The organism is Flavobacteriales bacterium (assembly GCA_029248105.1).
GTDB lineage: Bacteria > Bacteroidota > Bacteroidia > Flavobacteriales > UBA7312 > UBA8444.
The window spans coordinates 1-115,343 of sequence record JAQWJZ010000037.1; the positions used below are offsets into that span (position 1 = coordinate 1).

Below are 115,343 nucleotides of genomic sequence, written 5' to 3' on the forward strand. Positions count from 1 at the left end.
ACCTACCACACGGTAACGAATCATATAGTGTGATGGTGCAGCACTTGGTGCAGACCAGTTAAACACTACTCTGTTGTGAATAATATCATCAACAAACAACCCTGTTGGTACAATATCACAAGGATCTTCATTTGGTTCATATTCACATGATCCATCGTCAAAAGCAGCATCAGGGTTATAGTTTATGGCATTTTCATCTATACAACCTCCAATTTCTATTACTATCTCATAAATACTAAAGTTTTCTTCAACCGTACAATCTATAGTAACGTCTGTTACTGCGACTATATAGTCTCCTGCTGTTAGAGCAAATGGGTTTTGTTGAACGCCATTTAGATCATAAACATTAATATCATAGTTGTTAGATCCATTGATACCTGTTGCAATGATATTTCCATCTGATGCACCAGATGTAGTAACATCTTGTGTGCTAATGATAGAAACTTCTAGTTCGCCACAATAATTACAGTTGCCATCATCTATAGTAGCTCCAGGGTTATAGTTATCAGCATTTGGATCCATACATCCAAAAACTTCATTTGAACAATCGTTACATTCGCTAAAGCAAACGGTTGGTAAATCAATAACTTGACCACATTCAGCAGTGAAGAAATAGTTTGGTGATGGATCGCCAGAAATTGGATCTATACCCAAGGCACAAGCTTCAGGAGCATAACCAATTACACCCCAACCAGACCAGCCGTCAGCAGAACCTGTAAGTGCGTGTACATATTGGTGAGTTTCACCTGCTGCTACAGTAGTAGAACCAGTGTAAATACCGTCACCATCTTCATCAGATAGAGTTACACCCCATCCGTACCAAGGTCCAGCAAATGATCCATTGATCACTACATTATCGTATTCATCGCTTATTACATCTACGGCATTTACACTAAAGTTTACTGTTGCAAGTTGGCAATAATCACAACTTCCATCATCGGTTGTAGCGTTTGGATTGTAGTTAACAGCTGTCGCATCTGTACATCCTAACACCTCGCCTGTGCATTCAGCACATTCGCTAAAGCAAACAGTTGGTAAATCAATAACTTGACCACATTCTGCAGTGAAGAAATAGTTTGGTGCTGGATCGCCAGAAATAGGGTTTATTCCCAAGGCACAATCTTCAGGAGCATAACCTACAACACCCCAACCTGACCAGTCATCAGCCGAGCCAGTTAGAGCGTGTACATATTCATAAAATCCTGGCTCTAATTCTAATGAACCAGAAAACACACCATCCATATCATCATCAGTAAGTGTAACACCCCATGATTCCCAATATTGATTAGAGTCGCCAAAAGCATCCCAACTTCCGTTAATTAACACATTGTCATAAGCTGCTGATATTACATAACTTGCATCGACATTGAAATTTATTATTGCTGGTTCTTCACAGAGAACACATGAGCCATCATCAATGTTAGCATTTGGATTAAAGTTGGCAGCAGATTCATCAGTACAGCCAAAAATTGTAGTAGATGAGCATTCGCCATCTACCCAAGAAGTAACCCCATTAATTTCAGCATAGCATGAGTTGCTATAAGTAACATTGTTACAACCACAGACGGGATAGAAAATTTCCATACACATTCCATTAGGGTCAATAAGTGATGGATTTATACAATCGTATTCACAACTTCCATCGTCTTCAACAGCATTAACGTCATAATTAGTTGCTGTTATATCAGTGCAACCTGAAACACTTGGCGAAGCTAAGATATCACAGGTGTCATTTATATTAATTGTAACGTTATTTTGACTCAACTGCCAGTTTCCCCCAAAGGACTCTTTACTCCATAATACATTAATATCTGCTGTATTGACATCAAAATTCCATGTCATAGTGTTACTAAATACTCCATTACTTGAACTCATTACTCCAAGGGCGTATCCACCAGTAGCACTATTGATAATTAGATCATCTATAGGGTCATTATCAGCAGATTCAACTTGAATGATAACAGAGTTTGGACCATTATTTCCAATAGAAAGAAAAATAGAAGAAGGCACTTCAGCATCATTCATGAAGTGATAGGTTTGAGTATTGCAATATGCAGAAGCACTAGCCAAGTACTCGCAACTACCATCTTCTGAATTAGCATCTGAATTATAGTTAGAAGCAATTGGGTCTGTACATCCTAAAATAACTGTTGGTATTGCAATGTCACACGTATCGTTTACATTAACTGTAACATCACTTTGAGACCACATCCAGTTTCCACCAAAAGATTGCTTACTCCATAATACATTAATATCTACAGTACTGACATCAGAATCCCATGTCATAGTGTTACTAAATACTCCGTTACTTGAAATCATTGTTCCAAGGGCGTATCCAGCAGTAGCACTATTGATAACTAAATCATTTATTGGGTCAGCATCAGCAGACTCGACTTGAACAATAATAGAGTTTGGGCCATTATTTCCAACAGAAATAAAAATAGAAGAAGGTACTTCAGCATCATTCATGAAGTGATAGGTTTGAGTATTACAGTAAGGAGATTCTCCTTCAACTAAAAACTCACAACTACCGTCATCTAACGAAGCTGATGGATTGTAGTTCATAGCTGATTCATCAGTACAGCCAGAGATAATTGGACACGTGCCATCAGTTTCACAGCTACCGAAGCAATGTAACAAAGTAGTGTCTGAACTGATGGTTGGTAAGATTCTATCGTTCCAGTTTGCCGCATCTGCACAAAAGAGACCCGCTATGTTTTCTTTAGCACCCCAGTCACCGCCATTAGCAGGACTGTTAAGAAAGGTATAGTTGCCTGTTATACCTGGATTAATATAAGTCACACCAGTCCAAATGCCATCACCATCATCATCAGATAAGGGTAAAGCAACGGCATCTCCTAGCATACCGCCTCCAGCGTACATCCCGTTAGGACCTACTATTATATTAGCAGTATTGACAGAAAGTGTAACGGCAAAACCTTCTGAATCGGAGCTTTGCGCATAACTTGAATTCGTACTCAGAAAAAGGATAAAAATCCAACCAAGCACAACATTTATTGATTTAGAAATTGTCATTTTATGAAATTATTTAGGTTAGCAATGTGTCAAAACTACACTTTATATCTAAAAATCCTAATAACCTAAGTTAATTTTTTAAAAAAATAATCATTTTATGTGTTTTTTACACTTATTCCAATACTTGAAGAAGCTAGGAAAATAACCCGTGACAGGAAATATCCAATCTCTATCTTCTTCTGTTCCTTCATAACAATGATTTAGAGGATGTTCTTTATAGTATATACGACTCTCTTTGGTAACTTTTTTTAATTCCTTGAACTCGCCAACATATAATTGTATGCCATTAATATTTTTGGATAAGCCTAACATAAATTCCATTGATTTATTTGAAATGGGATAAGTCTTAAATATGCTAGGCTCAATTAATAGAACTCTGTTGACGTCAAGCTTTGATTTCCATTTTGGATCTAAATTGTAGAAATTATAGATTAAAGTAGGCTTTTCTTGATCTATACTTATTTGTTTTTTTATGTCAGGCAATGAAGTTTCAAGCTTCAGTTTTTCTAATACAGTAAGTTCTTTAGGAATTTCTAATGTAGAAAATTGATGATATTCTACATCTAAAAATGTATTTTTTTGATTGGTGTAGCAATACTTATTAATGTTATTTTGATTGGCATAATATAATTTGTTACTATTGCTACCACATACCCATTGCCAACTCAAACTATTGCTAGCCCAATCAGCATCTAACAAATGGTAATACATCCATTGAGAAGGCAGTTTCCAATGAGATTTTGCTACATTACAGCATAGGGCAGCGATATACATTCGTAAATGATTGTGTATGTAGCCTGTTTTATAAAATTCCTGTATAGCTTCATCAATAGCAAAAATTGAAGTGTTAGCGTCAACTATTGATTTTGGAATAAAATAATTTTGTACACCTTCTTGTTTTTTCTTTAAATCAGAATTGATCAGTGTACCTTTATCAATCCAAATTTGTTGCCAGTAGTCTCGCCAAGCTAATTCTTGAATAAATTTTTCGATTTTGTAAAAGGGATAGTCTTGAGACATAATATACTCAAAGACTTGTTTGGTTGAAATAACACCTCTAGAAATGTAGGGCGATAATTGGGTTACTGCTCCATCAATAAAATTTCGGTTTTTCCCATATTCTACAGGACTAATGGAATCTAATTTTTGGAGTATTTTTGAAAAGTCAGTCTCCATATTGTATAACTATTTAGTGTAAAAGCTATACAAAAGTAAGGTTTTAAGTTGAGATTGAAACTATTAGCTTAATTTAAAAAAGTAATTATTGATTTCTATTTCCTCTAAAAGCTTGATACAATTTATCTTTTATTTCTTCTTCCATATCAGATTCAGCTTGAATGTAGCCTTCTTTTCTGCCAATTATCATTGCTATAAAAATAGCTTCTCTTAAATTATGTCCTTTCTGAAGAATTTTCATCATAGCATCGTATGTATTTTCGGTTTCATCAGCAATCTGATTAGCTATTTTTTCAAATTCTTCGAGTTCTTGTTTGTCACATTCTAAGAGGTGACATAGCTTTTCTATCTCAAAGTTATTTAGGTGTTGTGTTTTACTTGGAATGTTCATAATCTATAATTTCTACTAATTACTTAAACAAAAATCATGCCATTTTTATGAATTAGTCAAAATGTCAGTTTTAAAAAATATTGTAAATCCGAGGTTCTATAGTATTTGATTTAAAATTAGTAAATTTGAAGTACACTTAATCAAAACTTTTTAAAATATGTTTTATCGAATTCTATGGTTGTTTGTTCTTACTCCTTTCATTTCTTTAGCTCAAGATTGTATAGATGAACAAGCTGTTAATCCTGATTGTTTTTGTATTCAATCCTATGAACCTGTATGCGGTTGTGACGGAGAATTATATGGCAATTCGTGTGAAGCAACGGAGTGTGCTGGAGTTACTTCTTATGTTTCGGCATACGACGAAAATGGAAATTTGATAGACTGTTCAACGGTAGCTACTGCAAATTCTATTTGTGATTCTATAAGTGTAGAAATAGAATCTTTTGACTTTTTGACACAAGATGAAGAGGTAACTTTGGCTATAAACATGTCTACTTTCTTCACATCATCTGTGTTTTTTGACTACGCAGGTTTTGTCCTTGTAAATGCTGATGGAGATGCTGTTGCACAAGAAGGCATGGATGCTGGTAATGTATATGGTTTTGGTTCTAACTACAGCGATACAAGAACATTATATTTCGATGAGTTTTTTAGCTTCCCTTTCGAAGGTACTTTATTGTTGTTTGAAGGTTTTTTTGCTGGAAACCCTGAATTAGCATGCTCTTTTGATATTAGCTTTGGACTTGATGGTGCTGGAGTATCTTTAGAAGGGCAATATTATTTGGAAGAAGAATACGATTATTTGGAGTTCACTTCTGACTCTATATTTATTTATGACTTTGAAGACAATATGGAATGTTATGAATTTATTTCACTCGGTTATATAGCATCGGATTCTGTCTTAGTGATTTCGGATGAAGAAGAGGAAGAACTGATGATGATAAATTACTACCTAAATGGTGATAACATTAATCTCTCTATGGATGGTGATTATATGGAACTTGTCTACACCTTGTTTGAGTCTTCAAAATGGGAGGAATGTGACGATGATTCAATTTCAGATTGTATGATTTCTAATGTTTATGCTGAAGCAGGAGAGTGCGATAGCTTAGGTTATTTTATGGTTGATATAGAATTTGATGTTATGAGTCCATCCGCATACACCTTTACAATTCAGGGTAATGGCACTAATTACGGTTCTTTTGAATATGGTCAAGTGTTTTATCAGGTGGGTCCACTTTTAGCTGACGGAGTTACCCCTTATGAATTTGCAATTACCGATAATGAAAATCCGGAATGTTCTGACTTTTACGATTTAGGAACGGTAAGTTGTGAAGGGGCTACAGGAATTACAGATTTACAAACACAAGACAGACGACTTTTGTTTATAAAAAACATACTGGGAGAAACGGTTAATAAATTAGAGCCTAATAACCCTTATATTTATTTTTATGATGATGGTAGTTTTGAAAAGAGAATTATCTTTGAAAAATAAATTATCATTTAAAGTTATACCATTGTTAAAATATAAGCATTTCATTAAGTCAGACGATGCCGATTGGATAACTTTTATTCATGGGGCAGGAGGCAGTAGTACCATATGGCACAAGCAAGTCAAAGTACTCAAAGAACATTTTAATTTATTATTAATTGATTTAAGAGGGCATGGTATGTCTAACGATATGCCTGTTCAGAGTGACTATTCTTTGGATATTGTTGTTGAAGAGGTAGTTGAAGTTATTCAACACCTAAAGATCAAAAAATCACATTTTATTGGTGTCTCTTTAGGGACTATAATAATCACTAAAATTTCAGATTTATATCCTAGTCTCGTAAATAAAGTAATATTAAGCGGAGCTATTACTAGCTTTTCAACACGAACACTTTTTCTTCTTAGAACGGCTCAAGCCATTAAAGGATTTACGCCTAACATTATATTATATCGTTTGTTTGCGCTTATTATAATGCCCAGTAAAGAGCACAGAGTATCAAGAAGAGTGTTTATCAATGAAGCTAAAAAAATTAAAAATAGAGCTTTCCAGAATTGGTTAAGGTTGTTGCCTGAAATTAAACATACTATTGATGATATTTCTAAACTAAAATTGTCAAAACCTACCTTATTTATTTCGGGCATAGAAGATTATCTCTTTGTTCGTCAAATTGAAGAATACGTTAAAGACAAGTCCAATTGTTTTTTAGAAAAAGTAAATAATTCTGGTCATATTGTAAACATTGATCAACACCAAGTTTTTAATACATTTGCATTAAAATTCTTAAAATAATTATGAAAAACTTCATTGCTCTAGTTGGTTCAATCTTACTTATTGCTTGTTCCTCAAATTCACAAACGTTTACCAATTTATCCCCAAAAGAGTTCAAATCTGCATTTGAAAAAGAGAATGCCATTCTTTTAGATGTGCGTACTCCTCAAGAAATTAATGGCGGTATGATAGAAAATGCCAGTACTATTGATTTTTACGATGCAGATTTTTCCAAAAAAATTGCAAAGATTCAAAAAGATAAAACGGTATATGTCTATTGTAAGAGTGGAGGTAGGAGCTCCAAAGCTGCAAAAATGTTATTAGAGTCAGGACAAACCAAGGTGGTTAATTTGAAAGGTGGGATAATGGCATGGAATACAAATCGTATGCCACTGACCAAATCCACGTCTAAAAAAGACCATTCTATGGAGGAGTTGTCAATTTCTGATTTTGATAATATGTTATCAAAAAATAGTTTGGTCTTAGCTGATTTTCATACCCTTTGGTGTGTGCCTTGCCGAAAGATGTCGCCCATTGTAGATGAACTTAAAGTTGAATACGAAAGTTCAGCAGAAATTCTTAGAATAGATATGGATAAAAGTGAACTTTTAGCAGATTCTTATAATATCAAAGCCGTGCCTACTTTTGTGCTTTTCAAAGATTCTAAAGAAATCTGGAGACATACGGGTCTTATCAGTAAAGAAGAATTAGAGGAGATATTAAAATCTAATATTTAAATTAGTGGAGCTGGTGGGAATCGAACCCACGTCCAAACAAGGAACTCAAGCGCTTTCTACATGTTTATTGTTTTTTGATTGTCGGGAAGGGTAAGGAAAAACACAACCATACTCCAACCTTATCTTCTTTAGTTTCGCTTTTTAGTCGAAGCCCTAAATCGCTAGCTCAATCTTTTCTGATGCTTCAATAGAACGAAAGCGTTGAGCCATCTTTCATTCGGAAGCAAAGGCGTCCTAAATACTATATCTAGGCAGCCATAGCGTAGTTATACTCGCCATTTAAAAGTGTGTGAATTGATATTTACGAGCCAACAAACAACGCTCGACATGCTTACGGTTAACTTCATCTTGTAGTCAAAACCAGTCAGCCCCAATAAAAAAAGAACAGCTGCAAAGTTACACTATTTATAACTTTCATTTACACAGAATTATTAGTAGTCAAAAAGGAGTTTTTTTGATAAAGCATACATGTAATCTCGATTAAGACCAATTTATTACTGATAAATGATGGATTTTTTCCGTTAAACGAGTGTGAAAATGTTAAGTTTTTTGATAGTGCAATATATTAGGTTTGTATATGTTTAAGCACATTAGCATAGCAAGGGATTTAGCATAGAGGTTGTCCTAGAGCTAAAGTAGTGATTATGTAAAACTTAAAGTGGGGAATGAAATTTGTCTTAAGTATATTTTTTCTGTTTTTGAGTGTAGTTCTTTTTGCGCAGATACCGGGTATTCCTTACCAAGCGGTTTTGCTAAGTCAAGAAAATGCTCAAGAGTTACCGGGTTACGATTCTGAGTACGCCAATTTACTAACCAATTCTATAGTTTCTGTGCGTTTTTCGATTTATGATGGTAATGGCCGTACTGCTCGATTAAGTATGAACCTCATTTTAATGTCTTTTGGTTTTCCGCCTGCTATCATTCTACGAAATGATAGGAAAAAATATTATGCTGCCTTAAATGCCGCTAATAAGGGTAATTACCAAAAGCTAATGCTTCTTATGGTGCAAGCTGTAGAGCGTACTTTAAATATTTATATTAATGCTTTGCCTGGTTCCGAAGATGGCTATGATGAGATTTCAAATATCGTTAAAGAGGATGATGTTCCTTATGGGCAGGAGTATATTAGTTTACTGGCTCGGCAGGGTAAAATAGATGCTTATAAAGAAGGAAAAAATTGGTTAACCTCTAAAAAAGCCATTCATAATTATATCATAACAAGAAAGCGTAATCGCTAAATTTTTGATTAGAATTTAAGTTTTTTATTAGATAAATTCTGCTAATTTTGAGGCATGACTAAAACCAAGATTGGCATATTAAGAGAGGGTAAAACACCACCTGATAAAAGAGTTCCTTTGACTCCTACACAATGTCAGGTGCTAATGAATCAATATTCTAATTTAGATTTGGTGGTTCAAAAAAGTCCTATTCGCTGTTTTGATGATAGTGACTATTCAGCTTTAGGTATTCCATTAGTTGATGATGTTTCGGACTGTGACATACTTATGGGAGTAAAAGAGGTTGTGAAAACAGAACTTCTTAATGATAAAATGTATTTTTATTTTTCTCATACGATAAAATCACAACTATATAATCTAGAGTTGCTTCAAAAAATGGTTGAGAAAAATATCTCAATGGTTGATTATGAAACGTTAAAGTATGCCAATGGAAGACGTGTTCTTGGTTTTGGTAGATTTGCTGGTGTTGTGGGTTGTTACAATGGTTTTTTGGCTTATGGTGAAAGAACTCAAAAATACCATTTAAAACCTGCTAATAGTTGTGAGGATAGGGTAGAGCTTGAAGAGGAGTTAAAAAAGATAGACTTGCCTAACGTTAAAATCATTGTTTCTGGAAATGGTAGAGTAGGGCAAGGTGCCTTAGAAATTATACATACTTTAGGTATAAGAGAAGTAAGCAAAGAAGAATTTACGACTCAAAGTTTTGATGAAGCTGTTTATGTTCATCTAGATTTTTACGACTATAATGTGCGAATTGATGGTTCGGACTTTTCTAGTTCAGATTTCTTTTCGAATCCAGAATTATTCAAATCTTCGTTTATTGATTTTGCTTCTTGTGCTGATATTTTTATTGCTGGTCATTATTATGGTGCGGGTTCTCCTTATCTGTTTACTAGAGAGGATGCTAAGTCTCCTGATTTTAAAATTCGTACAATTGCTGATATTTCTTGCGATATTGATGGTCCTGTGGCTTCTACCATTCGCCCTTCAACTATAGAAAACCCTATTTATGGGTATAATCCCCATACCGAATCTGAAGATATTTTTAATAAAGAAGATGTCATCACAGTAATGGCAGTAGACAATTTGCCTTGTGAATTACCGAAAGACGCTTCTGAAGATTTTGGTAACGAATTAATAACACATATTTTTCCTTGCTTACTTTCAGAGGATAGCGATAATATTATCGATAAAGCTACCATTTGTAAAAATGGTGATTTGAATGCTCCTTATGAATATTTAAGAGATTACTTAAACGGCTATTAGCATTTTTTTAAATCACTAATTGTTTGAGTAGGGTTTTCTGATTTGAAAACAAAACTTCCTGCTACTAATACATCTGCTCCTGCTTCTATTAGTTTTGGTGCATTTGTAGAGTTTACTCCTCCATCAATTTCTATCTTAGTATTGGCGTTTTTACTGTTTATAAGTTTTTTTAGTTCTTTGACTTTGTCATAGGTGTTTTCAATGAACGACTGACCGCCAAATCCTGGATTTACTGACATTAAGCAAACTAAATCAATGTCATTAATGGTATCTTTTAATAAATCCACTGAAGTATGTGGGTTCAGTGCTACACCAGCTTGCATACCTTCAGCTTTTATAGCTTGTAAGGTGCGATGTAGGTGTGTACAGGCTTCATAATGAACGGTTAGGATATCAGCACCTACTTCTTTAAAGGTTTTGATGTATCTGTCGGGTTCAACAATCATCAAGTGTACGTCCATGGTTTTCTTAGCATGTTTTTTAATAGCCTTAATAACTGGCATTCCAAAAGATATGTTAGGAACAAATACGCCGTCCATTACATCTATATGAAACCAATCGGCTTGGCTTTGGTTAAGCATTTCACAGTCTTTTTGTAGGTTGGCAAAATCGGCTGCTAAAACGGAAGGTGCTATTAAATGTGACATAAATGATAAATTATTTTGCGACAAAGTTAAAAAAAAAGAGAGCCGAAGCTCTCTTTAAATTATCCCAAGTAGGTTTTTAATATTTTACTTCTTGAAGTGTGTTTTAATCGGCGAACAGCTTTTTCCTTAATTTGTCGAACTCTTTCTCTTGTAAGATCAAATGCTTCACCAATTTCTTCTAAGGTCATGGCATGAGCTCCATTTAATCCAAAATAGGCTTTAACGACTTCACCTTCTCTAGGTGTTAGTGTTGCTAAAGCTCTTCCGATTTCTTGTCTTAATGAATCAACCATTAGTCCTTCATCAGGGTTAGGGCTGTCTTCACTACCAATGACATTATACATATTGCTGTCTTCTCCTTCAACTAAAGGTGCATCCATGGATACGTGACGACCAGAATTTTTCATAGCCTGTTTCACTTCATCTTCAGTCAAATCCAATTCTTTAGCGACTTCTTCAGCTGTAGGTGGTCTTTCCAATTGTTGTTCCAATAAGGCATAGGCTTTATTGATTTTATTGATGGATCCAATTTTGTTCAAGGGTAGTCTGACAATTCTTGATTGTTCGGCCAATGCTTGAAGTATAGATTGACGAATCCACCATACTGCGTAAGAAATAAATTTGAAACCACGAGTTTCATCAAAACGTCTAGCAGCTTTTATCAAACCAAGGTTTCCTTCGTTGATTAAATCAGGAAGTGATAAACCTTGATTTTGATATTGCTTTGCTACTGACACTACAAAACGTAGATTAGCTTTAGTAAGCTTCTCTAAGGCCATTTCATCACCTGCTTTTATTCGTTGAGCTAACTCGACTTCTTCTTCTGCAGTAATTAAGTCTACACGACCTATTTCTTGCAAATATTTATCTAGTGAAGCGGTTTCTCTGTTGGTTACCTGTTTGGTGATTTTTAGCTGTCTCATCTTGTAATTTAATGTTAATATTTAGGTTGTTCTAGCATACTTATACGCTAGAAACAATCAAAGGTTACAACTGTTGATTATTTTTTTTCAGGTTTTGGTAAAAGTACTTTTCTTGATAATCTGAGTTTTCCAGATTTAGCATCAATTTCAGTTAATTTAACTTCTACTTTATCACCTTCTTTCAAAACATCTTCAACATTTTCGACTCTTTCCCAATTGATTTCTGAAATATGTAATAGTCCGTCTGTTCCCTTACCAATATTTACAAATGCACCGTATGGCATTATTGATCGTACTGTTCCAGTAAAGACATCACCTACTTCAGGAGTGAATGTTAACGCTTTTATTTCAGAAATAGCATTGTCAAGTAATTCTTGACCTGTTCCTAAAATTTCTACTTTACCTTGATTATCAATTTCTTCAATTGTAATTGTAGTATCCGTATCAGCTTGAAGTTGTTGGATTATCTTTCCACCTGGTCCAATTACTGCTCCAATTGTATCTTTAGGTATATACATCACATGAATTTTTGGCACATGTGGTTTTAGTTGCTCTCTAGTTTCAGATATAGTATCTGTTAGCTTCCCTAAGATGTGCATTCTACCAGCATTGGATTGCTCTAGTGCTTGAGTAAGAATTTCATACGATAATCCTTCTATTTTGATATCCATTTGACAAGCAGTAATACCATCTTTAGTACCACATACTTTAAAGTCCATGTCGCCTAGGAAGTCTTCATCTCCTAGGATATCTGATAATACAGCAAACTTGTTTCCATCAGTTATTAACCCCATGGCAATACCTGAAACGGGTTTTCTTAGTTTAACACCTGCATCCATTAATGCCATTGTTCCGGCACATACCGTTGCCATAGATGATGAACCGTTTGATTCAAGTATATCAGAAACGACTCTTACAGTGTAAGGGTTGTCTTCGTCAATCATTCTCGACAATGCTCTTTGTGCAAGGTTACCATGACCAATCTCTCTTCTACTTACCCCTCTAATTGGTCTTGCTTCACCAGTTGAAAATGGAGGGAAGTTGTAGTGCAGATAGAATCTTTCGGAACCTACCTTAGTTACACCATCAATTCTATTCTCATCCATCTTTGTACCTAATGTTACTGTGGTAATAGATTGTGTTTCACCTCTTGTAAAAAGGGCTGAACCGTGTGGTCTTGGTAAATAATCTACTTCACACCATATTGGACGAATATCAGAAGGGTTACGACCATCTAAACGTACGTTTTCGTTTAGCACCATATCTCTAACGGCTTTTTTCTCAGCCTTTTTGAAATATGCTCCTAACATGAAACTTTTTTCAGCAAGTTCTTCTGCTGAAAGTGTTTCTTTAAAAGCATCTTTAATGGCTTTGAAATCGTTGCTTCTAGCGTGTTTTTCAGATGCTTTTTTTGCTACAGAATAGAATTTGTCATAACAGAATGCCATAACATTATCTTCTAATTCCTTATCGTGATTTTCGTGAGAGTACTCTCTTTTAGTTTCTGTACCTACTTCTTTTGTTAATTCCAATTGAACAGCACAGTGATTTTTTATTTCATCATGGGCAAATTTGATAGCTTCTACCATTTCTGCTTCAGAAATTTCATCCATTTCACCTTCCACCATTGCTACACTATCAGCAGATGCACCGATTACCATATCAATATCAGATTCTTCTAATTGAGCTGGACTAGGGTTAGCTATTAATTCACCATTAACACGTCCAACTCTTACTTCAGAAATTGGACCATTGAATGGAATATCAGAAACTGCAAGTGCAGCAGATGCACCTAATCCTGCTAATGCTTCTGGACATACGTTTTCATCGTGCGATACTAAGGATAACATGATTTGTGTGTCAGCATGGTAGTCGCTAGGGAATAATGGACGCAGTATTCTGTCTACTAATCTCATTATTAAAATTTCGTGATCCGTTGGTCTTGCTTCACGCTTTAAAAAACCACCTGGAAAACGTCCATCAGCAGCGAATTTTTCTCTGTAATCTACAGTAAGTGGCAGGAAGTCAACATCGTCTTTAGCATCTTTATTAGATACTACTGTTGCTAATAGAACAGAATCACCCATTCTTAATTCAACTGATCCATGAGCTTGTTTAGCTAATTTACCAGTTCTTATTTCAATGGTTCTACCATCTTTCTGTTCAATTTTTTTTACAATTTCTTTCATTTTTCTTTGTCTATTAACATACTAACGGATTTATACACAAAAAGGCAATTGAAAAATTGCCTTTTGCGTATTGTCCGCTTAGAAGATACCTTATCTTCTTATTCCTAAATCTTTAATAAGCGTTCTATATTTCTCGATGTCTTTATTCATCAAGTAATCAAGAAGACCTCTTCTCTTACCTACAAGAAGTTGTAGTGAACGCTGAGTATTTTTATCTTTTCTATTATTTTTTAAGTGACCTGTAAGGTATGATATTCTGTTGGTAAATAAAGCTATTTGACCTTCAGTTGAACCTGTATTTTTTGAGTCACCGCCGTATTTTTTAAAAATGGCGTCTTTTTCTTTAGCAGTTAAATGCATTTTGTTTTGTTTTTTATATCCTAAAAATGGTTTGCAAATATAGAAAAACTTTTAAATAATAAAAGATATTTCACTCTTGTTTTCTAGGATAAGTACATATCTAGTAATGATGATATTTTGGATTTTAGATTTTTACGTTCTACAATGAAGTCTAGAAATCCGTGCTCCAGAACAAATTCAGAGGTTTGAAAACCTTCTGGTAGGTTTTTACCAATGGTTTCTTTGACTACTCTAGGGCCAGCAAAGCCTATTAATGCTCCAGGTTCTGCAATGTTTACATCGCCCAGCATAGCAAATGATGCTGTTACACCACCTGTTGTAGGGTCTGTTAGTAGGGAGATATAGGGTAATTTAGCTTGAGCGAGTAATGAAAGGTTTGCAGATGTCTTTGCCATTTGCATAAGAGAAAATGCGGCTTCCATCATTCTTGCTCCACCTGATTTAGAGATCATCATGAAACCACATTTTTGTTTGACAGCTTCTTGAATGGCTCTACTAATTTTTTCACCTACAACAGCACCCATTGACCCTCCAATGAAATTGAAATTCATACAGGCAATAACAATGGGTTTACCGTCAATTTTTCCGTATCCTGAAGTGATAGCATCTTTTAAACCGGTCTTCTTTTTAGTTTGAACTAGTCTATCCTTGTATTTTTTGGTATCCTCAAACTTTAAGGGGTCTTTAGATTCCATTTTAGCATCTAGCTCCTTGAATTTACCTTCGTCAAATAGAATAAAAAAGTAGCCATCAGCATTAATTCTTTCATGGTAGCCACATTTTTCGCAGACACTTAGTCCAGATTCATGTTCTTCTGTTGGCGCTATTTGTTTACATTTAGGACATTTGTACCACAATCCCTCAGGGGTTTCTTTTTTATCGTTTGTGGAAGTAGTAATGCCTCCTTGTATTCTTTTAAACCAACCCATTTTGTTTACTTCAAGGTATTAACGTTATTTAAATCAGCAAAGGCTTGATTAAGACGACTTTTAAAAGCTTCTTCCCCTTTTCTTTGCCATACTCTAGGGTCGTAATACTTTTTGTTAGGAATGTCGTTGCCTTCAGGATTTCCAATCTGACTTGAAATGTAGTCCTTTTTGTCATTCATATAATCTCTTACTCCAGATGTGAAAGCGTATTGAAAATCGGTATCTAGATTCATCTTTATTACTCCATATCCTATCGCTTCTCTAATATCTTCTACTGAAGAGCCTGACCCGCCATGAAATACAAAGTTAACTGGATTTTCAATGGTGCCAAATTTTTCTTGAATATACGTCTGAGAGTTTTTAAGTATTTTAGGTTGTAAGTCTACATTTCCAGGTTTATATACTCCGTGAACATTACCAAAAGCGGCTGCAACAGTAAATTTATCACTTACTTTCATCAATTCTTCGTAGGCATATGCTACTTCTTCGGGTTGAGTGTAAAGTTTTGAGCTATCGACGTCTGAATTATCAACACCATCTTCTTCACCTCCTGTAATACCTAATTCTATCTCTAATGTCATATCCATTTTACTCATTCTTTCGAGATAGCGTTTGCAGATATCAATATTTTCTTCTAAAGATTCTTCTGAAAGGTCTATCATGTGTGAGCTATATAATGACTTACCATGTACTTTGTAAAAATCTTCACTAGCAGAAAGTAGTCCATCGATCCATGGTAAAAGTTTTTTAGCACAATGGTCGGTGTGTAATATAATTGTTGCACCATACAGTTCTGCTAGCTGATGGGTGTGCATTGCTCCTGAAATACCACCAGCTATTGCTGCTTGGAAATTGTCGTTTGAAAGACCTTTACCGGCAAAAAATTGACTTCCACCTGCTGAAAATTGAACCATAGCTGGAGAATTGTTATCTCTAGCGGCTTCTAAAACAGCATTTACACTACTTGTATTTACAACGTTAACTGCAGGCAATGCATAAGCGTGTTGTTTGGCATGGTTAAATATTTCTTGTACTTGGTTTCCTGTGGCTACACCAGCTTTTATCATTTTATTCAATTATTAAAGTTATACCGGCAAATGTATTAAATACTATTTTTTATTGAATGTTTCATCAAGATATTTTTTTACTTTCGGCTTAAAGTTTTAAACAGAGAATGTTAACTAAAAATCAAATTAAATTAATTCGTTCCCTATCTCTTAAAAAGAATAGGCAAAAACACGGCTTATTTGTTGTAGAAGGAGAGAAGTTGGTTAATGAAATACTTGCTTCTGATTGGGAGGTTGAAAGTATTTATGCCACAAAAGAATGGTTAGGAAGTGACGCGGTCATTGTATCAAAAAACGAATTAAACAGAATCTCATCATTAAAATCACCTAATAAAGTGTTAGCTGTTGTAAAGGTCAAGGCAAATCTTAAACCCATAAGTGGTGATACGGTTTTAGCATTAGATGGTGTTAAAGATCCTGGTAATTTGGGAACAATCATACGTTTAGCAGATTGGTTTGGTGTTAAGGATATCATATGTTCTACTGATTGCGTAGATTATTTAAACCCTAAAGTAGTTCAATCAACAATGGGTTCATTTGCTCGAGTCAATCTACACTATACCAACTTAGTGGGTGTTTTTAACGATAATCCTGATTATACATTGTATGTGACTGTTTTGAATGGCACTTCTCTGAAAGATGTAAAAAAGGTAAAGAAAAAGATTATTGTTTTAGGCAGTGAGTCAAAGGGTGTAGGTGAGGATATCTTAGAATTGAAAGGCGAGAGAATTACAATACCTAAATCTAAATTTTCGAGAGCTGAGTCGTTGAATGTTTCCATCGCCTCAGCAATAATTCTTTCTTCACTTTAAATTTTTTCTGGAGTATTTTGCCAGTAATCCCTTCCATTTACATGATTTGCAAAAAAATCTCTTGAAAAAGAAAATATTAAGGGTTAAAGTATTACACAAATTATCTTTCGGTAAGTTTCTTAGTCTATCAAGAGGCTGACTACAAATCGGACAACAATTACTGAATGACTTGCTTTTTAGTCTTGATTTGAAAAGTCTAAGCCTTAATATTATAAGAGTAATTAAATATGAAAAAATTAAAAATACAATTATTACTACATAATCCACAATTACCACTTAGTGTTAAAGTTACAATTATGTAAACTTATAGAATTTTTTTGATATTTCAAATTCTATCAGCTACTTTTTTTCCATCAATTGCTGCAGAAACAATTCCGCCAGCATATCCTGCGCCTTCACCACAAGGGTAAAGGTTGTTGATTTTAAGATGTTGCAGACTATCTTTATCTCTAGGAATTGATACAGGTGATGATGTTCGACTTTCTAATGCTATTATGTTTGCCTCGTTTGTTAAATACCCTTTCATTTTTTTGCCAAAAACTTTAAAACTTTCTGACAACGAACTCGAAATACTATTCGGTAATATTTGGTGTAAGGGTTGTGATAAAATACCAGGTTGATAAGATGTTTTATTTAATTTGTTGGAAGTTTTATTATTTATAAAATCTACCATTCTTTGTGCTGGAGCAACTTGTAAGTCAGGGGTTAATTTACACATACTTTCTTCTAATGACATCTGATAGTATAGCCCTTTTAGCTCTCCATGCTTTTCAAAAGGTTTTAGGTCTTCATCTTTTACTTCTACTACAATACCTGAGTTAGAAAAAATAGAATCTCTTTTTGAGGGGGACATACCATTAACTACTATTTCACCACTATTTGTTGCTGCAGGTACAATAAAACCACCGGGGCACATGCAAAATGAATATACGCCTCTATTATTTGTTTGTGTGACTAATTTATAAGATGCTGGTGGGAGGTAAGGCCCTCTTTCTTTACATGAATATTGTATTTGATCGATTAGACCTTGTGGGTGTTCTATCCTAATACCCATAGCAAATGGCTTGTACTTAATTTCTATTGATTTTCTATCTAGTAAATTAAATATATCTCTGGCCGAATGACCAGTAGCTAAAATGGTGTTTTTTGCTAAAACTTTATCTTTATTTTGTAGGACTACACCTTGAATCGTATTATCTTTTATAATAAAATCGACAACTTTGGTGTTGAAGTGTATTTCGCCACCATGAGACAAAATGGTTTCTCTTATATTGGCAATAATCTTTGGTAATTTATTGGTGCCAATATGCGGTTGTGCTTCAATTAAAATATCTTCTTTGGCACCATGATAAACTAATGTTTCTAAAATATCAATGATTGATCCTCTCTTTTTGGATCGAGTATATAATTTTCCATCTGAGTAAGTGCCGGCCCCACCTTCTCCAAAACAATAGTTAGATTCTGGGTTTACAATATGGTTCTTATTAATTGCAGCAATATCGCGCCTTCTACTTCTAACATCTTTACCTCTTTCAAAAATGATGGGTTTTTTACCTTTTTCTAAGAGTGTCAAAGCTGCAAACAGACCTGCGGGTCCTGAACCTATAATGATTACTTCTTCAGAATTTGATACGTCTTTGTAGTTTTTTTCAATTTTAAGGTTTTCTTTTTTTTCCTTTTCATGGATTTCTATTCTAAGCTGGATTTTTACATCTCTTTTTCTAGCATCAATAGATTTTTTTAAGATTTTCCAATTGGACAATTCAATTTCATTAGAATTTAATTCCTTATTGATATGCTTATTAATGGATTCATCAAATGCAGCGTCTTCTGGACTAAGTGTTAAGGAAAGTATTTTGGACATCTCGTTATATTTTATTCAAATGTAAATGATATTGTAAAGCCTCTAGTTTTCATTCCTTTTATGGATCGGCTGTATATGCTACCATCGTTTACTACTAAGTTTGTTAATCCAAAATTGGCTTTTAGTTCAGGAGAAAATTTGAAATAGGGCAGGTAAAAATCCAAGCCTAATCCAATTTCATATAAAAAATCATCTTTTTTAATTTTTACAATTTCTAAACCTTCGTCGTCAATATTTCTTTGCGAAGCTAAGTCCAATGAATATTTTAAGCCGGTGAGAATATAGGCTCTACCATTATTATAGCGTGATGATTTGTACTTTAAACTTATAGGAAATTCAATAAAAGTGGATTCAATTTTTTTATTTTCATCAGTTAGTACAGTGTTGTCATTTAGAGTGTAGAATATTCTTCTTTCAGCTAATGAAAGGGTAGGGATAAACCTTAAGTCTAGGTTATTTCCTAATCGCATATTGGATACTACTCCTAGATTAAAACCTTTTTGATTTTGGGATTGGAGTACAAAAAGTTCGTCTTCTACATTTGAAACTGGTGTTATTTTAAAATCAAGAGTATTTATACCTATCAAAAAACCAAAATGTAATGGTTTATTATCATAGTTAGGTAGGTTTAGAGGGACATTGTAGCGTTGAGCAAATAGGCTTTGGCTCAAAAGTATCAAGACAGTTAATTTGTAAATTTTTTTCATACTGCAATATCGTAAAAAAAATAGAATTATTTCGTTGCAGTATATAAAGCTGCGACGCCAAATGTTAATGGCTTAAATTCAGCCTTTTTAAAGCCAGCTTTTTCAAGTTTTTTGATAAAATCACCTCTACTTGGAAAGGCTGCTACAGATTCGGGGAGATAAGTATATGCTGAATTGTCTTTTGAAAATAACTTTCCTAAAAGTGGAAGTATCCCTTTAAAATAAAGTCCATATAATTGTTTGAATGGAAATGTGTTTGGTTCAGCGGGTTCCAAAATGGCTAATTTACCACCTGTTTTCATAACTCTACACATTTCACTAAGTCCTTTGTCCAGGTTTTCAAAGTTTCGAACACCAAAACCTGCAGTTACCGCATCAAATGAATTATCATCAAATTGAAGATTTTCTGAATCGCCATATATCATGTCGATAATATTGTCAATACCTTTTTTCTTCATTTTTGAACGTCCTACCTCTAGCATATTATTAGAGATATCTATACCAACAATTTTGTTTGGTTTTAGGGAGTTTGCTTCAACAGCTAAATCACCTGTGCCTGTTGCAATATCTAATATTGTTTTTGGATTTACTTTAGCGATTTCTTTCACTGCTCTCTTTCGCCATAATATATCAATGCCTAAAGATAAAAAGTGGTTGAGAAAGTCATATCTACCAGCAATAGCGTCAAACATTTTTGCTACTTGTTCTTTTTTGGAAGATTTATCTTTATTATAAGGAGTGATTTTTGTTCCCAAAACTTAAATAGTGTGTTAGGGTACAAAGATAGCCAAATAGTTATTCTACTATTCAATATCTTTTTTATTAATGCTATTAACGAATAGTATATTTCCTAAATTGTCATATCCTTCGAAAATGTCAAGTTTTTGTTTCTTCACTAATTCACCTCTAAATCCTATTATTGTTAAATCTGATTTTGATGAGCGTTGGTTTATAATCTCTTTAATACTGATGTCTTCATCGTGTAGTAACATTTTCATATTCCTAGGTGAAATAGGAAGACGACCAGATTCAATGTAGTCAAACATTTGATTTTTATATTCTTCAAATTTATCTTTAGGATAAATAGAAAACACCTTGATTTGTGCGTTTTTCCAATCTGGGTGCCCTAAGATAATATATCCTAATAAGATCATCATATTTGAGTTTTCATAATCTCTTGACGATATCCAAATGTGGATTTCTTCTTTTTTATCAACCTTATTGTCATTGGAGCGCATTATGGCAACGTCATAGCCTGTGGTATGTAGTAGGTTAAAATTGCTAATTACATCTTCAAATGATTCTTTGTTTGACTCGCAATATTCTAGAAGAATAAGATTATTTTCAGTTCCTGTAATACTAGAAAGTTGTACGACTTGTGCTAGGGCAGATGTATAAGAAGGTGAAATTAAAGTATCTACATATACATTCGTTTTTTTATTTTCAATAAGTTTATGTTTAATTTCTTTTGACTCTTCAAACGTTTGTTTACTTAGATATCCTTTAATAAAATGTATGTATGTTCCGAAACCATATTTGTGTGCTATCCATCTTGTAATATCAAAAGCACCATTTCGCTTTAAGGAGGCATCACTAATACTTACAACGAATGGTCGCCAATGTACATTTGAAATTGAGCTTTCATTTTTACGTTGTAAAAATATTTGAATTTGTCTTCCAAGTTGTTCTAAAACATCTTTGAAAAGATTAACAAACTCTCTTTTGTCAGATGATTTTTTACTAATGAAATAATAGAAAGAAATCATGATGATAATAGAAAGAAAAGCAAATAAGGTATCCATTTTGAACATTAACCAAATAGATAATGTTGCTCCAAGCAGAGATATATACCATCTTGATTTAAATACTGGTCGGTATGACGGATCTCCAGAAAAATGTTCTAAAAAAGAGATTAAGCAAATTGCTCCATAGGTTACCATAAAAAACATGGAAATAATTCGAGCGACAAAATTAATATCACCAATGTAAATAAAGAAAAATGCAATAACACAGGTTACTAATGTACCATTGAGCGGTTCGTTATTTTTTTTCTTTCCCTTGGCTAACCAATAGTCAAGTTTTAAAGATGGGAATATCTTATCTTTTCCAAGAGCTTGTAATGTACGTGGAGCCACAATGATCGAGCCTAAAGCAGAAGAAATAGCTGCGCAAGCCAATCCAATAGGAATAATTGGTCTCCAAAGTGCAATATCACTCATTACAAGTTGATTGTTAGCAAGGTTCTCTAAATCGGTAGAAACTGTTAGTTTGAATGCTACTAAAACATATATTATAGCCCCTAAGATAGTAGCAATTATGGTCCCTCTTGGGATAGAAACTCTAGGTTCTTTTAAGTCGCCAGATAAGCCTAAACCAGCAGAAATCCCTGTAAAGGCAGGGAAAATAATGGTAAATACATAAAAGAAATTATCGGCATTTTCTACCTTCGAAAAGAAGTCTACATTATCCCAACTTATTTGACTTTCTCCAAAGAAGAATAAAATCAAAGAAACAAATATGATTGATGCTACAACGTATAGGGCTTTAACTCCTAAATCGGCACCTTTTGATAGTATAAGAATTGATAATAAGCTCATTGACACTAAGCCGATGGCTTTTCTATCTTCTAGATAATGAGAAAAACTCCCAAGGTTATAGGTTTCGTTAATGTATTGTCCAAAAGGAATAAATGACTCAGCAAAGGCAATGATATAAAAGGAAACACTAATGGCTTGTGATAAAAATAATGCAATACCAATGGCAGCACCAATATTTAATCCAAATGATCTAGAAATTACGTAATAGTCACCGCCACCCTCCACCTTTCTATTGGTTGCAATTTCAGCAACCGCCAAAGCAGTAGGAATTGTAACCGCATGACCTAGTATAATAATTGCTATTGCTCCAAAGAAGCCTACATTACCAACGGCATATCCGAAACGTAAAAATAGAATGGCACCTAAAATAGTGCTGATAGAAGCCATAAATACAGGGGTCGTTCCAAATTGACCAAGACTTTCTTTTAATCTTCTAGGCATAAATAAATAGAAAATATTTTTTCAAATGTATAAAAATTAAAAATCAAATCTTTTATACAAAATAGTATTAAATTCGCCTCCATAATGACAAAGGATAGACTGCACGAAATTATTTTTGAAGCGGATACTAAGAAAGGTAAGCTTTTTGATGTTATGTTACTTATAGCTATCCTAATTTCTGTTTTAGGCGTTATTTTAAGTAGCGTAGAAGCTATAGAAAAAGAATATGGCAATCTTTTAAGATTAACAGAGTGGTTTTTCACCATATTATTTACAATAGAATACATACTCCGAATTTATTCAATTAAAAAACCGTTTAAATATATCTTTTCATTTATGGGTATTATTGATTTTTTGTCAATTATACCTACTTATTTGGTGTTTTTATACCCACCCATTCACGTTTTAGTAGATATCCGTGCTATTAGACTAATTCGGATTTTTAGAGTATTTAAATTGTCGAGATATTTGAGAGGTGCTATAATTATGCAAATTGCACTTAAATCTTCAAGACCTAAGATAATTGTCTTTTTACTTTCGGTTTCTTTAATAGTTATCATTCTAGGAACTCTGATGTATATTGTTGAAGGACAAAAAAATGGTTTTGAGAATATTCCCAAATCAATTTATTGGTCTGTTGTAACTTTAACGACTGTGGGTTATGGTGATGTGGTTCCAGTAACTTCTTTGGGTAAGTTCTTAGCCTCAATAATTATGATATTAGGTTATGGAATTATTGCTGTACCAACGGGGATTGTTACAGCTGCTATGACCAAGTCATCGAAGGTTTCGACTCAGTCTTGTAGAGAATGTTCAAAAGAAGGTCACGAAGCAGATGCTGTATGCTGTAAATTCTGTGGTGCTATATTAAACGACTAGCTTCTTTTAGAAGCATGTCTTTATCCAATGGATTGACTCCAACACTTTCACACGATAATCCACCAGCAAGGTTAGCCAGTTGAGCTATCGCATTGAAATTAATATTCTTAGCCAAAGCTAAAGCGGCAGTAGCAATAACAGCATCACCAGCACCTGATACGTCAACTATATTTCTTTTAAAAGCGGGGTAGTGGGTACTCTCATTTTCAGTTTGAATATATACCCCTTTTTCTGATAGGGTAAGAAGGAATGCTTTAGCGTCGAGCTGTTTTCTTTGATATGAAACAATATGTGCTAAGGAGTCTAAACTTAAGGAATCATTGTCACTAGAGTTACTCTCTGTTAACTCCTTAGAATTTGGTTTAAATAAATCAACTCCTTTGTATTCCCAATAATTATCTTTCTTAGGATCTACTAGAACAGGTATGTTTAATTTTTTGGCTGATGATATTAATTCACTAATAATGTTTTTAGAAAGAACTCCTTTGTTGTAATCTTGAAAAATAACGATTTGAACATCTTTCATTAAATGTTTTGTATGTTGAATGAAATCAGATTCATTAGAGATTGAAAAGGTGTCTTCTTCGTCAACTCTTAGTTGGTGTTTGTTTTCACTTATTATTCTTGTCTTAAGGGTAGTTTTTCTATCTTCTTGTAAAATACCTTCGGTTGACAGTTTCTCGGCTTTCATTAAATCGAAAAAGCCTTTGTCATCATTTCCTATTACTGAGCATAAAATGGGTGTCCCACCTAAAGCTTTAATATTGGATGCTACATTAGCAGCACCACCAAGTCTTTTTTCATGTTTTTCAACATCAACAATAGGTATTGGAGCTTCTGGAGATTGTCTATTTATACTCCCCCACATGTAAGAATCAATCATGGCATCACCAATAATAAGGACTTTGATTTTTGCAAAATCGTTAAATATGTTATGCCAATTTATTTTCACTAATTTATTTCAGTTTTGATAATGATTTTCTGATCCTCTCCACTGCTTCGATAAGATTTTCTTCAGAGGCAGCATACGATATTCTAACACAATTTGGAGAGCCAAAAGCTTCTCCAGCAACTAAGGCTACGTGAGCATCGTTTAGAAGATACATGCAGAAATCGCCAGAGTTCGCTATTACTTTTTCGCCATCAACCTTGCCAAAATAGTGTGATACATCGGGAAAAATATAAAACGCACCATCAGGAGTATTTGTTTTAATTCCAGGTATTTCAGATAACATTTTCAACATTAAATCTCTTCTTTTGTGAAATGCTATCCTCATGTGTTCAACTTCAGATGGAGAAGCTAACATTGCTGTTTCTGTGGCTTTTTGAGCAATAGCACAAGTAGCAGAGGTGACTTGACCCTGTATTTTGTTACAGGCACTAGCAATCCATTGTGGTGCTGCTATGTAACCCACTCTCCAACCAGTCATTGCAAAACCTTTAGAAACACCATTTACGGTAATAACCCTATCTTTTATTGAATCTATTCTGGCCATACTGTAATGTTCAACTCCAAAATTGATGAGTTCGTATATTTCATCACTAATCACATATATTTGAGGGTGCTTTTCTAAAACTTTTGCTAATTCTTCTAGTTCTTTTTGGCTGTATACCGTTCCACTTGGATTACATGGAGAACTAAAAATTATCATTTTTGTATTTGGTGTAATAGCTTTTTCTAAGTCTTGTGGACTCATTTTGAAGTCATTTTCAATACTACTTTTAATCACTACTGGTGTTGCCTCACCTAATTTAACTAGTTCAAAATAGCTTACCCAATATGGAGCAGGTAATATGACTTCATCTCCAGAGTTTAGCAAACTCAAGCATACATTGGCTATGGATTGTTTTGCACCTGTAGATACAACAATTTGTTCAACATTAAACTCCAATTGATTGTCTCGTTTTAACTTTTTGCAAATGGCTTCTCTTAGCTCAGCTAAACCAGGGACAGGAGTGTAGTGCGAGTAATTATTATCGATGGCTTGTTTGGCTGATTCCTTAATAAATTCTGGGGTGTCAAAGTCGGGTTCTCCAAGACTTAGAGCAATAACATTATGTCCTTGTGCTTTTAACTCACGACTCATCCTAGCCATGGCAAGTGTTGCAGATTCTGATAATTGCTTTAAACGATTTGATACTTGTTGCATTATAGTGATATAAAAAAAAGATTAAATACAAAAATACTAATTTACAGATGTAAATCATCTTTTCTTAAAATGATTTCTTTTTGTTATTTTATAATTAACTTTGTAATAGATATTTATTAAACACTTAATCATGCGAGTCCATCTTTTATTTATAGTATTTTTATTTTATACACTACAAACGTTTTCTCAAAATTGTCCACAACCAACGGGCTTATACACGGATAATTACAACTTTAATTCTTCTTCGGCCTCTGTTGTAGGTCATTGGGATTCCTTGTTAGGTACTGGAGTTCAGCACTTTCTTGTCAATTATAAACAAATTGATTCTTTAGAATGGAACAATTTAGCCAACTTAGATAGTACTTCAACAAGTAAAATTATTGGTTTATTAGAATATAACACAACTTATGTATGGAGAGTTGCTGCTTATTGTTCAGAAAACTATCAAGACCCAAGTGAATGGTCTGTTGTAGATACTTTTACGACTTTGGAATACGTAGAATGTCCAATGTCGTCCAATATTTACTCTGATAATGTTATTGTTACTGAAGTTACTGGTTTTGCCGATGGCCACTGGGATTCTATGCTGGGTATGGGAGTCGATCATTTTATGGTTGGTTACAAATCAATAGATGATACATCTTGGAATTATATTTCTAATTTGGATAGTACTGCCAATTCAAGAACAATTGGTGGCGACCTTGAGCATGAAAATTATTACGAGTGGAAAATTAAAGCTTTTTGCTCACAAAATCAGAGTTATTATTCAGATTGGTCTGTAAGCGATACGTTTTACATTGGTATCTTTGTTCCTCAAGAATTTGAACCCGAAATTAGTATTGATTTATCGTCCTTGCTTTGTGAGGATTTAACAGATATTAATTTTGAGATTGAACAAGGGCTAAACCAACCAGATATTCAGTCAACTACAGTTAATTCAAATCAAGGTAGTTTAGATTTAGAAAACCTAGAAATTGGTCAAAATGTTGGTTTTGCAACTGCTGTTACTGGTATCAATGATTTTATCAATAATGAATACTCTTTAGTGGTAGGTGATATATTGATAGATGAAAACACCGTAGAAATTGACTTGGTTGAGGATGACAATGTTCAATTTTCATTCACGATAATTAATCTTGATGATGGTGGTATAGAATTATTTATTGTTTCTCCAGCTGACAATAATTCTTATACCGTAGGAAACAGTTTAAACATTACTTTAACAGGGGTTTTTATTAACCCTAGTCCATCTTTATTACAGTTTGATGTTTCTATATTTTCTGAATTAAATAACAATACTTTTGATCAATTTGATTTTGATATCGATTGTGAAATTATTTCTATCCATTCTTACGAAAAGACACATGCACTATATCCTAATCCTGCAACCTCTTATGTGGATTTAGCGTTTGAGGGATTAAAGACTATTAAAATAAGTGATATAAATGGTCAATTGATATCTTCTTTAGAAACATCATCTCAACAGTTAGATATTAAATACCTTTCTTCAGGAATATATTTTGTTGAAATTCAAAATGGAGTAAAAAGAAGTGTTGAAAAATTAATTGTTAGATAGTTGTTTTAGCTTTAGAGAAGCAAGAACTCCACATATTCCAACAATTATACTTAGTAATAAAAAGCTCTGGCTTAAAGTGTATACGTCAGCTATCCACCCCATTAATGGTGCAATAACAGCAAATGTTGCTCGAATGCAAAAGCTTCTTATAGATAATACTGTTGCTCGCATGTTTGAGGGGGTAATATCATTGATGTAGGTGCGCATAACAGGAGTTGCAACCCCCCTAAATAAATAAACAATACCTATCATTACTAAGCCCATAATAGCTGTTGATTTAGAAAGTAAAAATATGGGGATGCTAATACCCAAACTAATGAGTATTAAGAAACTATTCTTGGAAAAGAATTTTTGTAATCTATAAGCATTAATAGATGAAAAGCCAGTAATAAGGTTTAAAAACGCCCAAGCAAAGCCAAAGTATTTTAAAGGCATATTAATACTTTTGAAATAAGGCTGTGCAAACCATGCTAATGATAATGTAGCAAATCCAACTGCTGAAGAAAGTATAATCAACCATTTCAAGACCTTATTTTCAACAAGTGAAAATTTAACAACTTGCCAAATAGCTTTAAATTTTTTGGGTAATCTATTTTCCTTATGCACTTTAGGCTCAACTAGCATAAAAGTAAATGGAATAATAAGAGCCGCTACGACGACTTGCACATGCCAAGGCAAACGCAAAGATATTTCGGCTAATAGGCCACCGCAAATTCCTGCTATTGCCTCAGAAAAGTTGCCTATTCCATAGGCTACTCCTTCTACTTTGGTGTATTCTTCTTCCTTTTTACTTTCGGCAAGAGAGTCGTACATAAGAGCAGAGTCAGCACCTGAAATAAAACTTGAACCTATACCCAAAATGATTTCACCAATAAAAAAATACCAGAAGTTGAAAGAAAGACTAATCACTAAAAAACCTAAAAAACAGAATATAGTTCCAAGTATCATGGTATGTTTTCTTCCAAAAACATCGGCTAAATATCCAGATGGTATTTCCATTGCGGCGACCATAAAAGAATAGATTCCTTGAAGTATCATGACTTGCTGTAAGCTTAATCCGTTTTCTTGAAAGAAAAGAACCACTATAGGCATTGCCACCATAAACCATTTCAGTCCTTTAATGACATATAGTTTCCAGATGTTAGAATATACACTCATCTTAGGACCTAGGGTGATGTGATATGATAGACTCTCTTAAAAATGCTCTATTGATATGGGTGTATAGTTGAGTAGTTGTGATGGATTCGTGTCCTAGCATTTCTTGTACTGCTCTAAGATTAGCGCCTCTTTCTATTAATTCAGTAGCAAAACTATGTCTAAATGTATGAGGGCTAATATTTTTTTTAATCTGCGCTTTAACAGCTAATTCTTTCACAATATTGAAAATAGATACTCGACTTAAATGTTTACCTCTTTTACTAAGAAAAATAAAGTCTTCATGACCTATTTCTATAGATTGATGACAGCGGATTTCATTAATATAAATAGTCAAAACGTTAGCTGTAACCTTGCCCATTGGTATTAAACGCTCTTTATCTCCTTTACCAGTGACTTTTATAAACCCATCATTTTTGTACCAATTAGAAAGCTTTAAGTTGATTAATTCAGAGACTCTTAATCCGCAACCATAAAGAGTTTCTATAATTGCTTTATTGCGCTGCCCTTGTGGATGACTCAAGTCAATTGCATTAACAATCGTATCAATTTCTTCTGTGCTCAAAGTATCGGGAAGTTTTAAACCTTTTTTTGGACCTTCAATAAGATGACTAGGATCGTTTTTTATAATATCCTCAAGAATTAAGTATTTGAAAAAAGCCTTAACGCCAGATAATATTCTAGCTTGTGTACTAGCACTCATTCCAATTTCTGCAATCCATCTAATAAATGAGGTTAAATCCTTAGTGCTTATCTTTTTTACACTAAGTTTAGTTTCATTCATTTCTAGGTAATCTACAAGTTTGTTGACATCTCTAATGTAGGATTCAACAGAGTTTTCAGACAGAGAACGCTCAAGCATTAAATAAGAACGAAAGCCATTTATATTATTTTTCCAACTCATTGATTACTTTTGTACTATGAAAGTTATCATCATTAATGGTCCAAATTTAAACTTATTAGGTTTAAGAGAAAAGAGTATTTATGGAGAAAAGTCTTTTGATGCGTATTATAAAGAACTTTGCGCTAAATTCTCTTCTATTAATTTTAGCTACTACCAGAGCAATGTAGAAGGGGAGATTATCAATTTTCTTCATGAAAATGGCTTTGAGGCAGACGCTATTATTTTAAATGCAGGAGGTTATACCCACACTTCAGTAGCTATTGCTGATGCTATTTCTTCTGTACAGTCTCCTGTTATTGAGGTACATATTTCTAATATTTATTCTAGAGAAGAGTTTCGAAAAAAATCACTTATTGCTCCATATTGTAAGGGTAGTATATGTGGTTTTGGTTTGGATAGCTATCGCTTGGCAATAGAAAGCTTAACTTCTATTTAGCAAGAAAACCTCTGTGAGGTCTTAGTTTATTTTTAACAAAATCTAAATTACTTTCGTATATACAAATGGAGCAAATGCTATGTAGGTCATTAATTTTTTCAGTTTTATGTTCTAAAAAAGGGATATTCTCTTTTTTCATAAATTCAACAAGGTGAATTAGCTGGTGCTCGGCTGTTTTTAAAGCATCTTCCCCTCTAAAATCCCAAACCAAACGAATCTTATTTTCCATTAAACATATGCTTTACAGATTGATTAAATAATTCCGATAGTGTTATGCCTTTACACTTAGCCTGTTGTGGAATAATACTTTCTTCAGAAAGTCCTGGAACGGTATTCGCTTCTATCATATAAGGTTCATCATTCATAATGATGTAGTCTATTCTAGCTATTCCATCCAATTCAAGCAATTGATAAATTTCAATTGTTTTTTCTGAAACTTTTTGAGCTAGCTGTTGGCTTATACGAGCGGGGGTAATTTCATTTGATTTTCCTTCGTATTTAGCTTCATAATCGAAGAATTCGTTCTCACTAACAATCTCTGTGATAGGAAATGTATCTATTTTTTGGTTTAGGTTGTGTACACCACAAGTGACCTCAGTTCCTATAAGTAAGGATTCAATAAGTATATAATTATCTTGTTCGAAAGCTTTTTCTATAGCTGGTATGAGTTCATCTTCAGATTTTACTTTACTAATTCCAAAACTACTTCCGTTTCCATTAGGCTTAACAAAACATGGAAGACCTAGCTTTTTAATAATATCTGAACAATTGATTTGCTCTCCTTTTTCTAGTTTTATAGATTCGGCACATAGAATTCCACAGCTTCTAAGAAAATCGTTACAGGCGCCTTTATCAAAACTCAATTCCGATGCCTTTACACCTGAGCAGGTATAAGGAATATTTAAATTATCAAGGTAATGTTGCAAAACACCATTTTCTCCTGGCGCACCATGAATAGCCATAAAAACACCATCAAATTTTATTTTTTGACCGTCAATATTTACACTAAAGTCAGATTTATCGATAGGGTATGATTTTCCATTGTTTTCTAATCTCCAACCTTCATTGTCAATAATTACAGAATAGGTATTGTATCTGTTCTTATCTAGGAATTTCATAGCTACCATTCCACTTTTTAGTGAAACAACCTTTTCAGCAGAAAAGCCTCCCATCACAACTGCAATATTCTTCATAATTCAAAAATAAACTAAATACATATAAACACCACATGGGCAGCATAATTATTATATTTGTTTTTCGTTATCGATTATTATGGAAGACAACAATAAGTCCTGGTTATCATTTATAACTACTAAAACATTTTTTAAAAACCTATCCCTTTCTTTAGGTTTAGGTGTTTTAATAGTCTTGTCGGTATTGATTGTTTTAAGGTTTTACACTCGGCACGATAATTTAATCGAGTTGCCCAATTTTAGTGGTTTAGATATTAAAGTTGTTGATAGTGTGTTGGTAGAGAAATCATTGCGTTACATAGTTATTGATTCTGTTTTTAATAGTGAACTTGCTCCGCTGAGTATCATCGATCAAGACCCTGTTGCTGGTTCTTTTGTAAAGGAGGATAGACGTATTTATCTTACTGTAGTAGCCAAACGTAAAAAACAAGTTCAAGTTCCTCGACTTGTTGATTTAAGTTTGAGAAGAGCTGTGTCTAAATTGAAATCTCTTGAATTATCTGTTGGAAATCTGTCTTTTGTACCTGATATGGCAAAGAATGCTGTTTTAAAGCAACTTGTTGATGGTAAAGAAATTGAATCTGGAATATTAGTTCCGGTAGGTACAAATGTAGACTTAGTCGTTGGTAATGGTTTAAGTGATGTTATGGTTAATCTTCCAAACTTAAAAGGCTTAACAAAAGAAGATGCTGAAATATTATTGCAGATGAATTCCATAAATGTGGGCTTAGTTCTTTATGATTCTTCAGTAAAAGATAGTAGTATAGCAGTAGTATATCGACAACGTCCATCTGCAGATGAGAATGCCATGATTAATCTAGGTAGGAATGTTGATATTTATCTTAAACCTCCAAATAACACTATCGATGAATAGATTATTCTTTTTATTCTTCTGTATAGGTCAAACATTAATAGCTCAAGAGTTTGTCAATCCATTGATGTTAAATACCCAATTACCCGATGCCAATTCTAGATCATCTCTAGTGATTAGCACGACCCTTGAATTGCCATTTTATGATGATTTCTCTGATTATTCAGTTTATCCGAAACCCTCTCATTGGATAGATAAGGATGTGTTTATAAACAAAAAATACGCTGTCAATCCACTAAACCTAGGAGTCGCAACTTTTGATGGTCTTGACTCTCTTGGTAAACCTAGAAATTTAGCTTCAGAAACAGTTCATGGTCCATCGGACTATTTAACCTCAAGACCTATCAATTTGTCTAATTTATCTGAGGTATACTTATCTTTTGCTTTGCAATCTACAGGAATTGGTAATGAGCCTGAAGCAAACGATATCTTTAAAATTGAATGCTTAGATACTAGTTTGGTATGGCAAACTGTATGGGATACAACAGGCTATAGCCTTTCCGATTTTGAAAATATTAAGATTACTATTAATAATTTAACATTTCTTCACAATGCTTTTCAATTTAGATTTCATAATGAAGCTACTTTGTCAGGTAATTTTGATCATTGGCATATCGATAATGTTTTATTGACTGATGACATCTCATTAAGTGAAGATAATGAGGATATTGCATTTGTTTATGAAACTTCTCAGATGTTAAATTTTTACACCTCTGTCCCTTGGTCTCATTTTGATTTAAATAGGGCAGCATATATGGCTCCAACAATGGATACTTGGCTTAGGAATAATTATTCTACAACACAAAGTGTCGATTATAGATACGATATATATAATAACCAAAACGAATTAATTTTTCATTATCCGTCTACAGGGCCAAGTAGAAATGATGAGATACCACCTTTTTTAACAGATAACTTCTCTTATTCTGATGATTCTCCAGCTGCAATAACTGTTGGCGTATCGGCTTTCCCTTCTTCTAGTATTGACTTAGAATCAAATACTTTTACTATTGTTCAGTCCATAGCAACAGACGATAACGATTTATTTAAAACGAATGATACTTTACGATATACTCAACATTTTAAAAATTACTACTCATTAGACGATGGGTCTGCTGAGGCTTCGTATGGAATTAATGTTGAGGGAGGACTGGTTGCTATGCTGTTTAATATTTCTGAAGACGATACATTGAAAGCTGTTCAGATTCATTTTGAAGAAAATTTTGAAGATTCTGATGGCTTAGCATTTAGTATTACACTTTGGGATAGTGATGGTGGTGTGCCGTCAGATATTCTATATCAAAGTCAAATATTCTATCCTAAATATACCGACACTAAAAATGGATTTTATGAATATGTTTTAGAAAATCCTATCAGTGTATCGGGCTCTATTTTTGTAGGGTGGGAACAATATTACGATGAGATAATAAATGTTGGATTAGATAGAAATACAATTAATAATAACAGGATGTACTATAATTTAGGTGCGGGTTGGAATCAATCTAATTGTGCTGATTGCGATGGCACTTGGATGATTAGACCAGTATTTGGAAGTTTAACGACCTCTTCATTGGATGAGGCTTCAACAGTTTCACTTGATGTATACCCAAACCCTGCTAATTCATCGGTGAATATAGAATTTACAAAGCCATTTACTCTATCTATATATAATTTAAATGGAGAACTCATTCACAATGATTTTTCTGATGGTAGTATTGGAATTGATTTACTCTCTTTTTCAAAAGGTATTTATATACTCGAAATCTTATCGAATGATAGGAAATATAGAGAAAAGCTAGTCGTACAATGATAAACGAAGTAGAAGACGAGTTGTTTGAACATCATCGTGTTGTTGCAGATAAGGGTCAAGAGCCACTTAGAGTAGATAAATTTCTCTTAAATCGTCTTGAGGGAACTTCAAGAAACAGAATACAGCAAGCTGCTGTTGATGGCTACATTAAAGTTAACGATAAAAGCGTTAAATCCAACTATAAGGTAAAGCCTCATGATATAGTAACGGTTATGTTTAATAACCCGCCTAGAGAAGTAGAATTAATACCACAAGATATTCCATTAGATATTGTTTATGAAGATGAGGACATTGTGATTTTAAATAAAGAGGCTGGTATGGTTGTGCATCCTGGTTTTGGTAATTATTCAGGTACTTTGGTTAATGCTTTAGCTTTTCACTTCAAAGATTTGCCTGCCAACGGAGGAGATTTAACACGTCCTGGATTAGTACACCGAATAGATAAAAATACAACTGGACTAATGGTTATTGCTAAGAATGAAGCTACTATGACATCATTGTCTAAACAGTTTTATGATAGGACAATTGATAGAAGGTATAATGCTTTAGTTTGGGGAGAATTAAAAGAAGAAGAGGGGACTATTGACGGGCATATCGGAAGAAGTTTAAAAAATAGAAAAGTCATGACCGTTTTTCCTGAGGGTGAATATGGAAAACATGCAAAAACACACTATAAAGTGCTTGAACGATTTGGTTATATAAGTTTAGTAGAATGTAAACTTGAAACTGGGCGAACTCATCAAATTAGAGTGCACTTTCAACACATAAAACACCCTTTGTTTAATGACTTTGAATATGGGGGAGATAAAATTCTTAAAGGAACTACTTTTACAAAGTATAAGCAATTTGTTGAAAATTGCTTTCGTATGATTCCACGTCAATCGTTACATGCTAAAAGTTTAGCTTTTACTCACCCTAGAACAAAAGAATGGATGAAATTTGATTCTGAACTACCTGAGGATATGAAAAGCGTTATTGAGAAGTGGAGGAATTATGCTATTCACAAAATTTAATAGCTTTTACTTTCCTGTTGTTTGTCGAAAACAAAATCTTTATAGTCTTTAATAGTATTGTAAACCGTATCCCTTTCAATAGGATGTCTTTTTACATTTTTGATAAGTTCTACTAATTGTTGAGTTGATAGGCTAGGGCTTTGTTCTTCAGCGCCTGCCATAGAATAAATCTTAGTGGTATCATCAATTGTTCCATCGATATCATTCACGCCATAGGAAAGACTCAATTGAGCTGTGTTCCTTCCAATCATAGGCCAATATGCTTTCAGATGTGGAAAGTTATCCATAAAAATTCTACTGATAGCATATACTTTTAAATCGTCAATGACCGAAACTTCTGGAATGTGTGACATTTGATTTTCACCGTTTCTAAATTTTAGAGGAATAAAGGTGTTAAAACCTTGAGTTTTATCTTGTAATTCTCTTAATCTATTCATGTGATCTATCAGATGCTTTGGCTCTTCTATGTGTCCGTATAGCATAGTAGCGTTAGATGGCATTCCAAGCTTATGAGCTGTTTCATGAATTTCTAACCATTGTTCAGACGAACATTTATCATTACATATTTCGGCTCTTATTTTTTCATCAAAAATTTCAGCACCACCACCAGGCAAAGAGTCTTGTCCGTTCTCTTTAAGTATTCTTAAGCCCTCTTCAAAACTAACTTTAGCCTTTCTACACATGTATTCTAGCTCAACAGCAGTAAATGCTTTGACGTGAATATCGGGTCTTATTTCTTTGACTTTTTTAATCAGATTGGCAAAATAATGTAAACCCATTTTTGGGTGAACACCACCAACGATATGAACTTCTGTAATCGGTTGGTCTTTATATTCCTCCATTTTTTTAAGGATATCCTCTTCTGATAATTCCCAACCTTCGGTTTTGTGTTTTAATAATTTAGAATAAGAACAAAATTTACAGTCAAATACACAAATGTTGGTAGGCTCTATGTGTATATTTCTATTGAAATAAGTAAAGTTTTGGTGTTTCTTCTCACGAATATAGTTTGCAAGGGATCCTAAAAAGGCTAAATCGGCATCAAAAAGAAGAACACCTTCCTCTGGATTTATTCGTTCTCCAACTATAACCTTTTGAGCTATTGACTTAAGTTTAGAATCTATGGAGTTATTTTCAAGGATGTGGGAAATTCTATTATTCATTTATCGATTTAAGATCAGTCTTTCTGTTACTATTTCAATTCCGTTTGATAGTTCTATAAAATAGACACCGTTGCTAAATGTTGATAAGTCTACTCTTAATGAATTATATAAATCGCCAGAATATATTTCACGTCCTAAAAGAGTATATACTTTTACATGTGTTAAGTCAGAATTATCTTGACTGATATATACAATGCCATTTGAGGGATTAGGAAAAATATTTAATGATTGTTTGAATTCTTCAACACCTATACTACTTCCTTCAGAGTTTACAAGGATGTAAGCCGATTTTAGTTCACTACTCTCGTCACCTGCTTCAGTGACTTTTAGGCGAACAGTGTAATTACCATCATTACTATAAGTTACAATTGGTGATTCTTCATCTGAGCTTGTTGGGCTTACTCCTGCACCATAAAATAACCATTCATATGTGTCTGGGCTTCCAGTTCCAGTATAGCTAAATTGAGTTGCATAGCCTGTGAGAACATGGGTGTGTGATGCAACAAAGTTTGAAAATAGTGTAGTGCCACAAACTTTACCATCTAATGTAGTTACTCCAGAATTGTTGGGGTCTAGCCATGGCTTGAGTTGTCTGTTACTTGAGTTTCCATTTTGGTTCCAGCTGTACGAAAATTTACCATAAAAGTCAGAGCCATTAGTAAAAGCACAGTAAGAAGATCCTGTAGAAAGGTCGCCTACGATTTGTTTATTAGCATTTAAAAGTGGGCTACCTGATGATCCACCTTCTGTAACTCCATGACCATTTTCAGTTCCTGTCCATTTTACTCTCCAGTCATATCCTGAGCTACTTGCAGATTGAGTGTACTTGGATATTTTTTTGATATCTCCGGCAGGGTGGTGTATACCTACACCATTAGCAGATGGGGTAGTTGTTCTGTCCCAACCAGCTGCAAATAAACCATAATCGTAAGGAGGAGTGTCATTCAATTCTAATAGGTGGAAGTCTGATGTGCCGCTTATGTTTCCTGTTGCGCTACTGTTAGAAATTTTAGAACAACCAGTCATTGTATTTGAGGATGGACTACTACTAGGATTTTCGCATTCCGATGCTTCGTAGTTGAAGTAGAATACCCATTGATTCATGTCATTTTGACTAGCATAAACATTATTATCATCATCATAGGTACAGTGATCGGCAGTTAGGATATAAGGCTTACAATCTTCGGCTGTATTGTTAATGAAAGAACCGCTACACCAGAAGTTATTGTTTCCGATTTTAAGACTTATTCTACAAACAGCTCTTTTGATATCTTGCCAATCGTCACCCTCAGGGGAACAATTAACGTTTACTTCGCAAGAACCAGAATCTCCAAAATTGTTTATGTCTCTAGTTGTTTTTATCGATCGGTAGGCGTAGGATACTTGATTAATATGAATAATAGGCTGACCTTCACCTTTTTGGATATATTCTAGTGTTATTTCACTATCTTCTATGATTTCATTTGCAAAAACACCGCTTTCGTGATTGTTGGCATTTGTGTAAGCACCTAGTAGTTTGGTTTTATCAGAATTATAAATGTAAAGTTCGCCATTGGAAGGTATCCAAAAAGCATCGTAATACAATCCTAATGCTTGAGCACCTTCAGACCTAATATTTAGCCTCCATATTTTGTTTCCATTATCCATCGTTTCCCAAAGACCATCTTTTGAGGGATCTATATCACAATCTAATAATACAGCATATCTATAAGGCTTACCTTTCATAGCATCTTCCTTATCTTCTTCTTCCAGAGCAATTGAATTTGGCGCAGGGATTTCTATAGTAGGCACTTCTCTAGAAAGAGTTTCTGTAAAGCTTACAGGAATACCATTTGACTTTATCTGTGCATAACTGATAGAACTTAATAGAATGCTTAAGATTATAAAAAGAGACTTTCTCATTGTAAAATTATTTTTTTATAATAAATGTAGTTGTTTTGGGTGCTTATTTGAACCAAATAGGTTCCTTTTTTAAGATAGTACAAATTTAACTTTTCTAATCTTGCTTGACAACTTTTTTGCAAAACTATTTTGCCTAATAAATCGTAAACCCTTATGTCTTCAATATTTAAATCAGACTCAATTGTTAAAATTCCTGAACTAGGGTTTGGATAAATTGAAAAAGGATTTTTTAGGTCTTCTTTAATTTCAGAAATTGTGCACAAGTCTATTACTGCTTCATTGCTAAATTCACCACTTGTAACTTGATTATTTACCATAATATAACCATTGCCAAAATCACAACATATACCGTCGTCATAATCGTCATAAACCACTAGTGTATAGCAGCTGTCCATATCTTGACAAAAACTAAATGTATTGAGGTAATTACTTACAAGTTCATTATCGAATGCAATAACTTCATTGCTGCTGTTCAGTATTTCCCATCTATTTTCATCGGCATAGTTATCTGTTTGAATATGGAACTCAAAATCTGTACCATCTTTCAAAATAAAATTTATCGTTAATGAATCGTTGTTAGGGTTCAAATCACGAAAACCATTGGGCGAGGAGGTGTATATAGTCATAGTATGTTCACCAGGTTCTAGGCTGTAGGTTCCTAGATTAACCTCAACGGAAGAATTGGGAAGAAGGTTGCCGTTCCAATTTAGAGTTTGTGTTTCGTTATCATCAATTTGAAAATGTATTTCAGACTGATAAATATTGGAGTTTGAAAAATTTAAAAGAGAACTTATAATTTCAACCTCAGTACCACAGTACTCTTGATTATTGGCAGGAGATATATTCTGATTGATGCCTACATCTTCAAAAGGTAATGAACATGCTTGAGAATTATTCAGATCTAATCTTTGTGTATTTAATGTAGCATGCATTCTATCTTTTTGACCATTGGTGAAAAGATTCATACAGCCGTCGTCGGAATAGTCCATATAATTCTGAAACATATCGCCAGAATTTGAACATGATGGACTAGGGTGTGAGGGACAGCCATAATTTTCTGTATTTTGTATAGGCGTGTCTTCCACCTGATCGTTTCCGCAATTACCATCTCCCCAAATGTGCAATAAGTTTAGCCAATGACCTAGCTCATGAGTAGCAGTCCTTCCTTTATTAAAAGGAGGTGATACGTCAATTGTTCCAAGGTTAGAGTAATTGATAACAACAGCATCTCTACTTACATTGCCACCGGGAAAAGATGCAAAACCTAGTGCATTTGTTAAATCACAAATGTAGATATTAAGGTATCTGCTAGGGTCCCAAATTGTTTTACCTCCCAAAGAGTCGTGAAAAATTCTATTGTCATATAATGAAAACGAGCTAATATCAGATTGGGTATAGGTTATGCCTGATGTAGTGTCGTTGTTGGGAGTGCGTTGTGCTAAGCAGAAATTGATACCGCAATCAGCAGCTAAATTCAAAAATTCTGATGGTGTTTGATTTGCATCGGGATTAGTGCGATTAAAATCTTGATTGAGTACGTCAAGTTGGCTTTGAATTTGTTCAGAGCTTACATTTTCACTTTCGTTTTCATATATCACATGAAAAACTACAGGAATATTAAAAGAATTTGCAGAGGAACTTTTTTTCCATTGTTTAATCTCTAGCTCAATACTATGACGTTTTTCTATAAGCTGGGGATTGTTTTTAACTTCAGAATTCCACCTTTCCATAGTGCCGCATCTTAACTGGGAAAAAGCATCGTATGAAATACATAACAAAAGTAAAAGAATACAAAATGTATGGAATTTATGCTTCATTTTATAGATTAGGGTTGGAAATCTGGATTGTTGATGAAACTTGTGTCAGTTAATGTTTTTAGAAAATTTATCAAATCTACTTTGTTTTGATCACTTAGGCCTAGTCCAATGTCTACTTTTTTCATTAATGGATCAATGGTATATGAATTGTGGCCACCAAAATTGTAATGTTCAATAACTTCCTCTAAGGTTTGGAAACGACCGTCATGCATATAAGGTGCGGTGAGTTCTATATTTCTTAATGAAGGACTCTTAAATTTCCCTTTGTCATTAATATCACCAGTAACATTATATCTACCGTTATCCATTTCATTTTCTGGATCAAGTCCGTTGTTATGAAATGCATTACTCGTAAATAAGGGGTATGAATGGCAGTGAAAACAATCTCCCTTTTCAGTGTTAAATATTTCTTTACCTCTTAATTCCGAAGGGGTAAGACTAGCTCTGTAATCCAAAAATTTATCGAATTTAGAGTCAGCAGAAATTAAGGTTCTTTCAAATTGTGCAATGGCTTTTACTACATGATTAGAGTCTATTTTCTCGGTGTTGAATGCTTCTCTAAAAAGACGTTTGTATTGGTCGTTTGCCATGAGTTTTCTACTAACATCTTGCCAGCTAGGAGAGTGCAATTCAACAAAGCTAGTAACAGGGCCAAAGGCTTGATCTTCTAATGTTATTGATCTGCCATCCCAAAAATTTGAGGTATTCCATGCCGGATTAACTATGCTAGAAGCGTTCATTTTACCTAATATACCTTCAATACCAACGCTGAATTGAGCAGGGTCGCTAAAAGAATTGGCTTGAAAATGGCAATCGGCACAGGACATGGTGTTATTGCCTGAAAGTATGGGGTCGTAGAATAATTTTTTACCAAGGGCAATACCCTCTTCAGTCATGGGGTTATCTGATGGAATATCTGCCTGAGGAAAGCCTTTTGCTTTTTCTAACTGAATATAAGTGGGGTTAAAGACAAAAGGCTCTACATAAGGTATGTCTCTTTGACATGAGAATAATACCGAAAGTATTATAAGATATTTTAGACTATTGAATTTCAAAAGTAGATGAAAAGTTAGTCATTAATTGTTGTGCAAGTTTAGAGTTGGTGCTTTGGTGTGGTAAATCTTCAGATAGATCAACAGAGTCAAAAATTTTGGATACATCTATATTTACTACCAAAGTGTTTGTATTGTCTTTAGAGACACTAATTTGTTGGTATAAAGCAATGTTTCTAAGCAAATCATCATGAGCTAAATGGTAGGTTAGTGGATAGAAGTTATCGCCTTGTAGTGTGTCCATTTTACCTTCTATCATTACAAAAATATAAGACGATGGTTGCATAGCCCAAAAGGTGTTTTGATTCAAACCTAAAGGATGGTTGACATCATAGTCAGCAGGAACGGTGCTATTCTGTTGGCTATTAAGTCCTAAGTCAAAGTATAAGCTATCAAATGAATCTTCTTCTATATTAAAAGTCAAAGTTTTTGAATTTGGATTGTCAATATCAAATAAGTGAACTTCACTAAGGTTTTTGTTTCCGTCAGCTGACTTGAGTTGAATGTTGCTGATATAAAATTTCATGTTTTCAAGTCGAAAGCTAAAGTTTTGACTTTGGATAGTGTCATACTTCTCAAAGCTTTGATTGCCATTTACTAGTCTAAAATCAATATTTAAGGAACCTTCATACAAACACGAGTTGTCATCTTCGTTTGCTTCGCTATTGTAATTGATAGCGTTATAGTCGGTGCATCCTGGCTCTTTACAAGAGTAAAAAGTCAAGACAATACTGAGAACAAATAGAGCGAAAAATTTAGATTTAATCATAGGTACAAATATAACGATTATAGTGTTGTTAATCACAAAACGTAAACCTTCATAGTAAATTGTAAAGTATTAAAAATGTGAATAAGTGTTGGCTAATTTAAAGTTGTATTTTCTTTTAATTATCTATTTTGCGTTAAAGAATCAATGCTTAAAAACCTACACATATATCGCTCTTCTGCGGGCTCTGGAAAAACCTATTCTTTAGTGCGTAACTTCATTGCTATGTCATTATTAGGTAATGAAGAACATTTTAATCCTCGCTATTTCAGACACATATTAGCCATAACGTTTACAAATAAAGCTGCTTCTGAAATGAAGGAAAGGGTGTTGTCTTTTATTTCTGATTTATCAAAGGCTAAGGGCTTGGGCAATAGCAATTCTTTTTTTGCTCATATACAAGAAGATACTGGTCTTACAGATAATGAAATACAAGAACGCTCACAACAAATACTGACTTGCATCTTGCATAACTATACTGACTTATCCATTTCAACTATTGATAAGTTTGTTTTTAAGATAGTAAGGACTTTTGCTCACGATTTGCAGATGGCACAAGCCTTTGATGTAGAGATGGATCAAGAGCAACTCATACAGCCAGCGGTTTCTTTTTTAATCAGTCGTATTGGAACAAACAAAGAATTATCCAACGCCTTAGTGTCATTTGCGTTGACTAAAGCCGACGAAGGAAAGAGTTATAATCTAGAAAGTGCCTTAGAAGAATTTTCTAAACATTTATTCATTGAGAAATCAGAAAAGTTTGTGGAATCATTGTCTAGTACTAGTATTAGCGATTGTTTAGAAGTAAAAGATGAAATTAGTAGAGAGATACACGATTTTGAGTCTGTTCTTTTGAGCAAGAGGAACGAATTTTTATCCTTTTGTAAAGACAACTCTTTAGAAGCTTCGCATTTTACTAGTAAGTATTTTTATAATTATTTCGATAATTTTAAAAAGCGTTCTGCTGATAAATTTTTTCCTACTCCAAGTGTCAAAAAGAATATAGATAAGGGGGTTTGGTATGCTAAAACTATAGATGAGGATAAGAAGGTTATCATTGACCAAAACATTCATGTTTTAACCAAGCTTTTCGATGAGGTACAGCAGCATTTAAAAAAGCATTTCAACTCTTATATTTTTAATAAACTACTTTATAATAATATCTTTTCTATTGCAGTATTGAATGAGATATCCAAGGAGTTAGAGCAATTTAAAGAAGAAAATAATATTAAGCATATTTCAGAATTTAATAGTGCTATTGCGGAAATCATCAGAAAAGAACCAGCACCTTTTATTTATGAGCGTTTAGGAGAGCGTTATCATCATTTTTTGATAGACGAGTTTCAAGATACTTCAGTGATGCAATGGCATAATCTATTACCCTTAGTTCATAATTCTTTGTCAGAAGGCCATCAGAACCTCATTGTAGGCGATGCTAAGCAATCTATTTATCGATGGAGAGGCGGAGAGGTAGAACAATTTATACAATTGCCACAGTCTATATTTCAAGGTGAGCTTTTGCCCAATACAGATGAAATAAGCCAAAGTATTATAAACGCTAGTGAAGAAAAGTTTTTGAACGATAACTGGCGAAGCGATAAAGAAATTGTAAAATTCAACAATCAGTTTTTTGGCAAGTTAAAAGGTGTAGTAAGTGAAGATTTGCAAAAGATATACCAAGGAAATGAGCAAAACCCTAAGGGGAATGATGGTGGTTATATCCATATAGACACACTGTCTAAGTCAACAGATTTTAAGCAAGAGGTTATGGACAAAATTGTTGCACAAATAGATGTCTTAACATCTAAAGGATATGATCTCAAGGACATGGCTATTTTGTGCCGTACCACCAAAGAAAGTAGGGAAGCAGCAGAAGCTCTTAATACAAACGGAATAGACGTATTATCTGATGAAGCTTTATTGATTAACGCCTCTAAAGATGTCAGTTTCTTATTAGCAATACTTTCCTTTTTGCACCATACTAAGGATAAGGTAGCTATTACTCAAATAACTACTTATCTCTACCATAGAGATGGTCAAGAGTACGATATTCATTCACTCCTAAATGCAATCGGTAAAGGAGATTATTTAGCTTTTTATAATTACATCAACTATTTGGGCATTGAATTTTACCCTCAACGTTTATGGGAGTTGCCTATTTATGATTTAGTAGAGCGTATAATTTATGTTTTTGAATTATCATCAACCGATGTTTATATTCAATACTTTTTAGATGTAGTACATAAATTCTCTATCAAAAACAGTAACAGCGTTACAGCCTTTTTAGAATGGTGGGAAAAGAATAATCACAAAGAGGGGATAATCGTTCCCGAAGATATGGACGCTGTGAAAGTTATGACTGTTCACAAATCAAAAGGGCTAGAATTTCCGATTGTATTCATACCTTTTAATTGGAAAATAGGTAAGCCTAGCAAACAATTTTGGGTAGATGCTAAGGGAAAGATAAAAAAGATGAAGGTGGCTTTATTAAACAATAGTAAGCACTTAGAACATTCGGAATATGCTGGAATTCAGAAGGAAGAACAACAAAAAGCTCTCCTAGACGATTTGAATGTTTTGTATGTTGCTATGACACGCCCTAAGCATCAATTATACATATTCACTGAAAAGCATAAAGATTTAAAGAAAATTAATTCGTTGAGCAAACTCATTGGTCATTATTTTGAAGATTACCAAGGGGATTTTCCTATTAAGATAGGGCAACTGACAAATAAGAAGTTTAAACCCAAAGAAGAAGAACAGGCCTTGGAGTTAGATTACACTTCAACTTCCAATTGGAGAGATGTTATTCACTTGAAGAACAATTCCAATCAGCTGTGGGATATTGATCTCGATAGACAAAAATGGGGAAGTCTTTTGCATGAGGCTTTGTCCAAAATCTATTTCATAGATGATAAAGAACAGGTCGTTGATAATTTAGAAAGAAACGGATTGCTTTCACAAGAAATGAAACTGAAGTTGAGGTCTAGGATAGAAGAATTGCTCAATGACGAGCAGATAAAGCCTTTTTTCTCTTCTGAATGGGAAGTCAAAACCGAGCAAGAGATCTTACAGAAAAGTGGAGATTCTTATATTCCAGATCGACTGTTGATTAAAGGAAAAGAAGTGCAGGTTATCGATTATAAAACAGGCTCTACTTCTCAAAAAAACAAACATAAAGAGCAAATAGACAATTATTCTAACTTATTGAAAATGATGGGCTTCAAAAAAGTATCTAAATTTATTATTTATACTGAACAAACCGAAAAAATAGTGTCATGGTAAAGCCTTTTTTACAAGAATTAGCCAGTCAGATGATTGCCAAAGGCAATATGGAAAAGCTGACTATAGTTTTGCCATCTAAACGTTCTATAGTATTCTTAAAGCATTATTTGGCACAAGAGATAGAACAACCTGTTTGGTTGCCTCGCATCTATTCCATTGAAGATTTTATCACTGAATTATCAGGCTTGAATACTTTGGATAATTTGAGCTTACAGTTCAGGCTTTATGATGTTTTTGATACCAATAGACCCGAAGATAACGACGATACTTTTGAGCAATTTCTAAAATGGAGTCAAACCGTTTTGTATGACTTTAATGAAATGGATCGCTACTTGGTTGATCCTAAGCGTTTACTCACCAATCTAAGAGATATAAAGGAGTTAGAGCAATGGAGTTTGAACAGTGCCGAGCTTACACCATTTCAAGAAAAATACGTAACATTCTTTGGGTATTTGTACGAGTGGTATGAAGTATTTACGCAATCTTTGAAAGCAGATAATTTAGCTTATCAGGGTTTGGTTTATCGACATGCGGCCGAGCAGATAATCGATATAAAGCACGATTTTGATGAGGTTTGGTTTGTGGGGTTGAATGCCCTTACTACCGCAGAAAATCAGATTATCAATCATTTTGTTAATCATAAAAATGCACGTTTGATATGGGATGCCGATAGCTATTATGTCAATAATGATAAACACGAGGCTGGTTTATTCTTGCGACAACATTTTAAACTATGGGGCACTCAGAAATTGAGTCGCTTTTATGAGGATGAAAAGCATATTGAAGTGATAGGTTGTGCCAAAAATGTAGGGCAGACCAGGGCGGCTGGTCAGCTTTTAGAAACATTAGGCAGTAGTAACGATACAGCCATTGTCCTTGCTGATGAAAATTTATTATTTCCTGTTTTGAACAATTTGCCCCAATCAGTAGATGCATTCAATATTACAATGGGTGCACCCATCAGCAGTACTCCATTATTTAGTTTGGTAGATATCCTTTTTCAAACTCATCTCAGGAAGATTCAATACGGACAAAACAAATACCATGCTCAGGATTTGATTAAGCTATTCCGTCACCCTTATTTTAGTCGAATGTTCAATCCTGACTTTTTGGGTAAGATACAATCCTTTTTACGTCATAAAAAAGTGATTTTTGTTTCGACTACTGCTATTAAAAAATCGCTAGATAACCCACAAGAATGGGACGTCTTGGGTGCACTTTTGGGTGACTGGTCAGATCCTAAACTAGCTATTCATTCTGTAAAACAGCTTTTAGATGCTTTAAAGCATAGGCTTTTAAACGAGAAAGCTAGTGTAGAATCGGAAATATTGTTTGCGTTTTATAAATCGATACAAGTACTAGAAAATCATCTCTTGGATTTCAAATCCGAAATGGATTTAAAGACGCTTAGAGCTATTTTCTTCCAGATTATAGGTAAAGAGTCAATAGCCTTTATGGGAGAGCCTCTAAACGGCTTACAGATGATGGGTGTGTTAGAGTCACGAACGCTTGATTTTAAAAATCTCATTATGCTAAGCGTTAATGAGGAAAAGCTACCAGCAGGTAAATCGGTCAATTCCTTCATTCCATATATCTTAAAAAAGTATTTTAAGATGCCTACCCATGAAGAAAGGGATGCTATTTTTGCTTATCACTTTTACAGACTACTCCAACGTTCCGAACGTATTTACCTTTTGTACAACACCCAAAACGACGAGTTTGGTAGTGGAGAAAGAAGCCGATTCATCACTCAACTCTTAAACGAATACCAAGCAGGTACTATTCAACAACGCATACTGCATTCAGAAGTTACAGCGCTAACCGAAGTACAGCCTTTGGAAATTCCTAAATCTAAAGAGGTTCAAGACTTGATACTACAATGGGCCTCCAAACGAGTGTCGCCAACGGCACTTTCTACTTTTGTGAATTGTAAACTGCAGTTTTATTTCAAATACATTGCTAAAATACGGGTTGAAAATGATTTGGTAGAATTTATGGAGGCTAACGATTTTGGTTCTATTATTCATGACGCTCTATTTCAGGCTTATTTGCCCCATTTAGATTTCGAATTGACAAGAGAAAAGTTAGATAGTATAGAGCAAGATACATTGGATTTCATTGCTGAAGGTTTTGAAAAAGAAGTGGGACAACGCATGCACCAAGGGAAAAACCATTTGATTTGGCAAGTAGCTAAGCGTTTGACAAGTAATTATTTTGATAAAGAAAGGCAATGCGTTCAGGATAGTGACGAAGCTTTGAAAGTATTAGAAGTTGAACGTTCGTTAGAACATCAGCTTGAAGTAGATGGTGTTCAATTTAATGTTTTTGGTAATGTAGATAGGGTAGATGTAATAGGTGATGCTGTTCGTATTGTCGATTATAAATCGGGCAAGGTAGAGCAAAAAGATTTGACTTTTAAGGACTTTTCAGAATTGATAACTGATTCTAAAAAAGCCAAAGCCTTTCAACTAATGACCTACGCTTATTTGTATGCCAAGAGTAATCTGCAAGAAGATATTTCTTTCACTGTTGGCAATTATTCTTTTAGGAATTTGGAAAATGGACTAATACTTGTGAAGCAAGATAAAACCCCATTGAAAATCAACGCACTAGTCGTTCAAGAATTTGAAAAACAATTACAACTGCTTTTATCTACTGTTCTTGATGAAGATACCGAATTTACTCCGACTAAAGATATAGATGCCTGTCAATGGTGTGATTTCAAAAAAGTGTGTGGAAGGTAGTCGATTGACTTTTTCAATCAATTTTTAAGATCATCATTAATTACGCATAAATCTTTTATGAACTGTTGTTTATCTTTTGGTAAGATAATTTGGTAGGATATTTTTTCATGTTTAGGTTTATTCATTAGTTTATAAATTCCTTAAAGAGGTGCTAATGACTTTTCTAATACAAAAGGTGTGAAATGTAAAAAATAGGGGCAATTCATAGCTTAATGCTTTAAGTTTTACAAATGTAAGAATAATAAATTACTCTTTAAAAAGAAGAGGAGCAACGTCAGAATGATAATCTACAATAAGGTGTTGTAGTCCTATTTCTATTGCATTTTGAGTGTTGTATTTATCAATACCATAAACGATTTTTCTTTCTAATAAGTTCTCTTTTTTTAGGAAATCGATATGCGATTCGTCAACCTCAGAATAGAAACTTGCTAAATAGTTAGGTTCAACGGCTTGTGGTATAAGGTAGTAGGTCCATTCCTTACCCTTGTTGAACCCCTCTAATACGGTTTTGATCTTGGGGTTGTGGTATTTTAAATAGGCCAGAAATAAGATGTTAGCATCGGCAACCAATACATTATCATAGGTTTGATATTTATTTAATAAAGCGATTAAGCTATCTGCTATGCTTTTGTTGGTTGATTTTATATCCAGATAAATATGATCAAATTGTGACGATTCTTTTAATAGCTCTTCCAATGACAATGTTTTTTGTGTAGTAGCTTTCGAATTATGAATGATGTTATGTTTTTGTATATCTGACCATTTTAGCTCATTGATATTTTTTTCAATACCTAAAAGTCGATTGGCATTTTTGTCGTGAAAAATAAGCAGTTTGTGGTCTTTGCTCATTTGAACATCTGTTTCAATAGATTTAAACCCTAAAACTTTGGATTGTTCAAAGCTATCCCATGAGTTTTCGGCTAAATGTGGCAGCCCTCTGTGAGCAAAAATCATTTTATTTTTTGAAGTAGTATCGTGTATATTGTCTTTCTTGCCGAATTTCACAAAGGAAATCAATAACAAGACGGCGCAAATAAAAAGCACACTTTTTAAAACTAACTTCATTATGAATCGTGTTAAAGGAAGATGCAATTTACATCAATCTTCTCTAATAAAAGGTCTGAGAATAAAAAACCCACTCTATTGCTAGAGTGGGTTTGCAGCCCCTAGGAGAATCGAACTCCTGTTTCCAGGATGAAAACCTGGCGTCCTAACCACTAGACGAAGGGGCCAGTGTGTTAGTCCTTAAAAAAGGCGAGTGCAAATATAATATCTTTTGTATTTCTACAAAGAAGTTGCATAAAAAAAAGAAATTATTTTTCGTTTCTGAATTTGAAACCTAGTTTTTTAGCTGTTTTAAGCTTCATATTCTGGCTCATTTCCTTGATTTGGTGCAGACTTACTACTTGCACATCTTTGTATGGAGGAGTAATAAGCTCAAAGTCCATAGCATGAAGCATCAGCTCTTGAACGATATTTTTTAAAGTGTCTTTGTTGAGTGTATCGTTTTGGAAATCATTATGTAAAAAACTCATTCTTCCATTGCCGTCAGTAAAAAAATGTTTGTCTTTATTGATAAATACCCTCCCTATTAAATAGCCTAAATCATTGACTCTGTTGTATTTGAAACTGTCACTCAAGAAATTGTAAACATTAATAACTCCGCAATAAGCCCTGTATTCGTCTTCTTTGACATAGCTGCTGTTCCATATTTGGTGGCTTTTGTCAAAAGAAAAGGTATTGCTGTGCATGTGAAAGATTAGTATGTCGCCAGAAAATTTAAACTCTATTTCAAACTCGCCTTTGTCGGTGTGTTTGATTTCTACGTGCTTATCAACAGGAGATACTTCTTGATTTAACTCCTCTGATAATTCGCTAATTACTTCTTTAAGTAAATCAAAAAATGATTTGCAAACTCTGTAAACTTCTTGTTTAGCAGCAGCTTTTTGAGTGAGTTTGTTTATTATTTTTTCTGATGAATCCATTAGTATGCTTTAGCAAATATTACTTTTTGTGTAGAAGGTTGTTTACTGTAAATACATTGCCCTTCTTCTTTTTTATTGTTCAAAGGAATACAGCGAATGGTAGCTTTAGTTTCTTCTTTTATTTTTTGTTCTGTTTCGTCAGTACCATCCCAGTGGGCGTAAACAAAGCCAGCATCTTTACCAATAAGTTCCTTAAAATGTTCCCAATCTGTAGCATGATGGGTATTGTCATCTCTATATGTTTGAGCTTTCAATAATAAGGTTTCTTGAATCTTCTCCAACAAATTATCTACCTTATTGCTTAGATCATCAATACTAACGGTTTCTTTTTCTAAAGTATCACGTCTAGCTAGTTCTACGGTTCCATTTTCTAAATCTCTAGGTCCAATGGCTATACGTAATGGCACTCCTTTGAATTCGTATTCAGCAAATTTCCACCCTGGCTTATGAGTATCTCTATTGTCGTATTTGATAGATATGCCAATTTTCTCTAAATCTTTTTTAATCTGTTGTGCCTTTTCACTAATCTGATTGAGTTGTTCTTCTCCTTTGTAAATTGGGACTATAACCACTTGGTAAGGCGCTAGCTTTGGTGGTAATACTAGACCATGATCGTCAGAATGTGTCATCACTAAGGCTCCCATCAATCGAGTGGAAACGCCCCACGAGGTAGCCCAAACGTGTTCTTGTTTTCCTTCCTTGCTGGTAAACTTCACGTCAAATGCTTTAGCAAAATTTTGACCTAAGAAGTGAGAAGTACCTGCTTGTAAAGCTTTGCCGTCTTGCATAAGAGCTTCAATACAATAGGTTTCCAAAGCACCAGCAAAACGTTCGTTAGCACTTTTCAAACCTTTAATTACAGGCATAGCCATAAAGTCTTCCGCAAAGCGAGCATAAACCTCAATCATTTGTTCGGTTTCGTCAATAGCTTCTTGCTTAGTAGCATGAGCAGTATGTCCTTCTTGCCAAAGGAATTCTGCCGTTCTCAAAAACAAACGTGTTCTCATTTCCCAACGTACTACATTGGCCCACTGGTTTACAAGAATTGGCAAATCTCGGTATGATTCTATCCATCCTTTGTATGTATCCCAAATGATAGTTTCTGAAGTTGGACGAACGATTAATTCTTCTTCCAGCTTGGCATCAGGATCTACCACAACACCTTTTCCGTCCTCGCTGTTTTTTAGTCTATAATGAGTGACAACCGCACATTCTTTGGCAAAGCCTTCCACGTGTTCGGCTTCTTTACTCAAATATGACTTGGGTATAAATAAGGGGAAATAAGCATTAGAGTGTCCTGTTTCTTTAAACATTCTATCCAACTCTTGCTGCATCTTTTCCCAAATAGCAAACCCATAGGGCTTGATAACCATACAGCCTCTAACACCAGAGTTTTCAGCTAAGTCAGCCTTCACCACTAATTCATTATACCATTTTGAATAATCTTCTGCTCTGGACGTAAAATTCTTTGCCATTTTTTAATTTGAAAGTTTGTTTGTAATTTTACACATAATAATGCGTTATCTATAAAGCTAAGCAAAATTAAACTTTTTGATGAATTGCCTAAAGATAATCCGTATCATTTAAATTATACCATTATGAAAACCATTCAGCTACTTTTGTTATCCATTGTTTTGATTCTTTCTTCTTGTATTACTATCGAGACAACTTCTTCGGGTTTTAAGGATGAAATCTATTACACTGCAAATCAATATGCTGAAGTAGCACAGAAAGAAGAGCAAGAGCAACAAGCTTATTTGCAAGAAGACGAACCGCAAGAGCAAGAAAATGAAGAAAACTATTATGATGAATATTCTTCTGACGATTATTATGACTACGGTTATTCTGCTCGTTTAAGACGTTTTCATGGTCCTACATTTGGTTTTGGATATTACAATAACTACTACACCAATTCTTTTTGGTATTCAGGTTATCCCTCGCATTGTGGGGTAAGTATCTATTATGGTTATAACTTTTGGAATCCGTATTATCATGACCCTTTTTACAGCTTTTATGCTTACGGTTCATACCATTACAACCCTTTTTACTATAACCATTTCCATCATCATCATTATGGACACCATAACGATATCTACGCCTACAATTCATATCCTAGCTACTACAATTCTTACGATAATAACAGTGTTTATTATGGGCCTAGAGAAAATAACAAAAACAAAACGCCAGAAACTTTTGCAAATCGCTATATAAGTGAGGTAAAAAATAGAGCTCCTTTACAAGCTAGTAAAGTCAATGATTTTGATAAAAAGCCTAACTATACGGTTCAACCTTCTAATGTATTTAATAACAAAAGACCGACATCAACTGATCAAATCAATTCAAATTTAGATAATAAGGTTAACCCCAATTATAGTATATCTAAAAACCCTAATTATTCTAAGCCTGCTAATAGTAAACCTTCCGGTAATTCTACTTTTAGTAAGCCATCGACTAATAAAAAACCTAGTAATTATTCCAAGCCTTCTTATTCAAAACCAATTAAAGAAAAGAAGCCTAACGATTATAATAAACCTAGACCCACCAGAACATATTCTAAACCTTCGTCAAACCCTTCACCTCGAAATTCCTCCCCAAGTAGAGGAGGATCTAATAGAAGTAGAAGCCCAAGATAAACACACATTATGAGAAAGAATCTATTAAACTTAGTAGCAGTATTTGCAATTTTATCTTCCGTAGCTCAAACCCATGAAGACGCTTTGTTGTTTTCTGAAAACGCAGTTGTTGGTACTGCTCGTTCTGCGGCTATCTCCAATGCCTTTGGTGCTTTAGGTGCTGATATGTCAACATTGAGTAGTAACCCTGCCGGTTTAGGCGTTTATCAATCTTACGATTTTGCTTTTTCAATTAACTTTGGGGGTGTGGATATGGCTTCTTATTATTTAGGAAATAAAATCACGAATGGTTCAGGTAACTTTAATATCCCTTCCGTTGGTTTGGTTACTCCTATGAAGTCTAGTCCAACATCGGATTGGAGAAGAACTAATCTTGGATTTGCTTACAACACGACCAAGATTTTTAAGTCCAATACAATTCAAAGTGCCTATAATGCTAATTCTTCCTTAGTGGATGTGTTTTACTCTTTTGCAGATGGGTATATGCTAGATGATTTAGATCCATTTTTTGAATTAGGAGCGTTCGATACAGATTTGATTGATTTGCAAGTAGATTCCAATGGTTGGATTGACGATGGAAACTATTTTAGAGAGGTACAGACTGGTCAAGACCAATTTAAGCAAACCCACACTTTTGGTTCTATGGGCGAGTTTGCTATAAGCTATGCGGGTTCGTATATGGAAAAGTTATATATAGGAGCAACGCTGGGCCTTACCTCAATTGATTACACTAAAAAATCAAGATATAACGAAAGAAATTTTGCCGATACTGCTTCCAGCGTTGAATATTTTGATATGTATGAAAATCAATTCACTACTGGAGGTGGTATTAACCTTAAATTAGGTGCTATCTATAGAGCAAGCGATAATCTTAGGTTGGGTGTTGCTTGGCATTCACCGACTCTAAACGAATTGCACGACGAATGGGAAATGGTCCTTAGAACTCAGCATAAAGACGACAGCACCTACTCATACACTTATACATCGCCATATGGTGTTTATGATTATACCATTACAACACCAATGAAAGTGATAGGGTCGGCGGCTTTAATACTTGATAATATCGTGTTAAGTGCAGATTTAGAGTATGTCGATTATTCTACCATGAAAATAGATGGGGATGATTTTGATTACTTCAATAATCAACAAAACATTATAGACGCTAATTACACATCTGTTGTTAATGGTCGTTTTGGTGCTGAACTTAATTTATCTCCTTTTGTTCTTCGTGCCGGATATGCTCAGGTAAAAAATCCTTACTCAGAAACATCTAACCTCAATACTTATAGAGATGAGCGTAAATCTTACTCTTTTGGTTTAGGTAAAAGAAATCAGTTTAGTTATATCGATTTGGCTTATGTTTTTTCAGAATATTCTAATTCTGAATCTTTGTACAACACCTATTTTGAACCCGCTCATAGAGTAACAAAAACAGCATACAACTTCATCTTTACAATGGGTTGGAAGTTTTAGTTCAAGCGATTTAGTCCAGCTTTAGCCTTTTGCTCAATACCTTGTTCGTATTGATGATCTTCCATTTCAATGCAAATATTGAAGTAGCGTTTAGCCTCATCTAAATTATTATCCATTTCATATAAAAGTCCTATTTGTAAGGCCGATTTTGCGGCAAAATAGAGTGGATCATCTTTACCTGCCAAAACCGTTTTTTTATAATATTTAATAGCCACATCATTTTTGTTCATCTGCTCCATACATCTACCGTATCTGTAAAAATACTCAAGGTTGTTTTTGGAGTTCTCAAAGAACTTGTTTGAGTTAATTTTTTCTAACTCTTCCACTGCTAAAGTTGAATAGCCACCATCAAAAAGTAATCGAGCTTTAAGAAGATTAACATGTGGTGCTTTAGAATTGCTATAATAGGATTGAGCCTCTCTATCTGCGTCCACTTGCTTACCGTTTAAACTATTAATTCTGTTTTTATAAAGGCTATATTTTTCTTTATCGCCCTTAATGTGGTAATGCCAACTCATTCTCATTAAAGCAGATTTTTTATAATTATTCCCTTTGAAATTATCGAGGTAATTTTTAAAATGAATTACACACTCATCGTCCATCTTATTCTGCTTGTTAATGCCTAGTAAATAATCCAAGTAATGAAAAGGGTAGTAGTCCTTGTTTATTATTCTGTTTTCAAGAATTTGAATGGCTAAATCGTTTTCGCCTAATTTACTAGCTATTCTACTTGAGGCAAATTTGAGCAAGAGGTAGTCGCTGTCTTTTAGTTCGGTAAGAAGATTTTCTAGATCTTTTCTATTGTTATCTAAATTCATTTTGAGAAAAGCATACAGGAAATAAGTTTCTTCAAGCATTATACGATAATCTTTATCCACTTTCATCTCTTTTATGGATTCAGCCATCAAGTTTAAGCCCGTTTTTATATTGCCTTCCATTCCTATTATGGACAATATCCAGCTGTACTGTTCAGGCACACTGCCAATAAGAGTATATAGTAGTCCTAAGCTTTTTTTGTTGGGAATAAAATCAGGATAAAGTTTATTGTTTTCTTGGATCAGTCTATAGGCCTTATTGATTTCAAAGGCAGCAGTAAAATATTCTCCAAATTTTAACCTGTTAGCTGCCCATTGAAGGTTTATCTCAGCTTGGCTGTACAAATACCATGGTGATTTAGATTTGTCATTTTCAACAATTTCTATTCTCTTCTCTTTATTTTTTTTCAATATATCAAAATCAGTCTTTTCTTCCCCGACTTGTATTTTTAAATAGTCAGAGTAATTTTCTATTAAATAGGCTAAGGTATTGTTAGGGTTTTCATTTTTCTCTTTTTCTAATAACAATTGAGCTTTGTCAAATTTGAGTTGTATCGTAAGTGTATATGCCTCCCTACAATTTTCATTCCATAAAAAGTCGGCAAAAGAACTTTTTGAAAATAACATTATGGAGAGTATGATTAGAAAATAACGCATAAAAAAAGGGATTCTAATGATTTAGAATCCCTACAAATTTAAATTAAAATATTAAGCTTCTTTAGGTTCGAACATTTGAGAATCAATAAGAATTCTACCACAATGTTCACAAACAATAATTTTTTTGTGAGCTTTAATATCTAGTTGTCTTTGTGGTGGTATTTTACTAAAACAACCTCCACAAGCATCTCTTTCTACAGAAACTACTGCTAATCCGTTCCTAGAGTTCTTACGAATCCTTTTATATGCAGATAAAAGTCTATCATCTACAACCTTTTCCGCTTGCTCTGACTTTTTAAGAAGTGATTTTTCTTCTTTTTCAGTTTCAGAAACAATATTGTCTAATTCTTTCTTCTTTTCTTCGAAGATTTCTTTTCTCTCATTGAACTGTTCAGTAGCGGTAGCTTTTGTTTGGTTTAAAAACTCGACCTTAGCAAGGTTATCATTGATTTTTTTGTTTGCTAATTCGATTTCTAGATTTTGGAATTCAATTTCTTTGCTTAAAGAATCGTATTCTCTATTATTCTTTATGCTACCAAGTTGCTTGTTATATTTTTTAACTAGCTCTTCAGCTTCTTTGATACCTAATTTTCTTGATGAAACAAATTTTTCTTTGTCTTCAAGGTCTGCATCAATTTTTCCGATACGAGTTTCTAATCCTTTAAGATCATCTTCTAAATCTTGAACTTCCAAAGGCAATTCCCCTCTTACAGTTCTAATTTTATCAATCTCAGAATCGATAGACTGTAATTGGTGTAAAGCATTCAGCTTGTCTTCTATTGAAAATTCTTGTTTTGCAGCTTTCTTTTTTGCCATTATTACATATAGTTGATAGGGTTCGTATTTATGCTTGATAAATGGGTGGCAAACTTAGTAAATTTTTTGTTAAGAATTCCACATATTAACTCTTTAGTAAATTGTTCACTTTCATAATGCCCAATATCAGCAATAATAATATCGTTTTCAGCATCAAAAAATTGATGATATTTAAAATCTGCTGTTATAAAAATATCAGCTTTTATTCTCTTAGCATCATCTAATAAAAATGATCCTGATCCGCCGCATACAGCAACGGTTTTGATGAAGTCTTTATGAATATCAGTGTATCTGATACAGTCCGTTTGCATTACTTTTTTTAAATGTAGGAGAAAATCATTCGTTTTCATTGGTTCATTTAATTCGCCATAAAGTCCAGACCCTATGTTTTGGTGTACATTTTCCAAATGGTAAATCTCGTAGGCTACTTCTTCGTAGGGATGTGCTTCAAATAGTGTGTTTAGAATCAAACTCTTCAAATAAGAGGGTACAACCATCTCAATTTTTTCTTCTTTTTCTTTATGCAAACTATGTTTTTTGCCAATTGTAGGTTGGCTATCTTCGTTGCCCATAAAAGTGCCTTGACCTTCGGTTGTGAAGCTACAATGACTATAATTGCCAATGTTTCCCGCTCCAGCTTCCCAAAGTTTCTCTTTAACATTTTCTGCTTCAGAAATAGGGCAGTAGAAGCTTAATTTTTTGACGTAATCCTTTTTGGGTCTGAGGATTTTGGAATTTAAAATTCCAATTTTTTGGGCGATAGCTTCATTTACACCATTTTTAACATTATCTAAGTTGGTGTGAATTGCATAAATGGCAATATCATTTTTTATAGCCTTGATGATAGTGCGTTCAATATAAGTTTTGCCATTAAAAGATTTAAGACCACTAAAGACAATAGGGTGGTGTGCAATAATCAGATTACATGATTTTTTTATAGCTTCATCAACTACTTCTTCGGTGCAATCTAAGCAAACTAAAGCGCTCGATGTTTCCCAATTTTTATCACCTGTAATTAATCCAGAATTATCATAGTCTTCTTGAAGTTGAAGAGGTGCATATTGTTCTAGATGTTTGATTATTTCATTTATTTTCATAAATCCAAAAATAGTATTTAATAATTTATATATATTTGTTGTGAATGAAAATTTATTCCCTTTAATTTGAATATGCCATTTTTAAAATTGTTTCTTCTTCCTATTGCCTTTTTTTATGGTCTAGTTGTATTCATTAGGAATATATTTTTTGATTATGGTATTTTTTCTTCCAAAGAATATTCAGTGCCAATAATTTCTGTAGGTAATTTATGCTCTGGTGGTAGTGGTAAATCACCCCTAGTAGAATACATTCTAAAACTTATTGACAATAAAGCTGGTTTAGCTGTTTTGAGTAGAGGATATGGTAGAGATTCTAGTGGCTTTCAGTGGGTTTCAGAAAAATCTATCGTTAAAGACGTTGGTGATGAGCCATTACAAATTGCTCGTAAATTTCCAGATGTTAACGTTGCTGTTTCTGAAAATAGGAATAATGGTATTCAACATATTATACATGAAGAATGCGATTTGATTTTACTTGATGATGCCTTTCAACACAGGTGGGTTAAGCCGGGTTTAAATATATTGTTAACGACTTATGATAATTTATTTATCAACGATCATTTGCTCCCTTTTGGCAGTTTAAGAGAATCTAAAAATAATTTTAAAAGAGCTGATATAATAGTTGTTACTAAAACACCATACCCTTTATTACCTCTTGATGAATACCGCTTAAAAGAACAAATAGCGCCGTTTTTTCATCAAAAATTATGTTATTCATATCTCAATTATTTGCCCCCAATTAGTCTTTTTTCAGAAAATGACATACAATTTGAAGGCAAAAAAGTAATTTTACTTACTGCTATTGCGTCTTCACAGAACCTATACGATTATGTCAACTCAAATTCAGAAATTGTAGAGCATTTTGATTTTAGAGATCATTATTCTTTCAAGAAAAAAGATATTAAAAAAATAATTGAATGTTATAACAAGATTGATTCAGAAGAAAAGTTAATTTTAACCACTGAAAAAGATGCTACCCGTTTAGCACTATATGAAAGTTATTTTAAGGATGTATCTATTGCATACATTCCAATAGAATTTAAATTTCAAGGTAAAACTAACTTTAACGAATTAATTTTAAAATATGTTGAGCAAAATAGAGTCGATAGCAAAGTTCCTAGAGCAGAGAATGCCCTTCAAACCTAAGGCGGGTATTATTTTAGGTACAGGATTGGGCGGACTAATCCAAAAAATTGATATAAAACAAACTCTTTCCTATAAAGATATCCCAGATTTTCCAGTTTCTACAGTTGAAGGTCATAGTGGAAAATTAATTTTTGGTTTACTTTCTGATGTTCCAGTAGTGGCTATGCAAGGACGATTTCATTTTTATGAAGGTTATTCTATGCAAGAAGTTACTTTGCCTGTACGAGTGATGAAAATGTTAGGGATTGAGCATTTATTTATATCGAATGCTAGTGGTGGTGTAAATCCCGATTATGAAGTTGGAGATTTAATGATTCTCAACGATCATATTAATTTAATTCCAAGTCCTTTAGTAGGTGCAAACTTAGACACTTTAGGTCCACGTTTTCCAGATATGAGCGATGCTTATGAGCGATCAATGATAGATGTGGCTATGCAAATCGGTGTTGATAGAGGTTATCGTGTTTTTGAGGGTGTTTATGCTGCTGTAACTGGACCGTGTTTGGAAACCCCTGCTGAGTACAAATACCTTAGAATTATTGGTGCTGACACGGTAGGAATGTCGACGGCACCAGAGGTTATTGTGGCTCGTCATATGGGTATTCCATGTTTTGCTATATCTGTTATTACAGATTTAGGAGTGCCAGGAAAAATACAAAAGGTAAGTCATGAAGAAATACAACAGGTAGCAGAAGTTGCAGAGCCCAAGCTTACTGTAATTGTAGAAGAACTAATAAAAACATTGGTGTAAAATGAAAAATTTAAAATTTACAACGCTTTTTTACATTCTATTCACTACTACTATTCAAGCTCAAGATTCAGAGAATATTAATCTTTTATATCAATGGAGTGTGGATACATTAATTGGCTCCGAGGCATTTGATAACGTGTACAATGAAGTATGGGGCGTTGTTGTTGATGATAGGGAATACGCTATTATTGGCTCTACTGCTGGAACACACTTTTTTGATGTAACAAATCCTTCAACAGCATCTGAGATCGCTTTTGTTGCAGGTAGAGTAGTAGGTGATGAAATTATTCATCGTGATTATCATGATTATCAGAACTATTTATACGCCGTTTCAGATGAAGGGTTAAGTTCATTGCAGATAATAGATATATCAACATTACCTGATTCGGTTTCTGTGGTTTATGATTCTTCAGATTTATTTTATCGTTCGCACAATATTTTTATTGATACAGCAAAGGCTCGACTATATACTACGAATGGGGATATTTATACTCTAGAAAACCCTATTGACCCAAAGTTTCTATACAACACTTCATTACTAAGTTCGCATGATGTATATGTAGAAAATGATACAGCCTATATCAATACCGGCACACTAGGGTTTGTAATTGTTGATTTTAGTCAAACTACATTAGAAAATCAATCGCACGAAGTTATAGGGACATTGCCGACTTATCCCGATCAAGGTTATAACCATTCTGGTTGGATTACTACCGATGGCAACTATTATGCTATGGCGGATGAAACTTGGGGTATGAGAATGAAAATGCTTGATATTTCTGATTTTTCCAATATTGAAGTCGTTGCTTTGTTTGGTTCAGGTGTAGATGAAAACTCAATTCCACACAATCAAATTATTAATGGTAATTATTTGTACACTGCTTATTATCACGATGGGTTTTATGTTCATGATATTTCCGATCCATTTACACCTATTCTAATAGGTTATTACGACACTTTTGAGCCAGACCATCACGAAAGTTATATGGGCGCTTGGGGTGTTTATCCTTTTTTACCTTCGGGAAATATTTTAATTTCTGATATGCAAACAGGTCTATATCTTTTTGAAGTAAATTATGACAATCCTTTAGGGACAGATGTTTTAGTCAATAATAAAAACGCCATCTATCCTAACCCTTGTTCAGATGTTTTGAACTTAAATTTGACGAATAAGTCTCAAGTAAATTTGTATGATATTCAAGGTAATAAAGTATTTAATGCTAGTGATGTTTATAATATACAGCTAAATACCAATTTTCTTAGTAACGGTATTTATATTTTAAAATTAACGGATGAAACAGGTGTTAGTACACATAAAATTAGTGTTCAATAATCTTTTTAAAATCCTTTGTTAAAAGAAAAAAGAGTGTAAATTTGCAAACCATTTCGGATAAATAACAAACAAGATGAAAAGAACATTTCAACCTTCGAATAGAAAAAGAAGAAACAAGCACGGTTTCAGAGATAGAATGGAATCAGCTAACGGCCGTAGAGTATTGGCAAGTAGAAGGGCTAAGGGTAGAAAAAGATTAACGGTTTCAGATGAACCAAGACACAAGCGTTAATCGTTTGTTTAAGATATTTAAGGTGTTGCTTTTGCAACACCTTTTTTTTGAGCTATACTGTTAAAAAATCTATGTTTTTTGTTAATAGTTTCAATATTAAATCAGTTGGCTCTTTTTTTAAATAAAATATATTCGCACATACACTTTTAATTATGCCCAAAGATACCTCAATACAATCCATTTTAATAATAGGTAGTGGTCCAATTGTTATTGGTCAAGCCTGTGAATTTGACTACTCTGGCTCTCAAGCTGCTAGATCTCTTGCTGAAGAAGGAATAGAAGTTTCATTAATAAATTCTAATCCAGCAACGATAATGACTGATCCTGTTGTTGCAGATCATGTCTATTTAAAACCTCTAACTGTTGAATCTATTGAAGAGATTCTAGAAGAACGTAAAATTGATGCTGTTCTTCCAACTATGGGTGGACAAACAGCACTAAACTTATGTATAGAGGCTGATGAAAAAGGTGTCTGGGAAAAATATGGTGTAGATATTATTGGTGTTGATATTGATGCCATTAATATTACTGAAGACAGACAAGAGTTTAAAGAATTAATGAGTCGTATAGGTATCGATTGTGCACCCTCACAAACGGCTACTTCATATCTAGAAGGTAAGGAAATTGCTCAAAAATTTGGCTTTCCATTATGTATTCGTGCATCTTATACTTTAGGGGGTAGTGGTGCATCTTTTGTACATGAAGCGAAAGACTTTGATGAACTCTTAAAAAGAGGTATGGCTATTTCGCCTATTCACGAAGTATTGATAGACAAAGCCTTACTAGGATGGAAAGAATATGAGCTTGAATTGTTGAGAGATAAAAATGATAATGTTATCATTATTTGTTCTATTGAAAATATGGATCCAATGGGTATTCATACAGGAGATTCCATAACGGTTGCTCCTGCCATGACTCTATCTGATACCACTTATCAACGCATGAGAGATATGGCTATCAAAATGATGCGTGCTATTGGTGATTTTGCGGGTGGCTGTAACGTTCAGTTTGCAGTTTCTCCTGATAAAAAGGAAGATATTATAGCTATTGAGATTAACCCTAGAGTTTCTCGTTCTTCGGCTTTGGCATCTAAAGCTACAGGTTATCCTATTGCCAAAATAGCATCTAAACTTGCTATTGGATATACACTTGATGAACTCGATAATCAAATTACAAAATCTACATCGGCATATTTTGAGCCAACTTTAGATTATGTAATTGTAAAAATACCACGTTGGAACTTTGAAAAATTTGATGGTGCCGATAAAGTCCTTGGTTTACAAATGAAGTCTGTTGGCGAGGTGATGGGAATTGGTCGATCTTTTCAAGAAGCTTTACAAAAAGCTTGTCAATCTTTAGAGATAGGTAGGAATGGCTTGGGTGCTGATGGCAAAAATTGGACTAATCAAGATGATATTCTACATGCTATGAAATATGCTAGTAGCGATAGGGTATTTAGAATTTATGACGCTATTAGATTAGGTATTCCTTTGAAAACTATTTACGATATCACAAGAATGGATTATTGGTTCATACGACAATTGGAAGAACTAGTAATGTTGGAGTTTGAAATTGAGAAATACCATATTGGAAATATCCCTAATGAATTGCTTTTAGAAGCTAAAATGAAGGGGTATGCTGATAGACAAATAGCCCACCTATTAAGGTGCTTAGAGAGTGAAGTCAACAATCTAAGAACAGAAATGGGAATCAATAGGGTATATAAGCTTGTTGATACTTGTGCTGCAGAATTTGAGGCGAAAACTCCTTATTATTACTCTACTTTTGAGTCTAAAAAACAATTAGCAAATGGCGAATCATTCTCTGAAAATGAAAGTAGTCGTTCCGATAAAAAGAAAATTATTGTTTTAGGTTCTGGACCCAATCGTATAGGTCAAGGAATTGAGTTCGATTACTGTTGTGTTCATGGCGTATTAGCCGCAAAAGAATGCGAATACGAAACCATAATGATTAACTGTAACCCTGAAACAGTATCTACTGACTTTGACACTTCAGACAAATTATATTTTGAGCCTGTTTTTTGGGAGCACATCTACGATATCATTAAACACGAGAACCCAGAAGGTGTTATTGTTCAATTAGGTGGTCAGACGGCACTAAAACTAGCTGAAAAGTTAGAACGTTACGGTATCAAAATTATGGGTACTAGCTATGAAGCGCTAGACCTTGCAGAGGATAGAGGACGTTTTTCTACTTTATTAAGAGATAATAATGTGCCATTCCCTGAATTTGGAGTTATCGAAACTGCGGAAGAAGCCATAGAATTATCAAAAGATTTAAATTTTCCAATATTGGTTAGGCCTTCTTATGTATTAGGCGGTCAAGGCATGAAAATTGTAATTAACGAATCTGAATTAGAACACCACGTCGTCAATTTATTGAAAGACATTCCTGGTAACAGAGTATTGTTAGACCACTACTTGGATAATGCTATTGAGGCAGAAGCAGATGCTATTTGTGATGGTAAAAACGTTTACATCATTGGTATAATGGAACATATTGAGCCTTGTGGTATTCACTCTGGAGATTCAAACGCTGTATTACCCACTTTTGACCTGAGTGATAATGTGCGTCAGCAAATGATAGATATTACCAATAAAATTGCAGTAGCTTTAAAAACAGTAGGCTTGATAAATATTCAATTTGCTATTAAAGATGAAGTAGTCTATGTTATTGAAGCTAACCCTAGAGCATCTAGAACAGTTCCTTTTATTGCTAAAGCCTACAAAGAACCTTATGTTAATTACGCCACAAAAGTAATGCTTGGGGAGAAAAAGGTCACAGACTTTAATTTTGATCCTCAGAAAAATGGTTATGCCATTAAAGTACCTGTGTTCTCTTTCAACAAATTCCCTAATGTAAACAAAGAATTAGGACCAGAGATGAAGTCGACTGGTGAAGCCATTCATTTTATTGATGATTTGAAGGATCCATTCTTCAAAAAGGTATATTCTGAAAGAAGCTTATATTTGAGTCGTTAAAGTATGTTAAAAGCGCTATTATTAATACTTATTATTTTTTATTCGGTTCGTTTCTTAAGCCGACTTTTACTTCCTTTTTTGTTTAAGACAATGGTTAAGAAAGCACACAGCAATATGCGACCCAACGAACCTAAAAAGAGAGAGGGAGAAGTTTCTATTGATAAAACTTCAAAACAAAAAAAACAGTCTAATTCTTCGGTCGGTGAATACGTTGACTTTGAAGAAATAGATGATAACTCATAAATAATAAATTATGAAAACACTAGATTGGAAAAGGCTGATTCCTCATGTTTCAGCAGTTGTGATTTTTGTATTGATATCTCTAACTTACCTTTCTCCTGTCTTAGAGGGCAAGAAAATTGACCAACAAGATATCAAACAGTTTACAGGAATGGCTAAAGAAATTGTTGATCATCGTTCTGAATACGATGAAGAACCACTTTGGTCAAACTCTATGTTTAGTGGTATGCCCGCTTATCAGATTTCAGTTTTATACAAGAAAAACCTCATTTCTTATTGTAGAAATTTTTTCAAATTATATTTGCCAGGACCTGCTGGAGCAGTATTTCTCTATCTGCTTGGGTTTTACTTTCTACTCGTTTCATTAGGTATAGATTATCGATTAGCTATTGTTGGAGCAATAGCTTATGCTTTTTCTTCCTATTTTTTTATAATTATAGAAGCAGGTCATAACACCAAAGCTCATGCCATAGGCTATATGGCGCCTATATTAGCCTCTTTTCTCATGGTTTTTAGGGGGAAGATATTAATGGGTTCAGCATTAACAGCTTTATTCACTTCATTAATGCTCAATGCTAATCACTTTCAGATAACCTACTACTTAGTTCTGACGTTGATTATTATTGGAATTGCAAAACTTATTCAAGCCATAAAAGAAAAAACATTGCCTGTTTTCTTTAAACACGTGGCTTTTCTTGTATTAGCAGGAGCTATCGGTACGTTAACCAGTGTTAGTAGAATCGCTACTACAATGGAATATGGTAGCGAAAGTACAAGAGGAAAATCCGAACTGACTGACAATCAATCTAATAAAACATCAGGTCTTGATAGAGATTATGCAACTGCTTGGAGTTATGGTAAGGCAGAATCCTTTACCTTACTAATTCCAAATTTTCATGGGGGAGCATCGGGCGGTCCCTTAACGACAGACTCTGAAACATATCGACTTTTTAAAAATTCACAACAATCAAGTCAAGCGAAAAACATTATAAAGCAACTACCATTGTACTGGGGTTCACAACCTTTTACTTCTGGCCCTGTTTATGCTGGTGCCATTTCTTGTTTTCTTTTTGTTCTGGGATTGTTCTTGATAAAAGGATATTTACGATGGTGGATTATGACTGCCTTTTTACTAATGTTAGCTTTAAGCTGGGGTAAAAATTTGATGCCATTGACTAATTTCTTCCTTGATTTTGTTCCAGGATACAATAAGTTTAGAGCGGTTTCAACTACCTTAGTTATAGTGGAGTTACTTATTCCATTGCTTGGAATACTAGCCTTAAATAAGATTCTAAAAGAAGGTAAATCAATCGAGGTGATGAAATCCTTTAAATATGCTTTAGGAATAGTAGGTGGGTTGTGTGTTGTTTTTGCCCTTATGCCTACAGCCTTTTTTGATTTTGTTGGTTTGAATGATGCTCAATATGGTCAAGCATTAAGTGATGCACTTCAGATAGATCGAGCTTCTTTATTTACTGCTGATGCTTTTCGTTCCTTAGCCTTCATTCTTTTATCTGCGGCTGGTATATGGCTATATTTGAATAAAAGAATTCAGAAAGTTCCATTAATAATTCTCATTGGAGTCCTTGTGCTTGGTGATATGTGGACAGTCAATAAGCGTTATTTAAACGATGAAAATTTCAAGGCTAAAAGAAAAATACTACAGCCTTATTCACCATCGCTAGCTGATAGTCAAATATTACAAGACCCTGACCCAAATTTCAGAGTCTATAATACCACTGTTAGTCCTTTCAACGATGCCTCCACATCTTATTACCACAAGTCTATTGGCGGATATCATGGAGCTAAGTTAAAGCGCTATCAAGAGCTAATAGATTTTCATATTTCAAAAGGAAATATGAACGTTATGAATATGCTTAATGCTAAATACTTTATAGTAAGAGGTGAAAATAATCAGCCTATTGCTCAGCGTAACCCTAATAATTTAGGCAACGCTTGGTTTGTTTCGGATTTAGTGATAGCTGAAAATGCTGATGATGAAATTCAAAAGCTAGGCCAGATTAATACTGCTAATCAGGTAGTAATTGATAAACGATATGAAATCCCTTCAAGCATAGATTTTGATAGTACAGCAACAATCCAATTGACGGATTATAAAGCAAATAGTCTTACATATAGTTCATCTGCAATTAGTGATCAATTTGCTGTGTTTTCAGAGATTTTCTACGCTCACGGTTGGAATGCATACATTGATGGTGAGCTAATGCCTCATATAAGAGCAAATTATGTATTACGTGCAATGCCAATTCCATCAGGACAACACACCATAGAATTTAAGTTTGAGCCTGACACCTACTATGCCACCGAGAATATTTCTTTATTTAGTTCACTTATTGTAATTGTAGCCTTATTCGGTGCTGTTTACAAAGAGTTAAAAGACTAATGAAAAAGGTTCTCATAATTACTTACTATTGGCCACCGGGTTCAGGACCAGGTGTTCAGCGATTTTTAAAGTTTAGTAAGTATTTGAGAGAGTTTGGTTGGGAGCCGATTATTTTAACGGTAGACAATGGCAGTTACCCTTCAACAGATAAGACTTTGGAACAAGATATTCCTGAGGGTTTAGAAGTTTATAGGAGTCAATCTTTTGAGCCTTTCCGATGGTACAATTTGTTAAAAGGTAAGAAAACTAAAGATGCTACTGTAGGTGCTATAGGTCTTCAAGGCAGTTCTTTTTTTCAACGCTTAGCATTATATGTAAGGGCTAATTTTTTCATACCTGACGCTAGAGTAGGGTGGAATAGATTTGCTATTAGAAAAGCCCATTTAATTTTCAAAGAACATCAGATTGATGCTATAATTAGTACAGGTCCGCCTCATAGCTCACACCTCATTGCTAATACCCTTAAAAAAACACATCACATACCTTGGATAGCCGATTTAAGAGACCCTTGGACTACTGTATTTTATAATGCTTTTTTTCCTCGTACTGAAAGCACCAAAAAGAGAGATAAACAACTTGAAGATTTAGTTCTCAAAAATGCGGATTCTATATCTGTTGTTAGTAATGGAATGCTTGAAGAATTTTCTGATAGAGCAAAAGACATTAGCTTAATATACAATGGTTTTGATGATGAAGATTTTAAAAGTTTGAAAAAAAACAATACGGAAAAGTTTACTATTTCCTATGTTGGGAATTTTAAGCCAAATCAAAATGCTGTTGTTGTTTGGGAATGTTTAAAAGAATTATCTCATATAACCCCCCAATTTAAATCTGATTTAAAGATTGTTCTAACAGGTAATGTTGATCCATCTATTGTAAAATCAATACAAGAAAACGGATTGGAAGAACAACTTTCTTTAGAAGGTTTTGCTGCCCATCACACAGCGGTTCAGCGAATGTTAGATGCCAATTTATTATTGTTTGTTATCCCAGTATCAGAAAGAAACCATCTAATTATAACGGGTAAGTTATTTGAATATCTAGCAACAGGAAACCCTATTCTAGCCATAGGTCCAAAAGGGGGTAATGCTTCAGCCTTACTTACGGACGCTAAAAGAGATGATATGCTAGATTATGGTGATAAAAATTTGATAATGAAGCAAATAGAAAATGCTTATCAAAACTGGAAGAAAGAAACTCCTGCTGACTTTAGTCATGAAGATTTAGAACGCTTTACTAGAAAAGGCCTCACAGAAAAATTAGCCAATAAACTTAACAATCTGTCCAGATGAAAAGAATAGATATCAGTAAGTTTAGAAGAGATAACACGTTCTATGGTCAAATAGATTTGCTTCTTACCGTGAAGAGCTTTGACTTACAAGCTATTCGCAAAAGATATCTGGATTCAAAAAAAAACAAACGTTCAGGAAGTACCAAACGTAGAGAACCCGCCATGGGTGGTGTGGTGTCTTTAAGTATCAATAATGGTAAGCTTTTTAATGATGAAGTTCTATGTCAACTCAAAGAGCCTAGAGGTGTCGATTTTTTACACAATAAACTTGCTGTCTCATCTGAAGATAAAGTCTTTGTTTTAACAGATGAAATTCAAACCTTAGAAAACGATTACTTCAGCTATATACATACAGTTTCTTTTTCACCTTTTGATGACAATAGATTGATGGTATCTTCTTCTGGATTCGACTGCATCTTTGAATATAGCTTAAGTCATTCAAAACTATGTTGGGAATGGTTTGCTTGGGAAAATGGTTTCGAAAAAGGCAAAGATCCTAAAACTAATACAGATGTTTTACTTACAAGAGATAAAAAACAAGCTGAAGAATGGGACAAAGAGGGTAGAGCGTATCTTCTTATTGATAATCCTAAAGCTCAAAGTTTACCAACAGCTCAACGTTCTGCTTTTATTAATTCCGTAGCTTATCATGTTGATCAATCTCATCTAATTTTAGCGACCTTTTTTCATGAGGGTAAGATGATGCAAATCAATATGAAAGATAATAGTTTAAAAACCATTATTGAAAATATGCAACACCCTCACGGTGGTAAACAGACCGATAATATCTCATTGGCGACAAGTACCAATTCTGGAGAAATTGTAGTTGTTAAAAACGGTGAGGAGTATAGGTATTACACTACACTTCTCGATGGAAAACCTGTTGAATTGGGTGAAATGGAATGGCTTCAAAACTCCATAATGATTGGTGATTATATTATCACTATTGATAGTAATAGAACCTCATTCCTAATTTTTGATCCAACCAATCAATTATTTGATATGATACCCTACAATATAGATTGGGCTATACAAGATATAGTTTGTGGTACATTAAATGAAAAGCAAAAAAGTCTATTGCAACAGATTAGTTTACCCATCTAATCAGCTCAAAAGCTTCGGCAAACTCACTACCTATTTGAGTGCCTCTAACTCTAGCTAATCCTTCAATAAACGATTTAGATTTGTAATTTCTAAAACCTTGAGATTTGTACTCTGAAATAGCACTCCATTTTGCGTCTAATTGCTCTGAGTTTAGTTTTGTATGGTAGTTAGATGTAAAACTCAAATTATTCCATACCAACTCATAACCCAAAATGCTAGAATGTTTAAATGCACGTATTCCTTCTTGATGTATAACTTGATGGTCTTGATGAACATCTGTAGAATTAGGAAGAACGACTAAATCTACTTTCTCAAATTTTTTACGAAAAGCTATTAAATCTTCTAAAATTTCTTGTCTGTATTTTGGGAATTCTCTGACTGGATAGTCAAAGGTGTGTATATTTTCGGATTGAATACCTAGATGAATACAGGCATTTTTTAATTCAGTAAATAGAACATCTTTGTCAAAATCTTTAGGAATGGACTTATAGCAAGGGGAAAAAGCTAAGTAGTGAATTGTTGCTCCTTCGTCTGCCCATCTTTTTATACTTGCTCCACAACCAAATTCACCATCATCGGGGTGAGGTGCTAAAATTAAAATATTCATCGTTAATAGGTTAAGTTCTACAAATATAGTGTTTAATAAAAGTTTTTTCGGATTCTATCAACTGAATTAAATCTTTTACATTTGTAATGTATGGGAATAATAAGGAAGCAAAGTATTAACAACTCCATAAACCTTTATTTGGGAATTATTATTGGTGCTATAAACACCATTTTAATTTTTCCGCACGTATTTGAAAGTAACCCTGAATATTGGGGATTATTACAAATCTTGGTTTCCTATTCTGTCATTTTTTCTACTTTTTCTCATTTAGGTAGTCCGAACATTTTATTGCGTTTCTTTCCTAAACTAAAAGATAAAAGAGAATTGTTTAGCTTTTCATTTATACTTTGTGGTATAGGCTTTTTACTTTTCTTATTAGTTTTTTTCTTTTTTGAAAATTATTTGCTTTCATCTCTAGAATCAACGCCACTATTGCAAGAGTATTTTTATCTTGTTGGTTTTCTAGTGTTCTCACTTAGCTTTTTTGATTTATTCTCTAGTATATCCCGTTCATATTTAGACTCTTCAACCCCTGTTTTTTTTAACGAAGTATTTGTTAGGATTGGGGTGCTTTTTTTATTGATACTATACAACTATGAATGGATACAATTTCATCAGTTTTTGTATTGCTATATAGCTATATATATCGTGAAGCTGATGGCGTTATTTTATATTCAATTAAAAAATAAACGTCTTTCATTTTCATTTAATTTTTCAAAAGCACATTTAAAAGAACAGTTTAAATATGGCTTTTATGTACTTACAGGAGGGGGAGCGGCAGTTTTGGTTTCTCGTTTTGATATGTTAATGATAGAACATTACTTAGATTTGAAGCAAGTCGCTTATTATGGATTAGCATTTTTTATAGGCAGTGTTATAAAGGTTCCTTCACGATCTATTTCTTCTATTTCTTCGCCTTTAATAGCTAAATCATTTGAAGAAGATAACAAGAATAATATTCAGAATATTTACTCTAAGACATCCATTAATTTATTGATAATAGGTGGGGTTATATTTTTGTGTGTTATGTTAAATATTGATGATATTTTACAAATACTTCCTGAAAAGTTTTCTCATGGAAAGTATGTCGTTTTGTTTATCGGTTCAGCTCAATTGGTTAATCTTGTTGCAGGCTTACATGGTTTAATATTGATTCACTCGTCTTATTATAAATCAATTATTTATTTTAATATTTTCCTATTTATTGTCACCTTTATTACCAACGTTATTTTTATTCCAAAATTTGGAATTAATGGGGCGGCATTAGCAACTTTTGTCTCTATTCTGACGTTTAATTCAGTACGAATGTTGTACGTCTACAAAAAAATGAATTTTCATCCTTTTAGTATCAAAACCGCTATTGCTTTACTAATGATTTTAGTTATTTACTTTTTGATAAGTATTTTACCACTTTCATCAGCATCTCTAATATCATCTATAATAAACATTATTATACGCTGTGTTATTGCTTGTTCTCTAGTGATTGCTGTTGTTCAGTATTTTAAACTGTCAGAGGATATTAGCCATATAATTCATAATAGCATGGAAAAGCTAAGAAGGAAATGAATCAGGGATTAGTTTAATTCTCTCAATATTTCTAATAGTTTGTCAGACCTTCTTTCTATGCTATATCTATTAATAATACTCTTTTGAGCTTTAGATGCCACTTCTTTCTTATCCGTTTTCTGAATTGCATCGTTTAAAATTTTTTCAAGTTCAAAAGCATTTTTGTTTTCTAATACATAGCCATTATCACTTATAATTTCTGGTATCATATTTACCGAAGAACCTATTGGAATACATTGCCCTAACATAGCTTCACATAGGGATAAGCCAAAACCTTCGAAGCTTGAAAGTTGAAAGTAAAACTCATGCTCAATGTATTTTTCTTTTAGCTCATCTTTATTTAAATGCCCTAAAAATATGATGTTTTCTGGTATATTTATGAGTGAAGTTGGTTTTTCTAGTCCTGCAATTTCGAATGTGCAATTTTTCATGCGAAAAGCCATCGTAAAAATTAATTCGCCACCTTTTAATTGATATTGTTGACTCGAAAATACAGCTAAAAAAGAGTTAGACTTTTTATTGTAGCTTGTTGTTTTCCAGAAGTCAATATCTAAGCCATTATGAATGACTTTGAATGGTGTTTTAATATTTGGAAAAAATGATAATATACCCTGTTCAACTTCATTCGGCTTATTATGAAAGTGATTCTCAACTTTCATTAAAGATTCACTTACTGGGCATATTAAATCTGTTAACCGAAAAGATAAATAGCAGAATGTTTTTAAATACTTTCTGCCTAGACTACCGTATTGTAGTGAAGTCAAATTAGCGCAATCTGTACCGTGTGTTATAATGATACTCTTTTTACCTAATAACTTTCCAAATAGTGTGGGTAAAAGTGACCAATAACCAGCAAATTCAATCACTATTTTATTGATAGACCAAATATTGAAAAGAAGAAATGTAAATTGTTTTATTAGGTGTAAAGGTGTTTTACTTTTCTTATCCCAATCGTATATATTTTGTTTTACACGATACCTTTGTGATAAAATATCTAAATCGTTTTTAGCGAAACCACTTAATCTTGGAGATACAAATAGTATGGTTTCTTGATTTTTCATTGGCTGTAAAAGTAAAATTATTTTTTTTGGTTTTCCCACTTCCATGCACTAAGCATAGCTGTATCGAGTGTCTTTTGAGCCTTCCATTTTAGTTCATTTGTAGATAGAGTGTTGTCGGAATATATTTTCTCAACGTCACCTGCTCTTCGAGGACCAATTTTGTAATTGACTTTGATGTTATTTACCTTTTCAAAAATATGAATTGCTTGTAGTACACTAACTCCGTTTCCTGTACCTATATTGAATGCTGATTTGCCTTTGTTTTTCATTACATATTGTAGGGCTTTTACGTGTGCATTAGCTAAATCAACTACATGGATATAATCTCTTAAACAAGTGCCGTCGGGCGTGTCGTAATCGTCTCCAAAGACAGTTATTTGTTCTCTCTTACCAATAGCAGTTTCTGTTATTATAGGAACTAAATTACTAGCTTTATCGGACGAGCAATCGCCGATTACTCCGCTTTCGTGAGAACCAATAGGATTGAAGTAGCGTAATGATATACTTGATATTTTTGTATTATTTAATAGTTCTTCACACAATTGTTTGGTTTCTCCATACGGGGACTCTGCCTTTTTGAAAGGCGCACTTTCACTGACTGGTAATATATCAGGACTTCCATATACAGTACAGGAAGAAGAGAAAATGATATTTTCTACATTATGCTTTTTCATTACATTAAGCAACACTTGTAATGAGCCTATATTATTAGAATGGTATTTTTCGGGTTCTCTTACAGACTCTTCTACTGATTTGAATGCAGCAAAATGTATTGCACCTTCAATACTTTTTTCCTGCTCAAATACTGCATTCAAAGCATCTTCATCCGTGCAATCAACATTATAAAAAGAGATGCTTTTACCAATTATTTTTTCAGCACCTTGAATATTTTGAATTGATGTATTGCATAGGTTATCTACAATAATTGGTTCAAAATCGTTGGCTGATAATTCCACAAGTGTATGTGAACCGATATATCCTGCTCCCCCTGTTACTAAAATCTTTTTCATTTTATTAAAATGTTCTGCCTATGCCTACTACAAATCTATTTGTTTGAATATTACCTTCATCTACGTAAGGATACCTATTCAAGAAAAATGGGAAATCTACTCTTAGAGTAAGAGGTTTGACCATTTGTAGAGCGCCCCATTTGTTAAGTGTCAATGCGATACCAATACCTGCATCAGAACGCAAATTAGAAAATGCATCTTTATAGTTTTCGGATGTAATCTCTGTTGTGTTAATTATCCCTGCATCAGCAAATAGATAGGTCTTCAACTTAGATTGATTTTTTATTATGGGAAGTATTTTTTGTATTTCTAATTCGGCATTTATAGAAACTCCACTTTCCCCTTGATAGCTAGATACATTATCTCCATTGGCATTTATTTCAGGAGAAAAATAACCTGTATAGCCTCTAAGGTTTAAGCCTCCGCCCATATGAAAATGATTGGTAGTATTGTCATAACCTAGCCATTCGTTAGGAATAAAGCCTTGTGAGCGTGTAAATTTATTCTCCATTAATTCCTCTGAGTTTGCTCCAGCTAAATTTAATTTAGATTCGCCTGCCCAATTTGAGCCACTACCATATTGACCAAATATCCTTGTGTTAAGTTGAAGCTTACCTAGCTTACTTTTGTGTATGGAGGTCAATTCAACTTTAGAATAGTCGTAGTCGCTACCAACAGAAGAGCTCGTTAGTTCTAAATTTATATTACCCTTTCCGCCTTTATAGGAGTAGGAGTGAGTCCAACCAAAAGAAGCTATATTATTAAATTTATCGTTTTCCCAAACCTTATAATTAGTGTATCTCAAATCAGATATATTGGCTCTATACATGCTTTTAAAACCTGCATAGAAAAGATTCTTTTTAGAGTAGTCGTATTTTTTTAATTGAATCTTATTAAGGTTCAACCCATCAAGCATACGGCTATGTAATGTCATGTCTGTATGCTTACTGAATTTGTCTAAACCTGTGTTGTAGTTAAAGCGGTAAGAGAATGGGTTGTATTCATTTTTATAGGAGTCATAATACTGATAGTCTTGAAGTATACCTGTGTTCAGCCATATATTAGCATCTATTTTATGATGATAATTCATATAATCACCATTGAAGTGTAAACCCACCTTAACGCCGTCATAATTATTCCACCACAAATCTGGTCTAGCATTCAATTCATATTTTTTCCAATTGGGCATATTCCATATTTTAGAATCGAAATCTACATCCATAGGAACTTTACTGACGTTATTTAGCATGTACCTATCCGCTAATCGCTGACTGGGGTCAATGACTACATAGTCGATTCCTGAAGGTATATTAATTGATGCGGTGTATTTTGGATATAATTTGCCCCAGGCATGCCACTTATCGAGTACTGTAGCATCTGTATTTTTAATAAACCAATGATTGGGGATGTGAAATTTATGTTCTTTACCATCGTTAGCGAATACGCTAAAATCGATAGGCATCTGCATTTCACCTTTTCTTTCAAAAGTGACTTCGAAATTATCTTCAGTCGTTTTTTCGATGTTGTCAATACTGTAATCAATAGTTTTTGAAGTTTCTAACCATTGGTCAAAAAACCAGTTGAGATCTACTTTGGTATATTCTATGATAGCTTCTCTAAAATCTTCAAAATAGGGATGTGCCATTTTCCATTTTTGGAAATAATGTTGCATAGCTTCAATAAAGAGCTCGTCGCCTAATACATACTGAAGATTATAAAGCATAGCGCCAGTTTTGTAATAAACGTGTCTGTATCCTCCGCCATGTCCTAAAGCACTTCCAAAGTCATCAGAATGTGTATTTAATGCAGGGTCATTATATTTAGTGGCATCTCTTAGGTATGCATAATAAACTCTAGAGTCTATAGCTTTGACGTCTTTGGTAAAACGTTGGCCGTATTTACTACTTGGCTTTTCTCTAACTAAATTTTCACCGTCAATTTTTGTTAATGCCCAAGCGGTTAAAAATTGAGTAAAGCCTTCATCTAATGCAGCTCTGTAAGTTTCGTTTGAGCCTACCTGAGCATAAAACCATTGATGACCTATCTCATGAGCTAGCAATCCTCTATAGCCTGGATCACTACCACTATCAAGAGTTATCATAGGGTATTCCATACCATCCCTTGCATCAGCAACAATAATTTTATTGTAAACGTACATGCCTATATCTTCGGAAAATACTTGTATCACTTTTGCTGCAAATTCGGCTGCATTTTGCCATCTTGACGCATGAGGCTCTTGAACTAAGGAAATAGCACGAATTCCATTCCATTCTACTTCGCCAATTCTGTATGTTGGGTCAGCTGTAAACGCAAAATCATGAACATTTTCAGCATGGTAAATCCACGTTTTTCTAGAAAGACTATCGTATGGTATTATAATGCTAGGAGGGGAGTTCCATGCTTTATCGGCAAAGTTTTTAATATCTAACTTTTCTCTTAAATCAGCAGGCATTACTTCATCTCTATTCTGTAATGCTCCTGTAGCTTCAACTACATAATTGGAGGCAAATGTCAATTCTACATCAAAGGTTCCGAAATCACCGTAAAATTCTTTTCCTAGATGTTGATCTTTAGTCCAGCCAAACTTTTTGTCATACACAGCTATTCTTGGATACCATAGTACACCGTCATAATGCGTGTTGCCAAAGGCATTAAAAGTTTTCATTCTTCTTCTTAGGGAACCGGTATCAAAGTAGGTTTTGAAGTCCATATTGATAGTGATTTTATCACCGCTTTTTAAAGGTTCATTAAGAATAACTTTTAAGATAGTGTTGTCCAAAATAGTTTCAACGGATTTGCCATCTACTTTCAAATTTTTAACCACAGTACCTAATCCTTTTTTCTCATAGTTTCCATAGGCTATGGCCTTATTGTTCTGTTGGTGTAGCTCTGAGCAATACGAATTTGGTATAAAAGCATTTTGATAGAGGTGAAAATAGAGTTCGTTTAAATCATCTGGCGAGTTGTTCCAATAGACAAGCTCTTCCGAAGCATCAATGATATCTTTAGTTTCATCAACATTTGCTTTGATAGTATAGTGTACATCTTGTTGCCAATATCCAGCTGGTGCTTTATTTTTCCAATAGTTGGGGTTATCGGCTTGATTATATGTGTTGGGTGTAGTAAGCGGATCGTACTTTGTTTGTGAAAACGTCACTGTACTTAATAAAATGCAAAATAATATAAACGGATACTTCATAAAGCTATCTTAAAATTAGTCTGCAAAGATAGAAAAATCAATCAGATTTCTAAGTGGAGCTTAATGTTTATAAGTCTAGAGGTGAGTCGATTAGGAACACCGAATTGAAAACCATTGGTATCTTTTACCCACAAAAATGAAATGGTATTATCAATATCGAGTAAATTAAACACTTCCATACTTATCCAAGTGGATTTTGTAAAATTGAAAGGGTTATATTTTTTTCCTTTTTGTCCCTCTTTTTTGATGATAGCAGAAAAGCCGACATCCACTCTTTTGTAATTTGGAATAGTAAAATTGTATTGCCCTTTGTAGCTTCCTGGAGCGGTTAGTGGTAGTCGAGAGCCATATACAAGATTGAGGTGCATCTTAAAATTAGGATTCTTTGGTAAATAATCTTGAAAGAATAGGTTAAAATTAATCAATTGATCCGTAGGTCTGTCGTAATATCCTGGCTCAATGGTATTACCTTCACTGTCTATGTAACTATCGTCAAGGATATCTGCTTTGGTGCTAAGGATTGAGATACTCGCCCAAGATTCTATATTTTTAACAAACTCACCATTTAATCTTAAATCAAATCCTTTAGCATAACCAACGGCATTATTGTTGGCATAATATCTTATTCTAACGTTTTCGACCTCGTAAGGAATAAGGTTAGTGATATCTTTATAATATAATTCGGTTACTAATTTGAATGGTCGTTGCCAAATTTTAAAATTATAATCGCTACCCAGCACATAGTGTAAGGATTTTTGAGATTTTATATTGGTATTTATCTGACCATTAAAGTCTCTGAGTTCTCTGTAAAATGGTGATTGGTAGTAGTACCCCGTAGCAAACCTGAACACAATATCTTTGTCCCAAAATGGTTCGTATGAAATTGAAGCTCTAGGACTAAAAAGGTACTCATCATTTAAACTCCAATAGGCTGTTCTAATCCCTGAATTGAGATTAAATCGTCCAAGTTTTTGTTCGAACTGCATATAAGCATTGTATCTGTTCGAATTCAAATCAATAGATGTTCTAAGTGATTCGTCGAGTACAAAGGAAGTTGGATTTTGTATTCCTACACCTATTGAATCTACTGGGTGAGGAAGGGAATAGTCGGAAGAATCAATTAGTGTCCATTCGTTTATTTCATCAATTATGTTCTCTTTTTGCCCTTTTATACCCCACCTAAACTCGAAGTCGTTTTTAAAGTAAACACCTTTATGCTCAATGTTATATACAGTGGCTTGTAGGTAGTTTCTAGCGTGGTTTAGGTGTGAGCCAACACCAATATTGAAACTGGCCTCTCCAAAGGATTCTGAGCCTAAATCATTATCTACTTCTGATAACCAGTATTGCCCTAATATATCAAAGGTTTCACTTTCATAAGTTTGAAAAGCGGTAAATGTCAAGTCTGTTTTTAGATTTTCATTTGCCTGAAATGATAGATTGTAGGCATTAAAAAAAGTTTCGTAGCTGTCTATTTCTTGACCTTCAAAATAAATACGCAATTCAAGGGGTACGCTTATCGTTCCAAAGCGAGTAGTTTTATTGGCAGGCTTGTGTTGATATTTGTTTCTAGAGTAATTTAATAGCGTATTCAATGACAAGCGTTTACTAATCTGATAGCTTAGGAATGCTTGAACATCGCTAAAGCTTGGTTTATATTCACCTTCCGTTTCTAAACTATTTAATAAATAAGCATTGGATTTGTGTCTTACTCCAAGAAGGTAAGAGAGTTTTTTAGATTTATTAGCACCTTCAAGGTGTAAATTTGCACCTAATAAACTCATTGTAGTAGAAGCCGCAAATTCCTTAGGCTTTTTGTAAGTGATATCCAGAACTGATGACATTTTATCACCATACCTTGCTGCATATCCTCCTGCTGAAAATTGTATTGAAGAAACGAGATCTGAGTTTACAAAGGATAAGCCTTCTTGTTGGCCTGAGCGTATTAAAAATGGTCGATATACTTCAATGCCATTGACGTAAACTAGATTTTCATCAAAGTTACCGCCTCTAACAGTGTATTGAGAACTGAGCTCTGTAGAAGAGTTTACTCCAGGTAATGTTTTGATTAAACCTTCTACACCACTACTTGTAGATGGAAGAGAAACGACATGTTTAGCATCAACTTTTTCAAAGGTATTGCCTCGATTCTTTTTATCTTCTATTTCCACATTATCAATGGAAACGCCCAGGTTTTTCATAACAATATTGAGCTCATAATTTTGCCCCTTTTTAAGCATGGGGAGCTTAATTTTTTGAGTTTTATAGCCTATAAAAGAAAAGATAAGTTCTTGATTTCTATTGGCAGAAACGTCAATAGAATACGAGCCATTACCATCTGAGATAGTTCCTTTAGATTCGTTTAATACACTTACGTTTACACCTTGGAGGAAGAAGCTTTCTGAAGTAGTTATCACTCCACTAACATTTTGCCCAATGCCGTTTAACGAAAGGAATACAGTGAGGATAAATGAATGCCAGAAAACACCTTTTAACATAGACTCGCAAATGTATTAATATTCATATTAACTTTATTTTAGTTAAACACATTTATTTTATTTTTGGCAACAAATAGAATAACTCATAAAAAGAAGATATAGTATCTATGAAAAAAATATTGGTTTTGTGCACAGGAAATTCATGTCGTTCTCAGATGATGGAAGTCGTTTTGAAAAAGCGGTTAGATAATTCATTGTTTTCGGTTTATAGTGCTGGTGTTGAAGCACATGGAATTAATCCCTACATGAAAAAAGCTATGGAAAATTTAGGCTATTCTCTTGATGGTCACACTTCTAATACCATGAAAGAGTATGAGGATATACATTTTGATTTAGTTTTTACGGTTTGCGATCATGCCAAAGACAATTGCCCTTATTTTCAAAATGCTACCCAACGCATTCACCATTCTTTTAATGACCCTGCAGATGCTGAAGGAAGCGATGATGAAAAAATGGTCGTTTATGAACAAGTAAGAGATGAGATTATCGCCTATTGTAATGAGATAATTAAAACATTCAATTAAAATTATCGGTAAAAGACGGCCTCGTATTTAGTAAAATTATCTAATGAGTCGTAAACAAGTATCTTAAATACGTGTTTGCCCGGTTTCAAATCCTTATCAAAATAGTGAGTGAGGCGGTTACGCTTAGGTTCGTACTCCATTAGTACCCATTTGCCATTAATTGTGGCTGTATATTTTTTTATATCAGTCTGCTCATCTTTAATTGTAACCTTGAGGTTAGAGCTTTTAATCGTTTTGCCGGGGTATATGTTTAAGCCTTTAACAACAGGCTTAATCGTATCAACTGCTACTGAAAAATCACCAAATTTTCTAGTTTTCACAGAAAGTACACCATTTTCATATTTTCCGCCCACATAGTTTATTTTGCCTTTATTATTGAGTTTACAAATGAATGCTTTTGATGCTAGAGAATCAGGCACCGTTGTTTTTACGGACAAAGAATATGCGTTATGTACCGTTGTTTCTTCATCATGAATAGAGTGAATAGGAGAGTGAAAAATATCACTTGAGTCATTAAAAACATTGTATTTGAAATATAAAGTGTCGTAAAGAGAATAACTTGGTATTTCTATTGATACCGATTCATTTTTAAAACTATTCTTCGAATTGAATGGAAATACTGAAGTGAATTTAATAGTGTCCAAAGGATGAACAGCCTCTAAATTAGGTTCAACCTTTTTGACTTTAAAACTCAATTTTGAAAGGTTTCCATAAACGTCTTTAATTCGCATTTCAACAGACTGAATACTACCATTGGGTTTTATAATTCCTCTATTAGAAACATAATCATAGATAGACAGCTTATTATTGGGTTCAATAAAGCATTTGTGAATTTTTCTTTTGTTAGCTATTTTTTCGGAATAATCTAGATGGCAATTAATATAGCGTGTTTCGTGAAATCCAAATTCCTCCATACTGTGGGAGTATATCAATTGACTATCAACTAACAGTTCTATGGAGTAAACTCCATTTTTATTTTTAGCAAAATTCAATAAATCGTAGGTGTTGATACCTAGCGCATATGGGCCACTAACTTCAATTGTTTCATCAATATAGCATGTTTTGCCTGAGCCTTTCACCTTAAAAATGGGATCTTCAAAGGTATTGTTAACTTGAGTATTTTTACTTTTGGCATATACCTTAAGTTCTTTTATTACTGGAGGTATATTGTCAATTACGTTAAAACCAAACATTAATCCGTTTTGTGGATATTGGTTTTGGCTATCTCTAATTTCAAAATGGAGATGTGGTGCGGCAGAACTTCCTGTATTTCCTGACAAGCCGATGATATCACCTTCTTTGACTCTCAATTCATCTTTTTCAGGAAATAGCTCAATATCATAGCTTTGTTGTTCGTATTGATTGCTGATCACATACTCTTGTATAGCACCATTATAGCGCATTAGGTGTGCATATACAGAGCTGTATCCATTATCATGTGTGATATAGATTGCTTTACCATAACCCCAAGGAGAAACTTTTATTCTAGATACATAGCCATCTGCAATAGCATATACCCTTAGTCCAGATTCACCTTTGGTTTTGATATCAATACCCGCATGAAAGTGATTACTTCTCAACTCCCCAAAAGTTCCAGATAATACTAAAGGAATATCTAAAGGAGGGTGAAGGTCTTGAGGGTGATTCTGACTAAAAACAAGAGTAGAATAAGATATAATAAGAGCGAGTAGGCTATTTCTTAACATCAACAAAAAATATTTATGTGTTTAAACTATAATAAAACATTCGCAAAAATAATACTATAAAAATTAACGGAATACTTTGTAATTAAGTATTGCAATGTTACCTTTGTTATTCATATCAATTGAGGAAATTTTTTGCTGAATATGAAAGTTACTATCGAGAGATTACATAATAAGTTAGAGTTATTACTCTCTAACTATCAGCAGATTAAAGAAGAGTTAAATACTTCTTCACAAAAGGTTGATGAATTATCCAAGAAACTGGAAGTTCAAAACGAAACTATCCAACAATTGAATGAAAAAAATAAGGTTTTAAAGCTTTCTTCTTCAATTCAGGGAGACGGAGACCAAGGAGATAATAAAGCTGCAAAACAAAAAATTAATGAGCTGGTGCGTGAAATTGATAAATGCATTGCCTTGTTGAATAAATGATTTGAAATTGCTCTATGCAACAACTAAAAATTAAAGTAACAGTAGCTAATAGGGTTTACCCCCTTACCATCAATAGAAAAGATGAGGAAGGTGTTCGTAAAGCTGTTAAAACTATCGAAGATAGGCTGAAGCTTTATGAAGCTAAATTTGAAGCTCGTGACACTCAAGATTTATTGAGTATGTGTTTGCTTGAAATGGCTGTTAAAGTACTTGGTGATGAGCAAAAGGTTAAAGTAGATAGTAGCCTAGAAGATCAGTTATTAGCAATGGAATCTATCATTGACAGCCACTTATAAAAAATGTTCTTTAAATAATACCCACGTCAATCAATCCAGTTTTTAAACTCAACACGTTTTTATTCGAGGACTGACTTATGCCTTCAAAAACCGGCCTCAACCTTTTAGGTTTCTTAACAGAACAGTGGACTTTTGCGATTGTGTAGCTACCTCAACCATTTTTAAAAGGAGTTTATTAGCTCATCGTTTGGTGTGGGTATTTAATTTTAAACTTAAAACAATGAATTCAATCATAATTTTGATGACTCTTACAGGAGTTTTAGTTGGTGGGGCGATATCGTACTTTATTATTAACTATAATTCTAAGAAAAAATCAAATTCAATTATAGCTGAGGCCAAAAAAGAAGCTGAACAGATAAAAAAAGATAAAATTTTACAAGCTAAAGAAAAGTTTATAGAACTTAAATCTGAGCATGAAAAGGTTATCAATCAGCGTAATCAGAAACTAGCACATTCTGAATCTAGAGTCAAAGAGAAAGAAAATAAACTTTCACATAAGTTAGGTCAAGTAAGCAATAAAGAAAAAAAGCTAGACGAAATACGTAACTCTATCTCTAGGCAACAGGAGATTCTTCAGCAAAAAGAGGAAAAATCAAATAAGCTGCTAGAAAAACAAGTGGAGGCTTTAGAGACTATATCTGGCTTATCTGCTGACGAAGCTAAAGAAGAACTCGTACAAGCTCTTAAAGATGAAGCCAAAACGAAATCGTTAGCATATGCCCAAGAGATAGTAGAAGAAGCTAAATTGACAGCTAGCAAGGATGCTAAAAAAATCATAATTCAAACTATTCAGAGAGTAGCTACTGAACAAGCTATCGAAAATTCGGTGTCCGTATTCAACATAGATAGTGACGATGTCAAAGGAAGAATTATTGGTAGAGAGGGGAGAAATATCCGATCTTTAGAAGCTGCTACTGGTGTGGAGATTATTGTTGACGATACTCCTGATGCTATACTTTTATCTTGTTTTGACCCGATAAGGCGAGAGGTTGCCCGTTTAGCTTTACATAAGCTAGTTACAGATGGTAGAATACACCCTGCTAGAATTGAAGAAGTCGTTAAGAAGACAAGAAAGCAAATAGAAGAAGAAATTATCGATATTGGAAAAAGAACTTCTATTGACTTAGGAATTCATGGTTTACATCCTGAAATGATAAGAATGGTCGGACGTATGAAATACCGTTCTTCTTATGGTCAAAACCTTTTACAACACTCTAGAGAGGTTGCTAATATGTGTGCAACGATGGCGTCTGAACTAGGTCTTAATGCCAAGGCAGCTAAGCGAGCTGGTTTGTTACACGATATCGGCAAAGTACCTGATGATGAGCCAGAATTGCCTCACGCTATATTAGGAATGAAATTAGCTCAAAAATATGGTGAAAAGGAGCATATATGTAATGCTATTGGTGCTCACCACGACGAAGTAGAAATGACGTCTATGATTTCACCTATTGTACAGGTCTGTGATGCTATTTCGGGTTCTCGACCTGGTGCCAGACGTGAAATTGTAGAATCTTACATCAAGCGAATCAAAGAGTTGGAAGATACAGCTTTAGCTTATCCAGGTGTTCTTAAATCTTATGCTATCCAAGCAGGAAGGGAGCTTAGAGTAGTTGTAGAAAGTGAAAAGATATCGGACACCGATGCGGAAAAATTATCGTTTGAGATATCACAAAAGATAGAAACAGAGATGACCTATCCTGGTCAAGTTAAAGTTACTGTTATCAGAGAAACTAGAGCAGTAAACTTCGCTAAATAGTTTTTACTTAGTTGATTTAAATAGCCTAATTAATGTTATCATTTCTTGGGCTTTTTCTTTTTTCGTTTGAAAGGTAAAAGAATGTAGTAGGTTATTTATCAAACGCTTAATAATAGCGGTGTTTCCGCAAGGCGCAAAATATTTAGATTCTTCTTTTAGTTTTTCCCTCTTTAAAAAAACTTCCAAATCTTGACGATTGAGTATTGAACCTTTACTAAACGGATTGATATAAAATTTGATAGGATCACCATTAATTTCATTTTCATCTTCAAAACCAAGGATAAAATGTTTGGGCATATTTATTCCACATATGGGTAAGCCTATTTGTTTAGCAATAATGATGTAAAGCATGGATAGGGATAAAGGGTTTCCTTTATGATTGTCAATCAGACTATTAATAAAAGAATTATCAGGTGAATGAAAATTCCTTGTATTACCTTTAAATCCATTTTCTTTGAAAAAAACATTATTAAATGCAGAGATTTTTTCCAACTCAGAATAGGCTTGTTCTACTTTAGTACTGACTTGTTGAGCTAGAGTGTAAATTTTGTTTCTGTAAAATTGTTCGTCAATATCAGGGTATTGGTATTTGCTAATAATAAACCAAGCTTCAAGTAGATTTTTATCGCTTGTTCTAATCCATTTTTTTAATGAATTAACGGTACCACTAAAATGTATTTCATGAATGATTTTTTCAGCTCTATCTTGTACAAGACTATCGAAGTTACTTTCCCAAGCATTTTCTAGTTCTGGCAATATATCAACACCTAATTCAATAAGTCTTGTTTTGACAGAATCAAAGACGTCCTTATCAGGGTCTTCCAAAAGACTAATTAAAGCGTTGAGCTCTTTATCGTTCATTTTACACCAGTTTATCTAATGCTTGTTCTATTAGATTTTCGATAGCACCTTTAGGGTTGTTGGAGTATTCATTTCTGGCTCTGTTAGCCAATATAGTACAGATAGTTAAGCAATTATGTCCCATAAGTTTGCCTAAGCCATAAAGTGCAGAAGTCTCCATCTCAAAGTTAGTTATTTTTGTGCCATTATGGTTGAAGTTAAGCAATCTTTTATGTAAATCTTCAATAGCAAAAGGGATACGCATTTTTCTGCCTTGAGGGGCATAAAACCCTGGGGCAGTAACTGTTATGCCTTGCTGATAAACTTTAAATTTATTAAGCAGTTCATTATCTGCAGAATAGACGTAAGGCTTTGACAGTTCGTTAGGCCATTTTATTTGTTGGTCAATAGCCTGTTGCATGTCCTTATCAAATTGGTTGTTAGCATAAAAATGCATAAGGTTATCAATGCCTAATCCATGAGAAGATACGACTAATGAATTTACTTCAATGTCACTTTGTATAGTTCCTGAAGTGCCTAGTCTTACTAGATTAAGACTGGTTTTTTCTTCTTTTTCTTTTGCACTATCCAAATGAGTATTCACTAAAGCGTCTAATTCGTTAAGAACAATATCGACATTATCTGTTCCTATTCCTGTAGAAACGGCGCTAATTCTCTTATGGCCTATATAGCCTGTATGGGTTACAAACTCACGATTAGCTATTTGATATTCTATACGGTCAAAGTGCTTTGATATTTCACTAACCCTACCTTGGTCACCGACTAAAAATATATCCTTTGCAATGTGTTCTGGTAATAAATTTAGGTGATAAACTCCTTTTATTTCTTTAGCGTGAGATTTCATCTTGTTTTTGTTTACTTTTGTATTAGCAAAGCTATATTAAATTATTATGACTTCTAAAGATATTATTCTCGTTCCCATAGGTTTTACCAATCAATCTATTATTGCTTTACAACAAGCAGTAGTTGTTGCAAAACATACTGATTCTGAATTATTTCTACTTTCAGTTGTAGAAATGCCTACTGCTATTCAAAAGATTTTTTCTGATTACGAAGAAAAGCAAAAGCAGTTCAAAGAAAAGTTAAGAGAAAACCTTCTTGATTTGAGTTCAAAATATTGTGATGGGGTAAAAAATGTAAAATGTATGGTAACCTCTGGTAAGATTTATGAAGAGATTATTGATGTAGCAGATTCCATTAATGCTAATTTGATTGTTATGGGTACTGATGGTACTCCAAAAGACATCAAGAAGAAGTTTATTGGATCCAATGCCAACAAAGTGGTTAGATCAGCACCATGTCCTGTTATTACAATCAAAGGTAAATCTGTAAGTACTTCCTGCGAGGTCATTGCTTTACCTTTAGATTTGAACAAAGAAACTCGTGAAAAAGTGACTTATGCTATACAATATGCAAGGTTATTCAACTCATCGATTAAAGTATTCTCAGTATCTTATGACAACGATGACGACTCTATTAAAAATAAACTGAATAGAAACCTATCTCAAGTAAACGATTTCATCTCTTCTAAGGGTATTAGTTGCAGTAAAGACTTATTAGAAATCTCAACTTCAGCAAGTTTTTCAGGTTCAATTGTCAAGTATACTGAAGATATCAACGCCGATTTGATAATGATAATGACAAAAGGAGAGGATAATTTAGATTTGAATTTCTTGGGTTCTAACGCTAGAAAATTGATTAACAAATCGGATATTCCAGTCATGAGTATTAGGCCATCTGTCAAAAAAGACACTTCTTCTTTTACTGTACAATAATTGAAAGATGTTCATAAACTTTTTGAAATTTTGAATACAGACTACACTCATTTATTAGTTTTCTTCTTTCACTAAGTTATATGAAGCTTTTATTATCTTTTTTTCTAATCCTATTTTCATTTTTAGCATTCAATGCTGATAAGGATATTGATGTACAATCTCCGCCATTTTACAATGTCGATAAGGTTTGGGTAAACCAGACCATGTCCACTATGACTTTAGACCAAAAGATTGCACAATTGTTTATGGTTGCGGCTTATTCTAACAAGGGCAAATCGCATCAAAAAGAAATAGAAAATTTAATAAGCAACTATCACATCGGCGGTTTGATGTTTATGCAAGGCGGTCCGATTAGGCAATTGCGGTTAACGAATTCTTATCAATCTTTAAGTAAAGTGCCTTTGATGATTGCACAAGATGCAGAATGGGGCTTATCTATGCGTATAGATAGCACAATTCGTTTTCCATGGCAAATGACCTTAGGAGCAATTCAAAATGACAGTTTGATTTATCAGATGGGCTTAGAAATTGCAAGACAATGCAAACGCTTGGGAGTACATATCAATTTTGCACCAGTAGTGGATGTTAATTCTAACCCTAAAAACCCCATTATTAATAACCGATCTTTTGGTGAAAACCCCTTTCGAGTAGCTCAGCAATCTTTAGCCTATATGCAAGGACTGCAAGACGGTGGAGTTTTGGCATGTGCAAAGCATTTTCCCGGACATGGAGATACGGATGCGGACTCTCATAAAACCTTACCAACTATCAATCATTCGTACGAACGCTTAGACTCTATTGATTTGATACCATTTAAGAGCTTGTTCGATAAAGGCTTAGGAAGTGTTATGGTTGCTCATTTACATATCCCTGCTTTGGACGATACCGACTCTTTGGCTTCCACTTTATCTGATAAGGTGGTCAATGGTTTGTTAAAAGATACTTTAGGATTTAAGGGTTTAGTCATTACCGATGCCTTGAATATGAAAGGGGTAAGTCAGTTTTACGAACCTGGTGAAGTCGATTTGAAAGCCTTATTAGCAGGCAACGATGTATTGCTCTTCGCTGAAGACGTACCCAAAGCCATTGAAAAAATCAAAGAAGCTATTGCCAATAGAGATATCAGTGAAGAAGAGATTGACAAAAGGTGTAGAAAAATATTGATGACCAAAAAATGGTTTGGTCTAGACAATAAAATACACCTTAATGAGAGTGATTTAATTCAAGATTTGAATCCTAAGTCTGCTATAGCCTTAAACGAATCTCTTGTTGAAAAATCCATTACATTACTACAAAACGAAGGATCATTATTGCCTCTTAAGAAGCTAGACACTTTGAATATTGCAGTAGTGAGTATAGGCGAGAAGTCCACACCTTTTCAGTCTACCTTATCCAAGTACGCTTCGATACAAAAGTTTCATCTTAAGGAGGAGCACAGTCAGAGCGAAAGAAAATCAATGTTGGACTCATTAGCCCAATATAATCTAGTTATTGCAAGTGTTCACAAATCCAACAAACACGCTTGGAAATCTTATCGAATACATCAGAATACGGATTTGTTTTTACAAACTCTTGCCTTTCAATCTAAAGTGGTGTTAAGTGTTTTTGCCAATCCCTATTCTCTGAGTGATTTGTTGATGACTTATTCTTTTGATGGTTTGATAATGGCCTATCAAAATTCTGATGAAGCACAAAATTATGCTGCTCAGTTGATTTTTGGAGGAGTAGGAGTAAAAGCTAGCTTGCCCGTATCCAACAAACATTTTAAGGAAGGTTCAGGGTTAGAGCTAAAGCCCATACGTCTTAAATATAATAGAGCAGAGAGTTTGGGAATAGATAGCGAACGCTTTCTTAAAATCGATAGTATTGTATCCGATGCTATTGACAAAGAAGCAACGCCAGGTTGTCAGATATTAGCTATAAAAGATGGTACTGTTTTTTTTGAAAAGAGTTATGGATATCATACCTACAAGAAGAAAACTAAAGTAGAGAATACGCATATTTATGATTTGGCTTCCTTGACTAAAATCATTGCTTCCGTACCATCTTTAATGCATTTAGAAGAGCAAGGACAAATTCATTTGGATAGTAGTTTGCAAAACTATATTACCCTTGCTGATACCTCGAACAAGAAAAAACTAACTCTAAGAGAGATATTAGCACATCAATCTGGATTAGCATCGTGGATACCATTTTATAAGAATACACTAGAAGAAGACGGTAGTTTGAGAGATACTTTATACAGCACCGAATATACCGATACCTTTTCTGTTCGTGTGGCAGATGGTATTTATTTGCATAGAGAATACCCAGATAGCATAATGTTTAGGATTTTGGCTACTAAGCTCAATGACAAGGAGTACAAATACAGCGACATGGGCTTTTATCTATTTAAAGATATCATAGAAAACAAATCGTCTTTATCTCTAGAAGATTTTGTAAAACAAGAATTTTATGCTCCTTTAGGATTGAGTACGATGGGTTATTTACCCAAGGAACGATTTGACAGTAGTCGCATAGTACCAACCGAATTCGATTATTACTTTAGAAGTCAGTTGATACATGGTGATGTTCATGATATGGGAGCGGCGATGCTAGGTGGTGTAGGCGGTCATGCGGGTTTGTTTTCTAACGCTAATGATTTAGGAATATTCATGCAAATGTTATTGCAAAAAGGAGAATATGGAGGTCAACGGTATTTTCAAAAATTTACTGTCAGTCAATTCACTAGCTGCCAATATTGCGAAGACGATAATAGGAGGGGAGCAGGTTTCGATAAAGCTGTTTTAGAAAATCAAGAAGGCGGGCCAGCTTGTGATTGTAGCCCATCTTATAAGGCATATGGACATACAGGATTTACAGGTACTTTGGTATGGGCAGATCCTGACGAACAATTTGTTTATGTATTTTTGTCCAACAGAATACATCCCACTTCAGAGAATAAGAAGCTGTTAGAAATGGATGTTCGCACCAAGATTATGCAAGTATTTTACGATGCAATAAGAACCGATAATTAATGAATAAAACCTTAAAAATAGGTGTGGTTTGTTACCCTACATTTGGCGGTAGTGGCATTGTTGCTACCGAATTAGGCAAGGCTTTTGCTGAAAGGGGACATGAGGTGCATTTTATTACCTACAGTAAGCCTGTACGTATGGATTGGTTTACCAAAAACATGTACTACCACGAGGTATCTGTTTCTGATTATCCATTGTTTGAATACGCTCCTTACGAACTGTTGTTATCTAGTAAGTTAGTTGATGTCGCTATCAATCAAAAGTTAGACCTTTTGCATGTGCATTATGCTATTCCTCATGCTTCGGCGGCTTATTCTGCTAAGCAAATTTTAAAATCTAGAAACATAGATTTACCATTTATTACCACCTTGCATGGTACGGATATTACCTTGTTGGGTAAGGACAAATCCTATCAGCCTGTAATTGAATTTGCCATTAATAAATCCGATGCCGTAACGGCTGTTTCGGAGAGTTTGAAAAAAGATACCTATCAATTTTTTGATGTAAAAAAAGAGATTGAAGTTATTCCTAATTTCATAGACCCTAGTTTGTACCGATTTGCTAAGGATTTAGAATTAAGATCTCAATTTGCTAAGGACGATGATGTTGTGATAACTCATATTTCAAATTTTAGAAAAGTAAAAAGGGTAGACGATGTCATTCGTATTTTTGAAGGTGTACAAAAGCAAATGTCGGCCGTATTGTTGATGGTTGGCGATGGGCCAGAATTACATCAAGTCAAGCACCTATCTAAAGAATTAGGCATTGATCATAAGGTATTCTTTTTGGGTAAGTCCAAGCGTATAGAACAAATTACCAGTATTTCGGATGTGTTTTTGTTGCCTTCAGAAACGGAAAGTTTTGGATTAGTAGCTCTTGAGGCTATGGCATCTGGTGTTGCTGTAGTGTCGTCTAATGTGGGTGGTTTGCCTGAAGTAAATATAGATGGCGTTACGGGCTTTTTAAAAGACGTGGGCGATGTTGAGGGCATGACGGCAAGTGTATTAGAAATACTTAAAGATGAGGACAATCTATCGCATTTTAAGGCCAATGCTTTGAAGCATGCTCAAAATTTTGAGTTAAGTAAGATTGTCCCATTATACGAAAGGCTGTACCATTCGCTACTACATTAGATTTTGTTAGCTCCCAACACGCTTACAATGGTAGCCTTTCTTTTGCAAGAGTTCCATTACTTTATCACGGACATTACCTTGAATAATGATTTCTCCATTTTTAGCACTACCACCTACGCCACAAGCCGATTTTAAAACTTTTCCCAAGTCCTTTAAATCCGATTCAGTACCTACAAAGCCTTTGACTATTGTAGCCACTTTACCACCTCTATTTTTTTTATCTATCCAAACCTCTAAAGATTGGTCTTGAATATCTAACGTTTCTTCTTCACTTTCGTATTCGTACTCAAAATTAGAATTGGTAGAATACATTACGCCGATTTTATTTTTTTTCTTTTTAGCCATAGGGAATGAATACTTTTAATGTTTTGGGGTGGGTATCTATGATTATTTCTTTGCCTAGGTCTACACCTTCTCCATCGAGGTGGCTTAATCCATTTTGACAAGATATTTTTGCTTTTTTGGTGCGAATAATAGTCATGTATTTGGAGTGATGTATTTTTCCTGTAAACAATTGATAAAGTAATACGGGAACCAGATAGCGTTTGAAATCTTTCAATATGCAAATATCTATGAGTCCGTCATCGGTTACGCTTTCAGGAGATATTTGTGCGCCATTACCAAATTGTGTAGCATTTGCCCATGAGATGATAACCGCATTATGAATTTGTTTTTTATCATCATATTCAATAGTGTAATCTTGAGCAGGGTAGTTAGCACACTCACCAAGTACTAATTTCACATAAGAAGAAAAGCCTCTAACTTTTGTTGTGGCGAATAGGTTGGCGATATGGGCATCGAAGCCAACACCCGAAACATTAAAGAAGGGCAAGCCATTAGCGGTACAGCTATCTATTATTTTGAAATCGGAAATGTTCAATTGCTGTATAGCTTTGTCAATATCTCTGTGCATACCAAAGTGAAAAGCAAAGCCATTACCTGAGCCGCAAGGCAGTACGGCTAAAGCCGTTTGACTTCCTAACAGTCCATTGGCACATTCGTGCATGGTGCCATCGCCACCAACAGCCACTACAACATCTATTTTTTCTGAGGCAGCCTTTTGCGCCAATTCGGTAGCGTGTTTAGGGTGTTCAGTATAGAAATAATCGAAGTCGAACTTATTTAAATCGAGGTTCTTTTCAATCTTTTTTTCTAAACGCTGTTGGTTAGCTTTTCCAGAGATGGGGTTGATGATAAATCTAATTTTCATTCACTCTCATTTGGTTAGTAATCATAGCGTTATTGAAGCTTTGTTTTATAGCTTTTAATTTATTCACAAGTTCTTGATTGTTAGGAATCGTTTCTTTAAACTTCTCATCCTTGTAGGTGGTGTATACTTCATCTTTGTTTACGAGGTAGGCCTCATTTGTTAGCATTAGGTATTCATTTTTAAGAAATGAAATTGCCCAATCCTCTTGTTTTAAAATTGATTTACCAAAACTAAAAAATTCTTTTTCATATCCTAAGATGTCCATTACTGTGGGAAATATGTCGATGTGTTGGCTTGTATTTTCTATTTTCCCTTGAATAGAATGATCACTTCTCCAGAACAGCATCGGAACGGCATATCTTCCCACCTTATTTTTGTACAATTTATTGCTAGATAGTGGTGAGGTATGATCTGCCGTGATTACGAATAAGGTGTTGTCAAACCAGTCCATCTGTTGAGCTGTTTTGAAAAATATTCTCAGTGCATTATCCGAATAGCCAATACTCTCATGAATGTCCAAATCTCCTTTAGGAAAATGATTTTCATACTTATTTGGCAATTGGTATGGTGGGTGAGAGGTCAGTGAAAAGAAGACGCTCAAAAAAGGTTTTTTCTCTTTGTTCAGTTGTTGAGCGAAATAGGTCAAAAAAGGCTCATCATAAATGCCCCAATTATTATCGTAGTCAGCGTTGTTGTTGTATTCTTCTTTGCCGTAATATTCAGCAAAACCGGCTTTTTTACTAAACTCGTAAAAGCCCATTGTTCCTTTCTCGCCACCATGGAAAAAAGAGGTGCTGTAACCTTCATCGGCTAAGATATTTGCCAAGCTAGGGTAGGAATTATTAGCATAAGAAGAAGTAATAAATGGCTCGGTCATTAGTGAGGGGATAGAGGCAGTGATAGCGGGTAAAGCCTCGATGGAGCGCACACCATTGGCATAGGCGTTGTGTACGGCCAAGCCTGATTGCATTAGGCTATCTAAAAAAGGGGTATAGCCTTTGTCATCGTTATAGTATCCAACGAACTCTTTGGAGAAACTTTCCAAAATGATTACAACCACATTCTCATGGCTTAAACCATCAGAATTAAATAGATGCCTGTTGCTATGAATCGATTGATTACCTTCTTCGAAATAACGCAGTGCTTCTAGGCTATTTTGATTGTAGGAATGCAAGATGGTAAAGGGAGTATTCAGCACCAATTCGGGGGTATTGCAAGAAGATATTACACCGGCATTAATGGGTTTTATAGGTTTCAATTGGGTACCGCCTCTTAGTCCTATCACCACACTAGCTGAAGTCAGTATAAGTATGATAAAAGCACTTTTTTGACGTTTAAATTGCAGTGGTAGATTTTTTAAGGATAGCAAAAAGACAATTTGTAGGCACGACAACAAGCTTATTTGCCAATAGTCTATAAGGTAATTGAGATATACGTTTTTAACATCGCTAGTTGTTATAAAGTCAAAAAAGTCGATAGTACTTCTTTTGAGGTTAAAAACATAAAAGACGATATCGATATTGTTGAGTAATATAAAAGGGATATTGACTAGATAAAATAAGCCGTTTATGAATCGGTTGAATAATTTGAGCTGGGGGACAAAGAAGTGAACACATAACAAAACCAAAAGCGGTAGGTTGATATATAGAATGGCAGAGATGTCAAAACGTAAACCTTCTAGAAAGGCCAATAAGGTATTTGTGCTTTCTGTACCTTTAAAATTATAGAGGTAAAATGCTAACCTACTTGTTGTATAGATTAGGCATAAGGATAAGACCCTTTTTAGAAAAGTGAGTAAATGAGGAATGCTCATAAATTATTCACAATTACAGCTATCGTTACCACAGTTGGATTTGGGTTTGCGAAGTGTTTTAATCAGATAAATGATGGCTAAGGTCACTAATGTCGCTATGATGATATTTTCCCAGTTCATTACTTGAAATTTATTGCACAAAGTAACGAATTATTCTATTTTTACTCACTTAATGAAGTGATAAGTTTATGGTATTCAATCGAAAAGGTATAAGTGACGAGCAACTTCTAGAGTTGTACAAATCCATTCTTAAACCGAGAATGATAGAAGAAAAGATGCTTATTCTTTTACGTCAAGGCAAGATATCGAAGTGGTTTTCTGGTATTGGTCAAGAGGCTATTTCGGTGGGCGTATCTTCGGCTATGGATAGCGAAGAATACATTTTGCCGATGCACCGAAACTTAGGCGTTTTCACAACTAAGGGTGTTCCTCTGAATCGCTTATTCTCACAGTTTCAAGGCAAGATGAACGGCTTTACTAAGGGCAGGGACCGTTCTTTTCATTTTGGCACACAAGAGTATAAGGTAGTAGGAATGATATCGCATTTAGGTCCACAGTTGGGCGTTGCCGATGGTATTGCCCTTGCCAACAAACTCAAGGATAACAAACAAGTAACAGCTGTATTTACAGGCGAAGGCGGCACTTCGGAAGGCGATTTTCACGAGGCTTTAAATGTGGCTGCTGTATGGGATTTGCCCGTTATTTTTATTGTAGAAAACAACGGTTATGGTTTATCTACCCCTATAAGTGAACAATTCAGGTGTGAGCAAATTGCCCATAAGGGCAAAGGCTTTGGTATGGAATCCTATACCATTGATGGCAATAACATTTTAGAAGTGTTTAAAACCATCTCTCAGCTAAGAGAAGAAATTAAGAAAAACCCCAAGCCTATATTGTTGGAGTGCATGACTTTCAGAATGAGGGGGCACGAAGAAGCCTCTGGCACAAAATACGTACCGCAGGAGAAATTTGATGAATGGTCAGTCAAAGATCCGGTCGAGAATTACGAGCAGTTTTTGTTATCTGAAAAACTTATAAACGATGAGTTTATAGCAGAGCTTAAAACCACTATAAAAGAAGAAATTAATAGTGCATTGGATACGGCTTATGCTGAAGAAGAAATTACTTCTAGCCCACAACAAGAGTTAGAGGATATGTATCAAGCCTTCGATTTTGTTGAACAGACTCCATCTGCTGATAAGATCACCAATATTAGAATGGTAGATGCTATTTCGGACGGACTGAAACAATCCATGCAAAAATACCCTAACAGCGTGGTGATGGGGCAAGATATAGCAGAATATGGCGGTGTCTTTAAAATTACCGATGGCTTTGTTGAAGAATTTGGTAAAGAAAGAGTGCGCAATACACCGATTTGCGAATCCGCTATTGTTAGTGCCTCTATGGGTTTAGCCATAAACGGATATAAAGCTATTATGGAAATGCAGTTTGCCGATTTTGTAAGTTCAGGGTTTAACCCTATTGTGAACTACTTGGCTAAGGTACACTACCGTTGGGGACAACAGGCCGATGTGGTGGTTCGTATGCCTACTGGAGCAGGAGTAGGGGCTGGTCCTTTTCATTCTCAATCCAACGAAGCTTGGTTTACTCATACGCCCGGCCTAAAGGTTGTTTACCCTGCTTTCCCTGCCGATGCCAAAGGCTTGTTGGCGGCAGCTATTGAAGACCCCAATCCGGTTATGTTTTTTGAGCACAAGGCCCTTTATAGAAGTATATACCAAGATGTTAATGATAGCTATTACACTCTAGAAATAGGCAAGGCTAACAGAATAAAAGAAGGGCAAGACGTGACTATCATTTCTTATGGCGCTGGCGTACATTGGGCTTTGGAAGTTTTGGAAAAAAACCCACATATTTCTGCCGATTTAATAGACTTGCGCACCCTAGTGCCTTTGGATAAAGAAAGTATTTTTTCTTCTGTTAAGAAGACCGCTAGGGTTATTGTCTTGCATGAAGATTGTGAAGTTGGTGGTTTTGGTGCCGATATATCGGCACTGATTAGCGAGGAATGTTTTGAATATTTGGACGCACCCGTTATGCGATCTGCCAGTTTAAATACAGCCGTACCATTTGCCAAAAACTTGGAAGATAACTTCTTAGCCAAGAAAAGCTTTGAGCAAAAACTAAATCACTTGTTGAGTTATTGAGAATAATTTGTAAATTGTCAATTCATTTAAACACAAAAAAATATGAAAGGATTAATAGTATTTAGTTTCACTTTATTATCGTTTATTTCTCTAGCACAATCTAGTTCAGACGATATTTTAAGACGTGCTGAAGTGATGCCTGTTTTTCAACAATGTGAAGACGAGCGTTATGCCGATGCACCATACCCATGCACTATGAAGCAATTGTCTGACCACATTAAAAATGCAGTGGTATTAGAAGAAACTACAGGAAAAATTACCAAATGCGTTGTTTCGCTAGTAGTAGAAAAAGACGGTAGTGTTTCTGGTGTTCAATTGCTAAGAGGCGTGTTTGTAAATGCTGATAACGAGCAAGACAAACTAGCTTTAGAAATTAAACTGAATACTATGATTACAGAAACCGTAGAAGGACTTAACTTTGTAATGCCAGCTTATCAGAATGGTGAAAAAGCTAGAGTAATGCTACAATTCTCAGCTTCTGTAAATTACTAATATATTTTTCAAAATACAGACAAAAGACCACCTCAAAGGTGGTCTTTTTTTTTGTGTCCAATTTTTGTAGATTTACTCATGTTATAAAAACAACTATGAAAAACAGGCAGGAGTGCCTTTAATAACTCGAAAATCTTAAAGCAGTAATTCATCAAATTTTTAAATTATGAAAAAATTATTATTTCTCATTTCCGTCATTTTTTTGCATTTATCGACTGTTAAAGCTCAAGAATTGGATACTATTCCAGAATCAACTAATAAAATTACAGTAGGTATCTTGCAGGCTGGAGGTTCCATTGTTGGCTACGATTTTGAGACATTGATATCTGAAAATATTGGTATTACTGTTGGTGCAGGATTCCTAGCCTATGGTGCTTCTTTACACTATCATTTTAAGCCGTCTGTAAGTTCTTCCTCATTGGCTTTCAATTATTTGCATCAAGGGATAGGAGGTAGTTATGTTCAAAGTATTTTAGGACCTTCTTATGTGTTTAAAATCAGTAAATATTTTAGTGGTCAGTTTGGAGTTGGAGGTATTGTAGGTAAAGGCCCACAATTTGATGAAGCCTATAAGAATACACAAGAACCAAACGTCGTATTTATTTACAGCTTAGGAGTGTATTTTTAGTCTAATTACTTTCCCCCGCTAGTGCGAGCATCCTGCTGGTGCTATTAAAAAAGCGACCGAAGTCGCTTTTAGAATTATTTCATACCGAATAATTTCTTTTCTACGATGATATCACTCACACCATCGGGCACACCGTCTTGCCAACCGTCTTGTTTCTTCTTTATTTTGTACAAGATATCTCTAGAGAAAATCTGCAGAACGTTTTTCTTAAAGTCAAGGTCTTTAATTCTTCCGTTGGTGAGTAAATAGTCGTACAAGGGTCTCAATCGTCTGTGAATAGGAATATTCTTACTATTCAACAGGGTATCCTCAGCACCTGCTTGGTAAGGGTAGAGGTATATTTTTAAATCTCTAGTAAAGAGGATGCCAAAAGCTTCTAGTATTCCACCATTGAGATTGCGGTAATATTTGTCATCAAAAATTTCTAATAGGTTGTTTACACCAATAATTAAGCCCATACGTGCTTTGGTGTAATTGGAAAAATATTCTATCAGCTTATAATACTTTCTGTAATTGGAGATGAGTACGGTATGTCCTAAAGAACACAGTATGTCGGCTCTATCTAAGAAATCCTTTTCATCAATATCGCCTTCCATTTTCAGATTGCTCAATGTGATTTCAAAGAGGAGTTGTACATTGTCTTTCTTTACTTTATTTTCTTCAATGAAAGCCTTATAACCGTTTTCCATCATGTCCATATTGACCTTAGTAACTGGTCTGAAACTACCTCGTATAGTAAGGATGTTTTTCTTGTAAAGAACATCAGAAGGTTGTTGGTTTTTGCCATCGGGGCCAAAGATAACGGCATCGGTCATGTTTTCTTTTACTAGCGTAAGACTAAGTAAGCGGTTATCTACATCTTCAAAGTCTGGACCTTCCATATGTATCATGTCCATTTCCACATTATCTCTAGTGAGGTTGTCGTAAATGGATTGTATGAGTTTCTTAGGTTCGTTGTAGTGATTGAAACAGCCGTAAATAAGATTAGTACCCATGATACCAATAGTTTCTTGTTGTAGCTTGGCATCGTTGTCGTTCAGTCTAACGTGGAAAATCACCTCGTTATATCCTTTATTTGGATCGGTCTGAAAGCGACAACCCATCCAGCCGTGACCTTTTACCGTTTTAGAATAATTAATGGTCGCTAAGGTATTGGCAAAGGTGAAGTATTTTTTATCGGGGTGTTCGCTTCTTTGAAGTCGGCTCTCTATAAGTCCATATTCTTGGTTAAGTATCTTTTTAAGTCGAGAGCGAGAAACATATCGACCATCTATCTCTTTGCCATAGATGGCATCGCTAAAGTCTTTATCGTATGCCGACATGGTTTTGGCAATGGTACCAGAGGCACCACCTGCTCTGAAGAAATGCCTAACGACTTCTTGTCCAGCTCCAATTTCTGCAAAAGTCCCGTAGATGGCACTATCAAGGTTGATTTGGAGAGCCTTCTGGGTCGGGGATAAGACAACTGCTTTTTTCATACTTAGATACTTTACAGCAAATGTAAAAACAGAATGTTAAATAACAACTATAATAATCTTATTTTTAGGCAAAATTTTAAAAACGAATGAAAATCACTTTTTTAGGAACAGGAACTTCTCAGGGTGTGCCAGTTATTGCATGTGATTGCGAAGTGTGTTTGTCTGATAATCCTAAGGATAAAAGATTGCGTACCTCGGTAATGATTGAAAGCGACAACACAACGGTTGTTATCGATACAGGTCCAGATTTTCGTCAGCAAATGCTTAGAGAAAACGTTCAAAAGGTAGATGCTGTAGTCTATACTCACGAACATAAGGACCATGTGGCAGGTATGGACGATGTGAGAGCTTTTAATTTTAAGTTCAAGGTCGATATGCCTATATATGCTAGCCAAAAGGTGCAGGAGGCTTTAAAACGTGAATTTCATTACGTTTTTTCTTCTTTTCAATACCCCGGTATTCCTAAGGTTGTTTTGAATACTATTGATGCCCAATCAGAATTTAAAATTGGCGATATCCCATTGCGTAGCATTGAGCTGATGCATCATAAAATGAGGGTCTTGGGTTTTCGAATTAAGGACTTGGTTTATATCACTGATGTTAATTATATTGATGATAAACAATTAGAAAAGATAATGAACTGTAAAATACTTATAGTCAGCGCATTAAGAAAAGAAAAACACATTTCTCATTTCAGCTTGGACGAGGCTATTGAACTGTCAAAAAGAGTTCGTGCAAAGTCGGTTTATTTAACGCACATCAGCCACCTAATGGGCAAACACGATATCGTAAATGCTACCCTCGACCCCCATATTCAATTGGCATATGACGGACTGAGTATTGAATTTTAAAGGGTACTCATTTTACCTTTAACCGTTCCCCAAACTTTAGTTTTAAAGGTTTTGTTTATAAAGGGGCTGTTTTTGGATTTGGAAACAATTGCCGCTTCATCAAAAGTCCATTCATCGCTAGTACTGAAACAACATAAATTAGCTTCTGAACCTTCTTCAATAGTAGGGCTTTCTATATCTAGCAATTTCCTAGGGTTGTGAGTCAGCGCATCGATAATGGTATTGAGTCCCAACTCTTTTTGTAGCTCACAAGCTAGTGGCAATACGGTTTGAGCACCTATGATACCGAAATTGGCGTTGTCAAAGGTGAGTATTTTATGTTCTACATCCTCTGGGCAGTGGTCGGAACAGATAGCGTCAATAGTGCCATCTTTCAAACCTTTTAGTAAAGCGTCGATGTCCGCCGATGTTCTTAGAGGAGGAAACACCTTGTAATTGCTATCGAAAGTAGCACATTCTTCATCTTTAAGAATCAGGTTGTGTATCGCTACATCGGCAGTGATATTGACCCCTTTTTTCTTGGCAGCTCTTAGCATATCCACGCTTTTCTTAGTAGAAATTCTACTAGCGTGTAGTTTACCTTTGGTGTACTCTGCTAATTCTATATCTCTAGATAACATAACTTCTTCAGCAAGAGCAGGTATGCCTTTAAGACCTAGCTTAGTGCTTATTACACCTTCATTCATCTTACCATCCGAACTGATGGTCTTATCGTTAGGCTGATTCATAACCACCCCATTGAAGTTTTTGGTATAAAGAAGAGCCAGTTTCATTACGTCAGCCTTTTGTACGCTGTTTCTGTCGTCCGTAAAGGCTTTTGCACCCGATTGATTCATCTCGAATAGTTCGGTCAAATTTTCTCCTTGATTATCCACTGTAATATTTCCAGCAGGTATCACATCTACGATACTTCCAAGTGTAGCATTACGGATATAGTCAACCTGTACCTTAGTGTTGGTGCTAGGATTGTTGCTAGGCATATACAATACGCTAGTAAATCCGCCTTTGGCAGAGGCTTGAATACCGGTAATTAAATCTTCTTTCCAGTCGTGTCCAGGATCTCTAAAATTAACGTGCAAATCAAATAAACCCGGACATAGGTGCAGACCTTTTCCTTGAATAATTTTACACTTTTTGGGCGGAGTGACAGATTTGCCAATGGATTCAATGATTCCTTTATTTACCAATACATCAACAGTCTTGTTGTTGAACTTAGATTGTGAATCTATTACTTTAACGGATTGAAATAAAATGCTCATAATAATCGTATTAAAAGGGTTTCTACCAATAAAAAGAATAAAGCCAATAGGATACAGCTTAGCCACAGAGGAATTCCCGTATTTAACTGCTGTAGATAACGGCTTAGATTGTCAATTTCATTTTCTAAGAAAAATACATTGGCCTGTTTTTCACTAATACTTCTTAGCTTTTCACTATCTAACAATGAAAGGTTACTTTCTAATCGGTTGTAGTTAAAGCTCAAATAAGCCAATGTTGTTTTGTTGTTGTCCTTGAGTCTATAATGGTTTGCTTCAGATATTTGATTGCTAACCCATAGTCCATTTGGGCTAATTTCAGGGATAAATTCATAGGTGTCATTCGATAGACTCATCGGACTCTCAAAGCCAGTGGTCGAAATGCCTATATTTTCTTGACCTATGGTATAGAATAAATCTTGTTTTCCACCAGAATGAGAGGCTATATTGTATAGTATTGGCACAAATAAAGCGTGTCGGCTAAAATTACCGAAAGTTTCGTCTAAGCCTACCGTAGAAAGATAGACTTTGCCTTTAGCATAAAGATATTCGTTGAGAAAACCATTTTTGTTTTCAAGTTTAAGAAGAGGGATGCCATTGGTACGACTTCGTTGACTTATGGGGTAATACTGTTTCAATTCGGGGAAGTTCAATCGGTCTTCAACTTTTTCAAATACACCGTCAAATAGAGGGTGTTTGTTATCTAACGATTGAATATTGATACTACTTTCCATTAATTCTCCATAGGTATCAATATTCATCAGATAGCTAAACTCGTCATAGCTTTCCTGCTTGAGGTCAGAGTGGGGGAATATAAGTACGCTAGAGCCTTTTTCTACGGCTGTTTTAAGACTTTGCTGTAAGCCAGAAGATAGTTCCTCTAATCCGTCTAAAATAATGAGTTGAGATAGGTTCAGACGAGCGTAATCAATCTGTTTTACACTATGCTGAGAAAAATTGAAGTAATCGTCATCTTTAAAGAGTTTAGCAATAGAGGCTTGAGAGGTCTTGCCATAAATGTGTTGAACATTAAGTTGTGGCTTCACTTCAAAACTGAAATAGAAGTTATCATCAAAACTAATAGGATAATCTTGTAAGCTTACTATTCCGTTGTGCCAACCTAACGTATTGACGTTGAAATTGAGTTCTACAATACTTTCATTTGCAATTTCTTTACTCGCAATCGCTTTTTGTTGGCCATTGACTTCCAAGCGTATATTCAAATCCCTTTTCTCGTCGGAGTTATTGTTTTTAACTCTAGCATAGAGTGTTATGTTTTGTTGTAGTTGTGGGTTAGGGGTATTGAGCCAACAGCTATCGATATAAAGGTTGGCGTTTTTGTATGGATTAACAGGAATAAAACGAACAGAATAAATCGAGTCTTTAGATTCTATGTTTATATCAGAAATGCTTTTTTGAAAGTCTGAAATAATGTAAATATCCTTTTTGTCGGCAGTACTTTTTTCTAGTGTATTTTTTTGGCGTTTGTAAATTTGATTTAGACTGTGGGTATGTGCCGAACTCTCGATGGCATTCAAGGCCTTAGAGAATAATTCTTTATTCAGTGCTCTTTGTTGAATTCCTTTAAAATCGTTGTTTAAAATGTAAAATTCGTCAGAATTAGAATAGGCCTCAACAATACTTTTAGCGTGTTGCTTTGCCGTTAGAAGTAGTCGACCGTTTTCATTTTCAGCATCCATACTGAAGGAGTTATCAATATAAATACTAACGGCATGTTTTTGGGCTTGTTGGCTCGATTCATCAACAGGAATGTAGGGTTGAGCAAAGGCCAAAACAAGGGCTATAATTGCCAATATCCTAGAGAGTAATACCAAAAGGTGTTTGAGCTGTGATTGGGATTTCGTTTTTTCTTTTACAGACTTTAAAAACTGAACATTAGAAAAGTAAACCGTTCTGAATTTTCTGAAATTAAATAAATGAATAATGATAGGAATTGCTACAAGAGCGAGGGCGTACAAAAATTGAGGGTACAGGAACTTCATTAAATAGCAAAGATAATACAAAAAGTAATAGGCTAATCATTTTTAATTGGGGGCGGGTTGAAGTTTTTGAATACATGATTCATATCAGCTTTTCTGAACTATATAGGCGCAATATTTGTTGAGTTTTTTTGAGTGTAGCTTCCTTAATAGTTAGGATAGAATTAATTGAATAATAAAATAGTTATGTACCAGCATTGGAAGAAATTAACAGATAATAACATCAAATCTAAAGTGTTTGATGCTCTAGAAAATAATGTGAATTACGATAAGGAATATATTTTAGGTATTCCTGCCTCTTTTTTGGATGATAAGATTTTTAATCAAGATTCTTCATTCCTAAAAGAAGCGCCTTTTATGTCTACATTAATACAAAACCCCAATCATATTGGTTGCCATACATTAGGTAATTCTGAACGCTATTATAGTGGAACTCAGAAAATAGAACAAGAATTACTAGATATATGCGCTGTTGATATTTTAAAGGGTGAGAGTGGTAAATACGATGGTTATGTAGCATCTGGAGGGACAGAAGCTAATTTACAAGCCATTTGGACGTATAGGAACTACTATCAAAACGTTAAGGGAGCAAAAAGAGAAGAAATAGCAATATTATGCAGTTCAGATAGCCATTATTCAATGGATAAGGCGGCTAACCTTTTAGTATTGGATATTTACAAAATAGATGTGGATAGTGATAATAGAGAATTGATAGATATAGATGTAGCTATGCTTAAAGCTCAAAAGGACGGAAAGAGCTATTTTATAGTCATAGCTAACATGATGACAACCATTTTTGGTTCGGTTGATAATGTAACTTATTTGACAGACGAGCTTTTGCGATTGAATTGTAACTTTAAGCTGCATATAGATGCGGCTTTAGGAGGGTTTTATTATCCATTCACACACAAGGACAGTCAAATGACTTTTGAAAACCCACATATTAGCTCCTTTACTTTAGATACTCACAAGATGGCTCAAGCCCCTTATGGTACGGGTATTTTTCTTGTTCGTAAAGGTTTAATCAATCATATCCGAACACAAGAGGCTAGCTATATTCAAGGCGAAGATTTTACGCTCTGAGGTAGTCGATCTGGAGCAAATGCTGTTGCTGCTTGGATGATACTTTCTAAAAATGGGCCTTTTGCATGGCAAGAAAAAATATTTATTCTTCAGAAAAGAACGGATTGGATGTGTAAACAACTCAATCAATTGAATGTAGAATATTACCGATTCCCTTATTCAAATATTATAACCATAAAAAATGATTTTGTGAATAAAGATATTGCTAAATCATTTGGCTTAGTGCCTGATAACCACGACCATTCAAAATGGTTCAAAATTGTGATAATGGAACACGTGACTATTGAGAAATTAACCTTGTTGATGCAAAAGCTAGAGAACCATCGCTTAGACAATCAAACCGTCCACCATAGTTAGTTTACGATCTGCCATATCGGCAAAAGAGGTGTTGTGCGTAACGATAACGCAAGATTGCCCCATTTCTTTATTGAGGTTCAAAAGTAGTTGATGTAGCTCATCGGCATTTTTAGAGTCTAAATTTCCAGAAGGCTCGTCAGCCAACAACACACTCGGCTTATTGATTAATGCCCTTGCTACTGCTACACGTTGTTGTTCACCACCAGAAAGAGCGTTTGGTTTGTGGTGCGCTCTGTCCTTGAGATTAAGTATGGACAACAACTCTTGGGCTTGACTTTCAGCATCCGAACGCTTTGTCCCTTTTATAAAAGCTGGTAGGCAGATGTTTTCCAATGCCGTAAACTCAGAAAGTAGATTGTGAAATTGAAAGACAAAACCAATGGATTCGTTTCGGAATTGTGATAAATCTTTATCGTTTAGGGTGTGTAAATCTGTGCTGTTAATGGATAACCTTCCCGAATCAGCTTTGTCCAAAGTGCCAATAATTTGAAGTAGAGTAGTCTTGCCAGCACCCGATGCGCCAACGATAGATACTGTCTCTCCAGAATCAACATTTAAATTGACGCCTTTGAGGACTTGCAAGTCACCATAACTCTTAAATATGTCTTTTACTGCTATCACTTCTGTTTCAAATATTGATAATCTAAAAAATATCGAACTCTCAAAGATAAACTATTCTCTTGAGGGTTGTTCAATAGGGCCTCTAAATTATCTTTATAATAGCTTTCTACACGATTGCCAGAAGTTAATATCGAGTTTTTCCAAACAATGCTAATCTCACTAGCAGGAGCAAACCAATAGTTGAAGTTTAAATCAATGTTCCAAGCGTTGAAATTAACATCTCTATCGCCAACATAATCGCTATCTTCTAAGTAGCCATACTTATCTAATGTATGGAAAGAATAGTTTCTTACTTGCTCCCAATGATGACGGAATTTGAAATCAAAACTCATCTTGGTATTCAAGACATATTCAGCCTTAAGTACGTTGGTAAAGAATTGCTTTTGTCGAGTAGAGAAAATAGAATGGTCATTATCTCTAGTAATGTAGCCCGTTTCATTTTCAGTCAGTTTGGTTGAAAAGACGTAGTACATGAATAGTTTTTCACTAAACCTTACCCTCGGTGACATACGGAAAAACAAAGTGTGTTCATCATATAGAGGTGCTTGTCCACCACCAAAGCTAACGTCAAGAGCTAATTTTCTTCGATAATCGCTAGAAAAAAACATTCGAGCAATGTAATTTTCAGAACGCTTGAAAACATCATCAATGCTCGTTCTTGATTCAAAATAATCGTTTCCTTCAGTCAGTTCTCCACTTGAAGAAACACCCCATGTCAGGAAATTCTTGAAGGTAGATACTTGTTGAGCCTCATAACTTAATTCACTGAATAATCTTGGTTTGTATAACTGTTCATAACTCAAAGATGCCGAGCATTTGAAATCTACTAATCGCTTAGTCGATTCAGTAATACGATAGCTAACATCTGCTGAGGTGTTAAATTCGTTGTTGTTGTATAAAAAACCCATATCGTTAGGGTTGTAGGTATCGCTTTCAATGTTGTTGGCTAGTCCAAATTGAAATTTCCCAGCTACTTTGCTGATATTCATATACGATGCAAAGCCCTGCTCAGTATCTTCTGGGTCTTCTACATGACTGAATCTGTAATTACCAAAAAACTGATAGGTGTTGCTTTTATTTCTGAAAACAGACAACAGTCCTGAAACATTAGCTAAATCGCCCCCCTTTCTCTGAACATTAGTGTTGGTAAAGGTCAAGTACGAATTGTTGGGTAAGGATTGGTCAAGTACCACTATGTTATAGTTACTTAAAGGGTCGTTATCCGTTTCATTTGTTACTGCGTTTAGCACACCAATACCTAGTTTTTTTCCAGTTCTTCCTGTTATCTTGGTAGCATTCAATAAATTGTCGCTAATGCGCCTAGAGTAGAATAAATAGCCTTTGTCAAACAACTCTGTGCCTTCAGTAAAAAAAGGTCTTTTCTCATCGTATTGCACTTCAAACGGAGAGAGGTTAAGCACTTGATTATCAAAGCCCACTTGTCCAAAATCAGGAATCAAAGTCATGTCAAGAGTAAAACTTTCGTTGATGCCGTATTTTACATCCATACCGCCGTTGAAACTATATTCCGTATCTCCATCGTAGTTGGTGGCGTAAGAAGAAATGTATGGTAAAAATGAAAGACGCAAAGGAGGCTCAATATGTTTAAAGCCTTTAATAGTACCTGCTTGAGAGCTGATGTTTTCATTGGTAATGTCAATAGGATTCCAAGTGTATGATGCTCTGTATCGTCTGATATGCCTTTCGATATTTACACTCCAATCTTGAACATCACTTTTTGGAAAACGTAAAGCAGAATAGGGGATTTCAAATTCAGCATACCAACCATTATCATCTTTATAAGTGGCGCCTTTCCAAACCATATCCCAGTTAGAATCTTGACTATAATTAGTAAACTTAATATCTTCTTGAACACCTAGTGGAGATAGTTTAAACCCAAAATCGGTTTGTCCATCTTGATAAGGATTTATGCGTATCAAAACATGGTCGTTGTTACTTCCACCGATTTTATCCCTTTTACACAACTGACTCATTATGCTGTCGGCTTGAGGGTCATACATAGCAACAGCAAAATAAATAGCTTGATTGTCATAGGTGGCTTTCCATTCTGTCCTAAAACCCTTAGGCATACTTGCGCCACTAATAGGGTAATAACTGATAAATTCACCACCAACAGCGTGTTTAGCCCATTCATCTTGTTCAATTTTTCCATCGGTTGTGGGGCTTACATCTGCTCTTTGGATTGTATAGCTTTTAGTCTGCGCTAGAAGAGACAGGGGAAAGCATAAAATAAATAGAAATAGGTGCTTCATCAAGTGTTAATAATTAGGGGACAAATTTACCAAATAATGCCATTCTGTTGTTTCATTATTCCAAACATTAATTTACTTTTGCTCAACTAAAATTTTCATTATGAATCTACACGAGTATCAAGGTAAAGAAATACTAAATAGTTTTGGAGTACGCATACAAAGAGGAATAGTTGCTTCTACTCCTGAAGAAGCTGTAGCAGCAGCTCAAAAATTGAACGAAGAAACAGGAACATCATGGTGGGTTGTTAAAGCGCAAGTTCACGCTGGTGGTCGTGGTAAAGGTGGTGGTGTTAAATTGGCTAAATCTTTGGATGAGGTCAAAAGCATCGCTAATGATATTTTAGGTATGCACTTAGTTACACCTCAAACTTCAGCTGAAGGAAAATTAGTACACCAAGTATTGATCGCTGAAGATGTTTATTACCCAGGCGAGAGTGAAACTTCAGAGTTTTATATGTCTGTATTATTGAACCGTTCTACAGGAAGAAATATGATTATGTATTCTACAGAAGGTGGTATGGATATCGAAGAGGTTGCCGACAAGACTCCACACTTGATTTTTACAGAAGAAATAGACCCTAAAGTAGGTTTACAAGGTTTTCAATGTAGAAAGATAGCTTTCAACCTCGGTTTAAGTGGTACTGCATTCAAAGAGATGACTAAATTTGTTTCTGCACTTTACGCTGCATATGACGGTATCGATGCCGCATTATTTGAGATAAACCCTGTCCTTAAGACTTCAGATGATAAAATTTTAGCTGTAGATTCAAAAGTGGCTTTAGATGGCAATGCGCTATACAGACACAAAGACTATGCTGAACTTAGAGACAAAAGAGAAGAAGACCCTACAGAAGTAGAGGCCGGAGAGTTTGGCTTAAACTTTGTTAAACTAGATGGTAATGTAGGCTGTATGGTCAATGGTGCTGGTTTGGCAATGGCTACTATGGATATTATAAAACAAGCAGGTGGTAATCCCGCAAACTTCCTAGACGTTGGAGGTACTGCCGATGCGGCTCGTGTAGAACAAGCCTTCAGAATTATTATGAAAGATAAAGGTGTTAAAGCTATACTAGTGAACATTTTTGGTGGTATTGTGCGTTGCGATAGAGTTGCACAAGGTGTAGTCGATGCTTACAAAAATATTGGTGAGATTAATATCCCTATTATCGTTAGACTTCAAGGTACAAACGCCGTAGAAGCAAAAAAACTCATTGACGAAAGTGGTTTGAAGGTTATCTCGGCTATCCTATTACAAGAGGCTGCTGACAAGGTTAAAGAAGTTTTAGCCTAATACTCTTTTAAAAAATTATAAAAGCAGCTTTTTAGCTGCTTTTTTTTTATTCTATATTTACGCTTGATTTTGGAAACGATGAAAAAAATATTAATTGCTAACAGAGGAGAAATTGCATTAAGAGTAATGCGTTCTGCCAAAGAAATGGGAATACAAACTGTGGCTATATATTCAGAAGCTGACCGTATGTCACCCCATGTAAGATATGCCGATGAAGCCGTTTGTGTAGGACCTCCACCATCAGCGGAGTCTTACCTCAATGTTGAAAAAATCATAGAAGTATGCAAACAGTTAAATGTAGATGCTATACATCCCGGTTATGGTTTCCTTTCCGAAAATGCTGATTTTGCTAGAAGATTAGTTAAGGAAAATATTACACTTATTGGTCCTTCTGCTGAAGCTATGGAAATGATGGGCGATAAGCTAAAAGCCAAAGCCACCGTTAAGCAATTTAATGTGCCTATGGTTCCTGGTACAGATGAAAAAATTACAGATGTTGAAGAAGCCAAATCTATTGCTGAAGGAATAGGTTATCCTATACTCATCAAAGCTGCAGCAGGCGGTGGTGGTAAAGGAATGCGCGTCGTGGAGCAAGCCACAGATTTTGAAGAACAAATGAAATTGGCAGTGAGTGAAGCCATATCCTCTTTTGGTGACGGTTCGGTCTTCATTGAACGTTATGTAGGTTCGCCTCGACATATAGAAATACAAATATTAGCTGATACTCATGGCAATGTGGTGCATCTCTTTGAAAGAGAATGTTCCATACAACGCCGTCATCAGAAAGTTATTGAAGAAGCTCCTTCTGCGGTACTTACTGCCGAAATAAGAGAAGCAATGGGCCAATGTGCGGTTAATGTTGCTAAGTCCTGTAATTATGTGGGTGCAGGTACGGTTGAGTTTTTACTGGATGAAAATAAGGATTTCTACTTCTTAGAAATGAATACTCGTCTGCAAGTAGAACACCCTGTTACAGAAATGATAACCGCTGTTGACTTGGTTAAAGAACAAATAAAAATTGCAAGAGGAGAAAAGCTTTCATTTTCTCAAGAAGATTTGTCTATTCAAGGTCATTCATTAGAGGTTCGAGTATATGCCGAAGACCCTATGAATAATTTTGCTCCTGATATTGGTACTTTAAAACGTTACACTTTACCAGACAGCGTTGGTGTGCGTGTAGATAATGGTTTTGATGAAGGTATGGAAATACCCATTTATTACGATTCTATGTTATCTAAACTTATTACTTACGGCAAAGATAGGGAAGAGGCTATTTCTAGAATGAAACGAGCTATTCAAGATTATACTATTGCTGGTGTTAAAACCACCTTGCCATTCGCTTTATTTGTAATGGATAACGAGCATTTTATCAGTGGTAATTTTGATACTCATTTCGTTAAGACTCACTTTACAGTCCCTACAGTTTTGGATAATTCTAATGAAGAAGAAGCCCAAATTGCCGCATTATTAGCTCAATATTTGCATACAGAAAATACGTCTATTACTAGCGTAGAGGCACAATCTGAAAATGTAAGTAACTGGAAGAAAAACAGAAGATAATACTACTTTCCTCTACCTTGTAGGATGATAAGTATGGTGTGAATCATTATTTTAAGATCAATAAGTAATGACATGTTTTCAATATATAAGATATCATACTTCAATCTTTCGAGCATTTCATCTGTATTTTCAGCATAGCCAAATTTCACCATTCCCCAAGATGTAATTCCTGGTTTTACCCTATAAATGTGTTTGTAGTGCGGTGCTTTTTTAATAAGTTGATTAGCAAAAAAATCACGCTCTGGTCGAGGGCCAACAAAACTCATATGTCCAAATAAAACATTAAAAAACTGAGGTGTTTCATCTAGACGAATTTTTCTCATTATACGTCCCCATGCTGTTACTCTTGAATCGGTTTTACTGGAAAGTTTAGGTCCATCTTTTTCAGCATCTTCATACATAGATCTAAACTTATAGATATTGAATTTCTTACCAAATTGACCTACTCTTTCTTGTTTATAGATAATGGAACCTGAAGAGCTTAATTTTACAGCAATTGCTGTTAATAGTAATATGGGTGAAAATAAAACGATTGCTATCAATGAAAATAGATAATCAAAAATCCGCTTAACAATAAACTCCCATTGTGGCAATAGCTTATGCTTTATTTCTATTAATGGCGTTCCAAGTATAGAGTTCATCTTTACGCTTCCAGAAAGGATATCATACATATCAGGAATAATTTTGACATATACATCGGTATTTTCTAGTTCATTTAAGATGCGTTCTATTTTATCGTGCTCTGAAGATTCAATAGCTATTATTATATCTTCGACTTCCTTTTCCTTTATTATTTTTTTAGCACTTTCAAAATTACCAAGATGAGGAAGGTGTTCTTTTAACAAATGAGTTCTCTTATCATCTACATTAAGATAACCTAAAAGGATATGACCACTTGACTTTTCTTCATTTTCCAAATCATTAAAAAGAATTCTGGCTTTTTCGTTACTACCTATAATGAGTGTGTTAAAACCAATAATCTTATTATGAATTCTGAATGCTGTACGTGTGGTTAGAAGAAATCTAAATGAAGAAGTTATGATAAAATGAAAACAGAATAAGGCTATAAATGATGAATAGTATTGTTTGTAGTTGACTATGAAGTCGTCCAGAAGTACAGCAAAGAAAATGATTGTAACCCCAATAAGAGTGACTAAAAATATCTGTGTTATTTCCTTAAGTCTTGACTTGCGATAAATATCGTTGTAATTACCTACAACAGCGTAGAAAACAATCCAGCAGATGCTAATGATTAATAAGTTGATAGCATAATCTAATCTGAATTCAATGACTAACTTATCTAAATAGACTACTCGATAACACATAAATAACAGCCATGCTAGAGAAGCACTGAGAATATCTAGGCCAATATATTTAAGAGTGTGTAAAAGGTTATTCTTCATAAACTAATTTAATGTTATCTAAAAACATTTCGTTTTGAGTTAATGAAGTATCTCTAGGTATGGCAAAAAATAACTTGTAGTCTAAGGCATCGCTGAAATTAGCAATAATTTCTGTTAAGGATATGTATATTTTGTTCCAATCGTCTTTTTTGTTTAAATAAATAATGGTGTTTTTATTTACAGTTGAACTTCCATTAGCATACATCCCTACAACGATTGATGAATTACATTTGTAGTCCATCTCCAAGTACACTTCTTGATTTTTGGGTAGGTCAAAGTCAGAAGTATTACATTCGAATAGCTCACCAATATCTCCAGAGATAACACTTTTTGCATAATAGTTTCCAAAGTTATTATTAGAGCTATCGTATATCTTTTCTATAGTATGATTTGTAGAATCTGAAATAACAGTTAAGCTAGTACCCACACCTTCAAAATCCTCATTGTAAGGGAAGTTGTTGAAAGAATAATTTACTTTAGGGGTTAATGTCAAGTTCTGATTTTCAAATAGTTCAGTAGAAAGTTCATATGAAGTAAAATAGGGATAGTTTACTCTACTTGATGAAATACCATTCTTTTTAACTCCTGCTTCAATAATGATGTCTTGCTGACCTGATTTTAGAACAGGAAAGTTAGCCGGAAGAGGATAAACTCCTTGAAACTCATTGTCAATATACACCCAAGCATCGGATATTTTTGAAGTATAATTACCTTCAACTTCTATTGATTCTATAGTTATTAGAGAAGGGATATCTTCTTCAATATTAAAGACTTCGCAACTAAATAAACTGCTAAGGATTAATAATGTACAAAGGGGTTTCATATATCTACTAACGTGTTAATTCAAAAACTATTACTCTTATATTAACTGATGGCTTAATTTCATCTTATCAAGTATAGATTCGGCTAATTCTAAAGCCCTTAGTCCATCTGTTATAGATACTTGAGGCTCAATATCTTCATTGATAGAATTTGCAAAGCTGATGAATTCATCTTTGATGGCATTGTTGTCTTCTATTTCGGGGTTTTCAAAATAGATTTGTTTTTTTCTTTTCCCTTTACCTAAGTCTAGGACTATTGCTAATGGGTCAATGTCTTCGGACGGTTTTATATTTTTCAGTTTAATGACTTCGGTTTTCTTCTCTAGATAATTTATTGATATGTAAGCGTCTTTTTGAAAAACACGTGTTTTACGCATATTCTTTAGCGACATTCTACTTGCAGTAAGGTTACATACACACCCATTATTAAATTCTATTCTAGCATTTGCAATGTCTGGAGTATCACTTATTACTGAAACGCCTGATGCTTGTACACTTTTAACAGGAGAATTGACCAATTTTAAAATAATGTCTAAATCATGAATCATCAAATCCAAAACCACTGGCACATCGGTTCCTCGTGGGTTGAACTCTGCTAACCTATGCGACTCTATAAATAGGGGCTTTGAAACAAATTCTTTTGCAGATATGTAGGCTGAGTTAAAACGTTCTACATGCCCCACTTGTACTTTAACACCTGCTTCTCTGGATAGCTTCATAAGTGTTTCTGCCTCTAAGACAGTTTGAGTAATGGGTTTTTCTATGAAGACATGTTTGTTTGACTTTATAGCTAAGCTGGCACAATCGAAATGAGAAACAGTAGGAGATACAATGTCTATGATGTCAGATGCTTCTATCAATTGCTCAATTGATTTAAAGGATTTAACACGAAACGATCGATTAACTATTTTTGCATTTTCTCTGTCGGTGTCATAAAACCCAACCACTTCATAAGTATCTTTCAACTCCAAAAGTATTTTAAGGTGTATTTTTCCTAAGTGACCTGCGCCAATAACTCCTATTTTCAGCATAGAAATGATATAATTTCTGCTAAAATAGAAATTTAATACAGACTTAATACTATTTTTGAAACCTATTGATATGAATGATAATTTTAGACATCAAGGGTTGCGTCTCAAACTGGTGGACGTATTGAGAGAAAAAGGGATAAATGACCAAAAAGTATTGACGGCTATTTCTAAAATTCCTAGACACTCTTTTATAGACAAGGCTTTTCTAGAATTTGCTTATCAGGATAAAGCTTTTCCGATAGGTTCTGGGCAAACTATTTCCCATCCTTATACTGTTGCATATCAGACTGAATTATTGGAGGTTAAGCCTTATGAAAAAGTACTGGAGGTTGGAACTGGTTCTGGCTATCAAACAGCTGTTTTATTAGAGCTAAAGGCACAAGTATTTAGCATAGAAAGGCAAAAAGAATTATATCGAAAAACTAAGGACTTTTTACCCAAGCTAGGCTACCAAGCCATGTTTTTCTATGGCGATGGATATAAAGGTTTAGAGAAGTTTGCTCCTTTTGATAAGATTATCGTTACTGCTGGTGCACCTTTCATTCCTGAAGATTTGGTAGCTCAGTTGAAGGTAGGGGGCAGAATGGTAATCCCTGTTGGTGGTGCCGATACTCAGAAAATGATCTTAATCGTTAAAAAGTCCGAAAAGGATATAGAACAAACGGTATTAGGTGATTTTTCATTTGTGCCCTTATTACGTAAAAAGAGCCAATAGTATTTATTACTTTTGCTCAAAATAAAATCAAGATATTATGAAACATATTGGAGTTATTGGTGCTGGAACAATGGGTAATGGTATTGCTCATGTATTTGCGCAAAGTGGTTATAGTGTTCGTCTGATAGATTTGTCCGAATCTGCTCTAGAAAAAGCTATGGCTACTATTTCTAAAAACCTAGATAGAATGGTGGCCAAAGAGAAAATTTCAGAAGCCGATAAAATCAATACCTTGAATAATATACAAACGTTTACAGATATATCTTCTGCTGTTAAAGGATTGGATTTGGTGGTAGAAGCAGCTACCGAGAATATGGATATTAAGCTTAAGATATTCTCTCAACTGGATGAGCTATGCGATGAGCATACTATACTAGGTTCAAATACATCTTCTATATCCATTACTAAAATTGCATCTGCAACACAACGTCCTGATAAGGTTATAGGTATGCACTTTATGAATCCTGTGCCAGTTATGAAATTGGTAGAAGTTATACGTGGTTATGCTACATCGGATCAAGTGACCAATACTATTATGGAAGTATCTAAGTCATTGGGTAAGTCACCAGTTGAAGTAAACGATTATCCTGGTTTTGTTGCCAACCGTATTCTAATGCCTATGATTAATGAGGCTATCATTACACTGCACGAAGGAGTAGCAGGAGTAGAAGAAATAGATACCGTAATGATGCTAGGAATGGCTCATCCTATGGGGCCTTTGCATTTGGCTGACTTTATCGGATTAGATGTTTGCTTATCCATATTGGAGGTTATGCACGAAGGCTTTGGCAATCCCAAATATGCGCCTTGTCCATTATTGGTTAATATGGTAACAGCTGGGAAACTAGGAGTTAAATCTGGTGAAGGCTTTTACGATTATTCTGAAGGACCTAGAAACAAAAAGCTATCGGCTCAGTTTGTAAGGTAGTTTCATTCAATAATTCCTTTTTGTTTAGCATCTTTTAAGATATATTCTATCCATTTATCTTCTTCAACATTTTGGGGTTGGTAGGGTGTTTTAAGATTGTTGTCGTATAGTTTCGCCATACCTTGCCAAAAGAAGGCATAGAAACCGCCTTTTAAGTCTTTAACTATCTCATAGGTGCTGATATTGGTTTCTCTGTAAATTAGCTTAGAAAGTATGCGTCCTTCCCAACGGGATAATTTTTTTAATTCTGGTGCTAAATCTTCTTTGACCCATTGTTCTGTAGCTTTGATATAGGCTTTGCGTTTTCTTCTTTTGGGGATAAGTTCTAATTGAGTTTGTATGCTGTCCAATTGTTCTGCAGCCAATTTAGCATAAGGATAGACCTTGAGGGTTTTGTATTGAAGTCGTTTGAAATACCGAGCATCCTCACGATTTTTGAAATGTAAAATTTCTACTTCGTCAATATCTGCTAGTATAAGGGTGTCATTGTCTTTGTAATACATTTCTTTAATCAGAAAAGTATCTAATTGACAAAAAGATATCAGCGGAAAACACAATATGAAAACAAAGACTTTCACCATACAAATATAGTTATCAAACTATAGATGTGGTGCTATTATTGTTAAGCTTATTTAAAGGAATAGGTCGATTAGACCATCAGGTGTAATCAAATGAACGATTTTCTTATCCTTATCTATCTGGCTGATAAAATGCTCTGTTATAGGAATTAGAATTTCCTTATCATCATAATCTATAACAAATAAGTCTTGTCCGTTGTTGGATTGAATATCTATTATTTTACCTAATTCACCATGCTTATCATCTATGGCAGTATAATTTAAGAGAGCTTTTAAAGGATTTTCTTCTTGAGGTAAGCACTCTAAAGGCAAATAGGTCGATTTGCCGATAAGTGCATTTGCGCTTTCATCATTATCTACATCTTCAAACTTTACTACGATGAAACCATTATTTTTAAAACGGAGAGAACTTATAAAAAAAGGAACCAAATTACCATTCAATTCAATGAATAAGTGATTTAGTTCCTTAAAATTTTCGGAGGGGGTAACATCAAGTTTGATATTAACATCTCCCTTATAACCGTGTTTTTTACTGATTATTCCAAGAAAGAAACATTCTTCCTTTTTCATAATCAATTTACTCAGCGGTTTTTTCTTCTTTATCTTCAGCAGCAGGTGCCTCTTCAGCAGCAGGAGCTTCTTTAGTAGCAGGTGCCTCTTCAGCAGCAGGAGCTTCTTCAGCAGCAGCAGGAGCTTCTTCAGCAGCAGCAGGAGCTTCTTCAGCAGCAGGTGCCTCTTCAGCAGCAGAAGCTTCTTCAGTAGCAGGTGCCTCTTCAGCAGCAGGAGCTTCTTCAGTAGCAGGAGCTTCTTCGCTTACAGCTTCAGCTTCAGAAGCTAAGGCAGCATTAGCGTTTGCTAATTCTTGAGCTCTAGCATCACTGATTTCTTTTTCAGCAGCAAGTCTTGCTTTCGCAGTTTCTTGCTCAGCTTTAGATAAATTATCTCTCTTAGCGTTGATTTTATCTTCTTTTTCAGACAACCAAGCCTCAAATCTTTTAGCTGCTTCTTC

Annotated in this window: 94 protein-coding genes, 1 tRNA gene, 1 other RNA gene and 1 pseudogene (1 of these 97 running past the window's edge); 43 read left to right on the plus strand and 54 right to left on the minus strand. The window is 34.5% G+C overall.

The window, feature by feature from the left end; all coding sequences use genetic code 11:
* From P8I29_06635 to P8I29_06645, 3 genes are all read right to left on the minus strand, one after another.
* Positions 1 to 3,036, minus strand: a 3,036-nt coding sequence (locus P8I29_06635) for a hypothetical protein (protein ID MDG1917468.1), incomplete at its 3' end; no start/stop codon positions are given.
* Positions 3,037 to 3,126: 90 nt separating this feature from the next.
* Positions 3,127 to 4,212, minus strand: a complete 1,086-nt coding sequence (locus tag P8I29_06640; protein ID MDG1917469.1) for an FAD-binding domain-containing protein — start codon at positions 4,210 to 4,212, stop codon at positions 3,127 to 3,129.
* Positions 4,213 to 4,297: 85 nt separating this feature from the next.
* Positions 4,298 to 4,603 (minus strand): hypothetical protein, encoded by a 306-nt coding sequence (locus tag P8I29_06645; GenBank protein ID MDG1917470.1) that lies wholly within the window; start codon positions 4,601 to 4,603, stop codon positions 4,298 to 4,300.
* A 157-nt stretch (positions 4,604 to 4,760) separates the two neighbouring features.
* On the opposite strand from P8I29_06645, the gene P8I29_06650 reads away from it, so the two are divergent.
* Genes P8I29_06650 through P8I29_06660 form a run of 3 tightly spaced genes read left to right on the plus strand, consistent with a single transcriptional unit; the run spans position 4,761 to position 7,601 of the window.
* Positions 4,761 to 6,098, plus strand: coding sequence for a hypothetical protein (locus tag P8I29_06650; GenBank protein ID MDG1917471.1), 1,338 nt, complete (start codon positions 4,761 to 4,763; stop codon positions 6,096 to 6,098).
* Entirely contained in the window at positions 6,088 to 6,885 is a 798-nt protein-coding gene (locus tag P8I29_06655; GenBank protein ID MDG1917472.1) for an alpha/beta hydrolase, read from the plus strand. Before P8I29_06650 ends, P8I29_06655 begins: the two co-directional genes overlap by 11 nt.
* Positions 6,886 to 6,887: 2 nt before the next feature.
* A complete protein-coding gene (locus tag P8I29_06660; protein ID MDG1917473.1) occupies positions 6,888 to 7,601 on the plus strand; it encodes a thioredoxin domain-containing protein in 714 nt (237 codons plus the stop codon).
* 2 nt (positions 7,602 to 7,603) lie between these two features.
* On the opposite strand, the gene ssrA is transcribed toward P8I29_06660, so the two are convergent.
* Positions 7,604 to 7,973: a transfer-messenger RNA gene (ssrA, locus tag P8I29_06665) on the minus strand.
* A gap of 293 nt (positions 7,974 to 8,266) precedes the next feature.
* Between ssrA and P8I29_06670 the strand changes: the two genes are divergently transcribed.
* Both P8I29_06670 and P8I29_06675 read left to right on the plus strand, forming a co-directional pair.
* Positions 8,267 to 8,839 (plus strand): hypothetical protein, encoded by a 573-nt coding sequence (locus P8I29_06670; protein MDG1917474.1) that lies wholly within the window; start codon positions 8,267 to 8,269, stop codon positions 8,837 to 8,839.
* Positions 8,840 to 8,893: 54 nt separating this feature from the next.
* On the plus strand, positions 8,894 to 10,105 hold the full coding sequence (locus P8I29_06675) for an NAD(P)-dependent oxidoreductase (GenBank protein MDG1917475.1): 1,212 nt from the start codon (positions 8,894 to 8,896) through the stop codon (positions 10,103 to 10,105).
* Here the strand turns inward: P8I29_06675 and rpe are convergent.
* The 6 genes from rpe to fbaA all read right to left on the minus strand — a co-directional run bounded on the left by rpe (position 10,102) and on the right by fbaA (position 16,229).
* Positions 10,102 to 10,752, minus strand: a complete 651-nt coding sequence (gene rpe, locus P8I29_06680; protein MDG1917476.1) for a ribulose-phosphate 3-epimerase — start codon at positions 10,750 to 10,752, stop codon at positions 10,102 to 10,104. The genes P8I29_06675 and rpe overlap by 4 nt on opposite strands.
* Before the next feature lie 59 nt (positions 10,753 to 10,811).
* Positions 10,812 to 11,675 carry a sigma-70 family RNA polymerase sigma factor gene (locus tag P8I29_06685; GenBank protein MDG1917477.1) on the minus strand — a complete coding sequence of 288 codons (864 nt, stop codon included), beginning with the start codon at positions 11,673 to 11,675 and terminating at the stop codon, positions 10,812 to 10,814.
* 77 nt (positions 11,676 to 11,752) lie between these two features.
* Entirely contained in the window at positions 11,753 to 13,864 is a 2,112-nt protein-coding gene (locus P8I29_06690; GenBank protein MDG1917478.1) for a polyribonucleotide nucleotidyltransferase, read from the minus strand.
* A 90-nt stretch (positions 13,865 to 13,954) separates the two neighbouring features.
* Positions 13,955 to 14,224 carry a 30S ribosomal protein S15 gene (rpsO, locus tag P8I29_06695; GenBank protein ID MDG1917479.1) on the minus strand — a complete coding sequence of 90 codons (270 nt, stop codon included), beginning with the start codon at positions 14,222 to 14,224 and terminating at the stop codon, positions 13,955 to 13,957.
* Positions 14,225 to 14,307: 83 nt separating this feature from the next.
* Positions 14,308 to 15,153, minus strand: coding sequence for an acetyl-CoA carboxylase, carboxyltransferase subunit beta (gene accD, locus P8I29_06700; GenBank protein ID MDG1917480.1), 846 nt, complete (start codon positions 15,151 to 15,153; stop codon positions 14,308 to 14,310).
* Between the two features lie 5 nt (positions 15,154 to 15,158).
* Positions 15,159 to 16,229: a class II fructose-bisphosphate aldolase gene (fbaA, locus tag P8I29_06705; GenBank protein ID MDG1917481.1), complete on the minus strand. Its 1,071-nt coding sequence runs from the start codon at positions 16,227 to 16,229 to the stop codon at positions 15,159 to 15,161.
* Positions 16,230 to 16,327: 98 nt separating this feature from the next.
* Between fbaA and P8I29_06710 the strand changes: the two genes are divergently transcribed.
* Positions 16,328 to 17,032: an RNA methyltransferase gene (locus tag P8I29_06710; GenBank protein MDG1917482.1), complete on the plus strand. Its 705-nt coding sequence runs from the start codon at positions 16,328 to 16,330 to the stop codon at positions 17,030 to 17,032.
* A gap of 325 nt (positions 17,033 to 17,357) precedes the next feature.
* Here the strand turns inward: P8I29_06710 and P8I29_06715 are convergent, their stop codons facing one another.
* Genes P8I29_06715 through P8I29_06730 form a run of 4 tightly spaced genes read right to left on the minus strand, consistent with a single transcriptional unit; the run spans position 17,358 to position 22,641 of the window.
* On the minus strand, positions 17,358 to 18,896 hold the full coding sequence (locus tag P8I29_06715; protein MDG1917483.1) for an FAD-binding protein: 1,539 nt from the start codon (positions 18,894 to 18,896) through the stop codon (positions 17,358 to 17,360).
* Between the two features lie 11 nt (positions 18,897 to 18,907).
* Positions 18,908 to 19,603, minus strand: a complete 696-nt coding sequence (locus P8I29_06720; GenBank protein MDG1917484.1) for a porin family protein — start codon at positions 19,601 to 19,603, stop codon at positions 18,908 to 18,910.
* Positions 19,604 to 19,629: 26 nt separating this feature from the next.
* The gene (gene ubiE / locus P8I29_06725) at positions 19,630 to 20,358 is read right to left on the minus strand and encodes a bifunctional demethylmenaquinone methyltransferase/2-methoxy-6-polyprenyl-1,4-benzoquinol methylase UbiE (protein ID MDG1917485.1); all 729 of its coding nucleotides are present in this window, start codon (positions 20,356 to 20,358) and stop codon (positions 19,630 to 19,632) included.
* Between the two features lie 48 nt (positions 20,359 to 20,406).
* Positions 20,407 to 22,641: a hypothetical protein gene (locus P8I29_06730; GenBank protein MDG1917486.1), complete on the minus strand. Its 2,235-nt coding sequence runs from the start codon at positions 22,639 to 22,641 to the stop codon at positions 20,407 to 20,409.
* Positions 22,642 to 22,725: 84 nt separating this feature from the next.
* Between P8I29_06730 and P8I29_06735 the strand changes: the two genes are divergently transcribed.
* Positions 22,726 to 23,520, plus strand: coding sequence for an ion transporter (locus P8I29_06735; GenBank protein MDG1917487.1), 795 nt, complete (start codon positions 22,726 to 22,728; stop codon positions 23,518 to 23,520).
* Here the strand turns inward: P8I29_06735 and P8I29_06740 are convergent.
* Both P8I29_06740 and P8I29_06745 read right to left on the minus strand, forming a co-directional pair.
* On the minus strand, positions 23,504 to 24,472 hold the full coding sequence (locus P8I29_06740; protein MDG1917488.1) for a bifunctional ADP-heptose synthase: 969 nt from the start codon (positions 24,470 to 24,472) through the stop codon (positions 23,504 to 23,506). The genes P8I29_06735 and P8I29_06740 overlap by 17 nt on opposite strands.
* A gap of 4 nt (positions 24,473 to 24,476) precedes the next feature.
* The gene (locus tag P8I29_06745; GenBank protein MDG1917489.1) at positions 24,477 to 25,670 is read right to left on the minus strand and encodes a pyridoxal phosphate-dependent aminotransferase; all 1,194 of its coding nucleotides are present in this window, start codon (positions 25,668 to 25,670) and stop codon (positions 24,477 to 24,479) included.
* A 130-nt stretch (positions 25,671 to 25,800) separates the two neighbouring features.
* Between P8I29_06745 and P8I29_06750 the strand changes: the two genes are divergently transcribed.
* Complete coding sequence (locus P8I29_06750; GenBank protein MDG1917490.1) at positions 25,801 to 27,246, plus strand: T9SS type A sorting domain-containing protein; 1,446 nt, start codon at positions 25,801 to 25,803, stop codon at positions 27,244 to 27,246.
* Here P8I29_06750 and P8I29_06755 read toward each other — a convergent pair.
* Positions 27,232 to 28,404, minus strand: coding sequence for an MFS transporter (locus P8I29_06755; GenBank protein MDG1917491.1), 1,173 nt, complete (start codon positions 28,402 to 28,404; stop codon positions 27,232 to 27,234). The two genes, P8I29_06750 and P8I29_06755, sit on opposite strands and share 15 nt — an antisense overlap.
* Position 28,405: 1 nt before the next feature.
* The gene (xerD, locus tag P8I29_06760; GenBank protein ID MDG1917492.1) at positions 28,406 to 29,305 is read right to left on the minus strand and encodes a site-specific tyrosine recombinase XerD; all 900 of its coding nucleotides are present in this window, start codon (positions 29,303 to 29,305) and stop codon (positions 28,406 to 28,408) included.
* A 16-nt stretch (positions 29,306 to 29,321) separates the two neighbouring features.
* Between xerD and aroQ the strand changes: the two genes are divergently transcribed.
* Positions 29,322 to 29,741: a type II 3-dehydroquinate dehydratase gene (gene aroQ / locus P8I29_06765; protein ID MDG1917493.1), complete on the plus strand. Its 420-nt coding sequence runs from the start codon at positions 29,322 to 29,324 to the stop codon at positions 29,739 to 29,741.
* On the opposite strand, the gene P8I29_06770 is transcribed toward aroQ, so the two are convergent.
* Positions 29,734 to 29,970: a hypothetical protein gene (locus P8I29_06770; GenBank protein ID MDG1917494.1), complete on the minus strand. Its 237-nt coding sequence runs from the start codon at positions 29,968 to 29,970 to the stop codon at positions 29,734 to 29,736. The two genes, aroQ and P8I29_06770, sit on opposite strands and share 8 nt — an antisense overlap.
* A complete protein-coding gene (locus tag P8I29_06775) occupies positions 29,960 to 30,934 on the minus strand; it encodes a D-alanine--D-alanine ligase (protein MDG1917495.1) in 975 nt (324 codons plus the stop codon). The genes P8I29_06770 and P8I29_06775 overlap by 11 nt, the downstream gene beginning before the upstream one ends.
* A 79-nt stretch (positions 30,935 to 31,013) precedes the next feature.
* On the opposite strand from P8I29_06775, the gene P8I29_06780 reads away from it, so the two are divergent.
* Genes P8I29_06780 through P8I29_06790 form a run of 3 tightly spaced genes read left to right on the plus strand, consistent with a single transcriptional unit; the run spans position 31,014 to position 34,628 of the window.
* A complete protein-coding gene (locus P8I29_06780; GenBank protein ID MDG1917496.1) occupies positions 31,014 to 31,808 on the plus strand; it encodes a PASTA domain-containing protein in 795 nt (264 codons plus the stop codon).
* Complete coding sequence (locus P8I29_06785; GenBank protein MDG1917497.1) at positions 31,801 to 33,615, plus strand: T9SS type A sorting domain-containing protein; 1,815 nt, start codon at positions 31,801 to 31,803, stop codon at positions 33,613 to 33,615. Before P8I29_06780 ends, P8I29_06785 begins: the two co-directional genes overlap by 8 nt.
* Positions 33,612 to 34,628, plus strand: coding sequence for an RluA family pseudouridine synthase (locus tag P8I29_06790; protein MDG1917498.1), 1,017 nt, complete (start codon positions 33,612 to 33,614; stop codon positions 34,626 to 34,628). The genes P8I29_06785 and P8I29_06790 overlap by 4 nt, the downstream gene beginning before the upstream one ends.
* Here P8I29_06790 and mqnE read toward each other — a convergent pair.
* The 5 genes from mqnE to P8I29_06815 are packed head-to-tail and all read right to left on the minus strand — an operon-like array spanning position 34,625 to position 41,331.
* Positions 34,625 to 35,791: an aminofutalosine synthase MqnE gene (gene mqnE / locus P8I29_06795; GenBank protein ID MDG1917499.1), complete on the minus strand. Its 1,167-nt coding sequence runs from the start codon at positions 35,789 to 35,791 to the stop codon at positions 34,625 to 34,627. The genes P8I29_06790 and mqnE overlap by 4 nt on opposite strands.
* Positions 35,792 to 37,693: a T9SS type A sorting domain-containing protein gene (locus P8I29_06800; GenBank protein MDG1917500.1), complete on the minus strand. Its 1,902-nt coding sequence runs from the start codon at positions 37,691 to 37,693 to the stop codon at positions 35,792 to 35,794.
* The gene (locus tag P8I29_06805) at positions 37,690 to 39,510 is read right to left on the minus strand and encodes a M43 family zinc metalloprotease (GenBank protein ID MDG1917501.1); all 1,821 of its coding nucleotides are present in this window, start codon (positions 39,508 to 39,510) and stop codon (positions 37,690 to 37,692) included. Before P8I29_06805 ends, P8I29_06800 begins: the two co-directional genes overlap by 4 nt.
* 8 nt (positions 39,511 to 39,518) lie before the next feature.
* The gene (locus P8I29_06810; GenBank protein ID MDG1917502.1) at positions 39,519 to 40,565 is read right to left on the minus strand and encodes a cytochrome c peroxidase; all 1,047 of its coding nucleotides are present in this window, start codon (positions 40,563 to 40,565) and stop codon (positions 39,519 to 39,521) included.
* Complete coding sequence (locus P8I29_06815) at positions 40,552 to 41,331, minus strand: hypothetical protein (GenBank protein ID MDG1917503.1); 780 nt, start codon at positions 41,329 to 41,331, stop codon at positions 40,552 to 40,554. Before P8I29_06815 ends, P8I29_06810 begins: the two co-directional genes overlap by 14 nt.
* A gap of 144 nt (positions 41,332 to 41,475) precedes the next feature.
* Here P8I29_06815 and P8I29_06820 point away from each other — a divergent pair, with 144 nt between their 5' ends.
* Both P8I29_06820 and P8I29_06825 read left to right on the plus strand, forming a co-directional pair.
* Positions 41,476 to 44,613, plus strand: a complete 3,138-nt coding sequence (locus P8I29_06820; protein ID MDG1917504.1) for a UvrD-helicase domain-containing protein — start codon at positions 41,476 to 41,478, stop codon at positions 44,611 to 44,613.
* Positions 44,607 to 47,357, plus strand: a complete 2,751-nt coding sequence (locus tag P8I29_06825; GenBank protein ID MDG1917505.1) for a PD-(D/E)XK nuclease family protein — start codon at positions 44,607 to 44,609, stop codon at positions 47,355 to 47,357. The genes P8I29_06820 and P8I29_06825 overlap by 7 nt, the downstream gene beginning before the upstream one ends.
* Before the next feature lie 246 nt (positions 47,358 to 47,603).
* On the opposite strand, the gene P8I29_06830 is transcribed toward P8I29_06825, so the two are convergent.
* The 4 genes from P8I29_06830 to proS form a co-directional block, all read right to left on the minus strand.
* Entirely contained in the window at positions 47,604 to 48,422 is an 819-nt protein-coding gene (locus tag P8I29_06830) for a glycerophosphodiester phosphodiesterase (GenBank protein MDG1917506.1), read from the minus strand.
* Between the two features lie 95 nt (positions 48,423 to 48,517).
* Positions 48,518 to 48,589: transfer RNA gene (locus P8I29_06835), tRNA-Glu, on the minus strand.
* A gap of 81 nt (positions 48,590 to 48,670) precedes the next feature.
* Positions 48,671 to 49,342, minus strand: a complete 672-nt coding sequence (locus P8I29_06840; protein MDG1917507.1) for a hypothetical protein — start codon at positions 49,340 to 49,342, stop codon at positions 48,671 to 48,673.
* The gene (gene proS, locus P8I29_06845) at positions 49,342 to 50,817 is read right to left on the minus strand and encodes a proline--tRNA ligase (protein ID MDG1917508.1); all 1,476 of its coding nucleotides are present in this window, start codon (positions 50,815 to 50,817) and stop codon (positions 49,342 to 49,344) included. The genes P8I29_06840 and proS overlap by 1 nt, the downstream gene beginning before the upstream one ends.
* A 123-nt stretch (positions 50,818 to 50,940) precedes the next feature.
* Here proS and P8I29_06850 point away from each other — a divergent pair, with 123 nt between their 5' ends.
* Both P8I29_06850 and P8I29_06855 read left to right on the plus strand, forming a co-directional pair.
* Positions 50,941 to 51,975 carry a hypothetical protein gene (locus P8I29_06850; protein MDG1917509.1) on the plus strand — a complete coding sequence of 345 codons (1,035 nt, stop codon included), beginning with the start codon at positions 50,941 to 50,943 and terminating at the stop codon, positions 51,973 to 51,975.
* A gap of 9 nt (positions 51,976 to 51,984) precedes the next feature.
* Positions 51,985 to 53,448: a hypothetical protein gene (locus P8I29_06855; protein MDG1917510.1), complete on the plus strand. Its 1,464-nt coding sequence runs from the start codon at positions 51,985 to 51,987 to the stop codon at positions 53,446 to 53,448.
* Here the strand turns inward: P8I29_06855 and P8I29_06860 are convergent.
* From P8I29_06860 to P8I29_06870, 3 genes are read right to left on the minus strand one after another with little or no spacing between them, the layout of a single operon-like run.
* A complete protein-coding gene (locus tag P8I29_06860; protein MDG1917511.1) occupies positions 53,445 to 54,920 on the minus strand; it encodes a hypothetical protein in 1,476 nt (491 codons plus the stop codon). The two genes, P8I29_06855 and P8I29_06860, sit on opposite strands and share 4 nt — an antisense overlap.
* Positions 54,921 to 54,971: 51 nt before the next feature.
* Positions 54,972 to 55,736 carry a C4-type zinc ribbon domain-containing protein gene (locus tag P8I29_06865; protein MDG1917512.1) on the minus strand — a complete coding sequence of 255 codons (765 nt, stop codon included), beginning with the start codon at positions 55,734 to 55,736 and terminating at the stop codon, positions 54,972 to 54,974.
* A 2-nt stretch (positions 55,737 to 55,738) separates the two neighbouring features.
* Positions 55,739 to 56,833, minus strand: coding sequence for a Nif3-like dinuclear metal center hexameric protein (locus P8I29_06870; protein MDG1917513.1), 1,095 nt, complete (start codon positions 56,831 to 56,833; stop codon positions 55,739 to 55,741).
* A 72-nt stretch (positions 56,834 to 56,905) separates the two neighbouring features.
* Between P8I29_06870 and lpxK the strand changes: the two genes are divergently transcribed.
* From lpxK to P8I29_06915, 9 genes are all read left to right on the plus strand, one after another.
* The gene (gene lpxK, locus P8I29_06875) at positions 56,906 to 57,979 is read left to right on the plus strand and encodes a tetraacyldisaccharide 4'-kinase (protein ID MDG1917514.1); all 1,074 of its coding nucleotides are present in this window, start codon (positions 56,906 to 56,908) and stop codon (positions 57,977 to 57,979) included.
* Entirely contained in the window at positions 57,963 to 58,730 is a 768-nt protein-coding gene (locus P8I29_06880) for a purine-nucleoside phosphorylase (protein MDG1917515.1), read from the plus strand. Before lpxK ends, P8I29_06880 begins: the two co-directional genes overlap by 17 nt.
* A gap of 1 nt (position 58,731) precedes the next feature.
* On the plus strand, positions 58,732 to 60,063 hold the full coding sequence (locus P8I29_06885) for a choice-of-anchor B family protein (GenBank protein MDG1917516.1): 1,332 nt from the start codon (positions 58,732 to 58,734) through the stop codon (positions 60,061 to 60,063).
* A 73-nt stretch (positions 60,064 to 60,136) separates the two neighbouring features.
* On the plus strand, positions 60,137 to 60,295 hold the full coding sequence (gene rpmH / locus P8I29_06890) for a 50S ribosomal protein L34 (protein MDG1917517.1): 159 nt from the start codon (positions 60,137 to 60,139) through the stop codon (positions 60,293 to 60,295).
* A gap of 152 nt (positions 60,296 to 60,447) precedes the next feature.
* Complete coding sequence (carB, locus tag P8I29_06895) at positions 60,448 to 63,297, plus strand: carbamoyl-phosphate synthase large subunit (protein MDG1917518.1); 2,850 nt, start codon at positions 60,448 to 60,450, stop codon at positions 63,295 to 63,297.
* A 90-nt stretch (positions 63,298 to 63,387) separates the two neighbouring features.
* A complete protein-coding gene (locus tag P8I29_06900) occupies positions 63,388 to 63,540 on the plus strand; it encodes a hypothetical protein (GenBank protein ID MDG1917519.1) in 153 nt (50 codons plus the stop codon).
* Positions 63,541 to 63,550: 10 nt separating this feature from the next.
* Positions 63,551 to 65,941: a YfhO family protein gene (locus P8I29_06905; protein ID MDG1917520.1), complete on the plus strand. Its 2,391-nt coding sequence runs from the start codon at positions 63,551 to 63,553 to the stop codon at positions 65,939 to 65,941.
* Positions 65,941 to 67,233: a glycosyltransferase gene (locus P8I29_06910; GenBank protein ID MDG1917521.1), complete on the plus strand. Its 1,293-nt coding sequence runs from the start codon at positions 65,941 to 65,943 to the stop codon at positions 67,231 to 67,233. The genes P8I29_06905 and P8I29_06910 overlap by 1 nt, the downstream gene beginning before the upstream one ends.
* Positions 67,230 to 68,336, plus strand: a complete 1,107-nt coding sequence (locus P8I29_06915; protein ID MDG1917522.1) for a hypothetical protein — start codon at positions 67,230 to 67,232, stop codon at positions 68,334 to 68,336. Before P8I29_06910 ends, P8I29_06915 begins: the two co-directional genes overlap by 4 nt.
* On the opposite strand, the gene P8I29_06920 is transcribed toward P8I29_06915, so the two are convergent.
* Complete coding sequence (locus P8I29_06920; GenBank protein ID MDG1917523.1) at positions 68,320 to 68,943, minus strand: PIG-L family deacetylase; 624 nt, start codon at positions 68,941 to 68,943, stop codon at positions 68,320 to 68,322. The genes P8I29_06915 and P8I29_06920 overlap by 17 nt on opposite strands.
* A gap of 90 nt (positions 68,944 to 69,033) precedes the next feature.
* Between P8I29_06920 and P8I29_06925 the strand changes: the two genes are divergently transcribed.
* Positions 69,034 to 70,509, plus strand: a complete 1,476-nt coding sequence (locus P8I29_06925) for an oligosaccharide flippase family protein (protein ID MDG1917524.1) — start codon at positions 69,034 to 69,036, stop codon at positions 70,507 to 70,509.
* A gap of 8 nt (positions 70,510 to 70,517) precedes the next feature.
* On the opposite strand, the gene P8I29_06930 is transcribed toward P8I29_06925, so the two are convergent.
* From P8I29_06930 to P8I29_06945, 4 genes are all read right to left on the minus strand, one after another.
* Entirely contained in the window at positions 70,518 to 71,570 is a 1,053-nt protein-coding gene (locus P8I29_06930) for a glycosyltransferase family 4 protein (GenBank protein MDG1917525.1), read from the minus strand.
* Between the two features lie 17 nt (positions 71,571 to 71,587).
* Positions 71,588 to 72,580, minus strand: coding sequence for a UDP-glucose 4-epimerase GalE (galE, locus tag P8I29_06935; GenBank protein MDG1917526.1), 993 nt, complete (start codon positions 72,578 to 72,580; stop codon positions 71,588 to 71,590).
* 4 nt (positions 72,581 to 72,584) lie between these two features.
* Positions 72,585 to 75,737 carry a M1 family aminopeptidase gene (locus P8I29_06940; GenBank protein MDG1917527.1) on the minus strand — a complete coding sequence of 1,051 codons (3,153 nt, stop codon included), beginning with the start codon at positions 75,735 to 75,737 and terminating at the stop codon, positions 72,585 to 72,587.
* A gap of 83 nt (positions 75,738 to 75,820) precedes the next feature.
* The gene (locus P8I29_06945; protein MDG1917528.1) at positions 75,821 to 78,277 is read right to left on the minus strand and encodes a TonB-dependent receptor; all 2,457 of its coding nucleotides are present in this window, start codon (positions 78,275 to 78,277) and stop codon (positions 75,821 to 75,823) included.
* A 107-nt stretch (positions 78,278 to 78,384) separates the two neighbouring features.
* Here P8I29_06945 and P8I29_06950 point away from each other — a divergent pair, with 107 nt between their 5' ends.
* Positions 78,385 to 78,801, plus strand: a complete 417-nt coding sequence (locus P8I29_06950; GenBank protein MDG1917529.1) for an arsenate reductase ArsC — start codon at positions 78,385 to 78,387, stop codon at positions 78,799 to 78,801.
* 2 nt (positions 78,802 to 78,803) lie between these two features.
* Here the strand turns inward: P8I29_06950 and P8I29_06955 are convergent, their stop codons facing one another.
* On the minus strand, positions 78,804 to 80,507 hold the full coding sequence (locus P8I29_06955) for a M23 family metallopeptidase (GenBank protein MDG1917530.1): 1,704 nt from the start codon (positions 80,505 to 80,507) through the stop codon (positions 78,804 to 78,806).
* Between the two features lie 141 nt (positions 80,508 to 80,648).
* Here P8I29_06955 and P8I29_06960 point away from each other — a divergent pair, with 141 nt between their 5' ends.
* The 3 genes from P8I29_06960 to rny all read left to right on the plus strand — a co-directional run bounded on the left by P8I29_06960 (position 80,649) and on the right by rny (position 82,991).
* Positions 80,649 to 80,936: a hypothetical protein gene (locus P8I29_06960; protein ID MDG1917531.1), complete on the plus strand. Its 288-nt coding sequence runs from the start codon at positions 80,649 to 80,651 to the stop codon at positions 80,934 to 80,936.
* A 14-nt stretch (positions 80,937 to 80,950) separates the two neighbouring features.
* Positions 80,951 to 81,232: a cell division protein ZapA gene (locus tag P8I29_06965; protein ID MDG1917532.1), complete on the plus strand. Its 282-nt coding sequence runs from the start codon at positions 80,951 to 80,953 to the stop codon at positions 81,230 to 81,232.
* A gap of 220 nt (positions 81,233 to 81,452) precedes the next feature.
* A complete protein-coding gene (gene rny, locus P8I29_06970; GenBank protein ID MDG1917533.1) occupies positions 81,453 to 82,991 on the plus strand; it encodes a ribonuclease Y in 1,539 nt (512 codons plus the stop codon).
* 3 nt (positions 82,992 to 82,994) lie between these two features.
* On the opposite strand, the gene P8I29_06975 is transcribed toward rny, so the two are convergent.
* Both P8I29_06975 and P8I29_06980 read right to left on the minus strand, forming a co-directional pair.
* The gene (locus P8I29_06975; protein ID MDG1917534.1) at positions 82,995 to 83,852 is read right to left on the minus strand and encodes a transglutaminase-like domain-containing protein; all 858 of its coding nucleotides are present in this window, start codon (positions 83,850 to 83,852) and stop codon (positions 82,995 to 82,997) included.
* Position 83,853: 1 nt separating this feature from the next.
* Complete coding sequence (locus tag P8I29_06980) at positions 83,854 to 84,696, minus strand: nucleoside phosphorylase (protein MDG1917535.1); 843 nt, start codon at positions 84,694 to 84,696, stop codon at positions 83,854 to 83,856.
* A gap of 46 nt (positions 84,697 to 84,742) precedes the next feature.
* On the opposite strand from P8I29_06980, the gene P8I29_06985 reads away from it, so the two are divergent.
* From P8I29_06985 to bshA, 3 genes are all read left to right on the plus strand, one after another.
* Positions 84,743 to 85,627, plus strand: a complete 885-nt coding sequence (locus tag P8I29_06985) for a universal stress protein (GenBank protein MDG1917536.1) — start codon at positions 84,743 to 84,745, stop codon at positions 85,625 to 85,627.
* 80 nt (positions 85,628 to 85,707) lie between these two features.
* The gene (locus P8I29_06990; protein MDG1917537.1) at positions 85,708 to 88,644 is read left to right on the plus strand and encodes a glycoside hydrolase family 3 N-terminal domain-containing protein; all 2,937 of its coding nucleotides are present in this window, start codon (positions 85,708 to 85,710) and stop codon (positions 88,642 to 88,644) included.
* On the plus strand, positions 88,644 to 89,777 hold the full coding sequence (bshA, locus tag P8I29_06995; GenBank protein ID MDG1917538.1) for an N-acetyl-alpha-D-glucosaminyl L-malate synthase BshA: 1,134 nt from the start codon (positions 88,644 to 88,646) through the stop codon (positions 89,775 to 89,777). Before P8I29_06990 ends, bshA begins: the two co-directional genes overlap by 1 nt.
* Positions 89,778 to 89,783: 6 nt before the next feature.
* On the opposite strand, the gene P8I29_07000 is transcribed toward bshA, so the two are convergent.
* The 3 genes from P8I29_07000 to P8I29_07010 are packed head-to-tail and all read right to left on the minus strand — an operon-like array spanning position 89,784 to position 92,800.
* Positions 89,784 to 90,122, minus strand: a complete 339-nt coding sequence (locus P8I29_07000) for a translation initiation factor (protein MDG1917539.1) — start codon at positions 90,120 to 90,122, stop codon at positions 89,784 to 89,786.
* Entirely contained in the window at positions 90,115 to 90,987 is an 873-nt protein-coding gene (locus P8I29_07005; GenBank protein MDG1917540.1) for a diacylglycerol kinase family lipid kinase, read from the minus strand. The genes P8I29_07000 and P8I29_07005 overlap by 8 nt, the downstream gene beginning before the upstream one ends.
* Positions 90,977 to 92,800, minus strand: coding sequence for a sulfatase-like hydrolase/transferase (locus tag P8I29_07010; protein ID MDG1917541.1), 1,824 nt, complete (start codon positions 92,798 to 92,800; stop codon positions 90,977 to 90,979). Before P8I29_07010 ends, P8I29_07005 begins: the two co-directional genes overlap by 11 nt.
* Positions 92,801 to 92,988: 188 nt before the next feature.
* Between P8I29_07010 and P8I29_07015 the strand changes: the two genes are divergently transcribed.
* The 3 genes from P8I29_07015 (at position 92,989) to P8I29_07025 (ending at position 96,088) form a co-directional block, all read left to right on the plus strand.
* A complete protein-coding gene (locus P8I29_07015; GenBank protein MDG1917542.1) occupies positions 92,989 to 94,968 on the plus strand; it encodes a dehydrogenase E1 component subunit alpha/beta in 1,980 nt (659 codons plus the stop codon).
* A gap of 42 nt (positions 94,969 to 95,010) precedes the next feature.
* The gene (locus tag P8I29_07020) at positions 95,011 to 95,460 is read left to right on the plus strand and encodes a hypothetical protein (GenBank protein ID MDG1917543.1); all 450 of its coding nucleotides are present in this window, start codon (positions 95,011 to 95,013) and stop codon (positions 95,458 to 95,460) included.
* A 166-nt stretch (positions 95,461 to 95,626) separates the two neighbouring features.
* Positions 95,627 to 96,088, plus strand: coding sequence for a hypothetical protein (locus P8I29_07025; GenBank protein ID MDG1917544.1), 462 nt, complete (start codon positions 95,627 to 95,629; stop codon positions 96,086 to 96,088).
* Positions 96,089 to 96,162: 74 nt separating this feature from the next.
* Here P8I29_07025 and P8I29_07030 read toward each other — a convergent pair whose 3' ends face one another.
* On the minus strand, positions 96,163 to 97,566 hold the full coding sequence (locus P8I29_07030; protein ID MDG1917545.1) for a TonB-dependent receptor: 1,404 nt from the start codon (positions 97,564 to 97,566) through the stop codon (positions 96,163 to 96,165).
* 86 nt (positions 97,567 to 97,652) lie between these two features.
* On the opposite strand from P8I29_07030, the gene P8I29_07035 reads away from it, so the two are divergent.
* Positions 97,653 to 98,417 (plus strand): MBL fold metallo-hydrolase, encoded by a 765-nt coding sequence (locus P8I29_07035; GenBank protein MDG1917546.1) that lies wholly within the window; start codon positions 97,653 to 97,655, stop codon positions 98,415 to 98,417.
* Here the strand turns inward: P8I29_07035 and P8I29_07040 are convergent.
* Together P8I29_07040 and P8I29_07045 are read right to left on the minus strand one after the other, a co-directional pair.
* Entirely contained in the window at positions 98,414 to 99,676 is a 1,263-nt protein-coding gene (locus tag P8I29_07040; protein ID MDG1917547.1) for a dihydroorotase, read from the minus strand. The two genes, P8I29_07035 and P8I29_07040, sit on opposite strands and share 4 nt — an antisense overlap.
* Positions 99,673 to 101,676, minus strand: coding sequence for a BatA domain-containing protein (locus P8I29_07045; protein MDG1917548.1), 2,004 nt, complete (start codon positions 101,674 to 101,676; stop codon positions 99,673 to 99,675). Before P8I29_07045 ends, P8I29_07040 begins: the two co-directional genes overlap by 4 nt.
* A gap of 165 nt (positions 101,677 to 101,841) precedes the next feature.
* On the opposite strand from P8I29_07045, the gene P8I29_07050 reads away from it, so the two are divergent.
* A complete protein-coding gene (locus tag P8I29_07050) occupies positions 101,842 to 102,756 on the plus strand; it encodes a pyridoxal-dependent decarboxylase (GenBank protein ID MDG1917549.1) in 915 nt (304 codons plus the stop codon).
* Between the two features lie 36 nt (positions 102,757 to 102,792).
* A complete protein-coding gene (locus tag P8I29_07055) occupies positions 102,793 to 103,113 on the plus strand; it encodes a hypothetical protein (protein ID MDG1917550.1) in 321 nt (106 codons plus the stop codon).
* Here P8I29_07055 and P8I29_07060 read toward each other — a convergent pair.
* Complete coding sequence (locus P8I29_07060; GenBank protein ID MDG1917551.1) at positions 103,084 to 103,734, minus strand: ABC transporter ATP-binding protein; 651 nt, start codon at positions 103,732 to 103,734, stop codon at positions 103,084 to 103,086. The genes P8I29_07055 and P8I29_07060 overlap by 30 nt on opposite strands.
* Positions 103,731 to 106,007 (minus strand): DUF5916 domain-containing protein, encoded by a 2,277-nt coding sequence (locus P8I29_07065; protein MDG1917552.1) that lies wholly within the window; start codon positions 106,005 to 106,007, stop codon positions 103,731 to 103,733. Before P8I29_07065 ends, P8I29_07060 begins: the two co-directional genes overlap by 4 nt.
* Before the next feature lie 100 nt (positions 106,008 to 106,107).
* Here P8I29_07065 and sucC point away from each other — a divergent pair, with 100 nt between their 5' ends.
* Positions 106,108 to 107,298 (plus strand): ADP-forming succinate--CoA ligase subunit beta, encoded by a 1,191-nt coding sequence (gene sucC / locus P8I29_07070; GenBank protein ID MDG1917553.1) that lies wholly within the window; start codon positions 106,108 to 106,110, stop codon positions 107,296 to 107,298.
* A gap of 78 nt (positions 107,299 to 107,376) precedes the next feature.
* Positions 107,377 to 108,858 (plus strand): acetyl-CoA carboxylase biotin carboxylase subunit, encoded by a 1,482-nt coding sequence (gene accC, locus P8I29_07075; GenBank protein ID MDG1917554.1) that lies wholly within the window; start codon positions 107,377 to 107,379, stop codon positions 108,856 to 108,858.
* 2 nt (positions 108,859 to 108,860) lie between these two features.
* On the opposite strand, the gene P8I29_07080 is transcribed toward accC, so the two are convergent.
* From P8I29_07080 to P8I29_07090, 3 genes are read right to left on the minus strand one after another with little or no spacing between them, the layout of a single operon-like run.
* Positions 108,861 to 110,261: a sugar transferase gene (locus P8I29_07080; GenBank protein MDG1917555.1), complete on the minus strand. Its 1,401-nt coding sequence runs from the start codon at positions 110,259 to 110,261 to the stop codon at positions 108,861 to 108,863.
* Positions 110,251 to 111,084: a hypothetical protein gene (locus tag P8I29_07085; protein ID MDG1917556.1), complete on the minus strand. Its 834-nt coding sequence runs from the start codon at positions 111,082 to 111,084 to the stop codon at positions 110,251 to 110,253. The genes P8I29_07080 and P8I29_07085 overlap by 11 nt, the downstream gene beginning before the upstream one ends.
* Before the next feature lie 36 nt (positions 111,085 to 111,120).
* Entirely contained in the window at positions 111,121 to 112,113 is a 993-nt protein-coding gene (locus tag P8I29_07090; protein ID MDG1917557.1) for a Gfo/Idh/MocA family oxidoreductase, read from the minus strand.
* Positions 112,114 to 112,183: 70 nt separating this feature from the next.
* Between P8I29_07090 and P8I29_07095 the strand changes: the two genes are divergently transcribed.
* Together P8I29_07095 and P8I29_07100 are read left to right on the plus strand one after the other, a co-directional pair.
* Complete coding sequence (locus tag P8I29_07095; protein ID MDG1917558.1) at positions 112,184 to 112,828, plus strand: protein-L-isoaspartate(D-aspartate) O-methyltransferase; 645 nt, start codon at positions 112,184 to 112,186, stop codon at positions 112,826 to 112,828.
* 37 nt (positions 112,829 to 112,865) lie between these two features.
* A complete protein-coding gene (locus P8I29_07100) occupies positions 112,866 to 113,756 on the plus strand; it encodes a 3-hydroxybutyryl-CoA dehydrogenase (GenBank protein ID MDG1917559.1) in 891 nt (296 codons plus the stop codon).
* A 2-nt stretch (positions 113,757 to 113,758) separates the two neighbouring features.
* On the opposite strand, the gene P8I29_07105 is transcribed toward P8I29_07100, so the two are convergent.
* From P8I29_07105 to P8I29_07115, 3 genes and pseudogenes are all read right to left on the minus strand, one after another.
* Positions 113,759 to 114,259, minus strand: a complete 501-nt coding sequence (locus P8I29_07105) for a DUF4294 domain-containing protein (protein ID MDG1917560.1) — start codon at positions 114,257 to 114,259, stop codon at positions 113,759 to 113,761.
* Between the two features lie 129 nt (positions 114,260 to 114,388).
* Positions 114,389 to 114,904 (minus strand): ribosome maturation factor RimM, encoded by a 516-nt coding sequence (rimM, locus tag P8I29_07110; protein ID MDG1917561.1) that lies wholly within the window; start codon positions 114,902 to 114,904, stop codon positions 114,389 to 114,391.
* 163 nt (positions 114,905 to 115,067) lie between these two features.
* Positions 115,068 to 115,343: pseudogene (locus tag P8I29_07115) on the minus strand (30S ribosomal protein S16); it runs 288 nt beyond the window's last position.

Coding starts and splice junctions, on each gene's coding strand:
- P8I29_06640 (MDG1917469.1), bottom strand. CDS start 4,212: ATGGAGACTGACTTTTCAAAAATACTCCAAAAATTAGATTCCATTAGT.
- P8I29_06645 (MDG1917470.1), bottom strand. CDS start 4,603: ATGAACATTCCAAGTAAAACACAACACCTAAATAACTTTGAGATAGAA.
- P8I29_06650 (MDG1917471.1), top strand. CDS start 4,761: ATGTTTTATCGAATTCTATGGTTGTTTGTTCTTACTCCTTTCATTTCT.
- P8I29_06660 (MDG1917473.1), top strand. CDS start 6,888: ATGAAAAACTTCATTGCTCTAGTTGGTTCAATCTTACTTATTGCTTGT.
- P8I29_06670 (MDG1917474.1), top strand. CDS start 8,267: ATGAAATTTGTCTTAAGTATATTTTTTCTGTTTTTGAGTGTAGTTCTT.
- P8I29_06675 (MDG1917475.1), top strand. CDS start 8,894: ATGACTAAAACCAAGATTGGCATATTAAGAGAGGGTAAAACACCACCT.
- rpe (MDG1917476.1), bottom strand. CDS start 10,752: ATGTCACATTTAATAGCACCTTCCGTTTTAGCAGCCGATTTTGCCAAC.
- P8I29_06685 (MDG1917477.1), bottom strand. CDS start 11,675: ATGAGACAGCTAAAAATCACCAAACAGGTAACCAACAGAGAAACCGCT.
- P8I29_06690 (MDG1917478.1), bottom strand. CDS start 13,864: ATGAAAGAAATTGTAAAAAAAATTGAACAGAAAGATGGTAGAACCATT.
- rpsO (MDG1917479.1), bottom strand. CDS start 14,224: ATGCATTTAACTGCTAAAGAAAAAGACGCCATTTTTAAAAAATACGGC.
- accD (MDG1917480.1), bottom strand. CDS start 15,153: ATGGGTTGGTTTAAAAGAATACAAGGAGGCATTACTACTTCCACAAAC.
- P8I29_06710 (MDG1917482.1), top strand. CDS start 16,328: ATGTTAACTAAAAATCAAATTAAATTAATTCGTTCCCTATCTCTTAAA.
- P8I29_06715 (MDG1917483.1), bottom strand. CDS start 18,896: ATGTCCAAAATACTTTCCTTAACACTTAGTCCAGAAGACGCTGCATTT.
- P8I29_06720 (MDG1917484.1), bottom strand. CDS start 19,603: ATGAAAAAAATTTACAAATTAACTGTCTTGATACTTTTGAGCCAAAGC.
- P8I29_06730 (MDG1917486.1), bottom strand. CDS start 22,641: ATGCCTAGAAGATTAAAAGAAAGTCTTGGTCAATTTGGAACGACCCCT.
- P8I29_06735 (MDG1917487.1), top strand. CDS start 22,726: ATGACAAAGGATAGACTGCACGAAATTATTTTTGAAGCGGATACTAAG.
- P8I29_06745 (MDG1917489.1), bottom strand. CDS start 25,670: ATGCAACAAGTATCAAATCGTTTAAAGCAATTATCAGAATCTGCAACA.
- P8I29_06750 (MDG1917490.1), top strand. CDS start 25,801: ATGCGAGTCCATCTTTTATTTATAGTATTTTTATTTTATACACTACAA.
- P8I29_06755 (MDG1917491.1), bottom strand. CDS start 28,404: ATGAGTGTATATTCTAACATCTGGAAACTATATGTCATTAAAGGACTG.
- xerD (MDG1917492.1), bottom strand. CDS start 29,305: ATGAGTTGGAAAAATAATATAAATGGCTTTCGTTCTTATTTAATGCTT.
- aroQ (MDG1917493.1), top strand. CDS start 29,322: ATGAAAGTTATCATCATTAATGGTCCAAATTTAAACTTATTAGGTTTA.
- P8I29_06770 (MDG1917494.1), bottom strand. CDS start 29,970: ATGGAAAATAAGATTCGTTTGGTTTGGGATTTTAGAGGGGAAGATGCT.
- P8I29_06775 (MDG1917495.1), bottom strand. CDS start 30,934: ATGAAGAATATTGCAGTTGTGATGGGAGGCTTTTCTGCTGAAAAGGTT.
- P8I29_06780 (MDG1917496.1), top strand. CDS start 31,014: ATGGAAGACAACAATAAGTCCTGGTTATCATTTATAACTACTAAAACA.
- P8I29_06785 (MDG1917497.1), top strand. CDS start 31,801: ATGAATAGATTATTCTTTTTATTCTTCTGTATAGGTCAAACATTAATA.
- P8I29_06790 (MDG1917498.1), top strand. CDS start 33,612: ATGATAAACGAAGTAGAAGACGAGTTGTTTGAACATCATCGTGTTGTT.
- mqnE (MDG1917499.1), bottom strand. CDS start 35,791: ATGAATAATAGAATTTCCCACATCCTTGAAAATAACTCCATAGATTCT.
- P8I29_06800 (MDG1917500.1), bottom strand. CDS start 37,693: ATGAGAAAGTCTCTTTTTATAATCTTAAGCATTCTATTAAGTTCTATC.
- P8I29_06805 (MDG1917501.1), bottom strand. CDS start 39,510: ATGAAGCATAAATTCCATACATTTTGTATTCTTTTACTTTTGTTATGT.
- P8I29_06815 (MDG1917503.1), bottom strand. CDS start 41,331: ATGATTAAATCTAAATTTTTCGCTCTATTTGTTCTCAGTATTGTCTTG.
- P8I29_06820 (MDG1917504.1), top strand. CDS start 41,476: ATGCTTAAAAACCTACACATATATCGCTCTTCTGCGGGCTCTGGAAAA.
- P8I29_06825 (MDG1917505.1), top strand. CDS start 44,607: ATGGTAAAGCCTTTTTTACAAGAATTAGCCAGTCAGATGATTGCCAAA.
- P8I29_06830 (MDG1917506.1), bottom strand. CDS start 48,422: ATGAAGTTAGTTTTAAAAAGTGTGCTTTTTATTTGCGCCGTCTTGTTA.
- P8I29_06840 (MDG1917507.1), bottom strand. CDS start 49,342: ATGGATTCATCAGAAAAAATAATAAACAAACTCACTCAAAAAGCTGCT.
- proS (MDG1917508.1), bottom strand. CDS start 50,817: ATGGCAAAGAATTTTACGTCCAGAGCAGAAGATTATTCAAAATGGTAT.
- P8I29_06850 (MDG1917509.1), top strand. CDS start 50,941: ATGAAAACCATTCAGCTACTTTTGTTATCCATTGTTTTGATTCTTTCT.
- P8I29_06855 (MDG1917510.1), top strand. CDS start 51,985: ATGAGAAAGAATCTATTAAACTTAGTAGCAGTATTTGCAATTTTATCT.
- P8I29_06860 (MDG1917511.1), bottom strand. CDS start 54,920: ATGCGTTATTTTCTAATCATACTCTCCATAATGTTATTTTCAAAAAGT.
- P8I29_06865 (MDG1917512.1), bottom strand. CDS start 55,736: ATGGCAAAAAAGAAAGCTGCAAAACAAGAATTTTCAATAGAAGACAAG.
- P8I29_06870 (MDG1917513.1), bottom strand. CDS start 56,833: ATGAAAATAAATGAAATAATCAAACATCTAGAACAATATGCACCTCTT.
- lpxK (MDG1917514.1), top strand. CDS start 56,906: ATGCCATTTTTAAAATTGTTTCTTCTTCCTATTGCCTTTTTTTATGGT.
- P8I29_06880 (MDG1917515.1), top strand. CDS start 57,963: ATGCCCTTCAAACCTAAGGCGGGTATTATTTTAGGTACAGGATTGGGC.
- P8I29_06885 (MDG1917516.1), top strand. CDS start 58,732: ATGAAAAATTTAAAATTTACAACGCTTTTTTACATTCTATTCACTACT.
- rpmH (MDG1917517.1), top strand. CDS start 60,137: ATGAAAAGAACATTTCAACCTTCGAATAGAAAAAGAAGAAACAAGCAC.
- carB (MDG1917518.1), top strand. CDS start 60,448: ATGCCCAAAGATACCTCAATACAATCCATTTTAATAATAGGTAGTGGT.
- P8I29_06900 (MDG1917519.1), top strand. CDS start 63,388: ATGGTTAAGAAAGCACACAGCAATATGCGACCCAACGAACCTAAAAAG.
- P8I29_06905 (MDG1917520.1), top strand. CDS start 63,551: ATGAAAACACTAGATTGGAAAAGGCTGATTCCTCATGTTTCAGCAGTT.
- P8I29_06910 (MDG1917521.1), top strand. CDS start 65,941: ATGAAAAAGGTTCTCATAATTACTTACTATTGGCCACCGGGTTCAGGA.
- P8I29_06915 (MDG1917522.1), top strand. CDS start 67,230: ATGAAAAGAATAGATATCAGTAAGTTTAGAAGAGATAACACGTTCTAT.
- P8I29_06920 (MDG1917523.1), bottom strand. CDS start 68,943: ATGAATATTTTAATTTTAGCACCTCACCCCGATGATGGTGAATTTGGT.
- P8I29_06925 (MDG1917524.1), top strand. CDS start 69,034: ATGGGAATAATAAGGAAGCAAAGTATTAACAACTCCATAAACCTTTAT.
- P8I29_06930 (MDG1917525.1), bottom strand. CDS start 71,570: ATGAAAAATCAAGAAACCATACTATTTGTATCTCCAAGATTAAGTGGT.
- galE (MDG1917526.1), bottom strand. CDS start 72,580: ATGAAAAAGATTTTAGTAACAGGGGGAGCAGGATATATCGGTTCACAT.
- P8I29_06945 (MDG1917528.1), bottom strand. CDS start 78,277: ATGTTAAAAGGTGTTTTCTGGCATTCATTTATCCTCACTGTATTCCTT.
- P8I29_06950 (MDG1917529.1), top strand. CDS start 78,385: ATGAAAAAAATATTGGTTTTGTGCACAGGAAATTCATGTCGTTCTCAG.
- P8I29_06955 (MDG1917530.1), bottom strand. CDS start 80,507: ATGTTAAGAAATAGCCTACTCGCTCTTATTATATCTTATTCTACTCTT.
- P8I29_06960 (MDG1917531.1), top strand. CDS start 80,649: ATGAAAGTTACTATCGAGAGATTACATAATAAGTTAGAGTTATTACTC.
- P8I29_06965 (MDG1917532.1), top strand. CDS start 80,951: ATGCAACAACTAAAAATTAAAGTAACAGTAGCTAATAGGGTTTACCCC.
- rny (MDG1917533.1), top strand. CDS start 81,453: ATGAATTCAATCATAATTTTGATGACTCTTACAGGAGTTTTAGTTGGT.
- P8I29_06975 (MDG1917534.1), bottom strand. CDS start 83,852: ATGAACGATAAAGAGCTCAACGCTTTAATTAGTCTTTTGGAAGACCCT.
- P8I29_06980 (MDG1917535.1), bottom strand. CDS start 84,696: ATGAAATCTCACGCTAAAGAAATAAAAGGAGTTTATCACCTAAATTTA.
- P8I29_06985 (MDG1917536.1), top strand. CDS start 84,743: ATGACTTCTAAAGATATTATTCTCGTTCCCATAGGTTTTACCAATCAA.
- P8I29_06990 (MDG1917537.1), top strand. CDS start 85,708: ATGAAGCTTTTATTATCTTTTTTTCTAATCCTATTTTCATTTTTAGCA.
- bshA (MDG1917538.1), top strand. CDS start 88,644: ATGAATAAAACCTTAAAAATAGGTGTGGTTTGTTACCCTACATTTGGC.
- P8I29_07000 (MDG1917539.1), bottom strand. CDS start 90,122: ATGGCTAAAAAGAAAAAAAATAAAATCGGCGTAATGTATTCTACCAAT.
- P8I29_07005 (MDG1917540.1), bottom strand. CDS start 90,987: ATGAAAATTAGATTTATCATCAACCCCATCTCTGGAAAAGCTAACCAA.
- P8I29_07010 (MDG1917541.1), bottom strand. CDS start 92,800: ATGAGCATTCCTCATTTACTCACTTTTCTAAAAAGGGTCTTATCCTTA.
- P8I29_07015 (MDG1917542.1), top strand. CDS start 92,989: ATGGTATTCAATCGAAAAGGTATAAGTGACGAGCAACTTCTAGAGTTG.
- P8I29_07020 (MDG1917543.1), top strand. CDS start 95,011: ATGAAAGGATTAATAGTATTTAGTTTCACTTTATTATCGTTTATTTCT.
- P8I29_07025 (MDG1917544.1), top strand. CDS start 95,627: ATGAAAAAATTATTATTTCTCATTTCCGTCATTTTTTTGCATTTATCG.
- P8I29_07030 (MDG1917545.1), bottom strand. CDS start 97,566: ATGAAAAAAGCAGTTGTCTTATCCCCGACCCAGAAGGCTCTCCAAATC.
- P8I29_07035 (MDG1917546.1), top strand. CDS start 97,653: ATGAAAATCACTTTTTTAGGAACAGGAACTTCTCAGGGTGTGCCAGTT.
- P8I29_07040 (MDG1917547.1), bottom strand. CDS start 99,676: ATGAGCATTTTATTTCAATCCGTTAAAGTAATAGATTCACAATCTAAG.
- P8I29_07045 (MDG1917548.1), bottom strand. CDS start 101,676: ATGAAGTTCCTGTACCCTCAATTTTTGTACGCCCTCGCTCTTGTAGCA.
- P8I29_07055 (MDG1917550.1), top strand. CDS start 102,793: ATGATACTTTCTAAAAATGGGCCTTTTGCATGGCAAGAAAAAATATTT.
- P8I29_07065 (MDG1917552.1), bottom strand. CDS start 106,007: ATGAAGCACCTATTTCTATTTATTTTATGCTTTCCCCTGTCTCTTCTA.
- sucC (MDG1917553.1), top strand. CDS start 106,108: ATGAATCTACACGAGTATCAAGGTAAAGAAATACTAAATAGTTTTGGA.
- accC (MDG1917554.1), top strand. CDS start 107,377: ATGAAAAAAATATTAATTGCTAACAGAGGAGAAATTGCATTAAGAGTA.
- P8I29_07080 (MDG1917555.1), bottom strand. CDS start 110,261: ATGAAGAATAACCTTTTACACACTCTTAAATATATTGGCCTAGATATT.
- P8I29_07085 (MDG1917556.1), bottom strand. CDS start 111,084: ATGAAACCCCTTTGTACATTATTAATCCTTAGCAGTTTATTTAGTTGC.
- P8I29_07090 (MDG1917557.1), bottom strand. CDS start 112,113: ATGCTGAAAATAGGAGTTATTGGCGCAGGTCACTTAGGAAAAATACAC.
- P8I29_07095 (MDG1917558.1), top strand. CDS start 112,184: ATGAATGATAATTTTAGACATCAAGGGTTGCGTCTCAAACTGGTGGAC.
- P8I29_07100 (MDG1917559.1), top strand. CDS start 112,866: ATGAAACATATTGGAGTTATTGGTGCTGGAACAATGGGTAATGGTATT.
- P8I29_07105 (MDG1917560.1), bottom strand. CDS start 114,259: ATGTATTACAAAGACAATGACACCCTTATACTAGCAGATATTGACGAA.
- rimM (MDG1917561.1), bottom strand. CDS start 114,904: ATGAAAAAGGAAGAATGTTTCTTTCTTGGAATAATCAGTAAAAAACAC.